This window comes from Pseudomonas cerasi (assembly GCF_027983475.1).
Taxonomy (GTDB): Bacteria; Pseudomonadota; Gammaproteobacteria; order Pseudomonadales; family Pseudomonadaceae; genus Aquipseudomonas; species Aquipseudomonas cerasi.
In genome coordinates this window covers 1-113,685 of sequence record NZ_JAQJVM010000005.1, presented here as the reverse complement: position 1 = coordinate 113,685, position 113,685 = coordinate 1, and the positions used below count along the sequence as shown (strand labels likewise).

The window sequence follows — 113,685 nt, the reverse complement described above, 5'->3', positions numbered from 1 at the left end:
CGCAGACTCTTTCGGCACCGATTGCACGTCGGCATTGGCACTCGCCATGCCCGCGCAGGCGGCGCAGGCCAGAGCCAGGGTGTATAGAGATTTCATCGGGTCACTCCGTTTACAGGGAAATTCCGTGTGTCTGTCGCAAGACAGCGCGCTACTCAGGCCGGTCGGGTGTGAGGCAGCCAGCGCTGCTGCAAATCCCGCCGTATGACTTCGATCACCCACATCCACAGCAAGTGCCCGAACGTTTCAGATAACAACTCCGAGGCAGGCAGCTCCCACAGCGGCGGTGCCCAATGGAACGCAGGCAGGATGACGCCGTGAAACCCCAGGGTCACCAACAGGCCGAAACCCAGACCCTGCCACAGGGCGGCGCGCGGATACCGGAGTACAAGCAGGCAATAGAACATGGCGAAGAAGATGGAAAAGCCATGGTGGACCAGGGCACTGCCGTAATTCACCACATGCTCTGAATACACATAAGTCAGCTGCTGAGCGTTGATGCCCAGCGAATCAAGCATCTCCACGGGCGGGACCGGGCGGTCCGGCGTGCGAGGCGGGAAGGGGATCTCTGTACCCCATTTGATGAAACTGGAAACATTGCCTCCAACAAAGCCGGCCAGTGCGGCGACACCATACGCTCGCGTGTTCAAATCAGCGCCCCTTCTTCGATAGACCAGGCTGTGAGCGATCTCGCTCTAGCCGTTTACCATGAAGTATGTGCAACGCTCATTTATTTGTAACATACTAATTTGATAGCTCATTGATACTAAAAAAATATCAGATGATTGATTTGAAATTGATGCGCCAGTACGTGGTGGTCGCTGAAACCTTGAATTTTCGCAAGGCCGCGCAGCGCTTGAACATGTCACAGCCGCCCCTGAGCGTTGCGATTCGTCGTCTGGAAGAATGCCTGGGCGTGCAGTTGTTGCTGCGCAGTACGCGCTCCACGCAATTGACCGCTGCGGGCGTCGTGTTTTTGGCCGAGGCGCGGCAAACGCTGTTGCAGGCCGAACGGGCCTGTGAAATGGCACGTCGCTCAGCGGCAGGCATGCTCGGCACGATTCGCCTGGGCTTTGTCGACAGCGTGGTCGATGGTTTGCTGCCGGCGTTGCTGCGTCGCTATCAGGCAGCGAACCCGAACGTCGATATTCAACTGCAGGAGGCCACCCCTCCCGAGCAACTTGAAGGCCTGCGCAACGACCGGCTGGACGTTGGCATTCTGGTGTTGCCGGTCATAGACCCGGGCAATATCCATATCGAGCCGCTGTTCGAGGATCGCATGGTTGCGGTGCTGCCGCAGGATCATCCCTTGGCCGAGCGTGCGTCCATCGGTCTTGCGGCGTTGGCAGACCAACCCTGGATTCTGTTCGCCCCGCATCATGGCCCGGGCATGCACTCGCACATTCTGCTGGCCTGCGCCAACGCTGGCTTTACTCCTCGGGTCGTGCAACAGCCTCGCCAGATGCAGACCACCGCCGCGCTGGTCGCCGGAGGCATGGGTGTGGCCCTCATGCCGCAGCGCTATGCCCGACGTCAGCCGGGGCGGCTTGCCTGTCGTGAGCTGACGGGCCCAGGTACACCTGTCGCCTATGTGCTGGCGCTGGCGTATCGCGAGCTGTCTCCGTGTGCGCAGTCCTTGCGCGAAGTGATCATGGAGCTGGTTCAGTCGCCAGCGTTCACGCTGTCGTCCGCGGAGTCGTGACGCCGTCACCTGAACTCAGGCCCCAACCCGCTATTCGCGTGCCGGTTCAAATGCACTGAACGCCTGGCTACGCCCTGACTCCAAATCTTGCCCCGGCGCTCAAACAATGCATCACGTCGATGGGTGTTCGAATCCTCTGCCAATCAAGGAATTCCCATGACCGATCCACGTAACGTTGCTCACGACAAAAAAGTCCAGCAAGAGAAAAAGAACCACGGCGAAGAAATCGCGCCGAATGCCGAGCACGCGCCTCAGCCGGGGATGAAGCCGGCACTCAAGCACGATGATGACGAGCAGGAAGAGCAGGCGTAAGCCAGGGACCTGATCGTGACCTTTGGCGGTGCTGGCTGATGTCAGCACCGCCAGGTGGCGCATTCGATGCCATCACTTCAGGCAGGCAACAGGGGCCTATAGCATGCTCAAACACATCATTTTTGACGTAAACGAGACGCTGCTGGATCTGGCCGCGCTCGACGCTTTCTTCGAGGGACTGTTCGACGATAGCCGTGTGCGCACCGAATGGTTCCTGACACTGCAAGAGTGCTGGATGACCAACACCATAACCGGCCAGTATCAGGCGTTTGGTGATCTGGCGCAGGGCGCTTTGAGAATGGTTGCCGCACGGCACAAGGTGGACGTGGGCGACGATCAGTGCCAGGCCCTGGCCGCAGGCATCAAATCTCTTCCTGCGCATAAGGACGTTCATCAGGCACTGCAGTTATTGAAGGACTACGGGTTTGTGCTCATTGCCCTGAGCAATGGCGCGCTGGAGGCGCTGCAGCAACAGCTCGAATTTGCAGGATTGACCGACTGCTTCGAGCACATCATGGCAGGCAGCGAAATCAGTCAATTCAAGCCAGCCGCAGCAACCTACCAAATGGTCGCACAGCGCTTGGGCATCGCTACGGATCAGATGATCATGGTCGCAGCGCACGCCTGGGACATCGCCGGGGCTGCCCAGGCCGGGTGTCGCACCGCGTTTGTCGAGCGCCCGGGGAAGGTGCTCAACCCGCTCGGCACCCAGCCTGACTTGATCGGTAAAGATGTTCAGGATGTCGCCATGAAACTCTGCGCAGATCCGTTTTAGCACTGATTCGGGAGTCGGCCTGCAGCCATCCCTGATCACTTGCAGACCTTCACTTGAAGGGTATGACCGATATCTCCCCGTTCCTTTCGATGATCGCGTACCTGATGTCCTTCATCTCCACTATCCCTTGCGTGGTTCGTGCTGCCTCCATCACATCGGATTCACTGATACGCGCCTCTCTCATTCGTTGGGTCAGTGGCTTGCCGTCTTCCACAATGACCGTGGGGCCGCCATCCAGAAACTTTGCCAACCGCTTTGATCGGCGTTTGGCCAGGGAAAAGCCGACGTCTATGGCGATAAGGGTGGAGATGATCAGTATCGCGTTAGTCACCGAAAAATCATCGCCCAGCAGCGCCTGCTGAGTGGCCTCGCCAATGATCAGCAACAAGACGAAATCGAAGGTGGTGAGGTCGGTAAGAGAGCGGCGTCCGGCAATACGAAACAAGACCATCAATACAAAATAAATCGCTGCTGCTCTGAGCACTGCATCCATAAATCGCTTTCTCTCTACGGGTAGATAAACCTGGGCATCGGCAGCGTTTCGCCACCCAGCATATGCATTTGCCCTCGGTACAGTCCCACCCCGTTACTGCGAACAGTCAGGTACAAGGTGGCCAGACCGTCCTTGTCGGCCTGCATCGGAATAACCAGATCACGGCCTTCGCTGTGAAGGGGCGCGGGCTGGGGGTTGAGGTTCTCGATCGACACGCCTTCGAGCAGTCCACTGCCGACGACCAGATAACGCATTTCGGAGGGGGCGCCTTTGGACGTGACAATCATATCGTCCTGACTGCCGTTGCGGCTGAAACGCTCGTAGCTCACCTGCAGTTTGCCATCTGCCGTTTCGGGCTCCACCTGGCTCAATGGCCCTTTGGAAAACAAGCCGGCGAGGGTCAGCACTATCAGCACAATCAGGCCAGCCCAACCGATGCGCTCAAAGCGCCAGACTCGACGCTGCTGCGCCATATCTTCCTCGACGGGATATGACCGGCTGCGGAACTCATGGTCGTCCGCCTCATCACCGCGTAGTGCCATTAACGTGCTGTCCATTAGGGAAATTTTGTAGGCACCTTATTACGCTTCCAACCGGCCCGCTGTCCAGAACGGTTTAAGTCCTTGCCATGGTTTTGACGTTCCTGGTGAGTGACTGCCAGAAGCTCTGGCGTAATGGCGTAGATGCGATTCACCGCATGTGATTGAGCGCTTGCCTGTAACAGTCGTGTTGTTTGAGATAAATGGCCGCATCACTCGCAGGTAATCTGATGGCCTGGAGCACGGTTTGAACGTTAGCCGAGCGAATGCCGACAGGAGGGCGATGAAGGGGCGGTTCGAGTGTCTTGCGTTAGTCGTTGATCGGCGCGTAGGACGATAACGCGGAGTGGATTCGGGATCGCACTATGTAAATGCCTTCCAATGAATTCGGGCTGGATGCCACTCCAGGCGAGCCTGTGCAAATGGTTATCCAGCCCGATGCTGCAATTACGATCAGAAGCGGACCGTCACGCCGGCATTCACCGAGTGGAAACGAGTGTCAGTGCCGAACTGCCCCTGGTAAGACAAGCCCAGATCGGTCTGACGGTTCAATCGCAGCTTCGCGCCGACTTCGGTCAAGGCGGTGTCGCGGTTTTGAGCTACGCCTTGCACTTCGAAGTTTGGACCGCCGGCAAAGCTCTGCTCGTTTCGCGGATCCAGATCACCAAAGGCGCGTCGCCATCCCAGTGAGCCGTAGACCTGGGTATCGAGGTTGGCCACTCGGGTGTTCGTCGATGCGCGCAGGCCGAGCGTCGAGAAGACGGTATTCTGCTTGTCGCTGGACACGTCTAGCGCGGCTGGCCCACCTTTTTCGTGCAGATCTTTGGCGTCGTAGCGAACATAGGAAAGCCCGGCGAAAGGTTCCAGAGCCACGCTGCCAAGCGGTATGCGGTAGGCCGCTTCACCACTGGCCTGCAACGATTTCGCGTCGCGTTTGCCAGTCAAGTGATCACTGAATCCGGCGAAGGCCACATTCCGCTCGCTCTCCAGCTTGTGCCAGGTGTAGCCGACGTCGGCACTGAGGCGCAGTGCATCGATCTGGGCTCCGGTGTACAGGCCAAGATGATAGTTGTCGCTGTGGCCGTCGGCATCGCGATCATCGGCGTCGAACTTCGAGCGGCTATAGCCAGCGTAGACGCCGCCGCGCCAATCCGGGGTGAAGCTGCCGTCCGCACCGAACAGCAGGCCACCTGTGCTTTGATGCAGACCGCCTGCGCCATTGTTGCTGCTTGTTTTGGTCCAGTTGCCGAATGGTTGCACCCAGGCACCGCTTTCGGCGGGTGGAGTGGTTGGCATCAGATTGAGTGCCATGGCTGGCATCCGCAATGTCCCGGTATCGAGAAGATTACGCACACGAGTCCCCAGTACTCCGGACACCACCTGGCTGTTGGCGATCAGGGCGGTCGAGGTACTGGCGAGCGTGTCGCCGGACAGCTGATCGGCAGCATTACGCGCGCTTTCGGCATCCAGAATCAACAGATTGTTATAGAGGCGCAGCGGTTCGCCGCTTTGCTCCAGCACGCTGAGCGCACCCGCTGTATTGAACTGATTCTGGGTCAGCATGACCGTTTGAAAGATACCCGGTGTTGGCGCGGGGGTCGGCTCTGGCTCAGGTGTTGGAGTCGGCTCAGGTGTTGGTGTTGGTTCAGGTGTAGGCTCCGGAGTTGGAGTCGGTTCTGGAGTTGGCGTAGGTTCTACGCTTTTTTGTTCAATGGTGAGGTTAAGGTCATTGGCTGTGCGTTGCAGCCCGACATTCAGGAACGCCGAGTTGGTAAGTGCCTGGGCATAGGCAGTGCCTGCGGCGGCGCCGTCGACCAAACCGCCCTGGGCGGAGAGCAGCGTGTAGGTTCTGCCGCTCTGATAGCTCTGCGCGGGATCCAGCGCGGTCACGTTGACTTGCGTACCGCGCAGGGTTGCGGTGCCGCTCACGTTGATCCGGTCTGCGCTGCCGTCGCCCGCGATGTCTGCGGCGTAGCGTGAACCGGCGGCCATCTCGAGGTTGCCTTGTATCGCCAGCGCACCTATGGCGCTTTCTCCTGGCGACAGCGTACCGCCGGAGGCGACCTGGGTGCTGCCCACCTGACCGACACCGGCCAGAATACCTCCGTCCAGTACCTGAGCGCTGTTTGTGTAAGTCCCGAACTCAGTGCGGCCCGCAATGCCGTTGACCACCAGTGTGCCGTTACCTACGTTAAACCGCGAAACGCTTTGGGTGGTGGCTGTGTTGCCGCGCTGATTGACTTGGTCGACGTTCCCCGCCAACACCAGTCGCCCGCCGCGCACAACGACGCTACCGGCCAATCCCGAGGTGTCGCCGCTCAGCGTGGTATTGCCGCTGAATGCATACACTCGACCCGTACCATTCAGCGTGTTGGCGAACTGCAGATCGGTGTCAGTATGGTTGAACGCCAGGGAACCGTTGCCGGTGCCAAAGCTGACGGCGGTTTGCGGGTTCAGTCGGCCTGCCGCCAGAGCTGCTCCTGCAGTCATGGAATCAACATCGGTACGGTCAGGGTCCACCGCGACCGGGCCGCCGATGGTAAACGTGCCGCGCGTCGCCGAGTTGCTGTCGTTCACGAAGCTGATGAGCATACCGTTAGTGGCGCTCAGTTCGGCACCGTCGGCCAGCGACAGGTAAGTACGGACAACGTTGGTGCCGAGCGTCAGCGATTGCACGTCGAGACGGGTACCCTGTCCGGTAACATTGACCTGATTGCTTTGGTTGATAACGGCCGACCCCAGTCGCAGCTCGTTACTCGTCAGTACTGCGCCGTTCTCGAGGGTCAGGTCGTTTCTGTTCACAAAGGAGCCGCTGTTGTCCCAGCGGGTTCCTGCGCCTGAAAGCTTGACGACGGAGTCTATGTCGACCTGCTGGCTGTTGATTTTGCCGCCGTCATTGGCCGTGATGCTCGAGCGATAGACAAACACTCCGCCAGCCTGGATGTTGACCGCATCGACCAGGGAGTTCTGACCACTCACCGACAGCGTCGCGTTCGAAAATGCGTTGGAACGGGACCCGAAAACTTCACCCATATCCAGATCCCGAACCGACACCTGCCCTCCGTTACGGACCGTCAGATCGCCCTGGCCGACACCACCGACAACGATCGAGTTACCGAGCACGAATGAGGTGCGAGGCACCACCCAGCGCGAACCTGCCCCTTCAACCACAACATTGGCCTGAGCCATATTGACGCCGGTTCTGCTGGCCTGGCCAACGATGCTGCCGCCTTCGCTGGTCACGGTTGCGCCGCTGTTGATTGTCAGGGTAGAAGTGTTGCCGTCAGTTGCATTGACGTCGATCGCGCCATCGATCAAACGGTCGCTGTTAAAGGTTTCCTGACCATTAGTGAGCACATAGTCAACGGCCTGAGCCTCTGGAAGCAGTGCGAGAGTAATTGCAAAAGCAAGAGGGGATATTCTGAATAGGGGGTTCATAGCGACTCCAGATACTCCATAAAAGCCACCAGGGTGGCTGCCAGCCCCGAGGGCTTAAGCGTTTCCGTTCGGCGGGTTGCCAACAACGGGAGTATCAGGAGGGGAGGGTGCAGTGGATATAGCACGGATGTACTAGCGGCGGCCTATTACTGATTATATAAGTTCCGATCAACAGGCAGGCAGTTATTCAATAGCTCATCTGTACTATGGAAGTAGGTGTCGGCGACTCTTATCATCGCGCGGTTTTATTGAAACGTTAGAAATCGGCGTGGCCTCGGGTAACGTTGACAGTTGCAAATTCGCCATGGACGCTTATAAATCACAACGGCCGCAGATTAAAATGACCCTGTTGAAAACTACACTTGGCCTTGCCGCTGTATTGGCATCCACTCAACTTCTTGCTGGCGGCTTCGCCCGTACCGAGCAAAGTATCGCCGGTATGGGCAGCGGTCAGGCTGGCCGTGCATCGATGGCTGAGGACGCCAGCACGGTGTACGGTAATCCGGCAGGTATGGCGCGGCTGGACAACAGCCAAATCACCATGGGGGCCGCGTTCGTGGACGCATCCACTGACATCAGCCATGCCGCCGGTCGTTCACAAGGGAGTAATGATGGCAATATGGTACCCTTCAGCGCGGTGCCGTTCGGTTTTTACACCCGGAAAATCGATGAGCACTGGGCGTTCGGCCTGGGGCTCTACGCACCCTTCGGTTTGTCCACCGATTATGAAAGCAGTTTTCAGGGGCGCATGTTCGCCAGCAAAAGCGAGATCAAGGTGGTGACGTTACAACCCACCATCAGCTACGCCTTCAATAACAGGCTGTCGATTGGCTTCGGTCCGACGTTCAATCGAATTGCTGGAACGCTTGAATCAGACATCACGCTTAATCCGGCCATTGCTGACACCCGTGTCAAGGTTTCAGGTGATGACACGGCCGTGGGCTTCAATATCGGCGTGTTATTCAACGCAACCGACTCCACCCGCGTAGGCCTGACCTACCATTCCAAGGTCGATTACAAGCTGGGCTGTCACACGCAAGTTTCCACCGGCGCAGGAACGCCGCCGCAGTTGCTTGCGAGCAACCGTTACGACTGTACGTTGAAAGTGGCCACGCCGGAGTCTTACGATTTTTCAGTGACTCAGGCGCTTAGTGACGCCTGGACACTTTACGCCAGTGCGACCTGGACAGGCTGGAGCAGCATGCAGGACTTGAGCCTGCGCAATCAACCGGTCTCGGCCGCGCAAGGCGGCACGCTGGCTTCGGCACTGACCGGCTCCATTCAGGAAGGCCTGAACTGGCACGATACATGGGCTTACGCGCTCGGTACTGCGTATCGGCTGGATCCGCAGTGGGTGTTGCGTGCGGGCGTGATTATCGATCAGTCGCCGACCGGTAATACCGGGCGTTCACCCCGTACGCCGACCGGGGATCGCGAGGTCTTCAGCGTAGGGGCGGGTTATGACGTCACGCCACAACTGAGCCTGGATGTCGCCTATTCGTATCTTCAGGAAGAAAGTGTCGATGTCAGTCGCGCCAATGCACTGGGCAGTTACAGTGCGACGTACAAAAGCCGTGCGAGTTTATACGGTATTGGGGCGACGTATAGATTCTGATCCTGAAAGAGACTCTCATAACGCCCGGTTAAATTTTCCGGGCGTTGTTCTAATGCCTGTCAGTTAGCCTGGACCGGCTCGAGGAAGGTCCAGGTTTTTGCGGGGGTGACATAAAAATTTAATGGCTTGTTTCTGTGATCAAAAACAGTACGCCGTATAGCGCATCTGTACTATTGATACGCCCTCAGGTCGTAGATACAGTCCCGTGCGATGTGCATGTCGTGGTTACTTAAATAATGGATGCGTGGGTAACTCCTGCATCGATCAGTCGGCGGAGTATGTGAATGAAAAGTGCAGCCTTGTTTCCGTTAGTTCTGGCCTTGTCAGGATGCGCGGGGCTTGATCAGGCCATGTCGGTGACAAACGGGGTCTTTGATCAGACCGGAGATTTGCTGAGCGGGGATCTTCGGGGGCTGACAACTGCCAAGCAAACCACATTGACGGAAATCTGGAACGACTGGGAAACCAATGAGGTCACTGCCAAGGAAAAGTGGGACGCTAACACGCTGATCATCCCTGGCATCGTGCAGCGCATTACCAAGACAGGAACAGCCATCGGTCAGAATCAGATTGCGATCATCTTCACCGACCCCAAGAACCCCAAATGCACCGGTCAAGGGCTGACCCGCGATGATCTGCTGGTGAACAAGAAGAAGATCAGCGGATTAAAGAAAGGCGACAAGATTCTGATGAAGGGTGTTCTCGGCACCAGCGAGTCAAAATGGACCGACAACGATTCCTGCTGGCTGTCTTTCGACAAGGCCGAGTTTACGCTTCAAAAATGACAGGCTGAACCGCCGGTAATCGCAGCATTACCGGCTTCACACTTATTGCTGAGCGGTCAGTATGTATAGAACCGGTCGACCGTCTCGCCGTTGAAGAGTATGACTATCCTGTTGATCACCTTCTTCATACCCGTACTCTTCGTTCCTGTGACGGTACTGACGTCATCCATCACATCTTCGGCATCTCCCAAGTGACCATCTGCCTGCGCCAATACTGAGTTCGACGTTCCGGCGCCGTACTTGTAACTGTACTTGTAGGCCATTTTCTTCAGCATTGCCACGCCTGATTCGCCACGCTCGTATGACCACTGTGCGGAGTTGTCGCCGACATCATCTTCCGCCGAATTAGGAGCACCAAATTTCGCCCGGATTTGAGATTTGGTCGATTTTTTGGGAATGATATTGGCTTTTATATAGTCAGGCTCAAACTTAGGCTCACCCGTCAACGCATCCAGCCCGCCAAGAGGGTTGCTGCCCCCCGTCGAACAGGCCGTTAAAGCGGCCATGACTGTTATCGCAACCGCTAAACCTTTTAGCCGCGCCAGTGAATAATAATTGCCCATGCCGAATGCCCCTGATGGTAAATCAGTTGTTGAAGGTTTTTATAGACAGACAGAAACGTGCGAAAAAGCCTTGCGGTGACAAGCTTTTCAGCGTCTATATATAATGAAGTCGTTTCTTTCTTAGCTTAGGCTAACGGCGTAAGTATTCACTATAGTACAGGTGTACTAGCGAACTATAACGCCGTTGTAATCAAACTAACGTGCGCTGTTGGCTGACTGTCGCACTCAGGACCCGGTAAGAGACGCGCGACGTGTCGTCTGCATCAAGTCCATCTTGAAACTCAGGAGCAGTGAACGTAACTCCGCAGGCCGTACCGGTTTGGACAGAACCGGTATCTGTGGGTCATTCAGCGATTGCTGTACATGCTGAATCTCGTGGCCAGTGATGACGATTGCAGGTATCCGGCGGCCATGCAGTTGGCTGAGGTAGCTAATGCAGTCTGCGCCTGTGGCGCTTCGGTCGAGGTCGAAGTCGGTAACGACCAGATCGCAATCGACGCTCGCTTGAGGGGTGGCGGAAGCGGTCTGGACGTCGCAGCCCCATTTGCGCAGCAGCATCGCGGTGGCCTGCAGCACGTTGTAATTATCCTCGATCAGCAGAACACGTAAACCGCCCAACAGGTGTTTGTTCCAGTCGATGTCCGGAGCGTGCGCGATTTGCCGTGCCGCCACAATCGGTAGCCCGCTGATGACAACCGCAGTGCCTTTATCCAGGCGCGAACCAATCCGGATGTGCAGCTTCAGCAGACCGGCGATGCGTTTGACGATACTTAGCCCAAGCCCTACGCCTTCAATGTCCTGATCACGCTCTTCGCGGACGCGATAAAACTCGTTGCACAAATGAGGGAGATGCTTTTCCGAAATACCGCGGCCCATGTCGTAGACGCCGATGTCCAACGTCCCCTTGCGGGGTCTGCAAGCAATAAGCAGGGGTTTGCCGGGGGCATATTTAAAGGCGTTCGAGATAAGGTTTTGCAGCAGGGTGCGAAGCAGCGCAGGGTCGCTGCGTATCTGTTGCCGGCACGGGCGCACGCGGATTTCGACACCGGCCCAGTTGGCCGCCTCACTGTTCTGGCTGACCAGGCCATTGATTAATGCGTCCACATCAATCGTCTCGAGGCGTGGACTCACTTCTCCCTGATTGAGGGTATAGATATCCAGCAGAGAGCGGAAAAGCTGTTCTACAGCGCTGAGTGCCCGGTCGATGTTATCGACCAAGCGGCGCTCGTCTGTGCCCAATGAAGCGTCGCGCAGACAGGCAGTAAATAGGCTGATGGAGTGAATCGGTTGCCGCAGATCATGGCTGGCCTGGGCAAGAAACCTTGATTTCGCCTCATTGGCCGCCTGGGTTTCATTCAGTGCGATGTGCAATCGCGAGAGCAGGAAGTAAACGAACGACGGCAGCACCAGCATGGTCAGGATCATCATCACCGCAACGGCGGGATGCTCTTGAAGGAAAGGGGTGAGCTGGATGATCAGGCACAAAGACGCCAAGGCAAAGCCGGTCGCCAGCAACAGGTAATTGCGCCCGTAACGCATGCCATACCCCACCGTCATGCTGAGCATTACCGAGTAAACCGGCAGCATCGGTTCGCCACCCACAGTGATTGTGACGATCCCGGCCATGTTATCGACGACCAGCGCGAACATTCTGCGCCGGGTAGACACACCGGGCCGTACTGCAATACGCCAGATAAGCCCGATACCAACGATGGCGAAGCCCAGGCAATAGCCGAGAATGACCCACATTCGGCTGCCGGACATGTCGTCCAGTGCGTGCATGATCAATGCGTACAGTGCAGAGGTGGCAATCACTGCCATGCGCAACAACGCCTGGATCATTTCCAGGTCTCTGCATCGGGAGAGAATCGACATCACGTTTTCCTGGTCAGTCCAGTACTGCTGAGAGGCACGTCATGTGTTCAGCGCGTCGATGGCGGTACGCAGATATTATATAAAAGAAAAGGGGGCAGGCTCTGTACGAAAAGTGGGTGTGCTTGGGGACGTTGCGTTAAAGAAACGGGGCGGGATGCGCGTCCAGTCAGCATGCTCTTTACATCACGTAGCGTCGAACGCGACCTCGGCCGCTCCGCGACTGCTTTTGCCTTGCCTGACCTTCGCGCCGGCGTTTCGTCCAGAACCTGGCAATGTCGGCGCGCTGTATAAAGCAGGCTTTAGATGTTCGTGAGTACGGAACCCGGAGGCAGTCCCGGGTCCTGTCACTTGCATGCGATGGCCTTATCAGTTCTGCCAGGTGGTGTAATAAATTGGAATACCGCGCGAGTTGGTGATAGAGGCGTAGTTATAGCCGGGGGCAAACGACTCGCCGCCTGCGAAGGTATAACCAAAAGCACTGAACTCAATACCGCCTCCCACGCAGTCCAGCTCTGCCTCGTTCAACAGTCGAACTGCCTGACCGGTATGAAGCGTTTCGTGTGCTTTTTTTGGGTTAATTGCTTGAGTCATCGCGTCATTTCCTCTAAGCGGGTCATTGAAAAGTCAAGTCTTCCGTAGCAGCGACCTACGGCAGAGAGCGTTATTAAAATCATCCCCTGACGCGAGTAGCAATAGTACACATGAGCTATCTGTGCCGCTGTCTTTTGGCGACTAGTTCATGTGTGCTATTGAGGTGGTCGGTCGCCAACGCTTTAATACGTCGCGCTTTAAATACGGTGACGTTCAGTCGGTCGGTGCAGGGTTTGCCCGTTACTCATGTGACGGCTATATGAAACTGTCCGGCTTCTATTCGCCCCTCTCTTTAAATACTGTCGAGTCCTGTGGTTTCTTATGGCGCATTCCTGATGATCGACGCGATGCATATTCATGCTCTTTCGACCTGAAGCGCTCGCCGCTCAGAAGCGCAGCACGCTGGGTACGGTCTTGTTGATCAGCCCGGTATCGATGCGCCTGGCAGCCGCCGTCGCGCTACTGTTCTGCATCTGCATGGGGCTGTTTCTGACGTTCGCTACATACACCAAACGTACGGCGGCGAGCGGTGTGGTGCTGCCTGAAACAGGTCTGATCAGGATTTATGCGCCGCAAGCCGGGGTGGTCAACAACCTGGGCATCAGCGAAGGGCAGCCGGTGAATGCCGACGCTGTGTTGATGGCGTTGTCCAGCGATACGCAAAACGGCGAAGCGGGCGGTGCGCAACGGGCGATCAGCCTCTCGATCAAACGACGTCAGGAAAGCCTGACTCAGGAGATCGACAAGACCCTGGCCCTGCATCAGCAGGAGTTGGAAGGCAAAAAGCGTCAAGTCGAAGCGTTGGAAACCGAACAGCAGAAAATACTCGCGCAAATCGACCTAGCGCGTCAGCGGCTGGCGTTAACCAAAGGGATTGCCGAACGCTACGCCAACCTGCAACGCCAGGATTATGTGTCCCGTGATCAGCTTCAGGAAAAAGAAGACGCCGTGCTGGACATGCGCCTGCGTGGTGAAGAGCTGAATCGCTCGCTGCTGACAGTGCGCGCCGAAAGCACCAGGCTGCGCGCGGAGCTGGTCGAGTTGCCGTTCAACCACAGCAAGCAACTGGCCGATCTGCAACGCAGGCTGGCCGAGAATCAGGACCAGTTGGTCGAAAGTGAAACCAAACGGGAGGTCCTGATTACTGCACCAACGGCCGGTGAGGCAACCGCCATCGCGGTCTCCAACGGCTCACGGGTCGACAGTGCGCGGCCGCTGCTGAGCATCGTGCCTGCCAATGCAAAGCTGCACGCGGAGTTGTATCTGCCCAGTCGCTCGGTGGGCTTTGTGCGCGCCGGCGATACCGTGATGTTGCGTTACCAAGCCTATCCCTATCAGCGCTTCGGCCTGCAGCCGGGCAGGGTGTCGTCGATTTCACGTACTGCATTGCCTGCTGAGGAAGTCATGACGCTGGGCAATGTTTCCGAGCAGATGCGCGAGCAAGGCCCTTTCTATCGGGTCACGGTCGCGCTGGCGTCACAAGTCATCGAGGGTCAGGGCAAACGCGAGCGCTTGCGCTCCGGCATGCAGCTTGACGCCGACATCATGCAGGAAAAGCTGCCGCTCTATGAGTGGCTGCTCGAGCCTTTGCGCGGAATAGGAAAACGCCTTTGAACCTCAAAAATGCGTTCACTTTCGGGGTTGGAACCAAACTGCCGGTGGTGTTGCAGACCGAAGCCACTGAATGCGGTCTGGCGTGCATGGCCATGATTGCCCGTTACCATGGACAGCACAGCGATCTTTTTTCTCTGCGTAAGCGCCTTTCGCCGTCGATGAAAGGCGTGAACCTCAAGCAACTGATCAGCATGGCCGCGCAACTCGGGCTTGGCAGCCGGGCATTGCGCGTTGAACTGAATGCGCTGGGTCAACTGCAACTGCCTTGTGTGCTGCACTGGAACTTTAATCACTTCGTGGTGCTCAGGGAGGTTACGGCGTACGGCGTGGTGCTGCACGATCCTGCGCGTGGCCTGTGCAAGCTGTCGCTGGATGAGGTGTCGGCGGCCTTTACCGGCGTGGCGCTGGAGGTGTGGCCCGAGAGTGATTTCCAGCCAGTGGCTGCCCGGCCGCCGATTTCGTTGCGCAAGTTGCTGGGGCGAGTGCACGGGTTTGGCCGGGTGCTCACCCACGTGCTGCTGTTGGCACTGGCGCTGGAGCTGTGCACTATTCTCAGCCCGTTTTTCATGCAGACCGTGATCGACAAGGTGCTGGTCAGCGCTGATCTGGATCTGCTGGCGGTGCTGGCCATCGGCTTCGGCATTCTATTGATCATGCAGCATACCGTTGCGCTGGCCCGTGGGTGGGCGCTTATGTACCTGAGTACAATGCTCGGTTCGCAGTGGCAGATTAATGTGTTCACTCATCTGCTGCGTTTGCCAGTAGCGTTTTTCGAGCGCCGCCATCTTGGCGATATCGTCTCGCGCTTCGGCTCTCTGAAGTCGATCCAGCAGACAGTCACCACGTCGTTCATTGAAGCCATACTCGACGGGCTGATGACGGTCATTACGCTGGGACTGATGATCGCTTACAGCCCTAAACTGGCGTTGGTAGCCGTGGTGGCGATGGTGATTTATGCCTTGGCGCGCTGGGCATGGTTCGGGCCGTTGCGGCGTGCCAGCGAGAATCAGCTGGTCCATGCGGCTCGTCAACAATCACACTTTCTGGAAAGCGTGCGCGGCGTGCGCACCATCAAGCTTTTCAATCGTCCTGAGCAGCGTTGCAGCGCCTGGAGCGCCTTGCTGGTGGAGGAAATCAACGCCGGCTTGCACCCCCAGAAACTGCAACTGGCTTATCGCACCTTCAACGGCGTACTGTTCGGGCTGGTGACGATCATTGTGATCTGGCTGGGCGCCACGCTGGTGCTGGAGGGGCAGTTCAGTGCCGGGATGCTGATTGCATTCAACTCGTACAAAGAGCAGTTCAACGGCCGCGTCGCCGCGCTGATCGACAAGATCGTCGACGTGATCATGCTGCGCCTGCATGGTGAGCGCTTGTCCGACATTGTGCTGCAGGACGCCGAGCCGGTTTCGGGACTGGATGGGTCGGATGACGCCAGCAGTGAGAACGTGCCCAGCCTTGAAGTACGTGATGTACGCTTTCGCTATTCCGAGTACGAACCTTACGTGCTGGATGGTGTGTCGATCCATGTTCGCGCTGGCGAGTCGGTCGCCATCGTCGGTCCGTCGGGTGGCGGCAAAAGCACTTTGCTCAACGTCATGCTCGGCATCCTGGCACCCAGCGCCGGTAGTGTTCTGCTGGATGGACAGCCGGTCGGGCCTGATCATGTCAGCAGGCTGCGGCGCCTGACCGGCACGGTACTTCAGGATGATGTGCTGTTCGCCGGGTCGATTGGCGACAACATCAGCTTTTTCGAGACCAGTGCCGACCAGCAATGGATTGAGCAGTGTGCACGGCTGGCCGCTGTCCACGATGACATCGCCCAGATGCCGATGGGCTACAACACGCTGGTGGGTGACATGGGGACTGTATTGTCCGGCGGTCAGAAGCAGCGGGTATTGCTGGCCCGGGCGCTTTATAAAAGACCGCAGTTGCTGTTTCTCGATGAAGCGACCAGCCATCTGGACATTACTCGCGAAGCGGCGGTCAATCAGGCGCTTGAGACGCTGAACATCACCCGGATCATTGTCGCCCACCGACCGGAAACCATTCGATCGGCGGATCGGGTCGTGGCGCTGGCCAATGGTCGAATTGCCTACGACGGCCCCGTGCTCGGAGAGCCTTCAGCGCAGGGCTCCGAGCCGTGATGCGCCGTGTCGGCAAATGGGCCTTGTCGAGCGTCGCCGGTATATTGCTGGCGTCGCTGTGCATGGCGGATAACCGCGTACCGGCGTGCCCTGGTTCCAGTCGGCTTCCCGATACCCTGAACCTCGCGACGGCGGTGTCTGTCGCGTTGTGTGCCGATCCCAAGTTGCGTGAAGCGTGGCTGACCGAGCTGGCGCGTCAAGCGGAGATGGACGCCGAGCATTCGGCCTACTACCCGACCGTGGAAGGGCAGTTTCAAAAAGGCCGGGCCGGTAAGACCACGCGTTATCCGGGGTTCTCCGAAGCCAATTCAAGGCTGAACGCCAGTACCAGCATCTACGGCGTGAACATGAGCTGGGTGCTATTTGACTTCGGTCTTCGCGCCGCAAAAGTCGAAAGTGCCCGGCAATTATTGAACGCCGCCAGTAGCAGCCGCATTGAGGAAGTGCAGAAGTCGATGCTTGCCACCGCCAGAGTCTTTTACCAGGTGCAGGCCAACACCGCGCTGTTGCAGGCCAAAGTCAGTGCAGAACGTCTTGCCGACAACAGCTTGAAAGCTGCTGACGCGAAATACCGTGCTGGCGCCGGTGAGCAGACTGATCGTCTGCAGGCACAATCCGATTTTGCCGAAGCGCAGCTGGATCGAGTGATGGCGGAAGGCGACCTGGCAGCGGCGCGCGGCGAATTGGCCAGCCAGCTCGGGTTATCACCCGGTGCCCCGCTCAAACTGGTTGCGTTGGATGAGCCGGGCAGTGAGGACGTAGCATTTCTGGGGGACGTCAATGCATTGATGGAGCAGGCCAGGGCGCTGCATCCCTCTATAGAAAAAGCCCGTGCGGACTGGGCGGCGAGTCAGGCAAGAGTTGATGAGGCGAAAGCTCAGAGCCGACCGTCCATCTCGCTGTTCAGTAACTACAGTCGCCAGGATACGCCCATCGAGCAGGTTTCCACCCGTCAGGAGATAGACACCTGGACAATCGGTGTGCAAATCACGGTGCCGATTTTCGATGGCTTTCTCAATCGGCGCAGGGCGAAGGCTGCCAGTTACGAAAGCGCTGCTCGCGAACAGGCGTTGCATGAGGTTGAAAACAGTATTGCGTTGAGCGTCTGGAAGAGTCAGCAGGCGCTGGAATCCAGAACCCGGGCACTGGCCATCAGTCGTCTGTTTGTCGAGAGTGCGAGCAAGTCTTATGAAATTGCCCAAGGGCGTTACAAAGCCGGGGTGGGCAGTATTCTCGAGCTTCTGCGCTCGCAGAATGATCTGGCCTCAGCGACTCAGAAACGTGTGGAATCGTTGGTCAACTGGCATAACGCCAAGCTGCAACTGGCATCTGACCTTGGCAGTCTGAACATCGACGACTGAACGTTTTTCAAGCACTTACTTGATCGCCAGGCTGGAGAATTGCGCTGCGGCGGCCGCTCGGGTGGACACGCCCAGCACCTTGAGCAGGCTAGAAACATGTATACGCACAGTGAAAGGCGAGATACCCAGATCCTTGGCGATTTCCTTGTTGGTTTTACCGGCAGCCACCAGGCCAAGTACTTGTTTCTGACGGGCAGTAAGAGGGCTTAGCGCATTAACGGCCGATTCGTTGAAAATTGATCCTTCAGACTTGTACTTGACGACGACTTCGCCCTGACGGATAGCGACGATGGAGTCGGTTATTTCCTGCGGGTCGATGTTCTTGCCGATAAAGCCATCAGCGCCGTTCAACATGACTTGGGAGATGGTCTCCGGATCATCGATCATCGAGACCACGATGATCGAGGTGCGTCGGAACTCATTGCGCAGTTCGGCGATGGTGTGCATCGACTCCAGACCGGGAAAGCGCAGGTCGAGAATCAGTGTGTCAACTTCGTCACCGGAGCGCGCCAGCGTCAGCACTTCATTGAAATTGCCGGCTTGCTCAATGAGTGCTTCTGGCAGTAGACGTTCGATGGTGCGCAACATGCCTTCGCGAAATAAGGGGTGGTCGTCAGCCACTATGATTCTGCACGCCATGCCTCTGCTTCCGAATTTTTAGTCGGGTTATCATACTCGATAGCAACAATATGTATCGCCTGTGATACAAAATTAGAGTCATTATTTACGCGCTGCCGCGACACTCTGGAAAGGCCGGTTTGCAGGACGCCAATCAGATGATGGTGGCGACTGAAGTGTAATTAAGTTGCCGTGCAAGATGGCACACCACAAGCCTGTACTGCGCACGATCCCAAGCGGTATGAGTTCGCAGTAAATCGAGGTGCGTTGATGGACGACCGGAAAAACGCTGAACGGGATCAGGCAACGCTGAGGCTGATCGTGGCAACCTGCGCGATCATCTATGTGTCGCTGGTGGGGTTTCTGCCTGGGCTCGATGTAGCGAAGTATCAACCGATCATTCTCTATTACGTCGCCTTTCTGGTGGTGTCTCTGATTCTGCGCCAGCACATCATCACTTACCCGGGTGTGTTTCCGGTGCGCCGTGTCTTCGGGATGGTGCATGACTACACCGCAATTTCCGTCGGCCTGGTCGTGGGTGGTGAAGCAACGCTGCCGATTTTCAGTGTGATGGTCTGGGTGACCCTGGGTAACGGTATGCGCTTCGGCTCGCGTTATCTGGCGATTGCAGCCTCGCTCGCGCTGCTGGCGATATTGATCATCTATCAATTGACGCCTTACTGGCAGGCGCAACCATTTGTGGTACTGATGCTGATCGCTGTCACAATTCTGGTGCCCGGCTACGCTCACATTTTGTTGGTAAGGGCTCGGCAGGCGTCAGAGCAGGCGACTGTCGCCAACCGTGAAAAAGAGCGTTTTCTCGCCCAGGCGAGCCATGATCTGCGCCAGCCCATTCACTCCATCGGCATGTTCACTGCGTGCCTGCGCGCCAGCCCGCTTGGCGAATACGAGCGGCAACTGGTCGACAACATCGATCGTTCCCTGCACAACCTTTCGCAGTTGTTTCGCTCGATTCTGGATATCTACACGCTGGACAGCGGCAAGGTGTCGGCCAAGTCGGACGTGGTCAATCTGGGCGACATGCTCAATGAAATCGTGCAGCAAAATACGGCGGCTGCCCGATGGGCCGGCGTGGAGTTGAGAGTCCGGCCTTGTCGACGCTGGGTCAGAGTCGATGCCACCTTGCTTGCCACGATGGTGCAGAACATTCTGTCCAATGCACTCAAATATGCCCCCGAGCACCCGGTGCTGATCGGTGTGCGTCGCCGCAACGGTGGCTTGTCGATCAGCGTGCACGATCAGGGGCGTGGCATTGCGGCGGAGCATCTGCCCAAAGTCTGCGACGAGTTTTACCGCATCCGGCATGTGCGCGACAAGGACGTGGAAGGCGTAGGGCTGGGGTTGTCCATCGTCAAGCGACTCAGTCAGATTCTGGAAGTACAGATCACTATCGATTCGCGGGTCAACCGCGGCACCACGGTGACCATTCACGGACTTGAAGAAGTGAGTGCTCCGGTACAGCCTGTGCGCAGAAAACCATTGGGCGACAGCCTGCTAAAAGGCGTCAGGATCTGTCTGGTGGAAGACGACCGCAACGTGCTGATGGCCACCGCCGCATTGTTGGAGCGATGGGGGTGCGAAGTCCAGACCGCGCTTTCAGCCGAGGGCCTGACTACCAATTGCGACATCATCGTCGCCGATTATGATCTGGGTACGACGGCCAACGGCCTTGATTGCATCGAAAGCATAAGGGCTGCCCGAGGCTGGGACGTACCGGCACTCATCGTCACCGGGCGAGAGATGGACGTCGTTCTTGAATCGTTGCATGGCGCGGAAGTGTCCGTACTGTCCAAGCCGCTGCGACCATCGGAATTGCGCCTGAACCTGTTGTCGGTTCGCGAGAGGCGGGTGAATGTGCCCTGATCTGGCCAGGGCACACAGGGCATCAACCAATGAATGGCCCACGAATGTCTGACGGTGGAGGCACGTCAGGGAATGGATAGACGCAGACCGGATCAGGCTTGATCACGCCAACACCGGGTACCGGCATGATGGTGAAATCAGCACCACCGGACACCCGCTGCAATTCGGCATCTGTCAGTTCATGAGTGTTAATGGTTTCTAGGGGCCGGGACATCATGTCAACTCTCCTGGTCGCTATGAGCGTTTTCACTGAGGCCGCCAACAGCGACAGCTGCAAACATGCCGGCGAATCCAATGTAGCTCCATTGAAAGTCCAGGCTGGCGGCGATCAGAAAAGAAACCGCTGTGAGCCAGAACAGTAATGACGAATTGACGGCTTTCCCAAATACTTTATAACGATCGGATGTCATAGGGTTCTCCTAAGTACTGCATAAGTGCCTGTAGCACAGTGTTCACGCAGCATGACAAAACGTGTTATTGCGCCATCTGGTAGCTTTGGAACGCATCAAAAGCGCTGACAGCTGCTACACCGGCCAGTATCACTCCGGCACCGACCGCAGTCGCAGGCGCCAGAGCGGTAGCCGCCACCACCACACCAATGGCCGCAACGCCTTCGCCGGTGCTCATGCCACCGTTGATCTGTGACATTTCCTGCTCGTTGAGTTCGCGCATCATCAATTCTTTATTCATGGATCATTACCTTTTTATGGAGTCAGTTACTACCTGACGGGTAAGTAAGCCGATGCTCGTCAAGGCTGTTCAGACACAGCCTGTTCCGCGCTAAAGGCAGCGACAATACTCAACGAGTGCGCAGTTAAATCAAATAGTGCAGGTGTGCTAAACGGCACGTACTGGCAGAGTTGCGCAACGCTCCGCATCACACGTGCAGGGCTGTCCAGTCTTCGATCAATCCGGCATACAACTCGACGCATTGGTGAAGTTTGTCGACTTCACAATACTCATCGACCTTGTGCGCCATAGCGGGCTCCCCCGGGCCGAGAATAAGGGTGGGCGGATAGCCGATGGCGGGGAGCAGCACGGCAGCATCGGTAAAGTAGGGCACTGCCTTTTCCTCCAGGGGAGCGTCATGCAAGGCCTGGCAGCGTGCAAAAACCTGTTGCACCCAAGGCTCGTCGGGGCTGGCACAAATACCAGGCAGATCAATCAGGGTGCTCAACTCCGCGCTGCTGCCCAGGTGGGCCGCCAGCCGTCCGCGAATTTCATCGTGGTCCAGATTCGGTGCAGTGCGCAGGTCCAGGGTGAACGCTGCGTAGTCCGGCACCGAATTAATGTTCAGGCCGCCGCTGATAGTGCCGACGTTCAGCGTCGGCTTGCGCATGAGCGGATGTGCAGGGCCTACTTCAAAGGTCTGCGCGCGGCCAATGTGTTCGGCGGCCAGGTAGATAGCGTTAACTCCTTCTTCCGGCATGGCGCCGTGGGCCGTCAGGCCATGGCTGGCGCAGCGCAGCCATAACGCGCCTTTGTGCCCGAGTATCGGGTAGTTGGCCGTCGGCTCTCCGATCAGCAGTGCGCCCAGTTCACCGAGCAAGTGGGGCGCGTCACTGCACAGTGCCTTGGCGCCGTCACAGCCGGTTTCCTCTCCGCCGGTGAGTATCAGGCGAACGCCGGGCCCGCGCCGAATGGAATCACGGCTGCGCTGGCAGGCCACGATGAAGGCGGCAATGCCCGCTTTCATGTCGCTGGATCCTCGCCCGTACAGCCGGCCGTCGGCAATCTCACCGGCAAACGGCGAGTGACTCCAGGCGGCATTGCCGAGTGGTACGGTATCCAGGTGGCCGGTGAACCCCAGCGGTTTGCCGGGGCCGTCGCCCCCAAGCCAGGCGACCAGATTGAAACGGCGCTCACCGAAACGCTGCAGCTCGCAGACAAACCCGTGGCGGCTCAGCTGCTCGGCAAGAAAAGCCGCACACGCTTCTTCATCGCCCGGCGGGTTGAGGGTCTGGAACGCTAACAGTGCACGGGTCAGGGCTATCGGGTCATCGAGCATCGGAGCCTCCGGTCAGGTACGGCGGGTCAGCCAGTCGAGGCTGTTGATCCAGAAGCGGCGATAGCCTTCCCAGTCGAGAAAAGCTTCCGGCAGCCAGTGTTCGGAAAGGTCGCTGGTCCAGGCCAGAGAGCGTCCGGCACCGACTTCACGCGCGGCAAGCAGCGGGTGCCGAGAGCCTTCGACCGTGGCCAGCAATTGAGCTTCGGGATGCAACTCAACTTCGTTGTAGCCAAGCAGGTACGGCCATTCGCCGCCCAGGCCTTGCAGTATCGGGTGATCGCTGTTGATCTGCGGCAGAAAGCCTTCCGGCACTTCGACACGATCGTCGTAAGGCAGGCAACGCACAGGCAAGACTTCCTCGACAGGCGTTCCGCGGTAGCGCGCGCCGCCGTTGATGCCTTGAAAGCTGAAGTAGCCGCCGACCATCATCAGTGCGCCGCCCTGCAAGACGTACTCGCGAAGGGCTTTGAGGCGGTTGGGCGTACGCTTGCCACGCAGCCAGGTGTCCGGGTGCAGCAGCAGGGTATTGGCACCGATGTCGGAGAGGATCACCGCCTGATACTGACTGAGTGCTTCAACCGTGGCCGGAAAGTCGGTCTGTGCCTGATCGGCGCACATTTGCGTGATCTGATAGTCGCTGTCTGCCATCGCCGCAAGCAAACGCCGTGCGCCATTGTGCGCGGTGACGCTGTCGAACTGATCGAAGCCCTTGATGTGGGTTGACGTGCTGACCCATGATTCGCCAGCCAGCAATACGGACTGTTTCATGACGTTGCATTCCTCTGCGATGAAAAAGGAGCCTGGAAGCCGCGCTGGAAGACCCGGCGCGGGTTGTCGATCAAAAGGTTTTCGAGTTGTTCACCGGTAACGCCATGACGGCGCAGGCGCGGGACAAAGTGTTTCAGCAGGTAGCCATAACCATGGCCGCCATAGCGAGTCAGCATGGTTTTCAGAAAAACGTCCTGAGACAACAGCACCTGCGAGCCGAAGCCGTGCTCGATCAGAGCGACGATGGCCCGCGCGTTTTCTTCATCGCTGGGCGACTGCGCGTGCTCGTCGGCGAAGTAGTAACCCATGCCGATCATGTCGTATTCCAGAAACGCGCCGCGTGCCGCCAGCGCATGCTGATACGCAGGGTCGCTGTGGCTCGGGTTCATGTGGCACAGCACCGTATGGCGCAGGTCGGCGCCTTCAGCCTCAACGATGTCCAGTACCCGGTGGCCGAGGCGCTCCCAGCCAGGCAGGTGCACCGAGAGCGGCACGCTGGTCGCAGCACTTGCACGGGCTGCGGCGCGCAGTGATTTTTCTTCGTCAGCCGTGAACGCGGCAGAAACACCAATCTCGCCGATCAGGCCGGCAATCACCTCGGGCTTCTCTTCACCGCCGCCCACGTCATGAATGATCTGCTCCGCCAGTTGTTCAACCGAGCGTTCGTGCACGTAATGCGGGTGCGAGGGTTCCAGATAGAAACCGGCACCCATGATGATATTCAGGCCGGTCAGACGGGAAATCCGCTGCAAGGCCTGCGGGTCGCGGCCGATGCCCAGATTGGTCGGATCGACCACCGTTTCCCCGCCCAGCGCCCGGTACTTCAGCAGTTCTTCGCACGCGAGGTCGACATCGAACAACTGACAATTGTCCCGGCTGACCAGCGGGTTCATGTGCAGCTCGCCGAGCAGTTCGATGCTCACCGGGCGCTCGGCCAGGTGCCGTTCGCCGCAGCAACTGGGTGCGACCCATTTGCCCGATGCGTCGAGCAGAATGTGTTCGTGCATCAAAGTGACGCCAAGGCGCTCGACCGGCATTGGCCCCAGCACCGTCATGGCATGGCCGCTGTCGACGCCGAGTGGAAGGGGTGAAGGATGACGAAACAGGCTCATGCTCCAGCCCTCCCGAGTGGGCGGCCGGTACGTAGAATGCGTGTGTTCAGCCAGATCGCCAATAGTACGATCAGGCCCGTGGCGATTTGCGTGTAAAACGGTGAGACGTGGGCCAGAATCAGCCCGTTCTTGATCGCTGCCATGGTCAGTACCCCCAACAGTGTGCCGACAATCGTGCCGAAGCCACCGAACAGGCTGGTGCTGCCGAGGACCACGGCGGCAATCACTTCCAGTTCGAAACCTTCGCCCTGATTCGAGGAGCCACTGCCCAGCCTGGCCGTGACGATCATGCCGGCCAGGGCGGCCGCCATGCCACTGAGCATGTAGACCCGCAGCAGCACCCCGCGATGATTCACCCCGGCACGGCGCACGCTTTCAGCGTTGGCACCGATACCCGTGAGGTAGCGGCCAAAGCGCATTTTGCCGAGCACCAACACCCCGCCCAGTGTGACCAGCAAGGCCAGCCAGGCGGTCAGCGGCACGCCGAGAAACCAGCCGCGACCCAAGGCCAGAAACGCTGCTTCCTCGCGTGGAACGGGGATCGAATAGCCTTGCGTCAGCAGCATCGCCAGGCCACGAATAATGGTCAGGGTGGCCAGGGTGACGATAAAGGCCGGGATGCCCGCGTAGGCGATGAAGTAGCCGTTCAGCGCCCCGATCATCGCGCCGACGGCAAGCCCGCCGAGCAGAACCAGCGGCCAGGGCAAATGCCAGGCATTGAGCGCCATGGCTGCCAGCGCACCGACCAGCGCCAGGGTCGAGCCAACGGACAGGTCGATGCCGCCGGTGGTGACCACCAGCGTCATCGCCACCGCGACAATCAGTAACGGCGCGTTTTGCCGGATAACGTTGAGCAGGTTGGCACCGCTTAAAAAGTTATCGGTCACCAGCGCGAACAGCACAAAGCACAGGGCGAAAAACAGGCCGATGCTGACCACGCCGGGAAAGTCGTGCAGCAGGCGCTTGAACAGCGACTGCGGCAGAATGCGTTGGCGCGTGAGATCGAGCGTTTTCATGGCGTCATATCCTTTCAGGCGCTAGCGGAGCGGGCAGTGAATTTGTGCCCGACGATGAGTTCGACGACCTCGTTGAGGTCGGTGTCGGCGATCCTTCGCTCGGCCAGATTGGCGCCGTCATACATCACCATGAGGCGGTCACAGACCAGAAACAGGTCCTGCAACCTATGGGTGATCAGAATCACGCTGACGCCTTGGCGGCTGATGGTACGAATCAACTCCAGCACCGCTTCGACTTCGGCTACCGCGAGGGCAGCGGTGGGCTCGTCCATGATCAGAACCTTAGGCCCGAAGGCGGCCGCGCGGGCAATCGCAACGGCCTGGCGCTGGCCACCGGAAAGGTGTCGTACCTGCGCGCGGGTATCCGGAATAGTGATGCCCAATGCTTCAAGAATCTGCCGTGCTTCGCGGTGCATGCGCGTCTCATCGAGCAACGGCACGCCGAGCACGCGGCGCATCGGTTCGCGGCCCATGAAGAGGTTTCCGGCCACATCGACGGTGTCACACAGCGACAGGTCCTGATACACCATCTGGATATGGCAGCGCTGTGCATCTGCCGGACCGCTGAAACTGACTTCCTCGCCATCGATGGCGATTTGTCCGCTGGTGGGGAGCTCCGCACCTGACAGAATCTTGGTCAGCGTGGATTTGCCTGCGCCGTTGTCGCCCACCAGCCCCAGCACTTCACCGGGCTGCAACAGCAGATCGACACCGCGTAACGAGGCTATCGAGCCATAGTGTTTAGTGATGGCACTCATCTGTACCCGAGGCACTTCGCCAGGCGTCTGCATGCTGAGCCCCTTATTTGAATTCGGCGCGATAGGCTGCCAGGTTGGCTTTGGTCACCAGCGTGACGGGAATACTCTGTTCGCGAGCCACGGTTTTTCCGGACAGCAGTGCCAGTGCCGACTCCACCGCCGTCTTGCCCATGGCCTGCGTGTTCTGTTGCACCACCACCGCGACAGAGCCGTCATCCAGACCCTGCACTGCCTGAGAGGACAGGTCCCACCCGAAAATCCTGACCCGCTCGCCCGCACCTTGCGACATGCTCGCGGCAACCGAGCCAATCAGGGCGGGTTCGCCAGTGGCATAAATGATCTGCAGATCAGGGTTGGCGGTCAGCAGGTTTTCCGCCGCCGCCTGGGCGGTGTCCTGCACATTGTTACCGTCGACGGTATTGACGATCTTCGCCTGGCTGGCGGTCTTTGCCAGGCCCTCGCGGAAACCGTCCAGACGCAGATTCTGTACATAAGAGCCGAGGGCTCCGACCACGCCGATGCTGGCCTTGCCCGCCAGTTCGCGGTTGATGTATTCGCCGGTGTACTGGCCGATCTGTCGGGCTGCCTCGCGGTTATCCACGCCGACCTGTACGGCATTGTCGCCATTAATCACAGCGTCGATTGCCACCACCGGGATTCCCGCCTGCGCAGCTGCGGTGACCGCAGGTTTGATACCGTTGACGTCGATGGCGCAGACCAGAATGGCGTCGACCTTGTCCTGAATATAGGCCTCGATGGCGTCGTTCTGGGCTGCCGGATTGTCGTTGGCGTTGAACACCACCAGCTCTGCTCCGGCAGCTTTCGCCGCAGCCTGTGCGCCCTGGGTAATCTGGGTGAAATACAGCGCCTGCTGGTTGACCTGTACCAGAGCCAGACGTTTGCCGGTCTGGGCCTGAATGATGGGTGACAACGCCAAGGCCAGAACAGCGCCGAGGGTCAGGGTGAAACGCTTGCTAAAACGCAGCATTGCCATCCTCCTAGTCTGTTTGCCGGTGCGGCAAATCAGATCGGTAAACCGGTTTACCAGTCGTTTCAAAAAAAAGACAAATGAGCTTTGTCTTCAGGTTTGAGAACTGGAGAAAGCAGATTGTGTGCCATTTTTTTCACGATCCCGGCCAGTCACCGTACGTCCTTGATGCGCCACAGTTTTCCGCAATCATCGGCTTTTCAGGATGCCGATGGCAGTGCACCGATTTAAGGCCGGGTGTTACTGGTTGCCCCGCAATCAGTCACTGCGCGTTGCTACCGTGCCCCGGCAGATCAACTCTACGGGTACGCGCACGACGTCCTGTGTACAGTCGCCGCCCGCCATGCGCTGCAGCAATTGCGCCACGCCGAGACGGCCAAGCTCCCTGGAGGACTGGCGGATGGTACACAGCGGTGGGGTCAGCAGACTGGCATACACGGCGTCGTCGAACCCCACCAGCGACATGGCGCCGGGCACGCTGATATTGCGCTCACGCAGGACATCGAGTACGCCCAGAGCGATGAAGTCACTGGCGGCGAAAATCGCCTCCGGAGGGTGGGGCAGGGTGAGCAGCTGAGCGGTTGCGATACGCCCGAACTCACGGCTGTAATCCCCGAAGCACAGGTATTCCGGCACCTCTGCGATGCCCGCCAGCGCCAGCGCTTCCCGGTAGCCGGCATAGCGCTCGCGGGCACTCATCAAGGCCGACGGCCCGGACACATGAGCGATGCGTCGATGGCCATGGCGGATCAGATAGTCAGTCGCCAGGCGACCACCCTGATGGTTGTCGGCGAACACTTTGGGCTGCGAGGTGCCGGGAACGTCTTCGTCGAGCAGAATGATATTGCGGTAGCTCGCCAACTGACTGGCCAGCGTGCCGTCGTCCGGACGGTTGCTGACCAGTAGCAAGCCATCGACGTTACGTGAATCCAGCCAGCGCACAAAGGTGCTTTCACGTTCAAGCAGGTTGCGGGTGACACACAGCACCAGGTTATACCCGTTGGCGGACGCCTCTTCCTCGGCCGCGTCTGCCAGCTCGGCAAAAAACGGGTTGGCGATGTCCGGCAGCACCAGACCAATGGTCTCACTGCCGCCTTTGCTCAGGCGCCGGGCCAGACTGTTGCCCCGGTAGTCCAGCGCCTTGATCGCCGTGTCGATACGTTTCGCGGTCTCCGGCGGCAGGCTGATACTTCGATTCAGGTAGCGCGACACCGCAGCCTTGGAAAGGCCGGCATGGTTGGCGACATCCTGAAGTGTTACGGGTCTGGTCATGGCGGTCGGATTTTATACCTGAAAAACGAAGCATTGACGTGAGGTGCCGGTATCTTCTCATGCGTGCCCGAACAGCCCGACGATTTTCTCTGCGGGTGACGTCGAAAAAATCCATGTGGGGCGTTGGTCGGCCAGATCTCGTTAACCTTTTGCACGTTGGCGACACGCTCTGCTCGGGCAAATGTGTGCGGTCTGGAGCTTTTAGTGGGTCACTGAATATGGCGCATTATGTATATGTTGTCGTATGACTTATGTCTGATCACTTCACACACTACGATCACGCAAGTAGCTTAGGTATTCATTGCATTGGCTTTAAGACATTCGCCACGAATGTCGATCACTTACAGTGATGGTTCTCCATTGAAGAAGTCCCTCGTGTTTGCTTAATGGAACCGCACAGCACACTGCGACACTCATTTACTCAATTTTCCAGTAAATGCGGGCGATGAGTGTTTGCGATGAATGCCATTCAGCCAATTATAAGCTCTGCTTATTTTCAATATTCTCTCGGTGATAGCGACTGGCTGCTTTCTCGGGTCTCTTCATTATCAGCAGGCGTTATCCATGAGTGGATCAACCCGAAAAGTGGCTATTTGCCTTGTGAGTATCGGTTGATGGCATTCAAGTCTGATAACGGTCCTGATGCCTGTAACTCCAGGGACGAATGTTCATCGCGTGCCGCAAGACGAACGTTCAGGAGGGCTTAATGATAAATCCCGTAAAACACAATTTCAGTCACCTTGGGTTTTCAAACGCTCAAAGTACCTCAGCACTGGGGCCTGCCAGTAATAAAGTGCCCAACTTTGTTTCGCGAGGGCGAGGCAAGGGAGTTCCAGTGGAGCAATTCAATACTGTTGAAGAGTGTCGTTTGGCGGGGCGGCAGGACAGCGTACTGGATTCGATAGACGGCAAAGAGTTCATGCGACTGCTGCAGAAGTACACGGCCTCTGAAACAACCGAAGAAGAATTTGCGGATCTGAGGGCCGCCATACCGCGCTACTCCATTGAGTTGGCCGAGTCGGATCACCCTAAAGTGCTTTATCGGGGGATATCTCTGGATGATGAGACTGCGTCGCTGTTACTGAATACCTCCAAGGGTTACCGCAGTCGCGAAATAGCCCATGGTCTTATTCACGGCCTGCGCGTGGTTAAAGGCGTTTACACCGCGACCGGGGTGGCCAGTGCCTCGACAGTGTCAGCCGTTTCGCAAGGCTTTGCGCTGGTGAACGCGAACAGGAAAAAAGAAACACCGGTTCTTTTTGTACTGAAAGCGATGCCTGCCGTTCCCGCGCTCAACCACAGTGGTGCGAAGGGGGTGACACTCAGTGAGAGCCGGTTGCCGTTATCGGTGGCCAGCAAGAGTGAACATGAAGTCATTCTGGATATCACCAACCGGTACGAAATTACGCAGGCTCGCCGGAGCGGTGAGTTCATTGTCGTCGACATGACGGTTTTAGGACGGTCCAAGAGGGGAGGTGAATTCGCTCTCGTCGAGACTGACAAATGGAAACAACTCTCTGGCGCCAAGGGCTCTAATCCAGGTGGATTGTTTCAAGCGCCCAATGGCGTTAAGTGGTATGTGAAAACCAACCCGTCTGCCAATAGGCTTCGAAACGAGGTGCTTGCCTCCAGGCTGTACCGTGCCGCAGGAATCGATGTTCCTGACATAGAGCTGGCGTCCCGCAAAGGCAAGCCCGCACTGATTTCAAAACTGATAGTAGGGAACCCCAAAGACCTCGATACGCTGGCAAAAAATAGCCAGTTGAAGTGCGGCTTTGCTGTGGATGCCTGGCTGGCGAACTGGGATGTCATCGGTCTGACGGGGGACAATGTCATCTTCAATCACCGTAACAAACCTGTGCGCATCGACCTTGGCGGCGCGCTGGTTTTCCGCGCCCAAGGGGAGCACAAGGGTAATCAGTTCGGTACCACGCCCATGGAACTGGTCACGATGCTGTCTCGTGAAGACAATTCGTCCAGTCGCGTCTTTCGGAACATCGAGCGTAATGACATCCGCGAGGGTATTGCAGCGATAGAAAAAATACCGGATGCGCGTATTGCCGCACTTTGCGCAGAGCACGGTCCTGGCAATCACAGCGAACGCATTGAGCTCGGTAAAAGACTGATCAGTCGGAAGAAGTGGCTGGTCGATATGAAGCAGACGCTTCCTTATATTCATCGCCAAAAGAACGAGCGCGGCAATGTTGTCACTGTTAAAAATCCCACGTCTCCCAGCGCTTTGGATACGTGGCGTGATCGATACGCCACAGCCGTTTTTGTACCCCATAGCGCTGTCCGTGGCAGCATGAACAACCTGCCGTTCAGATCATTTACGCCCCCCAACACAATGGATGGCTGGCGCCGATTTACGACCCGGGCGGTCAACTTCACAGAGCCGGAATTTAAGCGTTCCCAGCACCTTGCTCCCGCCAGTGGAGCGATCATTTTTGAGCCCGACGGCAGGGTGTGGATCACCGAGCCGACCAATCACCCGTTCGGCGCAACGCACGCTTTTCCCAAGGGAAAGCAGGAAGCCGGTTTGAACTTGAGGACCAATGCACTCAAGGAAGTCTACGAAGAGACGGGGCTTCTGGTGAAGCTCCACGGCTTCATCGGTGACTACGACCGAACAACATCCCGAACTCGTTATTACCTTGCCAAACGGATCGATGGAACACCGTCCGATATGGGCTTTGAATCTCAAAGCGTCAAGCTGGCAAACATTACCGAGGCCAAAAGACTGCTACCCAACGCCGTGGATATTGCCATCTTGCGAGACGCAGAGCGGGCTTATCTAAAGGGCCCCTTTTAATGAATCTTCATCTGCTTGAGCGCTGACAGACGATAAAGAGGATTTCTGAAGCCCTGCACAAAAACCCGTTCACCCAAACGCGTTACCTCCACAAAAAGGAGTAATGAAATGAGTATGAATACCTCTGTAAGCAACAACAGCCCGGGGTGGTCCCCTGTTTCATCGGGCAACCAAGCTCTGAGTCCGGACTATTCAGGTAAATCGTCGAGCAATGCCGTGCACTTTCTTCCTCCGGAAAGTACCCGGCGCGCGCCGAACACGGTGAGTTGGGGGAATGGCGCGCCGACAACCGCCACCGCCGGGAATGGACGAGTAGGAGGGGGCGATCAAAGTGACTTGATCGAGGCGTTGACGACGCTGATTCAGGCGCTGCTGAAACGCTTGCTCGGTGATTCTTCCGCAAGTAACTCTTCTGCAAATAACCCTTCCGACAACCCGTCCCCTGCTTCGTCCGGGCCAGGTCGAGCTTCTGCTTCTACCGGCGGCGCTGTCAGTTCGACGCCAGACTCAGGACTGTCTGAGCAGTCAAATCAAGCCCAACCGTTCAATAACACTGGCTTGGGTTCTCATGGCGGCGCGAATACGGTTCCTGACCGAATTGCGTCTCCTGAGGCAGCGCAAAAAATGGTCGAAGATGTGAAAAATGCCGGAGGGGAAACACTTCGCATCCAGATGACCCATGACCAGATCAATGACCCGGCGCAAATGGCCAAGCTCAAGGCGATGGTCGATGCCGGCGACAAACAAGGGGTCAGGATTCAGTTTACGTTTCGTGACAACGCCAATGGCGGTGGTGGCAACGTCTTGTCCGGCGACAAGCTCCGACAAGCCGCCGACGATGTCAAAAACGTGGTATCTGCCCTTGGAAACCATCCGAGTTTTGTACTCGATACGTTCAATGAGGGCGGCAAGAGTGCCACTCAAGATTGGGCCGATATGCAGAGCACGCTGATCAAATCCGCCCGCGACGCAGGTTACAAAGGCGACATCGTGGTGGAGGACAGCAATTGGGGTGGTGGTCTGACAGCCGGCGGGGAAAGCGGACTGGTCAAATACGCTGATCAGTTGAAAGCCGCCAACGGCAGCAATAACCCTGGCCTGATCGGCAGCATCCATGAGTACGCCAGCGGTGCCGATGCCTCCTCGCGTCTGTCATCGGAGATCAAGGCGCTTACGAGCGCGGGCTTCAAGCCGCAAATCGGTGAAGTCGGCAACGCCAACTGGACCGGAGGCGGTAACTTCGAACAGCGCGACGGCGCCAACCAGGCCGTGAAAGACAACATGGGCGCCCTGAAAGCGGCCGGTGCCGATGTGCTGCCATGGATGGACCAGTTCGAGAACGGCAAGATCAAACACGATGTCGGTTTCTCGAAAGGCGATCAGTTTTCCTGATCCTGTTTCATGGAACCTGATGTGCCTGTTGACCACTCAGCGGGCAGCTATCTGCGAGGTCGTCAACGACCAGTGCAGAGCGGCGAGTTGGAGAGATTGCGCAGAGGCTGCGCTATCTGCGCAACCCCCTTTTTTCATGACCGATAAGTAGCAGGTATAAAAGCTATGCCTATCAACAGACCCGCCTTCAATTTAAAACTCAATACGGCAATTGCCCAGCCGACTGTGAAGAAGGATGCAGGTGCAGAATTGCGCCGTTTGAATCAGAGCGAAGTGCGTGCCAACACACAGACACGTTTTGCCGTTAATCACCGTGCCCCCACTTATGACGTCGCGCAAAGCGCGCTGGGCGAAAATCACGGTGGCTGGACTGCCGCCAATCATTTCAAGATGACGGGGTCTGAAGTCTTCATCCATATGGATCGCCTGGAGCCGAACTGCAAGGGAGAGTTTGCCGGAGACAAGATCCACCTCAGCGTGGCGCCTGAGGATGTACCGAACGCATTCAATGCGATAGGCAAAATACTGCAGGCGAGCGACAGCCCGGTGGACTCGTGGAAAGTGACTGACATGAAGTGCCTGCAGGCAGAGATGCCGGCGGCAAAGCAGCGTGTGGCGCTGGGCGCTCAGTTCACAATCTACGCCAAGCCTGACCGTGCAGATAACACCTACAGCCCAGAGTACATGGGCAAAATGAGGGGGATGATCAGCAGTATCGAACAGGAGTTGAGCGCCGCCGGTGTGAGGCAGAGCAGCCATCGCCCGGACTCCGATGTCTCCCCTGGGCACTGGAGCTATGCGTCTTACCGCAATGAGCATAAAAGCAACAGATCAGGGACTTCCAATCAGCACAGGAACCTGGAGGCAGAGCCTTTTTTCCAGTTGGTCTCATTCTCTGACGGGGCTTCAGGGTCATCCAGGTCCAGCGCTGGCCATCAGGCTTTGCTGACACCATCGTGGGCCCGATAAGGCTGTTTTTCTGAGCGCTGCCGTGCGCCCGGGGTTTCTACAGTGAAATGTGAGTGTCGAAAGAAACGCTGGTTGCACGGCGACAGCTTCGGGTTCAACGGTGCAGGATCACCTGATGAATCTCCTGCAACGGGATGATCCGCTGCGCCGCGTTCAGTTTGATCGCTTCCTTGGGCATGCCGAATACCACGCAGCTGGCTTCGTCCTGAGCCACTGTCGCGCTGCCGGCATCGAGCATTTCCTTGAGCCCGCGTGCGCCGTCGTCGCCCATGCCGGTCATGATGATGCCGGTGGCGTTCTTGCCGGCGAATTTGGCCACCGAGCGAAACAGCACGTCCACCGAAGGACGATGGCGGTTGACCAGCGGGCCGTCGATGACCTGGACGTGGTAGTAGGCGCCGCTGCGCGTGACCATCATGTGTTTGCCGCCGGGGGCGATCAACGCGAGGCCGGGCAGGATGCGGTCGTTGTTTCTGGCCTCGCGCACCTCGATCTGACTCAGGCTGTTCAGGCGTTCGGCGAACGATGCGGTGAATTTTTCCGGCATGTGCTGGACGATGACCATGCCGGGACAGACGCGGGGCAGGGCCGTCAGAACCGCTTCAAGTGCCTGTGTACCGCCTGTTGAGGTGCCGATGGCGACGATGCGTTCAGTGGTCTGCGCCATGGCATGGCCGCTGGCAGCCGGCAAAATGGCATCGGCGGTCAGTTTGCTGGCCGGGGTCAGCACCGGGGCGGCGGTGCGCTTGCCGAGGTTCCTGACGTTGGAGTTGGCTGCTGCGCGTACTGCTGCAACCAGCTCGGCAGCCGAATCGATGAGGAAGTTCTTCAGGCCGGTGGTGGGCTTGGTGATGATTTCCACCGCCCCGGCAGACAGCGCCTGCAATGAGGTTTCCGCGCCTTTCTGGGTCAGCGACGAGCAGATCACCACCGGTGTCGGCCGCTCGCTCATGATCTTCTTGAGAAAGGTGATGCCGTCCATGCGCGGCATTTCCACGTCCAGCACAATGACGTCCGGCCATTCCTGAGCGAGCTTGCTCATGGCAAATATCGGGTCTGACGCCGCACCCATCACGTGAATATCGGGGGTGTCGTTGAGAATGGCCACCAGCACCTGGCGTACCACGGCCGAATCATCGACCAGCAGTACGCTGATTTTTTTGTTTGGCATCTTTTTCCATTGCTTCCATTGGTTGGTGCCTGACCCATACGTTTCCGTCCCACAGGTCGAAGATGATGCTGCGATGGCCGGTGCTGCCCAGATCCTGAGCCATCAGCTTCAAGCGGTGCTGTTCGGCCAGCGCAAGCGCCGCATGAACGTTGCTGTCAGCGACGTTCTGCATGTGCGGGTCATGGCGATGAGCTGGAAACATTTCGCCGCCGCCAAACAGTTTGACCTGATATTCCTCCGGCAGGGTGCCATTGGCCAGCGCATGGCGAATGAGTATTTCCATCGCTTCGTCAGCGTACCTGCCGTCCAGTGGCTGATGCCTGCGTATGCGCCCGGGCAACATGAAGTGGCACATGCCGCCAATACGCCGCCACGGGTGCCAGAAGGTAATCGCCACGCATGAACCCAGCAACGTGCGCAGGCGAGTCGGCCGGGTCTGAAAGACCACTTCGCCAGGCCCCAGCACTATTTCGGCTACACCGACAGGCGTGTTCATGGTTTGCGGTAAATCGAAGGGGAGACCATTTTCAACATGTCATTTACACCGTTCAGGCTTTCTGAGTGGCTGATGATGAAATAGCCTCCTGGCTTGAGACGCGGGATCAACCGCGCCACCACTTTGCTTTTGGTTTCCTGATCGAAATAAATCATCACGTTGCGCAGGAAGATTACGTCGAACTCGCCAAGATCCGGCAGGGTGTCATTGAGATTGACCTGCACGAAACTGACCCGGCTGCGCAACGACTTGTCGATCAGGAAGGTCCCTTCCTGGCGACCTATGCCTTTCAGACAGTATTTGAACAGCAAAGGTTGCGGTAACGTCTCGGTGCGTTCCATGGGGTAGTGACCGCTGCGCGCCTTGCTCAGCACGCGGGTACTGATGTCCGAACCGACCACTTCCCAAGAGGTTGTGCCCAGTTGTTCGGCCAGGGTCATGGCCAGGCTGTAGGGCTCTTCGCCAGACGAACTGGCAGCGCTCCAGATACGGAACATTTTGCCGTGCGTGACCTTGGGCAGCACCTGCTGACGCAGAAAATCGAAGTGCTTGGGTTCGCGGAAGAAATACGTTTCGTTGGTGGTCAGCAGGTCCAGCGCCACTTGCAGCTCGCCGTTGCGCTGATCGTTCATGATCAGCTTGAAATACTCGCCATAGTTGTCCAGCTCGTAATGCTTGAGACGCTTGAACAGACGGCCGGCGACCAGCGCTTTCTTGGCCAGCGTCAGTTTGATGCCCGCAGCGTTGTACAGCCAGTTCTGGAACTGGCCGAATTCGCGATCGGTGAGCGACGCTGTATCAGGCATGTGCAGACCTCACGTCGCATCGACGTCGGGCGGCAGCGACTGGCTTGCCTCGGCAAGGCTGGACATTTCATCGATGGACAACACGCGGTCGACCTCAAGAACGATCACGAACTTGCCGTCGACCTTGGCCATGCCGCTGATGAAGTCGGCGCGAATTCTCGCACCGAAGTTCGGCGGCGGCTCGATCTGCGACGCCGGAATCTCCAGCACCGCCGAGACATTGTCGACCAGCAGACCGATGTCCTGCGGCTGGCCGTCCTCGCTGTTGGCCTCGATGATGATCACGCACGAACGCCGGGTGATATCCGAGTTCTGCCGCCCGAAGCGCGCCGACAGATCGACCACCGGCACCACCGCGCCGCGCAGATTGATCACCCCGCGCACGAAGGCGGGCATCATCGGCACCACCGTCAGGCTGCCGTACTCGATGATTTCCTTGATGCCCAGAATGCCGATGGCGAACATCTCGCCACCGAGCATGAAAGTCAGGTACTGCGCCTCTTCTTCGACCGTCGCTGCGGTCTGCCGAGTCGTGACCAATGAGCCCATGTCGTTCTCCCCTGGAGTCTCTATCGAAGCCGGCAATCAGAAACGGGTAAATTCCGATTCGTCCGGGGCGCCCGCCATGCTTTGCGCAAATGCCTTGCGCGGAGCCTGCTGTGGAGGGCGCGGAGGCTGACGGTTCGGGCTGTTGCGGCTGTCGAACGTAGCGTTCTGCGCGACGGCCCTTGGCGATGCGTCGAGGGTGAAGAAACTCATGGCCTGTTGCAGTTGTTCGGCCTGGCTGCTCATTTCTTCAGCTGTGGCCGCCAGTTCTTCGCTGCTCGATGCGTTTTGCTGGGTGACCTGGTTGAGCTGGGTCATGGCAGTGTTGATCTGCGCCACACCGGCTGCCTGCTCTTCCGACGCAGCACTGATTTCCTGCACAAGGTCGGAGGTCTTGTTGATCGAGGGCACCATCTCGTCCAGCAACTTGCCGGCCTTCTCGGCCATGTCCACGCTGCTCGACGACAACTCGCCGATTTCCTGCGCGGCCACCTGGCTGCGTTCGGCCAGCTTGCGCACCTCGGCGGCCACAACCGCAAACCCCTTGCCATGTTCGCCGGCACGCGCGGCTTCGATGGCAGCGTTGAGGGCGAGCAGGTTGGTCTGGTAAGCGATGTCGTCGATGATGCTGATGCGCTGGGCGATTTTCTTCATCGCCACAACGGTCTGCTGCACCGATTCGCCGCCATCGGTGGCTTCCTTGGCGGCCTTGCTGGCCATGCCATCGGTGACTTTGGCGTTCTCGGTGTTCTGGTTGATGCTGGCGCTCATCTGCTCGACCGACGCGCTGGTCTCTTCGACGCTGGCGGCCTGCTCGCTGGTGGCCTGGCTCATCGACTGAGCGGTGGCGCTGACTTCTTCCGAGGCACTGGCCAGGTTGTCGGCGGCATTACGCACTTCGCCGATGATGTGCGACAGCTTGCCGACCATGTTGCGCATGGCGTTGAGCACCATGCCGGTCTCGTCCTTGGAACCGTGGCCGATGTGGGCGTTGAGGTTGCCCTCTGCCAACTGCTCGGCGGCCGTTGCAGCCTCTTTCAGCGGGCGGGAGATGATCCGGGCGATGAATAGCGCCAGGCCGAGACCGATCAACAAGGCTGCAACCAGCACGACGACGATCGAGATGCGTGCGTTTTCGTACAGCGTGGTGCCTTTGTCACCAGCAGCAGTCGCCCCGGCGTCGTTGAGCTCGACCATTTTTTGCAACTGACTGGTCACTTCGTCGAAATGCGTTTTGGACTCGCCCTTCAGCAGCGCTCGTGCCTGGGCTTCGAGGCCCTGACGGGACATGTCGAACAACTCGTTGCTGCTCTTGAGGTACGCAGCCCATGTCGAGGTAACGCCATTGAACAGTTGGCGATCTTCGTCACTGACCACCAGCTTGTCATAGGTGGCCAGGCGGGTTTCGAACTGTTTGCGAGAGTCCGCTGCTTCAAGCTCCATCTGCGCCTTTTCCTGGGCGGTGTCGGCTGCAATGTGGCGGTTTTCCTTCAAGCGATAGTTGGCGGCGAAGAAGCGCATGCCCGAAGCCGCGCGCATGGACGGCATCCAGTTTTCCTTGATGTCCTGAGCGGCCTGGTTGACCTGGCCGAGCTGGATGATGGCAAAGACTCCCATGGCCGCGGTCAACGCCAGAACCACCAGAAACGAGGTAATCAGCTTGGTGGAAATCTTCAGATCGTAGAACCATTTCATTGAAGTAACTCCTTGGGAATTGCGAATCCGTCAGCGAGAAGTGGGCAACAGGGATTGAGGCGCCTGGGTCGAGCGGGCCTCCATGTGTACGATCTGGTTGAGCAGGGCGGGTATGTCGAGAATCAACGCCACCGCGCCGCTGCCCAGAATCGTCGAGCCGCTGATGCCGCGCAGCGCGCCGAACAGCTTGCCCAGAGGTTTGATAACGGTTTGGAACTCGCCAAGCAGGTCATCGACCACCAGACCGGCCTTGTGCTCGGCGTAACGCACCACCACCACGTTCTGGCGCCTGGCGGCCGGGCCTTCATGATTGAAGTGGTCACGCAGGTAGACCAGCGGCAGCACTTCGCCACGCAGGTCCAGGTAGCCGCTGTCGCGGGTCAACTGCCGGTTGTGTTCGTCCAGCTCGATGCATTCCTGCACCATGTCCAGCGGGATTACGTACGTCGACTGATCGATACCGACCAGAAAACCGTTGATGATCGCCAGCGTCAGCGGCAGGCGGATGCGCACGATGGTGCCCTGACCGGGCTGACTGTCCAGATCCACCGTGCCGCGCAGCAAGGTGATGTTGCGCTTGACCACGTCCATGCCGACACCGCGCCCCGAAAGGTTGGTGACGGCCTCGGCAGTGGAAAAGCCTGGCTCGAAAATCAGGTTGTAGATTTCCTGATCGGTGAGGCTTGCGCCGGCCGCCACCAGTCCGCGTTGCTGGGCCTTGTCGAGGATGCGCTCGCGGTTGAGTCCGGCCCCGTCGTCGGCGATTTCAATGACGATGCTGCCCGAGTCGTGGTACGCGTTGAGGCTCAAATGACCTTTGGCCGGTTTGCCTGCTGCGCGACGTGCTTCGGCGCTCTCGATGCCGTGGTCCATGGAATTGCGCAGCAGGTGCATGAGCGGGTCGCCGATCTTTTCGACGACGGTCTTGTCCAGTTCGGTCTCCGCACCATTGATGATCAGGTCAATGTCCTTGCCCAGTTCCTGGCTGACATCGCGCACCACGCGGCGGAAGCGATTGAAGGTATCGCCGATGGGGATCATGCGCAGGTGCAGCGCGCCATCCAGAATCTGCTCGACCAGCCCCGATACGGTGGAACTGGCTTCCTGAAGCGGGTCGTTGTCGCACGACTTGGCCAGCAGGCTGGCACCAGCGCTGGCAATGACCAGCTCGCCGACCAGATTGATCAACTCGTCGAGCTTGTCGGCGTTGACGCGCACATAGCGGCCATCCTTGTTTTTCTGCTCGCTGGCCGAAGAAGGGCGCTCTACAGCGGTTGCCGTTGCCGTTGCGGGCGTACGAGGCACTGCGCGCTGATCGCCCAGCAGTTCGCCGCTGGCCACCAGAGGGCTGTGCTCGGGCTGCGAGACCAGTTCGGTGCCGGTAGGCTCAAGGTGGTCTGGCGTCTCGTTCACCGGGGTGATTTCCACGGCGCAGTCTTCACGTACGAAATCGAAGACTTCGTTGATTGCGGCGTGCCCGGCAGCAGAGCGGAAATCGATCTCGAAACCCAAGTGGCAGGATTCCGGGTCCCACGCCTCAACTGCTGGAATACCGTCGGTTACCGTCGTGACCTGGACCATCTGCCCCAGGGTATTGAGGTAGCGCAGGAACGACAGTGGGTCCATGCCGTTGCGAAACACATCCACGCCAAAGCGCAGCGAGATATGCCAGAGCACCTCGGCTGACTGTTCATCATCACTGACGACCGACGCACTAGTGCTGTCAGCGGCCCCGGCGCTGGCCGGTGCCTGGAAGACCTGCAACGCCTGACGCAGCGCTGCCTCGCGTTCCAGAGCAGGCGGCTGCAACTGCTCGCCACGGCTGGCGACCACGTCGATCAACTCAAGCATGTGATCGCCGGATTTGAGCAGCACGGCGATCAGCTCGGCGCTTACCGAAACGCTGCCTTCACGCAGACGATCCAGCACGTCTTCGACGATGTGAGTAAAACTGACGATAGGCGTCAGCCCGAACAGTCCGGCCGAGCCTTTGATGGTGTGCGCTGCGCGGAAAACCGCGCCGATCGCGTCCTGGTCGCCGGGCTCGCTTTCGAGTTGCAGGAGGGATTCCTCCATCGCCTGCAAAAGCTCACGCGCTTCAACGATAAACGTCTGCTGTGCCTGATCGAGATTAATACTCACGATGACTTCCTTGATCGATCACTGGGCCGTACTGCAAATGGACGCGCTACAGCACTACACCCGGATTACATAACTCGAAGGTTTCGCTGACCGCCTTGCTTTGCCCGGTCAAATGCAGCGAAGTCCCGGTCTTGCCGGCTTCGCGCTGAATCACTGCCAGCAGTTGCAGGCCGGCGCCGTCCATCTCGGTGACCTGTGAAAGATCAACCTCCAGGCGTGCGGCAGCTCCGATCTGTGGCAATAGCCTGGCGGCCAGTTCGGTCACGGTGTAGATCGTCAACTCGCCGTCTATCTGCACGCGTGCAGTGTCGTTGGCGCTCTCGTCTGGCGTGGGCATGCTGGCCTCCAGGGGCCTGAGTCTCAGGGCAGGATCAGCTTGGAAACCGCTGCGAGCATTTGTGCCGGCTGAAACGGTTTGACGACCCACGCCTTGGCGCCTGCGGCCTGACCTTCGGCCTTTTTCGATTCCTGGGATTCGGTGGTCAGCATGATGATGGGCGTGAACTTGTAGCTGGCCAGCTTCTTCACTTCCTTGACGAAAGTGATGCCGTCCATGTTTGGCATGTTCACGTCGCTGATGATCAGGTGCACTTTCTGCCCGGTGAGCTTGCCCAGTGCATCCTTCCCGTCACAGGCTTCGATAACGTCGTATCCGGCACTCTTCAGCGCGATACCGACGACTTGCCGGACGCTGCTTGAATCGTCGACCACCAATACACTCTTAGCCATGATTTACTCCTAGAAAAACGTGATTTCCTGCGAATCCTGCTGTGCTGCCGATTCACCTCGGTGAGTGCGACGCTGCTCGTCGGTCGCGTAGGTGGACTCCATGCGCGCCAGCCATTGCCGGGCGTCGATGGCGACCGCCTCATCAGGGGATTGGCTAGCCTGCAGAAGGTGCGCGTGCAACGAGTCGATGTTGTCGCGTACGTGGGCGAGAATCTGGCTGACCCGGTCCTGAAACTGCAGGTTCACCAGAACCTCGGTCATTTCGTCGCGAATCCCGTAGCTCTCCTGCTTGAGCAGGTCGGCGGACTCGGCCAGGCGACCGGTGATGCTCTGGAAGCGCTCCAGTACGTTCTGAATGCTTTGCTCGGAAGCGGCCACCGAATGGCTGTCCTGATCGGCGCCGCTCGATGCAGCCTGCACCAGCTGGGTGATGGCGTTGTTGATGATGTCGACCTTGGCGGACATCTGCTGACCGGTTTCGCTGGACTTGCTCGACAGGCTGCGCACCGCGTCGGCCACCACGGCAAAGCCACGGCCCGCTTCACCGGCACGCGCTGCCTCGATGGCCGCGTTGAGGGCCAGCAGGTTGGTCTGTGCGGCAATCGCTGCAACGTCGGCGGCCATGGTGCGTAATTCGCCGGTGTAGGCGGTGAGGCTGCGGACCTGGGAGAGCGTCTGGTCGCGGCTGGCCTGGGTGGATTTGAGCGAGTCGATTACCCGGCTTAGTTCGCTGTCGCTCTGCGACAACACTTTCAGCGCACCGTCGGCGTTCTGACCGTCCAGTTCACCGGCAGCGTGCTGCGACGCCTGCACGGTTTCCTGCAGGCGCTCGGAAATGCCCATGAAACGCGTGCTCAGCTCGACGATGGCGGTTTCGGTCTGTTGGCGCGAGCTTTCGACCTGCTTGGCCCAGATCGGCATGGCACCAAGGAGGATTTCATTGAATTGGGCGCTGGAGGCCATGGCGCTGCTTTGAGCGCTATGTGCCTGATGATGGTCCAGCGCCTGAGCCACTGCGTGGCGCACTTCGTTCTGCTGTGAGCGGGCAGACCAGGCACAAGCGCCGAAACCGATCACCAGCAATGCAGCGCAAGCCACCAGATTGGCGGTGCCCATGCCGAACTGAGAGAGAATCCAGGCAATGGCGGGGACGACGGGAATGAGTGAGAACCAGATGAAACGCGGATGACGTTGCGCAGGAGTGCTACTGAATTGATTCGACATCATGGGTTCGATCCCTGAACAGTGCAGCGTTGTACACGACTCAATGGTTATCTGCGCGCCGCAGACAAACTTGATACCAGTACGAGAGCCTTCCGTCCGGTTGCTTGGCGCACAACCCGATCCTGTTAAAAATAGCGGGTATTCGGGGCACCGCAAGTCGGCGCAGCAAACGCGTTGGCAGAGCAGCCGGATTCACTGAGGAGAGGACGCAGAGCGTCCAGAACGGCATGCGACGCAGAGCGCCGCACGATAGTGAGATGATCGTTCCGCACGCTCCAGCGTGGGAATGCATTTCACGACGCTCTGCGTCGCAAGAGGACGCAGAGCGTCCGGAACGGCATGCGACGCAGAGCGCCGCACGATAGTGAGATGATCGTTCCTCACGCTCCAGCGTGGGAATGCAGTTCACGACGCTCTGCGTCGCAACAGGACGCGGAACGTCCGGAATGGCATGCGACGCAGAGCGCCGCACGATAGTGAGGTGATCGTTCCTCACGCTCCAGCGTGGGAATGCATTTCACGACGCTCTGCGTCGCAAGTTCTACGCTGCGTCGCACAGTCAAGAGCGAACGCAGCGCGTCCAGAACGGCATGCCCACGCGAAGCACGGGCACGGCGGTGTTCTCCCGTACGCCTCTCGTCTGGCGTACCTTAGTGCAGCTTCATCCGCGGCTCGGTGCCTTTGCCGATCTTGCTGCCCAGCATTAGCATCAAGGTACGGAAGGTGCCATACAGCGCCATCTGGTGCATGCGGTACAGCGATACATAGAACATGCGCGCCAGCCAGCCTTCAAGCATCACGCTGCCCATCAGGTTACCCATCAGATTGCCGACCGCCGAGAAGCTCGACAGCGAGATCAGCGAGCCGTAGTCCTTGTAGGTGTACTCAGGCAACGTCTTGCCTTCGATCCGCAAGCGCAGCGATTTGACCAGCAACGACGCCTGCTGGTGGGCGGCCTGAGCGCGAGGCGGGACATTGCGGTCGGTGCCTTTTTGCGGGCAGGCCGCGCAGTCACCGAAGGCGAAGATATTTTCGTCACGGGTGGTTTGCAGCGTCGGCAGCACTTGCAACTGATTGATCCGGTTGCTTTCCAGGCCATCCAGTTCCTGCAGGAAGGCCGGGGCACGAATACCTGCCGCCCAGACCTTCAGGCTGGCCGGAATGACCTGCCCGGTAGCAGTGATCAAACCATCAGCCGTCACTTCACTGACTGCCGCATTGGTCAGCACCGTCACGCCGAGTTTTTCCAGCGTCTTGTGCACCGGCGCGCCGATGCGCTCAGGCAGCGCGGGCAACACCCGTGGCCCGGCTTCGATCACCGTGATGCGCAGGTTTTCCGGCTTGATCTGGCCCAGCCCGTAAGCCGCCAGCTCATGCGCCGCGTTGTGCAGTTCTGCCGCCAGCTCGACACCGGTTGCACCGGCACCCACGATGGCCACGGTGATTTCCTGTGCGCTGTCGGCTTGGCCGGCGTGGGCGCGCAGGTAGTGGTTGAGCAGTTGCTGGTGAAAGCGCTCGGCCTGTTTGCGGCTGTCGAGAAACAGGCAGTGTTCTGCCGCGCCCTTGGTGCCGAAGTCGTTGGTGGTGCTGCCCACGGCGATGACCAGCGAGTCGTAACCCAGGCTGCGTGCCGGAACCAGTTCTGCGCCGTTTTCATCCAGCGTCTCGGCCAGATGAATCTGGCGGCTGGCGCGGTCCAGACCGGTCATGCGCCCGAGTTGAAACTGAAAGTTGTTCCACTTGGCCTGAGCCACGTAGTTCAACTCGTCCTCATACGAGTTGAGCGAACCGGCAGCCACTTCGTGCAACAGCGGTTTCCAGATATGCGTCAGGTTGGCATCAACCAGCGTGACACTGGCCGTGCCTTTCTTGCCCAGGGTCTTGCCCAGACTGGTAGCCAGCTCCAGACCGCCAGCGCCTCCGCCAACGATAACAATACGATGCGTCATAAGGATTACTCGGAAGGTTTAAGGAATTCGGGGGGAGCTCGATCTTCGCGAGCGCAAGGCAGCTCATAGCGTCAGAAGGCTCAATAAAGGGTTCATCACCACACTGTCCGGTTCAGGAGCGGCCTGCGCTCGACTGGATGCCGGTGTGCCTGAAGGTACTCTTCGACACACCTTTGCGGTTCCGGGTTCAGGTGGCTGCTCAATTTATGCGTTGTCTCAAGCGTGCTGACGGGCAGGGGGCCAGGGATCAGTGATTTCCAGCGGTTCGACCTGCAACACATCGTCCAGGCGGATGATGCCGCTTTGTAACACTCGCGCAGTGATTCCGCCATGCCCACGCACCGCCTGGAACGTCCCGTTACCAAGGCGCTGCTCAAGTCGCGCACACGGCTGACACCAGCCGGTGGTTTCGAAAATCGCCTGACCGATCCGGAAGCGTCGATTCTTCAGGCTGAACAGGTTGATGCCACTGATCACCAGATTGCGCCGCAAATCCTGCGGCACGATGGGGTTATCCGCCGCGCGGTTCAGCAACGAGCCAACCACCGCCAGATGTTCCCACTGGATCAACGTCACCTGCCGCGCATTGCGCGGGCCGGGCCGCGAGTGATCGCCGGTCAGACCCGCTTCGCGACGCGCTTCCACGGCATCCAGCTCGATCATCTCGACCCGCGATTGCGGGCGCACGCCTATCCAGCGCACGCGACCTTGTTGCGGCACATCGGCCAGCAGTTCCTGCAAGGGGCTCATAAACTGATTCCAACATCGAAAACGACACTGCGCCCCAGATTGGTACGCAGAAAATCCGGTGCGCCGGGATGCGCGAACAATACCCGAGCGAAGGTCGGCCCCACCAGCGACAACGAGCGCCAGCCCTGACGCAGGTATTCGGTCGGTGGTGGAAAGTGACTGTTGAGGTCCAGCACCTCGCGCTTGAGGCTGGCGAAGGCAATGATATCCAGCCCGCCCAAGTCGATGCCGCGTTCGCGATAATTGGTGGATTTCTTGCGCAGGGTAGGGGCAAGTCGGTGCAGCAGTTCAGAGGCCGGAATCCGCTTGGGCTTGGCCTCCCGACGTACCAGTTGGCTCAACGAGAACGCACTTCGTCGTCGCGCCAGTTCCTCGCGCCACTCGTCATTGAGACGCCGCCCCTCATCCAGCACGAAAAACACCTCGAAGCGCCCGTCACGAAACAGCACATCCGGCGGCTCCTGACTGGCAGGCGTGAAGTCCTCATTGCGATGCGCAATGTTCAGCCCCTGCAACAGGCGCTGACAAACCCAACGCTCACGCTCCCACTTCCGCGCATTGGAAAGAAAGGCGTTGGCTTGTTCGGCCTGGATCGTCAACAGGCGCAGGTAGTCTGAGTCATCCATAGGGCCAAGCTTAGCGTTCAAGTTGCCATGACTGGAAGAGTGAATGCAGGGGTGTAGACTGGCAATTCATTTTTTGATCGCTTGCGAAAAAATGCCCGCAGGCGCCGTTTTTATCGAGGATCGACCTGTGAAGCTTCTGCCCATTCTGCTGCTTGCCTTGCTGCCCCTCACCGCCAACGCCCTGCAAGTCGGCGAGCGTCTGTCTTCCTGGACACTGCTCGATCAATACGACCAGCCCTACACCCTGAACAACCAGACACAAACCCTGCTGGTCGCACGCAGCATGGACGCCGCGAAACTAGTCAACGCTGCCCTTCAGGACAAGCCAAAAGGCTTTCTGGAATCACGCCACACGGTGTATGTCGCTGACATCCAGAAAATGCCAACCATCATCGCCAAAATGTTCGCCATCCCCAAAATGCGCGATTACAGCTACCGCGTAATGCTCGATCGAGACGCGCGCATCGTGCCGCAGTACGCAGGCGATGACGATAAAGTGCTGTGGTTACAGTTGCGCGACGGGCAGTTGGTCAGCCAGCAACAGTTTGGCAGTGCTGATGCGTTGAGGGCTGCGTTGGAGAAGTCTCAATTTTGACTGAGTGCTTGCGCAGTTACTTATACATGTACTGCGTTGGGGCAGATTCAGGTCGGTGTCAGAGCATGGGTTAGATAAGCCTGCCTGATCTGAGGTCGAGCATTCATAGGGCGCTTGCTCAACACTTGAGGCGACGATTATGAAAATAGACTGTGCCGCTTTCAATTTTTTTGCCGTATGTATAGCGCATGTTAGATTTCCATTCAGTCGCCTAAAGCTTTTCTGTCCAGCGCCGAAGGCATGAAAGGCCAGTCAAATGGTACTCGGTACTTCTTCTCACACGGACCGTAAATGACGCTATTTTCCTCTCTGGGTCGGGCAGATCTTGATCTGCATTTTTACCTGCCTACAAGCGTTCTGTGCCTGTTCGATGCCAAATGCCTACGGGCGAATGTGGCGGGTGATGAGGACCTCTAAACATGTATTCAGGAAGCGGATATTGAAAGCTGATGCACTCTTCGCCGGGTTTTTGTTCTTTTGTCTTTCAGCGGATGCATTGGCATCAATGCAAAAAGGCCTGGATGCGTACAGTCAAGGACTGTATGAGCAAGCATTTTCTCTCTTCCAGAAGGAGGCTGCTAAGGGTAATGCTGAGGCCGAGTACTACATCGGGTTGCAGTATGAGGAGGGGAAAGGTGTATCCAAAGATACGCTAAAGGCCTTTGAGAATATCTCTGCCGCCGCACAACAGCGGCTGGTGCTGGCTCAGTACAGGTTAGGTTTTTTTTATGAAAACGGTATTGGCACAGCTGTAAATCTATCAAAGGCTGCTGACCTTTATAAGGTCGCTGCGGAGCAAGGTTTACCTGCTGCACAGTCCCGATACGCACTTATGCTTGGCGAAGGAAGAGGCGTAGAAAAAGATGAAACGTCAGCGGTTGGCTTCATACAGCGTGCCGCTGACAGTGGTGATGCCGAGGCGTTGAATATTCTGGGCGTGGGGTATATCGAAGGTCGTGGTGTCGACCTTGATGCGGTCAAAGGTTTTCGTTTTCTTAAATTGGCAGCCGAGAAAGGCGATCTCCTGGCGCAACGAAACCTGGCTAAAAGCCTCGCGGAAGGAACGGGTGTCGAGAAAGATGAGCATAAGGCATTTAAATGGTATGAAAAATCCGCTGCGGGAAACGACCCTATCGGTCAACTGGCGCTGGGCCAAGCCTATGAGTATGGCAAAGGTGTAGAACAGAACTATGAGAGCGCCCTTGCCTGGTACCGGCGCAGCGCTTCAACTGGCTATGCCCCTGCGCAGTACAAGATTGGATATTTTTATAGCGTTGGCAAAGGGACAGCGACGGACTACAAAGAGGCTCGTTATTGGCTTAGGCTCTCAGCTACTCAAGGGCTTGCCGTTGCGCAGGCTGATCTGGCAAGTCTTTTTGAATCAGGCCGTGGCGGTGCTGTTGATAACGCCACAGCTGCAAAGTGGTATCGATTGGCTGCGGCTCAAAGTATGCCTCGTGCGCAGTATCAACTTGCGCTCATGTTAAAAGAGGGGCGTGGTGTTGAGCGTAACTATGCAGAAGCGCTGCTGTATTTTCGTGCGCTCTCCGCGGAGCGCATTGCCTATGCGGAAAACGAGTTAGGCAACATGTACAAACACGGCTATGGTGTTCCCCAGGATTACTCGAAAGCTATGGACTGGTACTGGAAAGCGGCAGGACAGGATGACGACGTCGCTTTCGCGAACCTTAGCCTGATTTATGAGAAAGGTCTGGGTGTTTCGAGAAATCCAGTGATTAGCTATGCCTTGATGAAGTGCGCGTCTAGCATAAACCCTGACAGCGAAGTCTACAAAGATGCGATAGATAAGGTTGCGCAGGAGATGGATTCCGGAAAGGCTGTGGATGGAGACAGACTGTCGCACGAGATTTGTAGAAACAAGAGCGTTGCTGTCGATAACTATCTGAAATAAGAATTTTTGCACAGCTTTTTAACGATTTGGAAAACGCGTCATCCTGCTCTGAAAAAAAAGGGCGGAGTGGTGAAGGTAAAATTACCCTGAAGCAGGAACCTGGCAGTGTTTATTTTGGGTTTGGTGGTTTATGTGTTGGGCGGTATAGGTCTCTATTATTTTACCGGTCATTTAACAGCTGCCGGTGAGGTGATGGATGCCACGTATGCCTGGATTTATCTTGACGCGGGAGTTCGAATATCGACCTATCAGTTTACTTGCTTTGGTTGGTCGACAGCATGCCACGCTTGTTGGATGGCACTTTTCTCGCCAAAGGGTGTGGTGTGGGTAGGCAGTATGAGGTTTTCAAACGTCGTTTATTTGTTTTTTAGAATGCTCGGTTATTTGTTTTTCTGTCTTTTTATTCTGGCGATTGTTGGAGTGGGGGTTGCCAAGAGGCCATTTTCTGACTTTCATCAATTCTTTTCCATACTGGTTCCCTGTCTTTTGCTGGGAGGCTGGGTTTGGTCTGCACGAGATTTTCTGATTGCGGTTTCTGGGCTCAGGAAAATGAGCGTCAGGTGAATATACCCTTGAGAGGTTGACCACAGCCGCTTGGAGTCAGGCGACTGTGAGGCAGCCTTTGTGAGTAATGCGGATCGCCGCCGCGGTCACTCCGACACCCGTTGGACAGAAGCAGAGTTGCCTGCGCATTGAGGGCTATCAATGCCCCCGGTGCGGAGCCTCCAGATCACCCGAGAACAATTCATCCTCAGCATCCGGGCTCACCGGAATCGCATGCTCTTCAGAAGCCCAGGCCCCCAGGTCGATCAGTTTGCAGCGCTCTGAGCAAAACGGGCGGCTCGGACTGGCGGCGCTCCATTCCACCGGGGCATCGCAGGTTGGGCATTGGACGGTCATTGGTTGGCTCATGATTGGCCTCCATGCAAAGTAAGGTAAAAGTGGTGCAGCCGCTCGACTTCGCTGTTCAGCCAAGCGTGATCGCGGTCGTTGACCAGCACATCGTTGGCATGACGCAGGCGGTCTTCACGCTGGATCTGCACCTTGAGAATGGCTTCGACCTGCTCCTGGCTGGAGCTGTCGCGCAGCATGGTGCGTTCTATCTGCAGGTGCGCCGGAGCATCGATCACCAGCAGCCGCTGAACCATGCGGTATTGCCCGGACTCGACCAGCAGTGGCGAGACCAGAATGGCATACGGCGATTTGGCCTTGGCCAGATGGCTGACGATTTCCTGATTGATCAGCGGATGCAGCAGCGCTTCCAGCCAGCGCCGCTGCTCGGGGTTTTCGAAGATCAGCTTGCGCAGCGCGCCTCGATCCAGCTCGCCGCTGGTCTGCAACACGCCTTTACCGAAGTGCGCCGCTATCTGCTCCAGCGCCGGGCGCCCGGGCTCGACTACCCAGCGGGCGGCATGATCGGCATCCACAGTGTCGACGCCAAGGTCGCTAAAGCACTTCGCCGCTGCACTTTTACCGCTACCGATGCCGCCAGTCAGGCCAAGAATCCAGGGTTTTTCATCAGGGTGAGTCATCTGAAACCGGCAAACTGCATGTAAGAGTCGGTTATTTGACCACCCCAGAGCAAAGCGATCCACCCCGCAATGGCCAGATAAGGACCAAAGGGGATAGGCGTACCGCTTTCGACCCTGCGCACACGCATCATGATCACCCCAAGCACCGCGCCCACCAGCGACGATAACAGGATGGTCAACGGCAAAATCTGCCAGCCGCCCCACGCGCCCAACATGGCCAGCAACTTGAAGTCGCCATAACCCATGCCTTCCTTGCCGGTCACCAGCTTGAACAGCCAGAACACCGACCACAGCGCCAGATAGCCGGCCACCGCTCCCCACAGCGCATCGTTCAGCGAGGTGAACAGCCCGAAGGCGTTGACGATCAGGCCCAGCCACAGCAGTGGCAGCACCAGAGAGTCAGGTAACAGCTGGTGGTCGGCGTCGATCAGACTCATCGCCAGCAGGCCCCAGCTCAACACCAGTATCGCCGCTGCCTGCCAGCCGAAGCCGAAATGCCAGGCGACGTAGGCCGACAACACTGCGCAGGTCAGCTCGACCAGCGGGTAACGTTGGCTGATCGGCGCTTTGCACTGCGAACATTTACCGCGCAGCAGCAGATAGCTGATGACCGGCAGGTTTTCCCACGGGCGGATTTTGTGCGCGCAGTGCGGGCAATTGGAGTGCGGCAGTATCAGATTGAAGACTGGCTGATCGGGTTCGGCGGGCAGGCCGAGCATTTCGCGGGATTGGGCTTTCCATTCGCGCTCCATCATTTTGGGGAGGCGGTAGACGACTACGTTGAGGAAGCTTCCGACGATGAGGCCGAGTAGGCAGCAGGTAATGACGAAGGCCAGCGGTGAGCTGGCCAGGAAATCGAGGAGGGGCATTTCAGACAACGCTTCCGAGTTTGAAGATGGGGAGATACATGGCAATAACAAGGCCGCCGACGATCACTCCCAAAAAGGCCATGATCATAGGTTCCATCAGGCTGGTCAGGTTGTCGACCATGTTATCGACTTCATCCTCGTAATAAGTAGCTACCTTGTCGAGCATGGTGTCCAGGGCGCCGGATTCTTCGCCAATGGCTGTCATCTGGATCGCAAGGCTTGGGAATACTCCCGTAGATCGCATCGAGAAATTCAATTGCATACCTGTGGAAACGTCTTGCTTGACCTTATTGACTGCATTTTTGAACACTACATTGCCTGTGGCTCCAGCAACCGAGTCCAACGCCTCCACAAGCGGTACACCAGCGGCAAAAGTCGTAGCAAGTGTGCGCGCATAGCGAGCTACCGAAGATTTGAAAATAAGAGGCCCAATGAGTGGTGCCTTTAGCAAAAGACGATCAAGTCCGTCGCGAAATTTTTGAGATTTTTTGTAAGCCCGTTTAAATAAAAAAAATCCTGAAAACAATAGGCCAACGATTAACAGCCACCACTCCTGAACAATTTTTGAAAGACCAATAACCATTAGAGTGAACGCAGGTAAGTCCGCACCAAAACCAGCAAACACGGATTGAAACTGCGGTACCACTTTGATCAACAAAATACCTGATACAATAATCGCTACGATCAACACGGCGATTGGGTACGTCATTGCTTTTTTTATTTTAGCCTTGAGCTTTTCCGTCTTTTCCTTATAGCTTGCCACTCGGTCCAGCAGACTCTCAAGTGCCCCTGCTTGCTCACCGGCATCTACCAAGTTGCAAAACAAGTCATCGAAATATTCCGGTTTCTGTCGCAATGCCGTCGCAAAGCTGTTGCCGGCCGACACCTCCTGCTTGAGTGAACCCACGAGCGTACGCATGTTCGGGTTTTCAGCACCCTCGCTGATGATGTCAAACGACTGCAGCAATGGAACGCCGGCTTTCATCATTGTGGCCATCTGCCGAGAAAAAAAAGCTATATCCAGAGGCTTTATTTTCTTGCCCTTACCGAAGATCGAAGCGGACTTCTTGCGCACTTTGGTCGGATTGATGCCTTGCTTGCGCAGTTGTGCTTTTACAAGTGCCAGGTTATGGCCGCTCAGTTCTCCACTGGTTTTAGTGCCTTTCTTGTCCACACCTTCCCACGTGTAAACGATGACTTTGACTGCCTTGCTGGCCATGTTTAATCCTTGGTCACGCGATTGACTTCTTCAAGGCTGGTGATGCCCTGCATAGCTTTCGAAAGGCCCGAGGTTCGCAAGTCGTGGAAGCCGTCCTTACGCATCTGCCTGGAAATCTCTAATGAGTTGCCTTCTTCCATGATTATGCGCTCCAGTTCCGCTGTTTTCTTGACGACTTCGTAAATACCGACCCTGCCTCTATAGCCACTATTGCAATGCTCACAGCCCACTGGGCCATAAATCTTGAAAGTGCCAATCTTCTCTTCAGGAAAACCTTCTCGAATCAGTGTCTCGCGAGGAATATCGAGTTCTTTCTTGCAGTGGCTGCACAACTTGCGCGCAAGGCGCTGCGCAATAATCAGGTTGATTGCTGTAGCAATGTTGAATGCTGCGACACCCATATGATGCAGGCGAGTCAGGGTTTCTGCCGCACTGTTGGTGTGCAGGGTTGACAGCACCATGTGGCCGGTCTGTGACGCCTTGATGGCGATTTCGGCAGTTTCCAAGTCGCGAATCTCGCCGACCATAATTACGTCGGGATCTTGACGCAGGAACGCGCGCAATGCCTGAGAAAAGTCCAGCCCCTGACGCGGATTGACGTTGACTTGGTTGATACCTTCCAGGTTAATCTCCACCGGGTCTTCGGCTGTAGAAATGTTGATGTCTACGGTATTGAGAATATTCAGGCCTGTATACAGCGAAACAGTCTTGCCGGACCCAGTGGGACCAGTTACGAGAATCATGCCCTGCGGCTGTTTCAGCGCTTCCAGATACAGTGCCTTTTGTTCTGGCTCGTAGCCCAGAGCATCAATACCCATCTGCGCACTGGTCGGGTCTAGGATCCGCATCACAATCTTTTCGCCCCACAGTGTGGGCAAGGTATTCATACGAAAATCGATAGCCTTTGTTTTGGACACCCGCAACTTGACCCTTCCGTCCTGCGGTTTGCGTCGTTCCGAAATATCGAGGCTGGCCATGACCTTCAGGCGCGCAGCAATACGGTTTGCCAGATGGATCGGCGGTCTGGCGACCTCGTGCAGGATGCCATCGGTACGCAAGCGTACACGGAAGATCTTTTCGTAGGGCTCGAAGTGCAAGTCGGATGATCCTAATCGGATGGCATCCATAAGCATTTTGTTGACAAATCGCACTACTGGAGCATCGTCAGCATCATTCTGTGTAGCTAGAGAGGTTTCCTTGCCATCGGCCGGTTCGATATCCAAGCCCAGATCGACATCTTCCAGATTACCTAGACCGGTATCACTGTCAAAAAAGCGATCTATTGCAGTGGTCAGCTTGTCATCTTCTACCAGAATCGCTTCGGTATTCAGGCCGGTGCTGAACTGAATATCGGTGACTGCCTGATGATTGGTCGGGTCCGATATGCCAATGAACAGCTTGTTCCCACGTCGCCACAGCGGCAAGGCATGATGCTGTCGAACCAGCTTTTCACTCACTAGGCCTTTAGGCTGGCTTTCTTTGTCCAGACTGGCGAGGTCCATGAATGGCACGCCAAACTGGTCGGAAGCCATCTCTGCCAGTGTCAGACTTTTGACCAGTTTGTTCTGAACCAGATAGCTCACCAACGAAATCTTGTCGCGGCGCGCCTGTTGATACGCTTGTTGCGCAACAGATTCAGTAAGTAGCTCGGCGAGGACCAATTGTTTGGCCAAGCCAGTGAGGACAGCATCAGTCATAAAACCACCAGACACAGACAATGGGTGGGTTATAGCGCAGTCGGGCGGTGCTGCCAAATGGCAGAGAGACATGTGACGAAAATTGTCAGTTTCTGCTGATTTCTGAGCCTTTCAGAGTCGTGTATTTCGCATATTCTTGCAGCAGTCAGAGCTGCTGTATTGTTGGCACGACCTATGCTTTCTCGATCGCAAGGCACCACATAATTGACGCCTCGGAGAAGTAGCAATGAAAGCACAAAAAGGTTTTACGTTAATTGAACTCATGATAGTAGTTGCGATCATCGGTATTCTGGCTGCCGTCGCAATCCCTTCATATAACACTTACACATTAAAGGCTAAGGTTTCTGAGGCCTCCGCAATTTCTGCGCCGGCGCAGCAAGCACTTGCGCTGGCTTTCAATGACGGTAGTCTATCGACTGCAACAACAAATGCATCTTTAGGTTTGCCGGCTGCTGCTAGCATAAATAGTAAGTATGTTGCTTCTGTTACTGCTGTTGGTACGTCAGCAACGCAGGGGACTGTTACAGTTTTGATGCAAGCTACCGGTAGCGCTGACGTAGACGCAAAAACCGTGGTGTATTCAATGATATGTGTTACAAGTGCTCAATGCACATGGACTGTTGGTGGTACGGTTACAACCGCCTACCTTCCTAAAACTTAATGGTTAAATCCCCTTTTGTCAGGGGTATGGAATAGCCTAGCCGTAGGCTGGGCTATTCTTTGTGTGCCACACGCTATGAATTTTTAAATGCCATGCCATGCTATAAGCATCCGCGATAACTTAACAGGTCTTACTTGGTGGTAAAGGTTCTGAAGTGGTGTTGGTTGTTGTAATTGGCTCTTCGCGGTATCTTAGTTTCACTATTGGCGTTTTCAGCTAGTATGATGGTCTTCTTGATGCTGATGTCAGACTAAGGCCAGTCACTGTTCAACTGTGGTTTACCACCTGCCAATTCAACCATTTCATCCCTCCGCTTCAACCTAAGCTTATACCCAATCGCCTCAATCGCAGGAAGCAACTCCAGCCCCAACTCCGAAAGGCTGTACTCCGCAGAAGGTGGCGAAGTCGCCAGCACCGTCCTAATCACCACACCTTTCTCTTCCATCTCCTTAAGCTGATGCCACCGACGCTCAGCGTCCGGTCATCGCCAGACAAACCTACTTGAATGGCCTGCTGGCGGATGGCCGTGATTACCTGCTGGGTAACGATTTCAGCGTTGCTGACACCTACCTGTTCGCGGTAACACGCTGGTCTGTCAATTTTGGCATTTCGCTGGAAGCGCAACCTGCTTTGCAAGCGTTCATGGCCCGAGTCGAAGCACGTCCATCCGTCAAGGCTGTACTGAAAGCGGAAGGTTTTCCCGAACTGTTCAACAAGGCCTGAGCCTGCTAGAGACTCAGATCAGACTCACCTGTTGAAACAATAACGCCCCCGGCGAATGTGCTTCGTTGGGAGCGCTTTGATTCGATTGCTTGGTGCTATGCGATTGCATCGTAGGACATTTCAGCTTTTGTATTAGGTCACTTCCTGATCCACTTCGGTTATCAAAACGTCCGTTGATTGATATCCGAATCAAGCCCAGAATTACTCACCTGATTACCCCACACATGAGGAGAGAGGCTATGAACACTACTACATCACCCAGCCGCCTCCTCGGATTAGGTCTCTATACCCCAGCAGAAGCGTCCTCATACACTGGCATTCCGGCAAAGGACATTCGCAGATGGATATTTGGCTATAGCGCGGCAGGCGTCGATCACCCCGGCCTCTGGACGCCAGAGGTCGCATTTCTGGACGACAAGCTGCTCGGCTTCCACGACCTGCTGGAAATTCGTTTTGTTCATGCATTTCGCCAGCACGACGTCAGCTTGCAAGCGATCCGCAGCGCCTCGTTACAAGCCAGAGAAATGTTTGGTCAGCGCTACCCGTTTACGTGCAGACGTTTTCAAACTGACGGGCGAGACATTTTCGCGACCGTCCTGGATGAAACGGGTGATGAGGCTCTGCTGGATCTGGTGAGGCGGCAATACGCGTTCAAGCAGGTCATTACGCCCTCTCTGTACGAGGGCATTGATTACGCAGGTGAAGAGTCGGCAAAGCGCTGGTATCCGGTAAAGCGAAGCAAGGCAGTTGTTTTGGACCCGGCAAGGAATTTTGGCAAACCGGTGTTGGCAACAACGGGAATCGACACAGCAACGATCTATCATTCTTATCTGGCTGAAGGCCAGAACGCGAAGCGTGTGGCTTTACTATATGAGATTGCGCCTGTCGCAGTGAAAGCAGCCGTTAACTATGAGCTTAGCCACGCAGCTTAAGATACGTGGCCAGGCAGTAACTGACTGCTCAGGTTAGGGATTAGCCTCTAACGCACCACCCCATCAACCCGCGCCCGCCCCTTAAACCTCCTCCTCACCCCAACCACAACCATCACCACCAACAACCCCACCACCACAAAAAAGATCGTATTAAAAATCGGAAACGGCTGATCACGACTCGTCACCGCCTCAACCTCTGTCACGTTGGGAAACATCGACAGGATCGTTATCCGCCAGCCGTAGTAACGGATCAAAGCCAGTTGCTGGGAATCACGCGAGTAGCCCTGGGCTTTGGCCTGGATGTCGGCGGAGTCGAATTTGAAGTACCACGGGAAGCTCCAGCCGGTGTCTTCGTTGCGGTAGACCACGACTTTCTTGGTGTCCGGGTCTTCGGTGTTGATGAAGTACACGTCGCGGGTCGGGCCGTCTGCCGGGTTTTCGGCGTTGATGACGCCGTCGGCGTCCATTCTTTTGACTTCCACGCCGGTGATCATCACGACATCATGGCGCGGCAGGACGTAGTAGAGGCTTAATGCGCCGATCCCCAGTGCAACGAATACCACAAGCCAAATCGACCTTCTCAGCCACTTCATACCAGCGTCCTCTGTTTAAAATTGCGTGACTTTGCCCTAATCCGAACATTTCGAAGCAAAACAGTTATTACAAAATTCGACAAGGCCGTTGCTGACGGCGTTGTCTCCCGGAGATTGACATGATTTGGTTCCTTGAAGGGCAATCCAGCCAGCGTGAAGTGATCATGGGTGCGCGCGATGCGCTGCCTGCGTCGGTACAGATCATCGCTTCGCATCGTCAGCAGCGTTCCGAAATCACCGGGCAGGCCGATATGGCGCTGCAAGAGCCGGTCGATAACGACGAGCGTATCGACTGGGTGCTGCAGACTGCTCGCTCGCTGGGCGTCAAGATTATTGTCGCCGGGCGTATAGGCAGCTTTTACGAAGCGCAGCGTGCGCGTTTTGTCGCTGAAGGGTTGGACCTCGTTACCGGCGGAACGTCCCTGCAGACCTTCATGGACGTCGATGACAAGAGTCGTTTCACGGCAGCGGCCGAGGCGGCGGGGCTGGCGTGTATTCCGGGGATTGCCGTCAGCAATGCCGAGGAGTTGCAGACGGCTTACGATGCGTTGGCGGTGTCTGGCGAGGTGTGTATCAAGCCGGTGGTCGGGATTTACGGGCGCGGCTTCTGGCGCTTCAAGACCGACGTTGACGATTTTCGTTGTTTCGCCAACCCCGATGCGCGTGAGACGACCTTTCAGGCGTACCTTAATGCTTATCGTCAGGCCGATGATGTTCCCGCCATGCTGCTCATGCCGTACATGCCGGGCAGTGAGTGTTCGGTAGACATGGTCTGCGAGCACGGCAAGGCGGTTGCTTTCGTCGGGCGGCGCAAGGTGGGGCTCAATCAGACTTTCGAGCGTGACAGCGAAGCGGTACAGCTGGCGGTACGTGCGGCGGAGCATTTTGCCTGCGACGGGCTGATCAATGTGCAGACCCGCGACGACGCGGATGGCAAGCCGCGCTTGCTGGAGATCAACCCGCGTTATTCAGGCGGCATTGGCTACACCCGTGAAACCGGCATCAACCTGCCGGGTACTTTCGCGGCACGGCGTCTCGGCTTGAAAGAACCGGAAACACATTGGCTCGAAGATATCCGCGTCAAGGCCATCACGGTCGCTGTACGGGCCTCGGTTTGATCGTGATAATAGATTTTTGCTATCACTAATCGCTCTTATCAGGGAGGATCGGGCATGAAGCTTCTTGCGCCAGGTGCAAACACTGCTTTAGCTAACGCCCACTGCTCCTGGAACCTGGAGAGCGGTAAGTCTTCGGCTTTTGGTGAGTACGCAGCGGTCGCCTTGCTGGCGGTCAACGACAAACGCCAGCCAATGGGTGATCCGGCGCTGCTGCATCAGGAGCAGGGCTGGATGGAGTGGAGCGGCGGCCCTCAGGACGTTGGCTGCACGTTAAGGCTGGACAGGTTGCCGACGGGCAGTGATCGCGTGCTGCTGATGGTCTACGTCTACGCCGCCATGGGGCCGATCCGCGACATTGCCAGCCTGCACCTCAAAGTGGATGGCGATATCGAGCACCGCCTGGACCTGCGCGATAACGGCGAAGCGGCGATCATCATTGGCGAGTTCTACAAGCGCAATGAGCAATGGAAATTCCGCGCGCTGAGCGAAGGCTCGGCGTATGGACTGTCGGCGTTCGGGCGCAAGATCGGTCTGGACGTGGACGACCGTCATCCGCGCCGCCCCTCTACGGGCTCGGGTGGCGGGCCGCGGCATGAGTCGGCGACCGGCACGGCGTTCGTGGTCGGCCCGGCGCACGTCATGACCTGTGCGCATGTCATCGAAGACATGGGCGTGTTCTACATCACTTCACTGGAGGGCCGTTACAAGGCCGAGCCGGTGGTCATCGACCGTCGCAACGACATCGCGCTGCTGCGCGTGCAGGGCGCACCGCTGTTGTCTCCGGTTACATTCCGGGACGGGCAGGGCTGTGAGCCGGGTGATACCGTAGCGGTTTTGGGCTATCCACTGGCGTCCATTTCAGGTGGCGGGTTGCAGGTGACTCAGGGCGGGATCTCCGGTCTGTTCGGCCTGCACAACGATGCCAGCCTGTTTCAGTTCACGGCACCGATACAGCCGGGGTCCAGTGGCAGCCCGTTATTCGACAACGGGGGCGCAGTGATTGGCATGGTGACCTCGACCGTACCGGACGGGCAGAACATGAACTTCGCCGTGAAGTCCGCACTGTTGCTGGCCTTTCTGCAGGCGTGCCGCATCGACGCTGCGCATGCCCGCCCGGAAAGGTCCTACACCACCACAGAAATCTCACGCACCGCTCAGTCGTCGTTATGGCTCGTTGAAGCCTCTCGCCAATGAGGTTGGTGTTGCCTGGCTGGTCTGCAGGCGTCAGGGGCTGCGGCCCCGCTAATCAGGAATTTATCGATGGACAGCAGTGCAGCTTTTTCCAACCCTACAAAGCTTCGTGCTGATCTGCTTCGTGGTCGCCTCGATGTCAGCGTCGATTCGTCGACCATCGCTCCGGATTCACTGTTCGGCTTCGCCGAGCGGCGTAACCCCAAGCGCGCGTTTCTCTTCGTGTCCCGAGTCTTGGGGCGCCATATCCCTGCGCGTCCAGGCGTGATGCTGAAAAGTTTTCAGGACCTGGCGCACAAGATCCCCGCAGACCTGCCCGGCCCGGTGCTGGTCATCGGCATGGCCGAAACGGCTGTCGGCCTTGGTGCCGGCGTACACCGTGCCTATAGCGCAACGCGCCCGGATGCCTTGTACATGGTCAGCACGCGCCATCCGACCGGCAGTGCACTGTTTGCCCGCTTTGAAGAAGAGCACAGCCACGCCAGCGCTCATCTGATCCACCTGCCCGTCGATCCGGCGTTACGCGAGATGATGCTCGGTGCCCGTTCGCTGGTGCTGGTCGATGACGAGGCGTCCACAGGCAAGACCTTCATCAACCTGCATCAAGCGTTGGTTGACGCCGGCTTGAGCAAAATCGAGCGGGTGGTGACCTGTGTGCTCACCGACTGGTCGGCGGGCGCGGTCAGTACCTCGATGGGCGCAGTGGCAGAACAGGTTTCGCTGCTGCAAGGCTCTTACTTCTTCGATGAAGACTTAAGCGCGCCGCTGCCTGAGATGCCGGAAGTCGGCACCGTTGCCATGGGTGACTGGCCGCTGGTCACCGCCAACGATTGGGGACGCATGGGTGTGCTCTCGGTGGCCGATACGCTGGCACCCGGTATTACCATCAAAAAGGGCGAGCGCATTCTGGTGGTTGGCACCAGCGAATTCGTCTGGCGTCCGTTCCTGCTCGCCGAGCGTCTGGAGAAAGCCGGAGCCGACGTGCACTTCAGCTCCACCAGCCGTTCACCGATTGCACTCGGTCACGCCATCGACCATGCGCTGTCGTTCTCCGACAACTATGGCCTGGGCATTCCCAACTTCCTCTACAACGTGCGGCCGGGTCAGTTCGACCGGGTGCTGATCTGTACCGAAACCCCAAGGCAGGCGGTGCCTGCCGAGTTGATCGAAGCACTGAACGCCGAGGTCATCTGCGATGAGTAACGACCGCCCGCTGATCTTCGTCGATCTGGACGACACCCTGTTCCAGACCGCGCGCAAAACGCCGGCTGACATTGAAAAGCACGTCGCAACGCTGGACATCTCTGGTAATGCCAATGGCTACATGACCAATGTGCAGAAGTCGTTCGCGCACTGGCTGCTGGCGCATTCCGATGTGGTGCCGGTGACGGCGCGCAGTGTCGAGGCCTACAGCCGGGTCAAACTGCCGTTCACCGCAGGTGCGATCTGCTCCCATGGTGGCGTGATGCTCGATGTCATGGGACGGCTGGACCATGACTGGAACGAACAGATGAAACAGACCCTGGCCAGTTACCAGTCGCGTCTGCATGAGCTGTCGGCGACGACACTGGCGATCGGTCAGGAGCTGGGGTTTTCATTGCGCGGCTGGGTGGTCGAAGAGGCGCAGTTGTTCCACTACGTGGTGACCAAGCACAACGAGAGCGATGACAGCATCCTCGGCAAAGTGCTGGCCGAAGTGCAGGCGCGTGGCTTGCTCGACGGCATGCATATTCATGGTAACGGCAACAATCTGGCCTTTCTGCCCGAAGGGCTGGCCAAGCGTTACGCGGTTCAGGAATGGCTGCGACGCGACAAGGCGATCAATGGCGAACGCCCGGTGCTCGGTTTTGGCGACAGCATTACCGATCTGGGTTTCATGGAAGAGTGCCACTGGTGGGCGACGCCTGCCCGCAGTCAGTTGGCGAAAATGTTTGTCGGAGCCGCGCATGAGTGATCCCGTTCACGGGCTCGATACGGTCGGTAGTGGCAGTTACCTGCACGACGACGTGCATTTTCTGTTGCGCGGCGTGGCGATGCAGACCACCAGCGTCGAGGAGAAGGAGCGCCTGATTCAGACGCGACAGAAGCACTATTCGGAAATGATCAGCGAGGAGTCAGCGCCCAGCGTCGCTCACAAGGCGCTGTATGAGCGGGCGCTCAAGCAGAACGGCGCGCGCATGGCCGAAGATGTACAGGCTCTGGCCCAGGCGCTTGACAGCGATTGCACAGGCGCTGAAATCATTCTGGTGTCGTTCGTGCGCGCCGGTCTGCCGCTGGGTGTGCTGTTGCGACGGGCGCTGATCGATCTGGGCCGCGAAGCGCACCACTACGGCATCAGTATCGTCCGTGATCGCGGCATTGATACGGTGGCGCTTGAAGCCATTATTCAGGCCCACGGCGCGCAGAACATCGTGTTCGTCGACGGCTGGACCGGCAAGGGCGCGATTTCGGGGGAGATCCGTCGCAGTCTGGCGAGCGATACGCGCTTTCCGGATCAGCCACGGCTGGTGGTACTGGCCGATCCGTGCGGCAGTGCCTGGCTGGCAGCGTCGGCAGAGGACTGGGTGATTCCGTCCGGCATTCTCGGTGCCACGGTGTCCGGTCTGGTGTCGCGCTCTATCTGGCCGACGGACGGCGGGCTGCACGGTTGCGTGGTGTACGAGCAGTTGCGGGACCACGACGTCACGCAGTCTTTTATTGAACAGATCGACAGCCAGCGTCGTCAAAACGGTTCTACGCTCACACTGACACCCTGGACGCTGCCTCAGCGAACCGAACTCAAGGCCGCCGCATTACAGGTGGTCGACCGTCTGGCCGAGCGCTTCGGGATCAATAACTTCAATCGCATCAAGCCGGGCATTGCCGAAGCCACCAGAGCGGTCATGCGCCGCGTGCCGGATCATGTACTGGTGCGCAACCTGGCTGACAGCGACGTGCAATTGCTGTTGCACCTGACCGAAAAAGCGGGGATTCCCGTCGAAGAAGTTGGCGATCTCCTGGGGCCCTATCGGGCTGTGACCATCATTCGGAGTCTGAGCTAATGGCCTTATTCTCGCCTTATGCGCTGGGGGCAACGCTGTACATGCCCGCGACCCGTGACGACATTGTCGACGTGGTGTTCGGTGAAAAGATTCCCGAGCTGCGTTCGCTGGTCGTCTGTCTGGAAGACGCCGTAGCACTGACCGATGTCGACACGGCGTTGCTCAATCTTCGTCAGGTACTCACCCGTATCCGTGATCGTGGCGGTCGTCCGGCCAACGGTCCGCTGCTGTTCGTGCGTCCAAGAGACGCTGCGATGGCGCGAATTCTCAACGACTGGCCGCTGATGGCGCACGTCGACGGTTTCGTTGTTCCCAAGCTCTCGCTGAAAAGTCTGACGAACTGGGAGCAGGCCGTCACCAACCCGGCGCTGGCGTTGATGCCTACACTGGAAACCCCCGAGGTGTTCAATCCGACAGCGATGGTCGAGCTGGGGGAAGCCTTGAAGGCCAGTCTGTGCGAGCGGATCATTGCGCTGCGCATCGGGGGCAATGACCTGATGGGCTGCCTGGGGCTGCGCCGTAATCCGGCCATGACCCTGTATTCGACGCCGATGGGGTATGTCATCCCCATGCTGGCGGGTGTCATGGGTTCGCAGGGCTTTGCGCTTACCGCTCCGGTGTTCGAGCAACTGGCTACTCCGGACATTCTGGAGCATGAGCTGGCGCTGGATATTACCAATGGATTGGTCGGTAAAACGGCAATTCACCCCTCGCAGGTCAATATCATTCAGAATGCGCTACGCGTCAGCCTGGAGGACATCAACTCCGCCCGGATGATTTTGAACTCTGTGGCCCCCGCAGTGTTCAAGTACAACGACGCGATGTGTGAACCGGCTACCCACTATAAATGGGCAACCCACATCATGGAGCGCGCCAAATGGCATGGAGTGTTATCCGCACCCGCTTCGATCATGGATGCCAGCATTCGACTCGCTGAGGCAGTTAGCTAGATGATAGAACCTGACCTTGAAACCGTAGAACCTGATCTTGAACCTGTAGGCCCCGATCTTGAAATCGAAGTTGAACAACGCCTGTTGGCGGTTTTCGATTTTGACGGGACCATCACCCGACACGACAGCTTCGTGCCGTTTCTCAAGTTCGCCTTTGGGCAACGAGCCTTCTCTGTGCGTATGGCCCGGCTGGTATTGCCGAGCATCGGCTTTCTTGCCAAGCGCGTGACCCGCGACGAACTGAAAGGGCGCCTGATCAAGGCCTTCCTCAGTGGCGTCGAAGTGCAGTGGCTGCAGCAGAAGGCTGAAGCGTTCTGCCAGTCGCACTGGAAACGCCTGATGCGTCCTGCCGCGCTGGAGTCCATTGCCGCTGAAATCGAGAAGGGTGCCATTGTCACGCTTTGTTCAGCATCGCCTGCTATGGTCCTGCAACCTTTTGCTGATCGCCTGAAAGTAGAGCTGATCGGTACCAATCTGGAAGTGATCGACGGCAAGCTGACCGGCTTGATCGAAGGCAGCAACTGCCGTTGCGACTCGAAAGTTGCACGCCTGGAGAGCGTTTACGGGCCATTGACCCAGTTCCGGGTTCGCGCCTGGGGCGACACCCGAGGTGACCACGAATTGCTCGCCGCAGCTCAGGATGCGCACTGGCGTTTGTTCCATCCGACGTGGCGTCGAGGCCGCTATAAAGGCCCCGTTAACGCCAAGTTACACAATCCTGATGGCAAAGACGGGCCAACACGGTAAGGCTGTAACACTTTTATCCGAAATCCAACGTCACATGGAGCGAAAAATGGCACTCACTTTGGCAAAGAACCAGACGATCTCACTCGAGAAAACTGCTGGTACAGGCCTCAAGAAAGTCAGCATGGGACTTGGATGGGACCCTGAAAAAGCCAGTGGTTTCTTCGGTAAATTGCTCGGTGGTGGCGGCGGCGATATCGACCTGGATGCCTCGTGCATCATGCTCGACGCCGACAAAAAGCCCCTCGATCTGGTCTGGTTCCGCCAGTTGCAATCGCGTGACGGTGCCATTCAGCATTCGGGTGACAACCGTACCGGCGAAGGCGCGGGCGACGATGAAACCATCAGCGTCGATCTGGAAAAACTGCCTGCCACGGTCAAATACCTGGTGTTCACCGTCAATTCGTTCACCGGTCAGAATTTCGAAAAAGTCGCCAACGCCTACTGCCGTATTGTCGACCTGGGCAGCCGTAACGAACTGGGCCGCTTTGATCTGTCCGAAAAAGGCCAGCACACCGGCGTGGTGATGTCCTATCTGGCGCGCACCCCTGCAGGTTGGGATTTCACCGCAGTAGGGCAGGTCACCAATGGCCGTACTGCAGATGATCTGGTCGAGCTGGCGATCGGGGCTGTGCGCGCATGACCCAACTTGTTCCGGGCGCCAACGCGCCGGTCGCTGCCGGCCCGCTGACGGTGGAAGTTATTTACTCTCCGCTCGCGGATGCGGATATCGATGTGTCTGCGTTCCTGCTGACCGGTTCCGGCAAGGTCCGTGGCGATCAGGACATGTGTTTCTACGGCCAGAAAAGCGTGAACGGCGGTGCGCTGCAGCAGACGGAAGCGTCAGCCGGACGCGCAGTGTTCAGTCTTGATCCGAGCCGTCTCGACTCAGCCATCGAGAAGGTGGCCCTGACGGCGACCATCTATGAGAACAAGGCCAGTTTTGGCAGCGTGTCGCGCCTGGCCTTGAACATCACCGGTGGTATCGAAGCCGATATCCCTACCAGCGGCATGAAAGAAACCGCGTTGATTCTGGGCGAGTTCTACCTGCGTCAGGGGGCATGGAAGTTCCGTTGCGTGGCCCAGGGGTTTGCTGGCGGCCTTGAGCCATTGGCAAAAAACTTCGGCGTTGAAGTCGCCGCGCCGCAGGATCAGCCTGCACCTGCACCTGTTCCAGCGCCTGTGCCCAAGTCGACCGTCAGTCTGAGCAAGATCACGCTCGACAAGACCCGTGCTTCGATCAGTCTGGAAAAATCCAGTGCCGGTTTCGGTGAGATTCGGGTCAACCTGAACTGGAACCGTCGTAACGACAGCAAGGGCGGTGGCTTCTTCTCTATGAAGAAGAGCAATGCCATCGACCTTGATGTAGGCTGCCTCTTCGAAATGCAGGACGGTCTCAAAGGCGCTGTTCAGGCGCTGGGCAACTCGTTCGGTTCGCTCAACACCGAGCCGTTCATCAAGTTGATGGGCGATGACCGTACCGGCTCGATCAGCGACGGTGAGTGGCTGCATATCAATGGCGCGCACTGGAGCAAGATCCGTCGCATTCTGGTCTACGCGTTCATCTATGAAGGTGCGCCGAACTGGAAGGAAACCGACGGGGTCGTCACCATTCACGCGCCGGGCCAGCCGCCCATCGAGGTTCGCCTCAATGAAGAGGGCGGTCGCCAGGGCATGTGTGCCATTGCCCTGCTGGAAAATGACAACGGTGCGGTCAAGGTGACGCGTCGTGTGGATTTCCATAACGGCCACAGCAACATGGATAAAGCCTACGGATGGGGCATGCGCTGGGCTGCAGGTTCCAAGTAAACATACCGTGGTATTTCTGGGCTGGCTGTGCCGCCTCATGGGAGATAGACATGCTGGACTGGTTGAAAACAAACGCAACAGCTGCTCGCGACAAGCTGGCTTCGGAAGTCTCGAAGTTCAAGAATCGCGAATTCATGGAGGCTGTGGTTTCCGGCTGTGCTCTGGTATCGGCCGCAGACGGTGATATCAGCTCCAGTGAAAAGCAGAAAATGGCCGGCTTCATTCAGAACTCTCAGGAACTGAAAGTTTTCGACATGAAGGACGTCATCCAGGGCTTCCAGGAAGCCTGCTCAAAGTTCGAGTTCGATTTTGAAATTGGTCGTGCCGAGGCCTTGAAAACCATCGGCAAGATTAAAAAGAAAGAAGATGCAGCCCGTTTGCTGGTGCGCGTCTGCTGTGCTATCGGCGGCGCCGATGGCAGCTTCGATGAGAAAGAGCGGGAAGTCTGCCGCACGATCTGTCGAGAGCTTGGCCTCAATCCGTCCGATTTCGACCTGTAATTTTTACCCTAAGGAACGCAGTTAAATGGAAAGCACCTCTCTAGGCTTCCCTCCACTCACGATGGCGGTTTTCGTCGGTCTGGCCGTTACGGCCATGGCTATCGACATGTTCTCCCACCGAGGAAACAAGCCAATCACCCTCGCGCAAGCCTCGGCGTGGTCGATTTTCTGGGTCGCCATTTCGCTGGCCTTCGCCGGTTTCCTGTATGTCCAGCACGGCTCTGAAGTCGCCACGCTGTTCGTGACCGGTTATGCGCTGGAAAAAGTGTTGAGCGTCGACAACCTGTTCGTGTTCATGGCGTTGTTCTCCTGGTTCAAGATTCCGGATGGCCTGCGCCACCGCGTTCTGTACTGGGGAATCATCGGTGCCATTGTCTTCCGCGGCATCTTCGTCGCCATTGGTACCGGCCTTCTGGCGCTGGGTCCATGGGTCGAAGTGGTGTTTGCGGTCATCGTTGCCTGGACAGCCATCATGATGCTCAGGGCGGGCGATGACGACGACGAAGAAGTCGACTACTCGCAACACATGGCTTATCGCTTCGCCAAGAAGCTGTTCCCGGTGTGGCCAAAACTGCACGGCAGCAACTTCTTCGTTCGTCGCTCGGTTCTCGAGCAGGAAGTCAAAAAGCCTGAAAACGCCGGTATCACGCTGGCGGCCAAAGGCGCTCTGTTCGCGACCCCGCTGTTCCTGTGTCTGGTTGTGGCGGAAATCTCCGACGTGCTGTTCGCGTTCGACTCCGTGCCTGCAATCATTGCCGTGAGCCGCGAGCCGCTGATCGTATTCTCGGCCATGCTGTTCGCGATTCTCGGTCTGCGTACCCTGTACTTCGTTCTGGAAGCCCTCAAGCGCTACCTGGTGCACCTGGAGAAAGCGGTTATCGCCTTGCTGTTCTTCATCGCCGTCAAACTGGGCCTGAATGCAACCAACCACCTGTTCCATCACGGTTACGAGATCAGCGCCAACACCAGCTTGCTGGTTGTGGTCGTCGTATTGATCATCGGTATCGTTGCAAGCCTGCTCTTCCCGGGCAAAGACGAATCCGCGGAAGAAAAAGCGTAAACACTGGATAAAGGAGATAAACGAATCATGGCTTTGACTCTGCAAAAAGGTGGCAACCTTTCGCTGTCGAAAACCGACCCTACCCTGACCAACGTATTGATCGGTCTGGGCTGGGATCCGCGAGCCACTGACGGACAGGATTTCGACCTGGACGCCAGCGCATTCCTGTTGGCCGCCAACGGCAAGGTCCGCAGTGAAGCTGACTTCATTTTCTACAACCAGCTCAAGAGCGCCGACGGTTCTGTCGAGCACACCGGTGACAACCGTACCGGTGCTGGCGACGGCGATGACGAAGTCCTCAAGGTCGATCTGGCCCGTGTCCCTGCCGATGTGGAGAAAGTTGTTTTCGTCGTGACCATTCACGACGCAGACAGCCGCAAGCAGAACTTCGGTCAGGTGGGTGGCTCGTTCATTCGCGTATTGAATGAGCAGTCAGGTTCTGAAGTTGTTCGCTACGACCTGGCAGAAGACGCTTCCACTGAAACCGCGATGATTTTCGCCGAACTGTACCGCAACAATGGCGAGTGGAAGTTCCGCGCCGTGGGTAGCGGTTTTGCTGGTGGACTGAAAGCCGTGGCCAACTCTTTCGGCATGAATTTCTGATTCACGCCCAACCACTTTTCTGGAAAGGATCAAGAACATGGCAGTAAGTCTGAGTAAAGGCGGCAACGTTTCCCTGTCAAAAGAGGCTCCTGGCCTGACAGAAATCACCGTGGGCCTGGGCTGGGATCCGCGTGTGACCGATGGCACCGAGTTCGACCTGGATGCTTCGATCTTCATCGTTGGCGAAAATGGCAAAGTGCTGGACGACAGCAGCTTCATTTTCTACAACAACAAGAAGTCGGCTGATGGTTCGGTCGAGCACCTGGGCGATAACCGTTCAGGCGCTGGCGAAGGCGATGACGAGTCGGTAACGGTCAAGCTCACTGGCCTGGCAGCGGCAGTGAAGAAGCTGGTTTTCGCGGTTACCATCCATTCCGCTGAAGAGCGCAAGCAAAGCTTTGGCCAGGTTTCCAACGCTTACATCCGCGTTGTGAACAAGGCTGACGGCAAGGAAGTTGCTCGTTACGACCTGTCGGAAGATGCATCGACCGAAACCGCGATGATCTTCGGCGAGTTGTATCGCAATGGCGAAGAGTTCAAGTTCAAGGCCATTGGCCAGGGCTTTGCCGGCGGTCTGAAGCCGTTGGCAGAAGCTCACGGCGTGGCAATCGGCTAAACCCGAGCAGCGCCCAATAAAAACCCCCGCCAGCGATGGCGGGGGTTTTTTATTGGGTGCTGATCATGGCTATCGTTCCTCACGCTCCAGCGTGGGAATGCATGTCGCGTCGCTCTGCGTCGTCAAGAGGACGCGGAGCGTCCGGAAAGGCATGCGACGCAGAGCGCCGCACGATAGTTGCAAGTGCGCAGCACAGTCTTCGGTCCAATAACGTAGTGCTGAGGTTAACGTTCGCTTCTGCCCACACCCGATGGTCCTGCGGCCAGCATGCGCCCGGCCAGTCGGGAGAAGGGCAGGCTTTGCAGCCATACTGTGCCGGGGCCGGTCAGTCTGGCGAAGAAAACCCCTTCGCCGCCGAACAGCATCGACTTGATGCCGCCACCGACCGTGCGGATATCGTAATCGACGGTCTGGGTCATGGCTGCCAGGCAGCCGGTGTCGACGTCCAGCGCTTCGCCTGCGGCCAGTTCGATCTTGCGCACCGTGCCGCCCATGTGCACGAACACCCAGCCGTCACCTTCCAGCTTTTGCAGGATGAAACCTTCGCCCCCGAACAGACCGGTGAGGATTTTCTTCTGGAACTGGATACCGATGGAGACGCCCTTGGCGCCAGCCAGAAAACTGTCTTTCTGACAGATCAGCCTGCCGCCGAAGTCGCGCAGGTTGAGCGGCAGTATCGTGCCGGGGTAGGGCGCTGCAAACGCCACGCGGCCCTTGCCTGAACCCTGTTGCGAAAACACCGTAGTGAACAGGCTCTCGCCGGTCAGCATGCGCTTGCCTGCACCGAACAGCGAACCCAGCAGCCCGGACGATTGATTGCTGCCGTCGCCGAAAATGGTCTCCATCTGCACGTCGCAGGTCTTGTACATCATCGCTCCGGCTTCGGCGACGGCGCTTTCGCCAGGGTCAAGCTCCAGTTCGATGAACTGGGTTTCCGTGCCGTACAGCTTGAAGTCCACGCCATCGGTGGTCTGCGCCAGGCCATAGCCGCCCGAGGCGTTCGGGTCGGGCGTAAACGAAGGGCGTCTGGCGGGCACAGAGGCCGGCGCGGGTGTCGGGGCTGCCTGCGCCGGCAGCGCGGACGGCCTGGGCTGGATCATGTCCGGCGTCGGATCAGGAAAAGGCGTCACCCCGTCCTTCTTCATGGCGCGCACCTGCGGCACCTGATAGATCGGCTGCCAGTCCGGCATGCCCTGCTTCCAGCACCACGCGCCGGGCGACTCACGGGCAATCAGCCGCGCAGCATCCGCGTCCATCGGGCCGAGTTGCTTGCCCGCGTTCATCACAAACCATTGTTCCAAAGCGTCTACTCCCGAGCGAATAGTGACAGTTGGCTGTGCGCGATGCGTCAGAGGCTCAGGCGCATGGACAGGTCCACGGCTTTCACGTCCTTGGTCATCGCACCGATGGAAATGTAATCGACACCCGTTTCTGCAATCACCCGCAGGGTGTCGTCATTGATGCCGCCGCTGGCTTCAAGGCTGGCACGGCCTGCGGTAAGGCGCACAGCCTCGCGCATGTCATCAAGGCTCAATTCATCGAGCATGATGATGTCGGCGCCTGCGTCCAGCGCCTGCCTGAGCTCACTCAGGCTTTCCACCTCGACTTCAACAGGCTTGCCGGGGGCAATTCGGTGCGCCGCTTCTATTGCCTGAGCGATGCCGCCACAGGCTGCGATATGGTTTTCCTTGATCAGAAAAGCGTCGTAGAGCCCGATGCGATGGTTATGACAGCCGCCGCAGGTGACCGCGTATTTCTGCGCCAGGCGCAGGCCCGGCAGGGTCTTGCGGGTATCCAGCAGTTTGACCTGAGTGCCCGCGACCATGTCCGCGAAGTACTGCGCCCGGGTGGCCACTCCCGAGAGCATCTGCAGGAAATTGAGCGCGCTGCGTTCGCCGGTCAACAGCGAGCGGGCCGGGCCTTCAAGGTGAAACAGCGCCTGATTGGGACTGACACGGTCGCCATCGGTCACTTGCCAGTGCACGGCGACGCGCGGGTCCAATTGCCGGAAGACCGCATCGACCCAGGCAGTACCGGCGATCACCGCTGCATCGCGGGAAATGATAGTGGCCTTGGCCAGCCGTTCTGCCGGAATCAATTGGGCGGTGATATCGCCGCTGCCGACATCCTCCAGCAATGCGCGACGCACATTGGCCTCGATCTCGGCGGTCAGGTCGGCAATTCGTAAATTCGGCATAGCGGGCTCCAGTAGCAAAGTCGTTCGAGTATAAGGCACCGCATCCCGCTTACCCACCAGCGCCATGCCAGGGTGTTACCCCTGGAAACGTGCAGTTGGTCGGTTTGGCAAATTCGTTTGCGATGGAAAGCGAATATCGCGGTCTATCGCTGCACATGAATGCCTTGCCGCTTCATTCGCGAGAGTGAAAGAAAAGTCTCACTGGCGTTGATGACAAGTTTTGAAAGATAATCCGACTTGTAATTGACGCCATGAGTTTGACGTTGCGCAAGGCCAAGGGGGTCGCTTCACAGTGCGAGGGTAACAAGCCACGTTTGTGATGGGGTTCAGGTTGTTTCCTGTCAGGGGGTGTAATGCCAAACGACGAAAAAGTAGTGCCGTTGAGCAAATCGTTCCCTTTGCAGGGGGCGGGTACTCCGTTGGCCCGGTTACCCGTTGTGTTGTTGCAGGTTCGCGACAAGGCGGCCCAGCAGCTCAAGGATGCATTGCAGGCGTTGTTCGATAACGCCGACGATACGCTGTTCGAAATGGCTGACCGCGCCCGCAGCAACACTGAGCAGAACATCTTTTTTGAAGCCATGCGTGACCTGCGCCTCAAGCGCAAAAGCATAGAACGTGGCTTCCTCGACAAGTTCTACGAGTCCTTTCTGGTCCTGGGCCAGTATCAGATTCAGGAGCCTGTGCTTCCGGCCCCTGTGTCCTTCGACAAGCTGTCGCTGGTGCACAACGACGATCTCGAGAAGACCGTGGCCGTGGACGCTATGGTCAGCAAGGTCATGAGCCGTGACGCCCTCGCTCTGGGGCAGCTCACTGCGCGCCTGAACGTGCTCATTCCGCAAGCCATTGCCGAAGACTCCAACCCCCTGGGGCCGGCGATGCTGTGCAGGTTCTTTCTGGACGCCGGGCGCAGCCTTGGCGTCGAGATCAAGGTCAAGCTGATCATTCTCAAACTGTTCGAGAAGTATGTCCTGGCCAATACGGACGACCTGTACAGCGAAGCCAATCAGCTGCTGATTGCAACAGGTGTATTACCGAACATGAAAGCGTTGCCGGCCCGTCGTTCATCCGACAGGGCGGCGCCCAGAAGTCGTGTTTCCGAGATGTCCGACCCTGCCCTGAACGAAGCCGCCGACAAGCTCGACAAGGGGGTGCAGGAGGTCTTCTCGGCCTTGCAGGAACTGCTGCTGCACGTGCGCGGTAATCTCGCGCCGCGTCATGAGCCCAACGCTGAAGTGCGTCCGATTTCCAGCCGGGACCTGCTGCGCCTGCTGTCTCACCTGCAGCAATATGTGCCTTCGCAGGACACTTCAGACGATTTCGACCTGCGCAATCAGTTGGAACAACTGCTGACGCGAGTCAACGTCAAGACCGGCAAATCCAGAATCGTCGGTGTCGGTGACGAGGACGTCATCAACCTGATCGCCATGCTGTTCGAGTTCATTCTCGATGACCGCAACCTGACGCCTTCACTGCGTGCTTTGATCGGGCGTCTGCAGATTCCGATGCTCAAAGTGGCGGTCATCGACAAAAGCTTCTTCAGCCGCGGCAGTCATCCTGCCCGTCGCCTGCTTAACGAAATTGCCACTGCCGCATTGGGCTGGGGCGGTCGTGACGACTATCAGCGCGACTCGCTGTATCAGCGTGTCGAGCAGATCGTGCAGCGCCTGCTCAATGATTTTGTCGATGACCCGGCAATTTTTTCCGAGCTGCTGGCGGATTTTCTGGCCTTCACCAGTGACGAGCGTCGCCGCAGCGAGTTGCTCGAGCAGCGCACCCGCGATGCCGAAGAAGGGCGCGCCCGTGCCGAATTGGCCAGGCAGCAGGTGCAGCATGAGCTGAATCAGCGCCTATTGGGCAAAACCTTGCCCGAGGTGGTTGTGCGGCTGTTGCAGGAGGCCTGGAGCAAGGTCCTGCTGTTGACCTGTCTCAAGCATGGCGAAGAGTCCAGCGAGTGGCAGGCCGGGCTGGAGACCATGGACGAGTTGATCTGGAGCGTCGAGCTGCACGACGACCCGCAGGCTCTGCAGCGCTTGCTGGAGCTGGTTCCGGGACTGCTCAAGTCGCTGCGTGATGGCTTGACCAGCGCCGCGTTCGACCCGTTTGCCACCAGCGAATTCTTCAGCCAGCTGGAGTCGCTGCATGTCCAGGCTTTCCAGCACTTCTCGCGCTTGCAGGAAGGCGAGGGCGATACCGTTCAGGCAGACGGCCTGGCCGTCGAAGGCCCGCCGATGATGGCGGTGGTCGAGGAAATCGTTCTGATTACTCCTGAAGAGCAGATGCTCAATGAACCGGTGGTTCAGCTACCCGACGACGATGCAGGCCTGCAGATGGTCGACAAGTTGCGGGTCGGTTGCTGGGTCGAGATTCAGGAAGATGAAGAGCACAAGCTGCGTTGCAAGTTGACCGCGATTGTCGAGCCTACCGGACGTTATGTGTTCGTCAATCGTACCGGCATGAAGGTTCTGGAAAAGACCCGCACCGGCCTTGCCGTCGAATTTCGTCGCGGTGCGGTGCGTATTCTCGACGACGCGCTACTCTTCGATCGGGCTCTGGAGTCCGTCATCAGCAACTTGCGCAACCTCAAGGGCGCCTGATTGACTGATTAAAGCTATCGTTCGTCTGCGCTGCTGATCGTCAGGCAGCCGATTGACCAGCGTGCCGACGCCTCGCGTCGGCACGTGCCAGTGACGCTCCGTCACAGATCCCTGCATCTACGGCGTCTTTCCTACATCGCGGATCCGTACCCCAACCCCCACGTCAGCTGCTGTCACGGGCATAATCAGCGCTACTTATTTACCCCCGTTCAAGGAGCATTCATGCAACTGGACTCCGCAAGCGGCTGGTGCGACGGCGTGCAGCATTGCCCCTCGCCCAACTTCAATGCGCGACCCGAAGGCGAAATCTCGCTGCTGGTGATCCACAACATCAGCCTGCCGCCAGCGCAATTCAAGACCGGCAAGGTGCAGGCTTTCTTTCAGAACCGGCTCGACACCGACGAGCATCCCTACTTTGTGGGGATTGCCGATCTGCGCGTTTCAGCGCATTTTCTGATTGAACGTGATGGCGAGGTCATTCAGTTCGTCTCTTGTCTTGATCGTGCGTGGCACGCCGGCGTTTCCTGTTTTCAGGGCCGGGAAGGGTGTAATGACTTTTCTGTCGGCATCGAACTGGAGGGGACGGATGACCAGCCTTTCACCGATGCGCAATACCACGCGCTGATCGACCTGACGCGACAGTTGCGCCAGGCATTCGAGGCGATCACCCCCGAGCGTATCTGTGGTCACAGTGACGTGGCGCCGGGACGCAAGACTGATCCTGGGCCCTGTTTTGACTGGGCCAGGTTTCGAGCGGCTTTGCTGGATTGATGTGAGGGACGAACAATGAGTTTTCTGGTGCTACTGCTGGCCGTTCTTATCGAAAAGTTTTCTGCCCTGCGTCAGCGCGTTCAGCGTGACGGGCCGTGGCTGAAAGAACTGGCAAAGCTCGAGGCCAGCCCACGGACCTCGACACGTCCCTGGTTGATGCTGGCGCTGCTGGTGCTCGTGCCCGTGCTGATCCTGCAACTGGCGCTGACCATCATCGGCTCGGTAGCCTATGGCTGGCTGGTTCTGCCCATTCACCTGCTGGTGTTGATCTACAGCCTTGGCCGGGTGGATCTGGTCGCGGTGCTCGGGCCGTTTCGTGATGCCTGCCGACGTGGCGATGCGCAGGCTGCGGTGCATGTGGCCGAGCGCGACATGGGCGTGCAGGCGGACAACAGCGAGCAATTGCTGCAGGGTGTGCAGGGCTACCTGCTCTGGCAGGCGTTTCAGAGTTTCTTCGCCGTGATTTTCTGGTACTTCGTACTCGGCCCGGTGGCTGCGCTGGCCTACAGGCTATTGGCACTTGCTGCCGAGCACGGCAAGACTCCAGCACTGGTCGAGCGTGCAGGGCAGTTGCGCCATGCCTTTGACTGGGTACCGGTCAGGTTGCTCGCCGCCAGCTTCGCATTGGTCGGCAATTTTGTGGCGGTCACCCGGGTGATGCTGCATGAACTGCTGAACTGGAACATCAGTGCTGCGCAACTGATTACGCGCGTTGGCTGCGCCGCCAGCGAGGTTCCGCCGCCGATGATGGGCGCGCAGGGCGTCACCGGCCTCGACATGCTCTGGGAGCTGCTGGTACGTGCGGCGGTGGTCTGGTACGCAGGGTTTGCCCTGTGGACCCTTCTGCTCTGATCCGATCCTGGCCGCACAGGTCAGGCAGGTGACATCAGGTGTGTGACAGGCGAGGCCAGTCGAACAGTTCGCAGGCGTTGTCCGTACTCGCCTGGGCCAGTCGCTGGGGGCTGATCTTCATCAGCTCCGCGATGGCCTCGCAAATGTCGGGCAAGTGCTGCGGGCTGTTGCGCTGGTAGGGATGCATGGCGGGCGCCATGTCCGGTGAGTCGGTTTCCAGCACCACGCTGTCCAGCGGCAGTTCGGCGATGACCCTATGCATACGCAGTGCCTGCGGCCAGGTCGCCGCTCCGCCCAGACCCAGTTTGAACCCCAGTTTGATGTATTCGCGTGCCTCTTCGCGGCTGCCGGCAAAGGCGTGAATGATGCCGCTGCGTTTTGGTTTGTGGCGCTTGAGCGTCGAGATCACGTCGGCATGGCTGCGGCGCACGTGCAGCAAGGCGGGCAGGTTGAAGTCCGCTGCCAGCTGCAATTGCGCGTCAAAGAGCGCCTGCTGACGCGCCTTGTCCGGGCGCTCTACGTAATAATCCAGACCGATCTCACCCACCGCACATAACTGCGGATGGCCTTTCAGGCGCGTCAGCCAGTCGCCCAGCTCGGTCAGGTGTTCGGTACGGTGCTCATCGATGTACACCGGATGCATGCCGAACGCTGCGTGCAGGGCGGGGTTGGCTTCGGTCAGTTCCCAGAGCCGCTGCCAGTTACGCTGATACACCCCGAGCACCACCATGCGCTCAACGCCAAGCGTCAGACAGTTGTCCAGAACCTGAGCGCGGTCGGCATCGAAATCCGGAAAATCCAGGTGGGTATGGGTATCGATCAGCGTCACAGTCACGCCTCGTGAATGCGTTGCTTGAAAGCCCTGGCAATCGCGTGCACGCCGGGCTGGTAATCGTCCTTCTCGATAGCGGCCAGCGCCAGTTGCAGGGCCTTGTCGGCGATCAGCTGGTGTTGCTGGGCCATGGCGTTGACGGGCAGCGGCAGAAAATCGAGCAACTGCGTATCGCCGAAGGTGCCCAGATGCAGTGGGGGCGATTGCAGCACCTGACTTTGCAGCACATCGAACACTCCTTGCAGCAGCACATAAGACGTTGTGATCAACGCGTCCGGAAAATGTCCCTGGCGCTGTAGCAGTTCGGTCATCAAACGCTGACCACACTGGCGGCTGAACGCTTCGCCGTGCTCGATGATGGTGGCGCCGGTAAACCCGTCGAGTGCATGTTCGAAGCCGGCTGCACGCGCGCGACTGATGCTCAGTTCAGGGCGTGCGCCGATCAGGGCGATATGTCGCGGTCGGGTTTGCAGGAGGCTGTGGGTCAGTTGCTGGCAGGCGTCATGGTCATCGCTGACCACCGAGCAGAAAAACTCGGGATTCATTTCCCGGTCGATGGCGATGATCGGCGTGCCCTTGAGCTGCAATTCCCGGTAGCTGTCGTCACCGGTCGGCAGGCAGCTGGCCACCAGCAGCGCGTCGCAACGGCGGGCGCGGAACAGCTGCAACAGTTGCAGTTCGCTGGCGGGGTCGTCATCGGAGCTGGCGATCAGCAATTGATAACCGAGGCTGCGCGCGCCTTGCTCGAGCAATTTGGCAATGCGTGCATAGCTGGGGTTTTCCAGGTCGGGCAGGATGAAGCCCAGTGTCTTGCTATGACGGCTGCGCAGGCCCGCCGCTTGCGGGTTGGGTCGGAAGTCGTGCTGCTCGACCACGGCTTTGACACGCTCGACCGTTGCCGGACTGATGCGCTGTTTTTCGGCCTTGCCATTGATCACGTAACTGGCCGTAGTGACAGAAACACCTGCCAGACGTGCGATATCGCTCAGTTTCACCCCGGAATTTCCTTTTATTAGGTACGCGGCTCAGGACAATCGAGTTATTTTTTTCATGGCGCTGATCTTTACACCAGACCGTAGGAAATTCCCAAGTACTTCACGTATTTTGGGAATTGTCCCACAGTGATCGCGCCGTCCGGGCTTCAATGAATCCGCAGAATCGAGTAACGTGCCGGGCAATTCTAGATTAAACGATTCAGCACGCCTGTTGTCTGCTGCAATCGAGATGAAAGTGATGTCCGATACGATGCTCGGAAAGATATCACCCTCATCCCCCCTAAGCTGTCGATCACGTGATCGTCATTAAAACAAGAATCAGGTGGCGCCTTGGCGCTGCACAGGAGTCAAGGCAATGCTCGAACTCACTCTGGAGCAAATATCCATGGCCCAGTCGGCTGTGGATAAAACTGCCGCACTTAAGCTGATTGCCGACCACCTGGTCGCTGATGGTCTGGTTGCCGAGGGCTACCTCACCGGGCTGATGAACCGTGAGCAGCAAGGCTCGACCTTTCTCGGCCAGGGCATCGCCATCCCACACGGTACACCCGAAACCCGCGACCTGGTGTTCACCACCGGTGTGCGTCTGATGCAGTTCCCCGAAGGGGTGGACTGGGGCGACGGACAAATGGTTTACCTGGCGATTGGTATCGCTGCCAAATCCGACGAGCACTTGCGTTTGCTGCAACTGCTGACGCGCGCACTGGGTGAAGAGGACCTCGGCCAGGCGCTGCGCGAAGCGAAGACCCCGGAAGACCTGCTCAAGCTATTGCAGGGCGCTCCGCAGGAACTGGCACTCGACGCCCAGATGATCAGCCTCGGCGTTTCGGCCGACGATTTCGAAGAACTGGTCTGGCGCGGCGCACGCCTGTTGCGCAAGGCCGACTGCGTGAGCAACGGTTTTGCCGCAGTGCTCCAGCAAGTGGAAGCGTTGTCGCTGGGTGATGGCCTCTGGTGGCTGCACAGCGAGCAAACCGTCAAGCGTCCCGGTCTGGCGTTCGTCACCCCCGACAAACCCATGCGCTACCTGGGTCAGCCGCTGACCGGTCTGTTCTGCCTGGCCAGCCTCGGTGAGGCGCATCAGGCGCTGCTCGAGCGTCTGTGTCTGTTGCTGATCGAAGGCCGTGGCCACGAGTTGGGTCACGCCACCAACAGTCGCGCCGTGCTGGAAGCGCTCGGCGGCGAACTGCCCGCCGAGTGGCCGACCCGGCAGATTCAGCTGGCCAACGCCCATGGCCTGCACGCTCGCCCGGCGAAGATACTGGCGCAGTTGGCCAAGGAGTTTGACGGCGAGATCCGTATGCGTGTGCTGGAAACCGGCGAAGCCGCCGTGTCGGCCAAGAGCCTGAGCAAGCTGCTCAGCCTCGGTGCGCGCCGTGGTCAGACGCTGGAATTCATTGCCGAGCCGAGCATCGCCGACGACGCACTGCCAGCCCTGATCGCCGCCGTTGAGCAAGGTCTGGGCGAGGAAGTGGAACCCTTGCCTGCTGTCTCGCAGACCGAGGCTGCGCCAGCGCCGGCCCCGGCGGCTGCCAAACCGCTCAGCGCTCCGCCAGCAGGCAGCGTGTTGCAGGCCGTTTCTGCTTCACCGGGCATTGCCATGGGGCCGGCGCATATTCAAGTGCTGCAAAGCTTCGATTATCCCCAGCGGGGTGAGTCGGTGGCTGCCGAGCGCGAGCGCTTGCACAAGGCGATTGGCGAAGTGCGCAGCGATATCGAAAATCTCATTCAGCGCAGCAAATCAAAGGCCATCCGGGAAATCTTCATCACCCACCAGGAGATGCTCGAAGACCCGGAACTGACCAACGAAGTCGAGGTGCGCCTCAATAACGACGAAAGCGCGGCGGCTGCGTGGGCCACGGTCATCGAGACCGCTGCCGTTCAGCAGGAACAGCTACAGGACGCGTTGCTGGCCGAGCGCGCCGCAGACCTGCGTGACGTCGGTCGCCGCGTACTGGCGCAGATCTGTGGCGTCGAAACCGTTGCGGCCCCGGACGAACCCTACATTCTGGTGATGGACGAAGTCGGCCCGTCCGACGTTGCCCGTCTCGACCCGGCGCAGGTCGCCGGTATTCTCACCGCACGTGGCGGTGCCACCGCGCACAGCGCCATCGTGGCGCGTGCGCTGGGCATTCCTGCACTGGTAGGGGCTGGTGATGAAGTGTTGCTGCTCAAGCCGGGCACCGTACTGCTGCTCGACAGCCAGCGCGGACGGCTGACCGTCGCGCCTGACGAGGCGACTCTGCAGCGCGCAGTTCAGGACCGTGACGCGCGTGAGCAGCGTCTCAAGGCGGCAGCCGAAGCACGCATGGAGCCCGCCGTGACGCGCGATGGTCATGCTGTCGAAGTCTTCGCCAATATCGGCGACAGCACCGGCACACCGGCCGCCGTGGAGCAGGGCGCGGAAGGCGTCGGCCTGCTGCGTACCGAACTGCTGTTCATGGCGCATTCCCAGGCGCCCGATGAAGCTACGCAGGAAGCTGAATACCGCCGCGTGCTGACCGATCTGGGCGGGCGTCCGCTGGTGGTGCGTACGCTGGACGTCGGTGGCGACAAGCCGCTGCCTTACTGGCCGATCGCCAAAGAGGAAAACCCGTTCCTCGGCGTCCGCGGTATCCGTCTTACCCTGCAGCGCCCTGACGTCATGGAAAGCCAGCTTCGCGCCCTGTTGCGTTCGGCAGACAGCGGCCCGCTGCGCATCATGTTCCCGATGATTGGCACGCTTGAAGAGTGGCGTCAGGCGCGGGACATGACCCAGCGCCTGCGCGAGGAAATTCCGGTCAGCGACCTGCAACTGGGGATCATGATCGAGGTGCCATCGGCGGCGCTGATCGCTCCGGTGCTGGCGAAGGAAGTGGACTTCTTCAGCATCGGCACCAATGACCTGACGCAATACACCATGGCCATCGACCGCGGCCACCCGACGCTGTCGGCCCAGGCTGACGGCCTGCACCCGTCGGTGCTGCAACTGATCGACATGACCGTGCGCGCTGCGCATGCCAACGGCAAATGGGTGGGCGTGTGCGGTGAGCTGGCTGCAGACCCGCTGGCCGTGCCGATTCTGGTCGGTCTGGGCGTGGATGAATTGAGTGTTTCGGCGCGCAGCATTGGCGAGGTCAAGGCCTGCGTACGTGAACTGACCCTGAGCAGCGCTCAGCAACTGGCGCAAAATGCGCTGACGGCGGGCAGCGCCGCTGAAGTCCGCGCGCTTGTGGAGGCTGTGTAATGGCGAAGATTCTTACCCTGACCATGAACCCGGCGCTGGACCTGACTGTGCAGTTGGGGCAGTTGGAGCTGGGCCAGGTCAACCGCAGCACGGCGATGCTCACTCACGCCGCGGGCAAAGGCCTGAATGTGGCGCAGGTGCTGGCTGATCTGGGCCATGACCTGACCGTTGCCGGTTTTCTCGGTGTCGATAATCAGCAAGCGTTCGAGGCGTTGTTCGAGCGCCGTCAGTTCGTCGACGAGTTTGTCCGGGTGCCGGGCGAAACGCGCAGCAACATCAAGCTGGCCGAAGGCAGTGGCCGCATCACCGACTTGAACGGCCCGGGCCCACAGGTCAGTGAAGAGGCGCAGCAAGCGCTGTTCACTCGCGTTGAACAGATCGCTCAGGGTTTCGACGTGGTGGTCGTGGCGGGCAGTCTGCCGCGCGGTGTCACGCCGGAGTGGCTGCAAAAACTGCTGCTGATGCTCAAGGACCTCGGTCTGAAAGTGGCGCTGGACAGCAGTGGTCTGGCCTTGCGTGCCGGTCTGAAGGCCGGGCCCTGGCTGATCAAACCCAATACCGAAGAGCTGGCTGATGCGCTCGACGCACCGATCATCTCCATCGCTGCACAAGCCGAGGCGGCTGCGCGTTTGCAAGCGCAGGGCATCGAGCATGTGGTGATCTCTCAAGGCTCCGAAGGCGTGCACTGGTTCAGCCCGAGCGTGGCACTGCATTCACTGCCGCCCAAGGTCACCGTGGCCAGTACGGTCGGTGCGGGTGACTCGCTGCTGGCAGGCATGGTGCACGGCTTGATCAGCGGTCAAGAGCCGCAGAAGACCTTGCGCACTGCCACAGCGATTGCCGCCATGGCGGTGACCCAGATCGGTTTCGGTATCACCGATGCCGCGCAACTCAAACGGCTTGAAGGCGGCGTCACTGTACGCAGCCTTTCAGAACAATAAGAGAGGATCGTCATGAAGTTAGCCATAGTTACGGCCTGCCCGAACGGCAAGGTCAGCAGCGTACTCAGCGCACGATTGCTCGAAGCGGCGGCCCTGCGCCAGGGCTGGGAAACCAGCGTCGAAATCATCGATCCCAATAAGGCCGATCAGCACTTGTCCGCTCAGGACATCGAAGCCGCCGATCTTGTCCTGGTGGTCAATACCGGTCCTGTGGACCTGAGCCGCTTTGTCGGCAAACGCCTGTTTCAGGATTCGCCTGCGCATGCGTTGCAGGATGTCGACAGTTTTCTGCAGCGCGCCGAGCGAGAAGCGCAGGTGCATGTGGCGTCCGAAGCAGCGGCGCCTCAGGCAAGCGGTGATACGGGCGCGCAACCGCGCATCGTTGCGATCACGGCTTGTCCGACCGGCGTCGCGCACACGTTCATGGCGGCCGAAGCGATCCAGCAGGCTGCCAAGCGTCTGAATTACGACCTGCAAGTCGAAACCCAGGGTTCGGTCGGTGCGCGCAACCCGCTCAGCGCCAAGGCCATCGCCGATGCCGACGTGGTGCTGCTGGCGGCGGATATCGAGGTCAATACCGACCGCTTTGCCGGCAAGAAGATCTACCGTTGCGGCACCGGGATCGCCCTCAAGCAGTCCGAGGCGACCCTGAAAAAAGCCTTGGCGGAAGGGCAGGTGGAATCCGATGAGGCCACCGCCAAGTCACCCGCCAGACAAGAAAAGACGGGCGTCTACAAGCACCTGCTGACCGGCGTGTCGTTCATGCTGCCGATGGTCGTGGCGGGCGGGCTGTTGATCGCTCTTTCCTTCGTGTTCGGTATCACCGCGTTCAAAGAGCCGGGCACGCTGGCTGCGGCACTGATGCAGATCGGTGGGGAAGCGGCGTTCAAACTGATGGTGCCGTTGCTGGCCGGTTACATCGCCTATTCGATTGCTGACCGTCCGGGGCTGGCACCCGGCATGATCGGTGGTCTGTTGGCGAGTACGCTGGGTGCCGGGTTCATTGGCGGTATCGTTGCAGGCTTTCTGGCCGGTTACAGTGCTGCCGCGATCAACCGCTACGCACGTCTGCCGGCCAGTGTCGAAGCGCTCAAGCCGATTCTGATCATCCCGTTGCTGTCGAGCCTGTTCACCGGTCTGGTGATGATTTACGTGGTCGGCAAGCCGGTTGCCGGGATGCTCGAAGCGTTGACGCACTTCCTCGACAGCATGGGCACCACCAACGCGATCCTGTTGGGCGTGGTGCTGGGCGCAATGATGTGCGTCGACCTCGGTGGGCCGATCAACAAGGCGTCCTATGCGTTCTCGGTCGGTTTGCTGGCGTCCCAGAGCTACGCGCCGATGGCCACAGCGATGGCTGCCGGTATGGTGCCGCCCATCGGCATGGGCATCGCCACGATCCTGGCTCGCCGCAAGTTCGCCCAGAGCGAGCGTGAAGCAGGCAAGGCGGCGTTCGTGCTGGGGCTGTGCTTCATCTCGGAAGGTGCCATTCCCTTCGCTGCCAAGGACCCGTTGCGGGTGATTCCGGCCAGTGTCGTGGGTGGCGCGCTGACGGGTGCGTTGTCGATGTACTTCGGTTGCAAGCTGATGGCACCGCATGGTGGCCTGTTCGTGATGCTGATCCCCAACGCGATCAACCATGCGCTGCTTTATCTGGTGGCGATCATCGCCGGCAGTGTGCTGACCGGCGTGATCTACGCGCTGATCAAGCGTCCGGAGCCTGCTGACATGGAAGTGGCGCCCGCAGCCGCCTGATGATGCAAGGCGCGGGCTGTCCCGCGCCTTCTGCCTGCCCTAGCGCTCCAGCGCCAGGGCAACCCCCTGACCACCACCGATGCACAGCGTGGCCAGGCCCTTCTTCACATCGCGCCTGATCATCTCGTGCAGCAGTGTCACCAGCACGCGGCAGCCCGACGCGCCAATGGGGTGGCCAAGGGCGATAGCGCCACCATTCACGTTGAGCTTCTGCGGATCCAGCCCCAGCTCCTTGCCCACCGACAGGGACTGTGCGGCAAAGGCTTCGTTGGCTTCGATCAGGTCCAGTTCGGCCAGCGACCAGCCAGCCTTGTCCAGGCAGCGACGCGTGGCACTGACCGGCCCGATGCCCATGATGGCCGGGTCGACACCGGCGTTGGCATACGCGGCAATGCGCGCCAGCACCGGCAAGCCCAGTTGCTCGGCCTTGGCGGCACTCATCAGCATCACGGCGGCAGCCCCGTCGTTCAGCGACGAGGCATTGCCGGCGGTGACCGTGCCGTCCTTTTTGAAGGCGGGCTTGAGCTTGGCCAGGGTCTCGGCGGTGGTGCCGGCGCGGGGCTGCTCGTCTGTTGCAAAGGACAGCGGATCACCCTTGCGCTGGGGGATCAGGATCGGCGTGATCTCATCGGCGAAGCGTCCGGCTTCAATCGCAGCCATCGCCTTTTGCTGAGACAAGGCGGCGAACTCGTCCTGGGCTTCACGACTGATGTCGTACTGCTGCGCAAGGTTCTCGGCGGTGATGCCCATGTGGTAATCATTGAATGCATCCCACAGGCCGTCAGTGATCATTGTATCGACCATGCTGGCGTGGCCCATGCGCAGACCGGTGCGCGCGCCCGGCAGCACGTAGTTGGACAGGCTCATGTTTTCCTGGCCGCCGGCGATGATGATCTCGGCGTCGCCGCAGCGGATCGCCTGGGTCGCCAGGTGCAGGGCCTTGAGGCCGGAGCCGCAGACCTTGTTCAGGGTCATGGCCGGTACCGAGAAGGGCAGGCCGGCCTTGATGGCTGCCTGCCGCGCCGGGTTCTGACCAGCGCCTGCGGTCAGCACCTGACCCATGATGACTTCATCGACCTGCGCGCCGTCCACGCCGGTGCGGGCAAGCAGTTGACGAATGACCGCTGCGCCGAGGTCGACTGCGGCGACAGAGGCCAGTGAGCCCTGAAAGCTGCCCACGGCGGTACGGGTGGCGGCGACGATAACGACGTCGAGCATGGTGCTGATCCTCATTGTTATTGAGCGCTCATGGTGGCACAGATAGGCAGGCAGGTTCCAACCGTGAACCGCTCGGTCACGGTTTGCCGCAAACCGTCACGTATGGTTCAAACGTCCATGCGGCGCCTGGCACGTTGCGCCGATCCGTCGCGTACGGCCCAGCGCAGAATGGGCGCAGTACTGTTGACGCCCAGGCGGATCATCCGGCGTTTGAAGGGGCTTTGCGTGATGTCGAGCATGTCACTGGCCCAGTCCGGCAGCAGATCGATACCGGCGCGCATCATCAACACGCCAAACGGCTTGGCCAGCCAGTTGGGGGCAGGCGCGTCAAGCAGCAGGCGCAGCACTTCACGGCTGCGCGCGTCACAGATCAGTTGACCACGAATGTCTGCCAGATAGTCAGCGATGGCCTGATGCGAGCGTGGAACGTTGCGTGCACCGAGTCGCTCGGCAACCAGCGCTGTTTCAGCGTAATACGCGTCCTGATCGGCGAGCGACATATCCGGGTTGAGGTAGCGCAGATGGGCTGCGAGAAAGCTGCTGACTTCAGCCACATGCACCCAGGTCAGCAAATCCGGATCGCTGGCGGCATACGGCTGACCATCGGGCGCGGTGCCGACGATGTTGAGGTGAATGTTGCGGACCTTGTCGATCAGCCAGTTGGCATCTCGCGTTGAGCCATAGGTGGTGCCGGACAGAAACTGCCCGGTACGGCGCAGGCGGCCGAGCATGTCCTGACGAAAGTTGGAGTGGTCCCAGATGCCCGCCAGTGCCAGCGGGTGCAAAGCCTGCAGCATCAATGCGCTGATGCCGCCGACCAGCATGCTGGTGAAATCGCCATGCACCTTCCAGCACACCGCCTGAGGGCCAAACAGACCCGGATCGCCCTTGGGGCTTTCCAGATCAAGTTGACCCAGCGCCAGGCCGGTAAGGCTGATGACCTGCGTTTCGATGCGGGTGCGGATGAATTCCATGTCGTGCTCAGGGCATCGGGGAGGGCGTGGATAAAACTGACTGAAGCTCTCATGCCAAGCGCGCAGCGCATCACTGTGATGCACAAGTCCAACTGACTATCGTGTCGACGTTACACACAAATCCAAATGACTATCGTGCCGACGCTCCGCGTCGGCATGCAGTTCTGGACGCTTTGCGTCCTTTTTGTGACGCAGAGCGTCACGAGCGGCATTCCCACGCGGAGCGTGGGAACGATGGTCATAACCATGAGAGGGACAAATCAGCCGCGGTGACGGCCGCGGAAGTAGTTGATCAGACCTTGGGTCGATGCATCGTCAGCCGGCTCTTCGGTGCCGCCGGTCAGGCGCTGGTAGACCGCCTTGCCCATTTCCTTGCCAAGCTCCACACCCCATTGGTCAAAGGCGTTGGTGCCCCAGATCACGCTCTGCACGAACACCTTGTGTTCATACATGGCCACCAGCGCGCCAAGACGACGCGGGCTGATGCGCTCGACCACCAGCGTGTTGCTTGGACGGTTGCCGGGGATGACCTTGTGCGGTGCCAGCTTCTGCACCTCTTGCTCGCCCATACCCTTCTCGCGCAGTTCTGCTTCTGCTTCTGCGCGGGTCTTGCCCATCATCAGTGCCTGGCTTTGCGACAGGCAGTTGGCGTACAGCCACTGGTGATGGTCGGCAACCGGGTTGAAGCTGACGATCGGCACAATGAAGTCGGCCGGAATCATCTGCGTGCCCTGGTGCAGCAACTGGTGGTAAGCGTGCTGACCATTGGCGCCCACGCCACCCCAGATCACCGGCCCGGTGTCGGTCGACGTCGGCGTACCGTCCTGACGGACGCTCTTGCCGTTGGATTCCATGTCCAGTTGTTGCAAGTGCTTGGTGATGTTACGCAGATAGTGATCGTACGGCAGAATCGCGTGGCTTTGTGCGCCCCAGAAATTGCCGTACCACACGCCCAGCAAGCCCAGCAACACCGGCATGTTCTGCTCGAACGGTGCGCTCTGGAAATGCTGGTCCATGGTGTAGGCACCGGACAGCAGTTCCTTGAAGTTGGACATGCCGATGGCCAGCGCGATAGGCAGACCGATGGCTGACCACAGCGAATAGCGACCGCCGACCCAGTCCCACATCGGGAAGATGTTTTCTTCACGGATGCCGAAGGCCACGGCCGCCGCGTTGTTGCTGGACACCGCGATGAAGTGGCGATGCAGTTCGACTTCCGAGCCGCCCTGCGCCAGGTACCAGGCACGTGCAGCCTGAGCGTTTTTCAGGGTTTCCAGCGTGTTGAAGGATTTCGACGAGACGATGAACAGCGTGGTCTCGGCACGAATCTTCATCGACAACTCGTGAAACTCGCTGCCGTCGATGTTGGCCAGGTAATGGCAGCGGACACCCTTGTGCGCGTAGGCCACCAGCGCTTCGGAGACCAGCTCCGGGCCGAGGAACGAGCCGCCGATGCCGATGTTCACCACGTCGGTGATCGGTTTTTCGGTGTAACCGCGCCACAGGCCGTCATGGATGCGGCCGACCAGTTCGGTCATCTGATTAAGTACGCGGTGTACGTCCGGCATCACATCGACGCCGTTGACTTTCAACTTGTCGCCGACCGGACGGCGCAGAGCGGTGTGCAGAGCAGGGCGGCCTTCGGATGAGTTGACCAGCTCGCCATCATACTGAGCCTTGATCGCCTCCTTGAGGCCCACTTCGCCAGCCAGGCTGACCAACAGATCGCGGGTCTCTGTGGTGATCAGGTTTTTGGAATAATCGAGAAACAGGCCAGCGCTGCTGAGGGTGAATTGGCTGAAGCGCTGCGGATCAGTATTAAACGCTTCGCGCATGCTGAAATTCTGCATGGCCTGGCGGTGTTTGCTCAACGCTTGCCAAGCGGGCAGAGCGGTCACATCGGAAGGAGTGCGGTAGTACGCCATCGCTGCGGGTTTCCTTTAACTGGTTCTGTCTTTGGATATTGTTGGAGCGAGGTCGCAAGCTTTCTCACGGGCTACACATCGCAGACTACCCTTCGCGTACCTGTTTGTCTGCGCCTCGCCTTACATGACCCCGGTACTTTTTCGCACACAGGCAACCGGGGTTTTGTCTCGAATACTGTCGGCTGTGGTTCAGGCAACCTGTACCGGTATGGCATTACCGGTGTGTCTTAGTTCATTGCCTGCGCACATCCTGTCAGCTTCTGGTCAGGTGCAGGTTATCGATCAAGCGGGTTTTGCCCAGGAATGCCGCTGCGAGGATGACCAGGTCGCGATTCTCGGCAGTCGTCGGACGCAGGCTGGTGGCATCGCGTATCTCCAGATAGTCGATGCGAAAACCGGCGGCCTCCAGTTGCTGCTTCTTGCTCGCCAGCAGCGCATCGAAATCCTGCTCGCCTGCCCTGATCGCGTCGGCGGTCTGGCGAATCGCCTGATACAGCGCGGGTGCCGCGGCGCGCTGATCGTCGCTCAGATAACCGTTGCGCGAGGACAGCGCCAGGCCATCGTCGGCACGTACCGTCGGCTCGCCGATGATCTGGATCGGCATGTTCAGATCACGGACCATGGCCCGAATCACGGCCAGTTGCTGGAAGTCTTTTTCACCAAAGATCGCCAGGTCAGGCTGCACCATGTTGAACAGCTTGCTGACCACGGTCGCGACACCTTCGAAATGGCCGGGGCGGCTGGCGCCACACAGGCCTTGCGACAGGTGCGGCACGCTGACCAGCGTCTGGTCGGCCATGCCGTGCGGGTACATTTCCTCCACGCTTGGCGTGAACAGCAGGTTGCAGCCGGCCTGCAGGAGTTTTTCCTGATCGGCAGCCAGCGTGCGAGGGTAGGTGGCCAGGTCTTCGTTGGGACCGAACTGCAGCGGATTGACGAAAATGGTAGCGACCACGAAATCGGCACGCTGCGCCGCCTTGGTGACCAGCGCGGCGTGGCCGCTGTGCAGGTTGCCCATCGTCGGGGTCAGCGCGATGCGCTTGCCTTCGCTGCGTGCCCGCGCAACAGCGGCGCGCAGGTCCTGTACGGTTTTTACTGTGTTCATGCCGAGAATCCGTGTTCAGTGGCCGGAAAGCTGACGTCTTTGACTGCGGCCACGTAGGCCCGGATAGCCGACTGGATGTCGGGCTGGCCGGTCATGAAATTTTTCACGAACTTGGGCACGCGCCCGGTGATGGACAGGCCGAGCATGTCGTGCAGCACCAGGACCTGACCGTCGGTAGCGCTGCCTGCGCCAATGCCGATGACCGGGACCTTCACTGCCTGGGTGATTTCCTCAGCCAGTTCGCTGGGTACGCACTCCAGCAGGATCATCGCTGCGCCCGCCTGTTCCAGCGCGATTGCATCGGCGCGCATCTGCCTGGCCTGCGCCTCCAGCCGACCCTGAACCTTGTAGCCGCCCAGCACGTTGACGGCCTGCGGGGTCAGGCCCATGTGCGCGCACACCGGAATGCCGCGCTCGGCCAGCAAACGGATCGACTCGGCCAGCCATGCAGCGCCTTCGACCTTGATCATGTGTGCGCCCGCCTGCATCAGCGTTGCGCTGTTGATCAGGGTCTGTTCCAGCGTTGCGTTGGCCATGAACGGCAGGTCGGCGAGAATCATCGCGCCCTGGTTGCCGCGTTTCACACAGGCAACGTGGTACGCCGTTTCAGCCGTGGTAACAGGCAGGGTGCTGTCGTGACCCTGCAGGACCATGCCCAGCGAGTCGCCTATCAGCAGCACTTCGACACCCGATTGGGAGGCCGTGTGGGCGAAAGTTGCGTCGTAGCAGGTCAGCATGGTGATTTTCTCACCCTTCTGCTTCATGGCCAGCAGCGACGTAACGGTTATGTTCGGCATGTAAAGTCCTCCATCAGGCGCTGTGAAGACGGGTGCTCAGCGCGTGAGAGTCATCCTGGAAAAGCAGGCACACCGTCGTATCGCGGTGTTTTGCAAAGGCCTGTTTCGCGCCCGTTCGCCTGTGGTGTGGCGGCGGGAGGCCTATCTTCGTGAGGAGGGGGCGTGAAGTCAATTGAAGGTGTTACCTGTGCGTCCGACCGGTTACACCGGTGCGGTGACAGACAGGCTTCATGCCTCGGCAGGCAGACGCTCAAGACCTGTGAACGGGCATTCATCAAGCAGGCGATTCAGTGGGCGCCCGTCGGCCAGTGTCAGCTCTGGAGCCAGCTCTGCCAGTGGGTACAGCACGAATGCCCTGGCCTGCATGTGGTAATGCGGCACTTTGAGGCGTGGTTCGTCAATCAGACGGTCGCCGAACAGCAGAATATCGAGGTCCAGCGTGCGCGGCCCCCAGCGTTCATGGCGTTCGCGGCCCTGATCCAGCTCAATGGCTTGCAGCGCATCAAGCAGCGTCAGGGGGGGCAGAGCGGTGTCGATTGCCGCGACGGCATTGGTGAAGCGCGGTTGGCCTGGCAGTAGCGAGTCGCTGATATAGAAGGACGACACGCCGCTCAAGTGACAACCGGGCAACTGCGAAATGGCTTTGAGGGCGCTGCGCAATTGTTCGGCCGGGTCAGCCAGGTTGCTGCCCAGACCGATATACACGCGTTCAGTGGCCAACAGCGGTTCACTCACCGCTTTGCGCCTCGCCCGTGGTGCGCTTGCGTTTGGCGCCGCTGTTACGACGACGCTTGCGCGGGGCTGTGCCCGCCGCTTCAGGCTTGTTGCTCAGGTCGCGAATCATGTCGCGGCGTTCGCTGTCGTTGCAGTCCTGATAATCGGTCCACCACTGGCCCAGACCATCGGTCTGCTCGCCGGCTGTTTCACGCAACAGCAGGAAGTCGTAGCCCGCGCGGAACCGCGAGTTGTCGAGCAGCAGGTCGGCGCGTTTGCCCGAACGGCGCGGCAGGCGCTCCTGCATGTCCCAGATCTCGCGGATCGGCAGGGTGAAGCGCTTGGGAATCGCGATGCGCTGGCATTGCTCGATGATCAGTTCGTGAGCGGCTTCCTGCATCGCTGCAATCGGCGGCATGCCACGTTCCTGAGCGCGCAGCACCTTGGCTGGCAGCGCAGGCCAGAGCAGGGCAGCAAACAGAAACGCCGGCGTGACCGGTTTGTTCTGCTTGATGCGCAGGTCGGTATTGATCAGCGCATTGCTGATCAGCGTATGGGTGTAGGTCGGGTTGTATTCCAGGGCCTTGGAGCTGGCCGGGAACAACGGTTCGAACAGTTCCAGGTCCACCAGCATTTCAAAGGTGGGGGCAGCGTGCCCGGAGAGGAACAGTTTGAGCACTTCTTCGAACAGGCGGGCCGACGGAATGTCACGCAGCATCGGCGCCAGTGCGCGGATCGGTTGAGCGCTGTGCTTCTCGATGCCGAAGTCCAGCTTGGCCGCGAAGCGCACGGCACGCAGCATGCGCACCGGGTCTTCTTTATAACGCTGCTCCGGATCGCCGATCAGGCGGATCAGGCGATTGCGGATGTCATGCACGCCGTTGGCGTAATCCAGAACGCGCTCGCTGACCGGATCGTAGTAAAGCGCGTTGATCGTGAAGTCGCGACGCTGGGCGTCTTCTTCAAGCGTGCCGTATACGTTGTCACGCAGGATGCGTCCGCTTTCATTGCGCGAGGACTGGTTGCTGTCCTCTTCTTCGTCATCCTGAGGATGATTGGCGCGGAATGTCGCCACTTCGATGATTTCGCGACCGAAGTGGATGTGCACCAGCTTGAACCGACGACCGATGATCCGCGCGTTGCGGAATTCGGCACGCACCTGTTCGGGCGTGGCGCTGGTGGCGACGTCGAAATCCTTGGGCGTGATGTTGAGCATCATGTCGCGTACGCAGCCACCGACCAGATAGGCCTGGTAGCCGGCATTCTGCAGGCGCTCGACGATATTCACGGCATAGCGGCTGAACTGACTGCGTTGCAGCGAATGTTGGCTGCTGTTGAGCACTTCAGGCGTGGTGCGCGTGTGTTGCTGCGGTTTGCGCAGTGGGGAACGAAATGACTGGAACAACTTCTTCAGCATGGGATGCACTGTTTGAAGGAATATTCGGCCAAAAACGTGGAATGACCGCATGATGGGCGGGGATTCTAGCATTTAGTCGAGTGATGGTGTAGGAAGCTGTCGCGGAAGGGTAAGCGATGGCGCGGATCAAGGCGGGGAAGCTACTGGGGGAGCCGAAGCTCCCCCAAAGTGTGTGCTCTTTATTATTGTTTTCTGCCTGGGCTTCTTGTTTTTGTTGAGTGCCCATTCACGAGACTTGCGTCTGTGAAACCTCCCAATCGGGAGTCAAGAGCAAACGGATTGCTTTGGTCGCTGCGTTGCAATGATCATTCGATCCAACCAGTTCAGGCGCTACCTAAGGGTAGTTTTTGTTGTTCTCGGCCTGGTTGCGGGGCAAGCCCCCAATACAACTCCTCTCCAAAAGAATCAGTTAGCTGCGCCTCCGCCGTGTTGTTCTTGTTATGCGTGAGTCGATTCGTATTGTTTTTATTATGGGTGTCGTACGGCTTGTTGTTCTTCTTGTACCAAGCATATAGCAGAAGCTGTGCCAACTTTGACCAGGCCCCGTAAACCGGGCCTTTGCGGGCGAAAGGCCGTTCGAGTGCGCACAAAAAAGCCGGGCCTGCGTTACCGTAAGACCCGGCTTTTGTTACGTGAAGCGCGTGAGGTAACAGTTTGTCCCCGCCCTGCGCACCGCGTGCCAGAGCCTTGGGCTGATTTTATGTCTCGTTGGCGACGCCCTTGCGACGCGGGATACCCAGACGCTGACGGCGCTCCCACAGACATTTGCGACTGACACCCAGTTTGCGCGCCAGCTCGGTCTCAGTCATATGGTCCTGATGCTCCAGAACGAAGTGCTGAAAATAGTCTTCGAGCGACAGGTCTTCGGCGGGCTCGTTGCCCGTCGAGCCAGAAGAGCCCGGCAACGGCGCCATGCCCATGTATTCGTCGTCATCCAGCCCGTCGAGCTCAATGTCGATACCCAGCAGGTCAGCGGTGATTTCCGGGTTCTCGCACAGAATCACCGAGCGTTCCACGGCGTTTTCCAGCTCGCGTACGTTGCCCGGCCAACTGTAATGGCGGATAGCCTGTTCCGCGTCATGTGCAAATTTGAGGTCGTCGCGCCCGACCTTGCTGCTCTGGCGAGCCAGGAACGCACGGGCGATTTCCAGGATGTCGCTGCCACGTTCCCGCAGCGCCGGGAGTTTCAGGGCGATGACGTGCAAGCGATAGAACAGGTCTTCACGAAACTCGCCATTTTTGGCCAGCGTTTTCAGGTCCCTGTGGGTCGCGGCAATCAGGCGTACGTCGACCTTTTGCGATTGCACCGAGCCGACGCGACGGATTTCGCCCTCTTGCAATACGCGCAACAGGCGAGCCTGCGCTTCCAGCGGCAGTTCGCCGATTTCATCGAGAAACAGCGTGCCACCGTCAGCGGCCTCAACCAGACCTGCACGGCCTGCGCTGGCTCCGGTGAACGCGCCTTTCTCGTGACCGAACAGTTCGGATTCGATCAGCGATTCGGGAATGGCCGCACAGTTGACGGAAATCATCGGCGCCTTGGCGCGGCGTGAGAGATTGTGCAGGGCGCGGGCGACCAGTTCCTTGCCAGTGCCTGATTCCCCTTGAATCAGAACATTGGAATCAGTCGGGGCGACTTTGCGGATCTTGCTGTAGAGATCGAGCATGGGCGGGCATGAGCCGATGATGCCGATCTCGCCATTATGGTTCTGTGCCGGGCCTTTTTCAGCGCTGCTGGTTTTGGCGGTGGCGTTGCGCTCGTCCTGAAGGTGCTTGACCGTCTGTCGATCACGCAGGATCCGCGAGACTGCCTGGAGCATTTCATCGTGATCGAAGGGTTTGGCGATGTAGTCCACCGCGCCCATCTTCATCGAGTCGACCGCCGAGCGCAGGCTCGCGTAACTGGTCATGATCAGCACCGGTTTGCCTTCGCCGAGCTTGATCAGCTCGGTGCCAGGCGCGCCAGGCAGGCGCAGGTCGCTGACGATCAGATCGAACGACGGGATGCTGAAGCGTTCCTGAGCCTCTTGAACGGAGCCGGCTTCACTGACTTCATACTGGTTGCGTTCAAGCAGGCGACGCAGGGCTGAGCGGATAATCGTTTCGTCTTCGACGATCAAAATATGCGGCATTGATTCAGTTCTCTCGACGGTCTCAGTTCGCGGTGGACGTCGCGTCGACATGGCGTGGCAAGGTCACCCTGATTCGGGTTCCACGCTGCTGCTCGGGATCGGCCGGGCTGTCGATAGTGATTTGTCCATAATGCTCTTCAACGATGGAATAGACCAGCGCCAGGCCAAGTCCGGTTCCCTCGCCAGGGTCCTTGGTGGTGAAGAACGGCTCGAACAATCGGTCCATGATTGCCTTTGAAATCCCACTGCCTTCGTCTTCGACGATCAAGTCCACAGTGTGCTCGGATACTTCGCTTCTGACCCTGACTGCACTGCCTGCCGGGGAGGCATCGCGGGCATTGGAGAGCAGATTGATCAACACCTGCGCCAGCCGTTGCGGATCGCCGACAGCCCAGTGCTCAGGGTTGCACAGGTTGTAGAACTGTACTTCGAAATTACGCCGGTTCAGCGCCAGCAGACCAATAGCATCCTGAGCCACCACGGCCAGACAAACGGCTTCGTCGCTATGTTGATGGGCGCCCGCGTGGGCAAAGCTCATCAATGACTGGACGATGCGCGATACGCGCTTGGTCTGCTCAAGGATCTGGCTGCTGATTTCCTTGAGCTCGCCGTCCTCTTCGCGTTCTTCGCGCAGGTTCTGGGCGAGACAGGCAATACCGGTGATCGGATTGCCGATTTCGTGCGCCACACCGGCGGCCAGTCGGCCAATACTTGCCAGACGTTCCGAGTGCACCAGCTTGTCTTCGAGCATTTGCGTGTCGGTCAGGTCTTCGACCAGCACCACCAGGCCGCTGTTGCCCGGCGCCAGGGGCTCGTTAATGGCTGCCTTGTGCAGATTGAGCCACCGGGTCTGGCCGTCCAGACCGAGCTTCTGCTTGTGCAAATGCTCATCGGGCAGGCTGGTAAAACCGGTCAGCAGGCCCTTCCACGGCTCGGCAATGGTTTCCAGTCGCGAACCGACCACGCGCTGGGCGACGATTCCGGTCAGTTCTTCCATGGCCCTGTTCCACATCAGGATCTCCTGATCTTCGGCCAGCGAGCAGACGCCCATCGGCAGTTCCTGAAGGGTCTGGCGGTGGTAGCGGCGCAAGGCATCGAGTTCGGCGGCAAGACCGGTGAGGCGCGAGTGGTAGTCCTCAAGCCGGCTCTCAATGAAATGTATGTCTTCGGTGACGTATTTTTCGCTGCCCGATTTGTACGGCAGAAAGGTTTCCACCATGTCCTGCGCTACGCTGGGGCCCATCAGCCCGGACAGATTGGCTTCGATGCGGTCGCGCAGGCGGCGCAGGGCATAGGGGCGGCGCTCGTCGAACGGCAGGTAGAGATCGCGCAGCGCTTGCTCGACCTCCTTCTGCGCGGCTTTCGCGCCCAGCGGCTTGGCCAGTTGGGTGGCGAACTCCTGCGGCGAGATGGCATGCAGTTCACGGCGTTGCGGGCGGCGTACGTTATCGACCGCGCAGGCCTCGGCAGCCCCGGCTTCTTCAGGGCTGGCATTGGTGAACAGCGAGATCAGGGTGAACAGCAAGACGTTGGCGGCCAGCGAGGCGATGGCTGCCATGTGCCAACTGGTGTCGTCCAGCACATAGATCATGTTCAGCCAGGGGATATAGAAGCCCTGCAGGTTGCCGATCAGCGGCAACAGCATGCTGACCGCCCAGACCGAAATGCCGGCCAGCAGCCCGGCGATGAAGCCGCGCCGGTTGGCGGTCGGCCAGTACAGTACCGACAGCACACCCGGCAGGAATTGCAGGGTCGCAACGAAGGCGACGATGCCCAGATTGGCCAGATCCTGCTGCGCGCCGAGCATCAGATAGAAGCCGTAACCCAAGGCGATGATCGCCACGATCAGTCCGCGTCGCGTCCACTTCAGCCAGCGGTAGATATTGCCCTCGGCGGGTGGCTGATACAGCGGCAGCACCAGGTGATTGAGTGCCATGCCGGACAACGCCAGCGTGGTGACGATGATCAGCCCGCTGGCCGCCGACAGCCCGCCGATATAGGCGAGCAGGGCCAGAGACTTGCTGTTGGCGGCGATCCCGATGCCGAGCGTGAAGTATTCCGGGCTGGTGGTGGCGCCGAGCTTGAGGCCTGCCCAGAGGATCAGCGGTACTGCGAGGCTGATCAACAGCAGAAACAGCGGCAGACCCCAACTGGCGCTGACCAGCGAGCGCGGGTTGAGGTTTTCCGTGAAGGTCATGTGGTACATGTGCGGCATGACGATGGCCGAGGCGAAGAACACCAGCAGCAGCGTGCGCCACGGGCCTTCCTGCAAAGGCGTGTGCAGCGAGGCGAGGGCGGTCTGGTTCTGCAGCAGCCACAGTTCCAGTTGTTGCGGGCCGTCGAACACGCCATACAAGGCATACAGCCCAACGCCGCCCAGGGCGATCAGCTTGATCAGCGATTCAAAGGCGATGGCGAACACCAGGCCCTCGTGTTTCTCGCGCGTGGCGATGTGCCGTGAGCCAAAGAAAATCGTGAACAGGGTGATCAGTGCGCAGAACGCCACTGCGACCCGGTCCTGCACCGGCTCGCGGGTCAGAATGCCGATGGAGTCGGCGACCGCCTGAATCTGCAAGGCCAGCAGTGGCAGCACGCCGATCAGCATGAATACGGTGGTCAGCGCGCCGGCCCAGGTGCTGCGAAAACGAAAGGCGAACAGATCGGCCAGTGATGACAGCTGGTAGGTACGGGTAATTCTGAGGATCGGGTAAAGCAACACCGGCGCGAGGAGGAAGGCCCCGGACACCCCCAGATAACTGGACAGAAAGCCGTAGCCATACTGATAGGCCAGACCAACCGTGCCATAAAACGCCCAGGCGCTGGCGTAGACACCCAGTGACAGGGTGTAGGTCAGCGGGTGACGAATGATCCAGCGCGGAATCAGACCGTGTTCGCTGACCCAGGCCACACCGAACAGCACCAGCAGGTAGGCGGCGCTGACCAGCAGCATCTGCGTCAGACTAAAGCTCATCGGCATCTCGCTGGCTCTGCAGAATGAACGTCACCACAATCAGGATCAGCCACAACATGTAGGGCCTATACCAGGCACCGGTGGCATCGATCCACCAGTCCATGATGGCTGGAGAGAACAGATAAATGCCGACCACCAGAAGCAAAACCAACCGGTATATGTACATCTGGTCTCCCTGCGCTGGTAGATGAGGAGCGGCATGTTAACGGATGCCGGATAACCTGCAAGTATCCTTGCGTCGCAGTTTGCGGCGACCGCTCTGGATCAGTCTATCCGGGCTTCTTCAATATTGCGCAGTCGGGGTATCAGGTCAGCGTTCCAGTGGCGGATGCCCCAGGCAAGCACTTCCTGCGCGGTGCCATCGCTCATGTGTGCATCGAGCGGTTGCCCCAGTGCTCGCAAGGCCCGAAGCAGCAGCGGCGTCGCCTGGTCGGCCGGCAGTGGCGGGGAACGATAGGACTTGCCCAGCTTGTGACCATCAGGCTGGGTGATCAACGGCACATGCAGGTAGCGCGGTTGGGGCAGGCCCAGCAGTTCCTGCAGGTACAGTTGGCGGGGTGTCGAGTCGAGCAGGTCGGCACCGCGGACGATATCGGTGACGCCTTGCCAGGCGTCGTCAATGACCACGGCCAGTTGATAGGCATACAGACCATCGCGCCTGCGGATCACAAAGTCACCGCTTTCGCGCCCCAGGTGCATTTTGAAGAGGCCCTGAACCCGGTCTTCGAAGCGATATTCCAGCTCCGGTACGCGAATGCGGATGGCGGCGTTTTCCGGAGAATGCCCTGCATTGCGGCAGAAACCCGGATAGACACCCTGAAAGTCTTCAAGCTGTTTGCGCGAGCAGGTGCAGGCGTAGGCCAGGCCATGATTGAACCAGCGCTGGAGGATCTCGGCGTAAGCGTCATGGCGTTCGCTTTGCCGCACCATCTGGCCGTCCCATTCAAAACCGTAGCGCTCAAGCGTCTCAAGAATCCCCGCCTGCGCGCCGGCCACTTCACGCGGCGGGTCGAGATCCTCCATACGCAGCAGCCACTGACCGTTTGCTGCACGCGCATCGAGATAGGAAGCGAGGGCTGCGACCAGCGAGCCAAAGTGCAGGTAACCACTGGGAGTCGGCGCAAAGCGCCCGATATAGGCCGGTTTTTTCATGGGCGGGATGTTACGGGTGACGGGCTTGGGCGGGCAAGTGGAACGCAGTGGGTGGTTATGCAGAGTCTTGTGTCAATGCTCAGCGTTGGCGTGCAGTTCGTGACGCTCTGCGTCACACAGCAGTGCCGTCACTAACGTCGCACTCTGCGTCGTCAGTGCCATCACGATCAACGAGCGCATGGGAGTCAGTTGGACTATTGACAGCGATGAGCACGGAGTGGGAACAAGATTCGCCGTCATCGTGCTTTCAACAGGCACAAAAAAAGACGCCGAAGCGTCTTTTCAGTCAAAGGCGGCCCCAGGTCATTTACCGACCTGTTTTTCCTTGATTTCTGCAAGGGTCTTGCAGTCGACGCACTGGTCTGCAGTCGGGCGAGCCTCAAGACGGCGGATGCCGATCTCTACGCCGCAGGATTCGCACCAGCCATATTCTTCGTCCTTGATCAGTTGCAGCGTCTTGTCGATCTTCTTGATCAGCTTGCGTTCGCGATCGCGGGCACGAAGTTCAAGGCTGAACTCTTCTTCCTGACTGGCACGGTCGGCCGGGTCCGGGAAGTTGGCAGCTTCGTCCTTCATATGGTCTACCGTTCGGTCGACCTCTTGCATCAAGTCCTTCTTCCACTTGTTCAGGATCTTGGTGAAGTGCGCGCGCATCGGCTCGCCCATGTACTCTTCACCCTTCGTTTCCACGTAGGGCTCAAAGCCGCTGATTAGATGGTTCTGTTGCTTTTCTGGGGTGGGCATGTCTGGACCGCCTCTCACTCTTCTAATCTATTGCGCAGGATTGTTCCATCACCGACACCCGTCGGCCCTGCAGCTGCAAGCGGGCGAACTTACCAGATCAAATCGGAGTGCGCTACTCCCGGTTGTCGAGCATGACGACGCCGTCTTCTTGTGGAGATGGCCATTTCGCATCTGCCCTCCATCCAAATGAACTCTAGCCGCTGCGCACCGTCGTAGCTTTCTTTTATTCAGCGTTTGGAAACCGGGTTTTTCAGTTCGCAAACGCACCGTCGGGCGGGTGGTTGGGTAGAATCATGGCGCGCCGTGATGACAATCATGTTTTAACACCCGCCCTATAAAGGAATATCCATGAGCCAGCCTTACAGTGCGCGCAGTCGCGCCATAGAACCTTTTCATGTCATGGCATTGCTGGCGCGTGCCAATGAATTGCAGGCGGCGGGTCATGACGTTATTCACCTTGAAATCGGCGAGCCCGATTTCACCACTGCGCAGCCCATCATAAAGGCTGGCCAGGCGGCGCTGGCAGACGGCAAGACGCGCTACACCGCCGCGCGCGGTCTGCCGCAACTGCGTGAGGCCATTTCCGGGTTTTATGCTCAGCGTTACGGCGTCGACATCGATCCTCAGCGGATTCTGGTCACGCCGGGCGGTTCAGGCGCCTTGTTGCTGACCAGCAGTCTGTTGGTTGATCCGGGCAAACACTGGTTGCTGGCCGACCCTGGCTACCCGTGCAATCGACACTTTTTGCGGTTGATAGAAGGTGAGGCGCAGCTGGTGCCGGTCGGTCCGCAAGAGCGCTATCAGCTGACTCCCGAGCTGGTGGCCACGCACTGGAACCCGAACAGTGTCGGCGCTTTGGTGGCATCGCCGGCCAATCCGACCGGCACTCTATTGAGTCGTGACGAACTGGCAGCCTTGTCTCAGGCACTGAAAGCCCGCAATGGCCATTTGGTGGTGGACGAGATCTATCACGGCCTGACCTACGGTGTGGATGCCAGTAGCGTGCTGGAAGTGGATAACGACGCTTTCGTCCTCAATAGTTTTTCAAAGTATTTCGGCATGACCGGGTGGCGTTTGGGGTGGCTGGTCGCACCACAGGATGCGGTGGCCGATCTGGAAAAACTGGCCCAGAACCTCTACATCAGCGCGCCGAGCATGGCGCAACATGCGGCGCTTGCCTGTTTTGAGCCGCAGACACTGACCATACTCGAGCAACGGCGCGCCGAGTTCGGCCGCCGCCGGGACTTTCTGCTGCCAGCGCTGCGCGAGTTGGGTTTCGGTATCGCCGTCGAGCCGGAAGGGGCCTTCTATTTGTATGCGGATATCTCCGCGTTTGGCGGTGATGCCTTTGCCTTTTGCCGGCACTTTCTGGAAACCGAGCACGTCGCCTTTACACCGGGGCTGGACTTCGGCCGTTTCCAGGCCGGGCACCACGTGCGTTTTGCCTATACGCAAAGCCTGCCGCGCCTTGAACAGGCGGTCGAGCGAATCGCTCGCGGTTTGCGTCGCTGGGGCGTCTGATGCGTTTTTCTCCGCAGCTTGAACAGGGACGTCTGCTGGTGCGTTACAAGCGTTTTCTCGCTGATATCGAAACCGATAGCGGTGAGTTGCTGACCATTCACTGCCCTAACACCGGGTCGATGCTCAACTGCATGATGCCCGGCGGGCGCGTGTGGTTCAGTCGCTCGAATGACCCCAAGCGCAAACTGCCGGGCACTTGGGAAATCAGCGAAACCCCGCAGGGTCGCCTGGCCTGTATCAATACCGGACGGGCCAATACGCTGGTTGAAGAGGCCTTGCGCGCCGGGGTCATCAGCGAACTGACGGGTTTCACGGCGCTCAAACGCGAGGTGGCCTACGGACAGGAAAAAAGCCGTGTGGACTTTCGTCTGGAGTACCCGGATGGCTACCTGTACCTGGAAGTGAAAAGTGTCACTTTGGGGTTCGATGGTTCCAGCGTGGCGGCATTCCCCGATGCGGTGACCCAGCGTGGCGCGCGGCACCTGCGTGAACTGGCGACGCTGGCGCGCGAAGGCGTGCGCGCCGTGCTGTTGTATTGCGTCAACCTCACCGGTGTGGACGCTGTGCGGCCTGCGCAGGAGATTGATCCTGCCTACGCAGCGGCGTTGCGTGAAGCCGTTGATGCCGGTGTGCAAATTCTTGCCTACGGTGCGCAACTGACGTCTGAAGAGATCTTTATTGACCGGCGTCTGCAAGTACTCGGGCTGGATTGAGGCATCCGGGTACAGACGGTCCAGTCCCCTTCATGCATCCAACTGCAGCGACACCCAGATGCCCTCGGCGTCTTCACGGCTTTTGATGATGGTCAGGGATTGGCCTTCACATGGCCCGGCCACGCATTCGCCGTTCTCGATCAGAAACAATGCTCCATGCGTAGCGCACTGGATCAGGCTTGCGCTGCTGTCCAGAAATTGATCAGGTTGCCATTCCAGGGGAACGCCGCGATGCGGGCAGCGGTTTTTGTAGACGAAGACCTCTCCCTGACGGCGCACGGCAAACAACGCATGTTCGCCCAGCTCGAAGCCTTTGCTGTGAGCTTCGGGCAGGTGGCTTGAAGTGCAGAGGAATATCAAGAAGCCTCCATAGGCCGGTTCTTCGGGGGCCAGTTTTTGGGTTGATGCCTGATCGGACAAGTCTGGCATTTTCTTCGGATCGATGCGCTGCGTTACGTTGAGGTCATTACAGGCTGCGTCGGTCCTTTCCTGTCTTTTTGTAGCTTTCGTCTCTAAGCGCACCGCCCGCGCCCGCAAGCCTTGCAGCCGTATATCGTCGGCTCATGTTTTGCAGAGCGGAAACACTATGAAAGAGATGACAGCAGATGATGAGCGACTGGCGCGTCAGGTCATCGGGCTGCTTGAGCTGTTCGCCCTCAATACAGATGACACGGAGCAGCGCATAGTCGGCATCTGTCGGCGTGCATGCACGCCTGTGGGACCGGTCGCAGCGGTCAGCGTCCAGCAACGTTTCGTGTGCCTGGCGCGCACCACGCTGGATCGCATGCAGGCTCGTCACATCAAGGTCATCGCCGTGGTCAATTTTCCTCACGGCAGCTGCAATGTTCAGTCGGTCATCGCGCAGGTACGCGCTGCGCTGATGGCGGGCGCGGACGAGATCGACGTCGTCTACCCCTTTCGCGCGCTGCTCGGCGGAGACCGGCAACCCGGCCTGGCGATGATCTCGGCGTGTTCGGCCTTGTGTGCCGGGAAGGTCAGGCTTACAGCGACCCTTGAAACCGGTGACTTGCGCGACTCGCAAATGATCCTCAATGCGTGCCGCGATGCAATCGTCTCAGGCGCCGACTTTATCAAGACCAGCACCGGCAAGGCCGCCACGCATGTCACGCCGCAGGCTGCACGGGTCATGCTGGAGTCGATTGCGGACGTAGGCGGGCAGGTGGGGCTGAAGGTTGCAGGCGGGATCCGTACGTTCGACGAGGCACGTGTTTACATGGCACTGGTCCGCGCCCGGTTTGGTCTGCAATGGATCAACGCCGGGCGTTTACGGCTGGGAGGATCGAGCTTGCTGGACGACTTGCTGGCAAGACTGGGCCTGCTTGAGTCGCATGGCAGCGGCGATGGTTTTTGAGTGTTCGTTGGTTTTGCGCCGGACAAAAAAAGACCCGGCAAAGAGCCGGGTCAAAAACCGTGATTAGCCTGATGAGGAGATAATCTGAAAGTCCGAACCAAGGTCTTTCAGGCTACCGTCCAGTCTCGCGACCGGATGTGATAATCATAACGATTCTCATTTGTAAGTCAACATTTCTTTTGGTCGTACGGGTGCCGGTGCCTGCTTATGATCCAGGCACGGTATTCAAGGATTAAAAAGTGCGGTGCACAGCGTAGCGTCAGTGGCGACGGGGCTGCTCATGCGAGAGAAGAAGGGGTGAAAGCAGGACAATACATCGCCAGCCTGCCGTGCATCGCGCATGCAGGCTGCAACGTTTTTGCGGTATCAGTGGGTACGGTAGCGCAGGCGCGTGCCGAAATTCACCGACATCAGAATCTCGTCAGCCGAGAGCTCAGCCGGGAAGAACACCCCTGAAATCTGAGCGTGAGCGATGCTCGCACCTTCCATCGGTGTATTTCGCAGGTCCAGGCCACGAAGGTCGGCAGAGCGAAAATAAGCGTCGGTGAAGTCGATATTGGCGGTGTCCAGCGCGCGAAGGTCCAGCCCCCTGAAGTCGCCCCCGACCATATCAATGGTGCCGGTTCGTGGTTTCTCTTGATTGAAACCTTCGACATCATCTTTGCGCAGCAGCATATAAAGCGGTGAGTCGATCTGTTTGGGGTGGCTCATGATGGCCTCGCACATGTCATTGCGTTGGAATTATGGCGCCATTATATCGCCATCATCTTGAGGCCGTGAAGCGTTAACCGCTCAACGGCCATGTGTCTTTTTACAGGCCCGGCAGGCGCTGGCGCAGGTTGTCGATAAGGCTGTCCAGGTCGCTGCTGACGTTGGTTGCAACCTTCTTGCTGCGCAGGATCTCGTCGGCGCCGAGCGGCTCGCGACTGGCCTGCTGAGCCTCGATGACTTCCAGCGTCGCGTCAGACGGATCGTTGTCCTGCGCCTGACGCTGCGCAAGCCAGCCAGCGATCACAGCCTGTGGCGCTTCGCAATCCAGAATCAGGAACGGCACACCGGTGTTTTCCGCAATCTTTGCCGCCGCATCGCGCTGCTCGCGCTTCAGGTAGGTGGCATCGATCACCACCGAGAAGCCCGCGCGCAGGGTTGCGGTAGCAAGCTCATGCAGGCGCGCATAGGTTGCGCCGCTGGCTTGCGCGTCGTACAGATCCTGATTCTGGCCGGCAAACAGGCGCTTGCGCTCTACGTCCGAGCGCAGGCGGATGGCGCCCAGCGATTCCACCAGACGCATCGCAACGTGGCTTTTGCCGACGGCAGAGACACCGTGGGTAATCGTCAGAAACGGTGAAGGGATGGTGCTGTAGCTCTCTGCCAGATTGGCATAGTTGCGGTATTGACGAAGCGTCGCTGCGCGCTGCAAGCCGTCGGCATCGGCTGGCTGGCTGAACAACGCCACCTTGGCACGAACCATTGCGCGGTAGGCCTTGTAGAAATTCAACAGCTCCAGGCCTGCATAGTCGCCGGTGACTTCCAGGTACTGACTGATCAAGCGCCGCGACAGCGACTTCAGGCCACGGTCTTCAAGGTCCATTGCCAGAAAGCCGATGTCGGCGTAGACATCGGTCTTGCGGAACGGCTCGTTGAACTCGATGCAGTCGAACAGCACGACCTTGCCATCAATCACCGTCGCGTTGCCCAGATGAATGTCGCCATGGCATTCGCGGATGAACCCGTCGGCCTTGCGGTGAGACAGCAGCGGCTTGAGTCGCGCAAAGCTCGACTCTGCCCACGCCTGCAGGGCATCAAGCTGTGCCAGGTCGGATTTTTCGCTGATCAGCGGGCGAATCTGCTCGAAATTCTGTACCACCGGGGCCATCACGCTGTCAGGCGAGCCGAGTTCGCTTTCAGCCCCGACCTGCGGCGAGGTCAGGTGAAAACCGGCAATCTGGTGCGCCAGTTCGTCGATGTGCGCAGTCGTCACTTCACCGTTGGCCTGCAGTGTGCTCAGCAGGCCGTCCTGCGAGAACTGCTTCATCTTCAGCGCGTATTCGATGGCTTCGCCGTCGCCGCCCAGTTGCGGCGCGTCCGCTGTGCCGGTGATCGGCAGGACTTCGATGTAGAGGTCGTCGGTCAGGCGCTGATTCAGGCGCAACTCTTCCTCACAGAAATGCTTGCGCAGGGCCAGCGTGGTGAAGTCCAGAAAGCCGAAGTTCATCGGTTTTTTGAATTTGTAGGCGTATGGACCCGTCAGCAGCACCCAGGAAATGTGCGTTTCGATGACCTGGAAACTCTCCACCGGATGGGGGAAGAGGGCAGGGTTCTGCAGGGCAGCAATCAAAGACTGGCTCACGGTCGATCCTTCAGGAATGTGTTCAAAATGTAAGTACACGATGCCGCCATTATGGCCGCTTGGCGCGAGGCTGCAAACCGCTGACTCGGGCGTCTGTCGATCCTCGGTAAAGTGCGTATAATCCGCGCCCATGACTCGATCCCGCACCTCTCGTTCTGCAAAAAAACAACCTCCCCGCAGCCTTAACAAGTGGCTGGGCTGGGCGCTGAAGCTTGGTATTGTCGGCCTGGTTCTGCTGGGCGGCCTGGCCATTTACCTGGATGCCATCGTCCAGGAAAAATTCTCCGGCAAGCGCTGGACCATCCCGGCCAAGGTCTATGCACGGCCGCTGGAACTTTTCGTCGGACAGAAGCTGAGCCGCGATGACTTTCTCATCGAGCTGGACGCCCTGGGCTATCGCCGCGAAAGCGTGGCGAACGGGCCCGGCGCCGCAGCGGTGAACGGCAATACCGTCGACCTCAACACACGTGGTTTCCAGTTCTACGAAGGCACTGACGCAGCGCAGCAGGTTCGCGTGCGCTTTTCCGGTGACTACGTAGCCGACCTGTCGTCGGGCAATGGAGCCAAGCTTGCGGTGGCGCGGCTTGAACCCTTGCTGATCGGCGGTCTTTACCCGAAGAATCTGGAAGACCGGATCCTGATCAAGCTGGATCAGGCGCCGCCCTATCTGCTCGACGGGCTGGTAGCGGTCGAGGACCGGGATTTCTATCACCACTTCGGCGTGTCGCCCAAGTCCATTGCCCGGGCGATCTGGGTCAATACCTCACAGGGGCAGATGCGCCAGGGCGGCAGCACGCTGACCCAGCAGTTGGTCAAGAACTTCTACCTGACCAACGAGCGCAGCCTCACCCGTAAGCTGACCGAAGCCATGATGGCCGTTCTGCTGGAGATCCATTACAGCAAGCAGGAAATCCTCGAGGCCTATCTCAACGAAGTGTTCGTCGGGCAGGACGGCCAGCGTGCCGTTCACGGTTTCGGTCTGGCCAGCCAGTATTTCTTCAGCCAGCCGCTCTCCGAACTGAAAATCCATCAGGTGGCGATGCTGGTCGGTCTGGTCAAAGGGCCTTCCTTCTACAACCCGCGTCGCAATCCGGAGCGTGCTCTGGAGCGTCGCAATCTGGTGCTCGACCTGTTCGAGCAGCAGGGCGTCGCTACTCCGGAAGTGGTTGCCGCTGCGAAGAAAATGCCACTGGGTGTGACCAAGACCGGGACCCTCGCCGACAGCTCGTTTCCGGCGTTCCTCGATCTGGTCAAGCGTCAGCTGCGCGAAGACTATCGTGACGAAGACTTGACCGAAGAAGGGTTGCGGATCTTTACCAGCTTCGATCCGATCCTGCAGATGAAGTCCCAGGCTGCCATGGACGATACATTCAAGAAGCTCGCCGGGCGCAAGGGCTCTGACGAGGTGGAGTCGGCCATGGTCGTCACCAACCCTGAAACCGGCGAAGTACAGGCGTTGATCGGCGGGCGTGAGGCCGGGTTCTCGGGCTTCAATCGGGCGATCGACGCGGTACGGCCGATCGGCTCGCTGGTCAAGCCGGCTATCTACCTGACGGCACTCGAACGGCCAAGCCAGTACACATTGACCAGCTGGATCGCCGACGAACTGTTTCAGGTCAAAGGCGCCGATGGCCAGATCTGGAAACCACAGAACTACGATCGCAAGTCACACGGCAATATCTTTCTGTATCAGGGGCTGGCGCATTCGTACAACCTTTCGACCGCCAAGCTGGGTCTTGAGCTGGGCATTCCAAACGTGTTCAAGACCCTCGCCAAGCTGGGTGTGACGCGCGAATGGCCTGCCTATCCGTCGATGCTGCTGGGTGCGGGTGGCTTGAGTCCGATGGAAGTGGCCACCATGTATCAGACCATTGCCAGCGGTGGGTTCAATACGCCGATGCGCGGTATTCGCAGTGTGCTCACCGCTGAAGGCGAGCCGCTCAAACGTTATCCGTTCCAGATTGAACAGCGCTTCGATCCGGGTGCCATATACCTGGTGCAGAATGCGATGCAGCGGGTGATGCGCGAAGGTACGGGCAAATCTGTTTACAACGTGTTGCCGAGCTCGTTGAATCTGGCAGGCAAGACCGGCACCAGTAACGACTCTCGCGATAGCTGGTTTGCCGGGTTCAGTCAGGACCTGCTGGCCGTGGTGTGGATGGGCCGCGATGACAACGGCAAGACACCGTTTACCGGTGCTACCGGTGCCCTGCAGGTCTGGACCAGTTTCATGCGCAAGGCCGGTCCGCTGCCGCTGGACATGGCGATGCCGGACAACGTCGTTCAGGCGTGGGTCGATGCACAGACCGGTCAGGGTTCGGATGCAAGCTGCCCGAATGCCGTGCAGATGCCGTATATTCGCGGCAGTGAGCCCCAGCCCGGCGCGACATGCGGCGGCGCTCCGGCACCTGCCACTGAGGTGATGGACTGGGTCAAGGGTTGGTTGAACTAGGCAATCGAGGTTTTGAAGTGAATAAATGGTGGATTCCAGCTTTAACGGCACTGGCCTTGCTGAACGGCTGCGCCAGTGTGGAACGCGGCTCGATTCCGGTCGTGGATTCGAGCTCCAAGGTGTCCAACGGCGAACGTGCGGCCGCTTCGCGTAACGGTACTTACCGCACCAACACCGCGCCGGTGCAACAGCAGCCGCAAGCCGTACCGCAGGACTCGGGCGTCGTAGTGATGGTGCCGGGCGCGGGTGGTGCTGATGCCGGGCAGAGTTTCTCTGCGCCAGCCACTCAGGCGCCGTTCAGTGTCAACACTCCGCCTGTCGATGCCGCCCCGGTCAATCAGGCCCCGGTCAGTCAGGCTCCTGCGAATAACAGTTACAGCATGCCGGCTGCCTCTGCCCCGACCGGAATCCCGTCCAGCGGTGGTGGTCTGTCGGAGGACGAACAGCTTGATGGTCCTGTACTGGCATTGCTGACCACCGCGCAGCAACAGCAGAGCAGCGGCGATCTCAATGGCGCGTCGTCCAGTCTCGAGCGTGCGCAGCGGGTTGCACCGCGTGAGCCGCAAGTGCTCTATCGTCTGGCTCAGGTTCGTCTGGCTCAGGGCGATGCGGCCCAGGCCGAGCAACTGGCACGTCGTGGTCTGACTTACGCCAACGGACGCACCAGCCTTCAGGCCAGCCTGTGGGGATTGATCGCTCAGTCACGCGAAAAGCAGGGTGATGCGGCCGGTGCCGCCCTGGCTCGTCAAAAGGCTCGCTGATGGACGGACGTTTGCCTGAGGTTGCCGAGCAACTGTTGTTGATAGAGCGCGAGTTGCGCTTGCTGGGCTGGTGGGATACGACACCGCCCAGCGAGCAGGCGCTCGCCAGTCAGGAACCGTTCAGCGTCGATACTCTGGAGTTCGCCCAGTGGCTGCAATGGATTTTCCTGCCGCGGATGAAGGTCATCCTTGAACGCGACCTGCCATTGCCCAATGCTTCCGGCATTCTGGAAATGGCCGAGATGGTCTATGCCGGGTGCATGACTGAAACCCGGCAACTGCAAGCGCATCTGGCGCGGTTCGACCAGCTGATTACAGCAGCGCGCTGATCGGCGCGCTTCTATCGGCAGTATTCGCTGATAGCCCTGTTGGTTTCTTCGATACGCGTCTTGCGGTTCTCATCCGTAAGGCGCCTCGATTCCCCTCCCACCTGCTCACGCACGCGCGGATTGTTCTGCAACTGCGCGAGATTGGTGCGCAAGGTCTCGCAACTTTCCGCGCGCTTGGCTTCCTGAGCCTTCACCTGGCTTTTGACTTTCTGGTCAATCTCGCGTTGCTGCGCAGCCCCGTCGTCCGCTGGCATGCCCGGCGCGGCGGCAGGTGGCGGTGTCTGCACATTGATTTCCTGTACCTGCTGACCAGTAGGCGGCTGGGCATCGAAGTGCGTCACACCCTGGGCATCCACCCACTTATAGATTGAAGCGGCCTGGCTGGTTGCGCTGATGGCCAGCGCAGCGGCGAGAATCATCCAGTGCATGTCGGGTCCTTGAAAGTCTGTGCATGCAGAAAGCTACCATAACAGTGCATTTCAGTCCGAAACGGTGCGATTTCACTCTTCGGGTGTCAAGAAAGCGCACGGATCGCTTGACTTGAAGGGGGGGAATCACAACAATCCAAAGTTCGCTGTAGAAGGACTGCCAGAAGCAGACCCTCTCGGTAGATCATGAGGCGCACACCCGCGCCGACCTGTAACACCCGCAACGCGTTACCTCGCGCTGGGTGGGAATGTTCCGCAACACTCAGGGACCTCCCAATACTTGCTCAGTCAGTGCTGACGTAGTCGGCGACCACCGTCGCTCATGCTCTGCTGGCAGTAAACCTATTAAGACCCGTCCCGGAGTGGGCGGTATTCTGGCGTTTTAGAGGTGAACAACGTGGAGCTTTTATCTGGCGCTGAAATGGTCGTCCGCTTTTTGCGTGACGAAGGCGTTGAGCATATCTATGGGTACCCCGGTGGTGCCCTCCTGCATGTCTACGATGCCCTGTTCAAAGAACCGGCGGTGAGCCACATCCTTGTTCGCCACGAGCAGGCTGCCACGCACATGGCCGATGGCTATGCGCGGGCGACCGGCAAGGCGGGCGTGGTGCTGGTGACTTCGGGTCCTGGTGCAACCAATGCCATTACCGGTATCGCCACGGCGTACATGGACTCCATTCCGATGGTGGTCCTGTCCGGTCAGGTAGCCAGTACGCTGGTGGGCACCGATGCGTTCCAGGAGACCGACATGATCGGTATCTCCCGGCCTATCGTGAAGCACAGCTTCATGATCAAGCACCCGTCGGAAATCCCGGAAGTCCTGAAGAAGGCGTTCTACCTGGCACAGTCCGGTCGTCCAGGCCCGGTGGTCGTCGATATTCCGAAGGACATGACCAACCCGGCCGAAAAATTCGAATACGTCTTTCCGAAAAAAGCCAAGCTGCGTTCCTACAGCCCGGCGGTTCGTGGCCATTCCGGTCAGATCCGCAAGGCTGTCGAGATGCTGCTGGCGGCCAAGCGCCCGATCGTCTACGCCGGTGGCGGAGTGATCATGGGCAATGCTTCGGCGCAACTGACCGAACTGGCGCAACTGCTCGATGCACCGGTAACCAATACCCTGATGGGGCTTGGCTGCTATCCGGGCACGGATCGTCAGTTCGTCGGCATGCTCGGGATGCATGGCAGCTACACCGCCAACCTCGCGATGCACCACACCGATGTGATCCTGGCCGTCGGCGCGCGTTTCGATGACCGTGTGATCAACGGCGCCAGCAAGTTCTGCCCGAACGCCAAGATTATCCACATTGATATCGACCCGGCTTCGATCTCCAAGACCATCAAGGCCGACGTGCCTATCGTCGGTCCTGTCGAAAGCGTGCTGACCGAAATGGTCGCCACCTTGAAAGAGATCGGCGAGACACCCGACAAGGCATCCGTTGCCGCGTGGTGGAAGCAGATTGACGAGTGGCGCGGTACGGGTGATCTGTTCCCGTACAACCGTGGCGATGGCACGGTCATCAAGCCGCAGGCCGTTATCGAAACGCTGTGCGAAGTCACCAAGGGCGACGCTTATGTCACCTCGGACGTCGGCCAGCATCAGATGTTCGCTGCGCAGTACTACCGCTTCAACAAGCCGAACCGCTGGATCAACTCCGGCGGTCTGGGCACCATGGGCTTTGGCTTCCCGGCTGCGATGGGCGTCAAGCTGAGCTTCCCCGATGCGCACGTTGCCTGTGTGACCGGTGAAGGCAGCATCCAGATGAACATCCAGGAACTGTCGACCTGCCTGCAGTACGGCCTGCCGGTGAAGATCATTCTGCTCAACAACGGTGTGCTGGGCATGGTCCGCCAGTGGCAGGACATGAGCTACGGCGCGCGTCACTCGCACTCCTACATGGAGTCGCTGCCTGATTTCGTCAAGCTGGTCGAGGCCTATGGCCACGTCGGCATGCGTATCACTGACCTGAAGGATCTGAAGCCGAAGATGGAAGAAGCCTTTGCCATGACTGACCGGCTGGTGTTCATGGACATTCAGGTCGATGTGACCGAGCACGTCTATCCGATGCAAATCAAGGACGGCTCCATGCGCGATATGTGGTTGAGCAAGACGGAGCGGACATAATCATGCGCCATATCATTTCCCTGCTGCTGGAAAACGAACCGGGTGCACTTTCGCGCGTCGTCGGTCTGTTCTCCCAGCGTAATTACAACATCGAAAGCCTGACGGTTGCGCCGACCGAAGACCCGACCCTGTCGCGTCTGACGCTCACCACCGTAGGTCATGATGAGGTGATCGAGCAGATCACCAAGAACCTCAACAAGCTCATCGAAGTGGTCAAGCTAGTCGACCTGTCGGAAAGCGCTCACATCGAGCGCGAACTGATGCTGGTCAAGGTCAAGGCCACTGGCGCGCAGCGTGCCGAGATCAAGCGCACCACGGATATCTTCCGCGGGCAGATCGTCGACGTGACCGCCAGCGTTTACACCGTGCAGCTGAGCGGCACGAGCGACAAACTGGACAGCTTCATTCAGGCCATCGGCACCGCCGCTATCCTGGAAACAGTACGCAGTGGCGTAACGGGCATTGCCCGTGGCGACAAAGTGCTGAGCATTTAAATCAATTAAGCAAATGGCCTGCGTGGCCAAGATAACAGGGGATTTCCATGAAAGTTTTCTACGACAAAGACTGTGACCTTTCGATCATCCAGGGCAAGAAAGTCGCCATCATCGGTTACGGTTCGCAAGGTCACGCCCAGGCGTGCAACCTGAAAGACTCCGGCGTTGATGTCACTGTCGGCCTGCGTAAAGGTTCGGCCACTGTCGCCAAGGCCGAGGCGCATGGCCTGAAAGTGACCGACGTCGCTTCTGCCGTTGCCGCCGCCGACCTGGTCATGATCCTGACCCCGGACGAGTTCCAGTCCCAGCTGTACAAGAACGAAGTCGAGCCGAACCTGAAAAAGGGCGCAACACTGGCGTTCTCCCACGGCTTCGCGATTCACTACAACCAGGTCGTGCCGCGCGCTGACCTCGACGTGATCATGATCGCGCCGAAGGCTCCCGGCCACACCGTGCGTACCGAGTTCGTCAAGGGCGGCGGTATCCCTGACCTGATCGCGGTTTATCAGGATGCTTCCGGCAACGCCAAGAACGTTGCCCTGTCCTACGCTTCGGGCGTTGGCGGCGGCCGTACCGGCATTATCGAAACCACTTTCAAGGACGAGACTGAAACCGATCTGTTCGGCGAGCAGGCTGTTCTGTGCGGCGGTACTGTCGAGCTGGTCAAGGCTGGTTTCGAAACGCTGGTTGAAGCTGGCTACGCGCCGGAAATGGCTTACTTCGAGTGCCTGCACGAACTGAAGCTGATCGTTGACCTCATGTACGAAGGCGGTATCGCCAACATGAACTACTCGATCTCCAACAACGCCGAATATGGCGAATACGTCACCGGCCCTGAAGTCATCAACGCCGAATCCCGTCAGGCCATGCGCAACGCTCTGAAGCGTATCCAGGACGGTGAATACGCGAAGATGTTCATCAGCGAAGGCGCCACCGGCTACCCGTCGATGACTGCCAAGCGTCGTAACAACGCTGCGCACGGCATCGAAATCATCGGTGAAAAACTGCGCTCGATGATGCCTTGGATCGCGGCGAACAAAATCGTCGACAAAGACAAGAACTAAGCTTTTCCGGCTCACCGCCGGACTACAGCTGGTTCACAGGAAAAAGCGCGACCCATCGGTCGCGCTTTTTCGTTATGGGTCAGGCTCTGGTATAAAGCTGCATCGTTTGCAGGCGAACCCTCGCCGCAGACCTGTGTCGAACCTTTTCATACCGCTGCAAGGTAATCTCCATGAGCGAACGTCCTGAAGAGCCCATCAAGGCCTCTGACGCTGAAAGTCTGCTACCTATCGATGAACACGTGGAAGATGGCCATGACGCCGACGGCCGACAGGTCCGGCATCGGGGTATCTATCTGCTTCCCAACCTGTTTACCACGGCGAATCTGTTCGCGGGTTTCTACTCCATCATCAGCTCCATGAGTGCGCAAAGCGCCATGAGCGCCGGTGATTTTGCCGGGGCAAGCAAGTATTTCGCCTTCGCTGCGATTGCGATCTTCGTGGCCATGGTGCTCGACGGGCTGGATGGTCGTGTTGCGCGCATGACCAACACGCAAAGTGCGTTTGGCGCCGAGTACGACTCGCTGTCCGACATGGTTGCCTTCGGTGTGGCACCGGCGTTGCTGGCATTCGGCTGGGCATTGGGCGACATGGGCAAGGTCGGCTGGATGGTTGCCTTCATCTATGTAGCCGGTGCTGCATTGCGTCTGGCGCGCTTCAATACTCAGGTCGGCAAGGCTGACAAGCGCTACTTCATCGGCCTGGCCAGTCCGGCAGCGGCAGGTGTGGTGGCCGGCACGGTCTGGGCATTCAGCGATTTCGGGATTCAGGGCTCCAAGCTGTCGTTTCTCGTCGCGTTGCTGGTCGCCGCCGCCGGTATGCTGATGGTCAGTAACATCAAGTACAACAGCTTTAAGGAGCTGGACTTGAAGGGGCGGGTGCCTTTTGTTGCGATTCTGGCGGTGGTCCTGGTGTTTGCTGTCGTATTCAGCGACCCGCCGCGCATTTTGCTGCTGATATTCCTCGCGTACGCTCTTTCTGGCCCCATTCAGTATCTGCTACGTCGCCGCAAGGCCTAGTCAAAGATCTAATTTCCACCATACTCCGTAGTCTATAGGTGCATCAGTTCCCTGGCCTGCGGAGTCATCATGCTAATCAAGCTTCCTTCTGCGTCCGACTCCAAAGAGTCGGACGTCACGCCTGAATCCATTTATCTCTCGCGACGCACATTGCTCGCCAGCTCGCTTGCGGGGCTCGCCGTCACAGCAATGCCGCGCTGGGCAGGTGCCGCCGATGCGTCGCGGTATGCCGATGTAGAGCCTGGTAAAGCGCCGGGCTGGTTCGCGGACAAACTGCCCTCCACGAAGTGGCAGGCGGTCAACGTCAAGGACGAGGCGATCACGCCGTTCAAGGACGCGACCCATTACAACAACTTCTATGAGTTCGGTACTGACAAGGGCGATCCTGCCAAGAATGCGGGCTCTCTGCAGACCGAGCCCTGGAGTGTCGTGATCGATGGTGAAGTCGGCAAGCCTGGTCGTTATGCACTCGAAGACTTCATGAAGCCTTATCAGTTGGAAGAGCGGATCTACCGGTTGCGCTGCGTCGAAGCCTGGTCGATGGTCATTCCGTGGATTGGTTTTCCGATCTCTGCGTTACTCAAGCAGGTAGAGCCGACTTCCAAAGCCAAATACATTCGTTTTGAAACGCTGGAAGACGCCAAGTCCATGCCGGGCCAGCGCTCGGACTTTGCCCTGATCGACTGGCCTTATGTAGAAGGGCTGCGTCTGGACGAGGCGATGAACCCTCTGGCGATTCTGGCGGTGGGCATGTACGGGCGGGAGCTGCCTAACCAGAATGGCGCACCGTTACGTCTGGTGGTGCCATGGAAATATGGTTTCAAGAGTGTGAAGTCCATCGTGCGTATCAGCCTGGTCAGTGAGCAGCCGAAGACCACCTGGCAAAGCATTGCGGCAAACGAGTATGGCTTCTATGCCAACGTCAACCCGACTGTCGATCATCCGCGCTGGACACAAGCCCGTGAGCGTCGCTTGCCGAGCGGCCTGTTCAGTCCGAATCTGCGCGATACGAAGATGTTCAATGGCTATGAGGAAGAGGTGGGTTCCTTGTATGCCGGCATGGATTTGCGGAAGGACTATTGATGCGATATCCGTTTTTGCGTCTGGCTGTATTTCTTGCCGCTTGCATTGCCCCTATGTGGTGGTTGTACCAGGCATGGATCTTTGCGCTCGGGCCTGATCCCGGCAAGGTCCTTGTGGAGAACTTCGGAGTGGCGACGTTGGTCATGCTGCTGATCACACTCGCCATGACGCCGTTGCAGCGTCTGACCGGTTGGTCGGGGTGGATCGTGGTGCGTCGCCAGCTGGGCCTATGGTGTTTTGCGTATGCGCTGCTGCACCTGACAATGTACGCGCTGTTCATTCTGGGGCTGGATTGGGGGCAGTTGGGTGTCGAACTGGTCAAGCGTCCTTATATCATCGTCGGTGCGCTGGCGTTCCTGGGGCTGCTTGCGCTGGCGGTGACATCCAACCGCTATAGTCAGCGTCGTCTTGGGGCACGCTGGAAAAAGCTGCACCGGATCATCTACGTGATTCTGGGACTGGGTTTGCTGCATATGTTCTGGATTGTCCGGGCCGACCTTAAAGAGTGGGCGCTGTATGCGGGGATAGGTGCATTCCTGTTGTTGCTGCGGATTCCCGTGTTTGCTCGGCGAATCCCGCGTCTGGGCGGCGCTGCGAAGGCCAGATCGGTAAAAGTTCAAAATAACGGTTGACGCCCTCTGTGAGGTGTCTATAATTCGCCCCACTTCCGGCGCAGACGGAAACGAAAAAGCCTTGTAGATCAATAGTTTGCAAGGTTTTGGAGTGAAGAGTCAGCGAGGAAGTAGGTCGGGTCTGAATTGATCG

At 58.7% G+C, this 113,685-nt stretch carries 107 protein-coding genes and 1 pseudogene (1 of these 108 only partly in view); 49 read left to right on the top strand and 59 right to left on the bottom strand.

What is annotated here, in order from left to right; translation table 11 throughout:
• Both PI739_RS24395 and PI739_RS24390 read right to left on the bottom strand, forming a co-directional pair.
• Positions 1-96, bottom strand: the 5' portion of a protein-coding gene (locus PI739_RS24395; protein WP_003430782.1) for a cupin domain-containing protein. The gene continues 474 nt to the left of window position 1, outside the view; the window shows 96 of its 570 coding nt (coding positions 1-96); it begins with the start codon at positions 94-96; its stop codon lies off the left edge, out of view.
• Positions 97-152: 56 nt separating this feature from the next.
• Positions 153-647, bottom strand: a complete 495-nt coding sequence (locus tag PI739_RS24390) for a YagU family protein (RefSeq protein ID WP_003371176.1) — start codon at positions 645-647, stop codon at positions 153-155.
• 131 nt (positions 648-778) lie between these two features.
• On the opposite strand from PI739_RS24390, the gene PI739_RS24385 reads away from it, so the two are divergent.
• From PI739_RS24385 to PI739_RS24375, 3 genes are all read left to right on the top strand, one after another.
• Positions 779-1,699 (top strand): LysR family transcriptional regulator, encoded by a 921-nt coding sequence (locus tag PI739_RS24385; RefSeq protein WP_024662192.1) that lies wholly within the window; start codon positions 779-781, stop codon positions 1,697-1,699.
• Between the two features lie 156 nt (positions 1,700-1,855).
• A complete protein-coding gene (locus PI739_RS24380) occupies positions 1,856-2,011 on the top strand; it encodes a hypothetical protein (protein WP_003317799.1) in 156 nt (51 codons plus the stop codon).
• Positions 2,012-2,114: 103 nt separating this feature from the next.
• Positions 2,115-2,786 (top strand): haloacid dehalogenase type II, encoded by a 672-nt coding sequence (locus PI739_RS24375; RefSeq protein WP_054082214.1) that lies wholly within the window; start codon positions 2,115-2,117, stop codon positions 2,784-2,786.
• Positions 2,787-2,835: 49 nt separating this feature from the next.
• Here the strand turns inward: PI739_RS24375 and PI739_RS24370 are convergent, their stop codons facing one another.
• The 3 genes from PI739_RS24370 to PI739_RS24360 all read right to left on the bottom strand — a co-directional run bounded on the left by PI739_RS24370 (position 2,836) and on the right by PI739_RS24360 (position 7,175).
• A complete protein-coding gene (locus PI739_RS24370) occupies positions 2,836-3,279 on the bottom strand; it encodes a DUF421 domain-containing protein (protein WP_003371183.1) in 444 nt (147 codons plus the stop codon).
• A gap of 14 nt (positions 3,280-3,293) precedes the next feature.
• Entirely contained in the window at positions 3,294-3,821 is a 528-nt protein-coding gene (locus PI739_RS24365) for a hypothetical protein (protein ID WP_003371185.1), read from the bottom strand.
• 450 nt (positions 3,822-4,271) lie between these two features.
• Positions 4,272-7,175, bottom strand: a complete 2,904-nt coding sequence (locus tag PI739_RS24360; protein ID WP_054082215.1) for an autotransporter family protein — start codon at positions 7,173-7,175, stop codon at positions 4,272-4,274.
• Positions 7,176-7,602: 427 nt separating this feature from the next.
• Here PI739_RS24360 and PI739_RS24355 point away from each other — a divergent pair, with 427 nt between their 5' ends.
• Positions 7,603-8,871 carry an OmpP1/FadL family transporter gene (locus PI739_RS24355; RefSeq protein ID WP_054082238.1) on the top strand — a complete coding sequence of 423 codons (1,269 nt, stop codon included), beginning with the start codon at positions 7,603-7,605 and terminating at the stop codon, positions 8,869-8,871.
• A 284-nt stretch (positions 8,872-9,155) separates the two neighbouring features.
• A complete protein-coding gene (locus tag PI739_RS24350) occupies positions 9,156-9,656 on the top strand; it encodes a hypothetical protein (protein WP_024662189.1) in 501 nt (166 codons plus the stop codon).
• A gap of 56 nt (positions 9,657-9,712) precedes the next feature.
• Here the strand turns inward: PI739_RS24350 and PI739_RS24345 are convergent, their stop codons facing one another.
• From PI739_RS24345 to PI739_RS24335, 3 genes are all read right to left on the bottom strand, one after another.
• The gene (locus tag PI739_RS24345) at positions 9,713-10,219 is read right to left on the bottom strand and encodes a hypothetical protein (protein WP_003371192.1); all 507 of its coding nucleotides are present in this window, start codon (positions 10,217-10,219) and stop codon (positions 9,713-9,715) included.
• A 225-nt stretch (positions 10,220-10,444) separates the two neighbouring features.
• A complete protein-coding gene (locus tag PI739_RS24340; RefSeq protein ID WP_161937166.1) occupies positions 10,445-12,061 on the bottom strand; it encodes an ATP-binding response regulator in 1,617 nt (538 codons plus the stop codon).
• Positions 12,062-12,460: 399 nt separating this feature from the next.
• Positions 12,461-12,685 (bottom strand): hypothetical protein, encoded by a 225-nt coding sequence (locus PI739_RS24335; RefSeq protein ID WP_024662187.1) that lies wholly within the window; start codon positions 12,683-12,685, stop codon positions 12,461-12,463.
• A 357-nt stretch (positions 12,686-13,042) separates the two neighbouring features.
• Here PI739_RS24335 and PI739_RS24330 point away from each other — a divergent pair, with 357 nt between their 5' ends.
• The 3 genes from PI739_RS24330 to PI739_RS24320 are packed head-to-tail and all read left to right on the top strand — an operon-like array spanning position 13,043 to position 17,807.
• Positions 13,043-14,299 carry an HlyD family secretion protein gene (locus PI739_RS24330; protein WP_024662186.1) on the top strand — a complete coding sequence of 419 codons (1,257 nt, stop codon included), beginning with the start codon at positions 13,043-13,045 and terminating at the stop codon, positions 14,297-14,299.
• On the top strand, positions 14,296-16,446 hold the full coding sequence (locus tag PI739_RS24325; RefSeq protein WP_096107199.1) for a peptidase domain-containing ABC transporter: 2,151 nt from the start codon (positions 14,296-14,298) through the stop codon (positions 16,444-16,446). The genes PI739_RS24330 and PI739_RS24325 overlap by 4 nt, the downstream gene beginning before the upstream one ends.
• On the top strand, positions 16,446-17,807 hold the full coding sequence (locus PI739_RS24320; protein WP_003371202.1) for a TolC family protein: 1,362 nt from the start codon (positions 16,446-16,448) through the stop codon (positions 17,805-17,807). Before PI739_RS24325 ends, PI739_RS24320 begins: the two co-directional genes overlap by 1 nt.
• Before the next feature lie 15 nt (positions 17,808-17,822).
• Here PI739_RS24320 and PI739_RS24315 read toward each other — a convergent pair whose 3' ends face one another.
• Positions 17,823-18,446, bottom strand: coding sequence for a response regulator (locus tag PI739_RS24315; protein WP_003430766.1), 624 nt, complete (start codon positions 18,444-18,446; stop codon positions 17,823-17,825).
• Positions 18,447-18,695: 249 nt separating this feature from the next.
• On the opposite strand from PI739_RS24315, the gene PI739_RS24310 reads away from it, so the two are divergent.
• On the top strand, positions 18,696-20,309 hold the full coding sequence (locus PI739_RS24310) for an ATP-binding response regulator (RefSeq protein ID WP_003371205.1): 1,614 nt from the start codon (positions 18,696-18,698) through the stop codon (positions 20,307-20,309).
• A 22-nt stretch (positions 20,310-20,331) separates the two neighbouring features.
• Here PI739_RS24310 and PI739_RS24305 read toward each other — a convergent pair whose 3' ends face one another.
• From PI739_RS24305 to PI739_RS24260, 10 genes are all read right to left on the bottom strand, one after another.
• Complete coding sequence (locus tag PI739_RS24305; protein WP_096120350.1) at positions 20,332-20,523, bottom strand: hypothetical protein; 192 nt, start codon at positions 20,521-20,523, stop codon at positions 20,332-20,334.
• A gap of 4 nt (positions 20,524-20,527) precedes the next feature.
• Positions 20,528-20,719, bottom strand: a complete 192-nt coding sequence (locus PI739_RS24300) for a hypothetical protein (protein ID WP_003430765.1) — start codon at positions 20,717-20,719, stop codon at positions 20,528-20,530.
• 64 nt (positions 20,720-20,783) lie between these two features.
• Complete coding sequence (locus PI739_RS24295; RefSeq protein WP_003371213.1) at positions 20,784-20,999, bottom strand: hypothetical protein; 216 nt, start codon at positions 20,997-20,999, stop codon at positions 20,784-20,786.
• A gap of 187 nt (positions 21,000-21,186) precedes the next feature.
• Positions 21,187-22,317, bottom strand: coding sequence for a M20 family metallopeptidase (locus PI739_RS24290; RefSeq protein ID WP_271352231.1), 1,131 nt, complete (start codon positions 22,315-22,317; stop codon positions 21,187-21,189).
• A 12-nt stretch (positions 22,318-22,329) separates the two neighbouring features.
• Entirely contained in the window at positions 22,330-23,085 is a 756-nt protein-coding gene (locus PI739_RS24285; RefSeq protein WP_003430764.1) for a glutamine amidotransferase, read from the bottom strand.
• Entirely contained in the window at positions 23,082-24,197 is a 1,116-nt protein-coding gene (locus tag PI739_RS24280) for a phosphotriesterase family protein (protein WP_271352230.1), read from the bottom strand. Before PI739_RS24280 ends, PI739_RS24285 begins: the two co-directional genes overlap by 4 nt.
• A complete protein-coding gene (locus PI739_RS24275; RefSeq protein WP_003371220.1) occupies positions 24,194-25,213 on the bottom strand; it encodes an ABC transporter permease in 1,020 nt (339 codons plus the stop codon). Before PI739_RS24275 ends, PI739_RS24280 begins: the two co-directional genes overlap by 4 nt.
• Positions 25,214-25,227: 14 nt before the next feature.
• Positions 25,228-26,004 (bottom strand): ATP-binding cassette domain-containing protein, encoded by a 777-nt coding sequence (locus tag PI739_RS24270; RefSeq protein WP_003430760.1) that lies wholly within the window; start codon positions 26,002-26,004, stop codon positions 25,228-25,230.
• A gap of 10 nt (positions 26,005-26,014) precedes the next feature.
• The gene (locus PI739_RS24265) at positions 26,015-26,959 is read right to left on the bottom strand and encodes a substrate-binding domain-containing protein (RefSeq protein ID WP_122240782.1); all 945 of its coding nucleotides are present in this window, start codon (positions 26,957-26,959) and stop codon (positions 26,015-26,017) included.
• Positions 26,960-27,217: 258 nt separating this feature from the next.
• Entirely contained in the window at positions 27,218-28,231 is a 1,014-nt protein-coding gene (locus PI739_RS24260) for a LacI family DNA-binding transcriptional regulator (protein ID WP_003430758.1), read from the bottom strand.
• Between the two features lie 706 nt (positions 28,232-28,937).
• On the opposite strand from PI739_RS24260, the gene PI739_RS24255 reads away from it, so the two are divergent.
• The 3 genes from PI739_RS24255 (at position 28,938) to ospF (ending at position 33,404) form a co-directional block, all read left to right on the top strand.
• Positions 28,938-31,043, top strand: a complete 2,106-nt coding sequence (locus PI739_RS24255) for an NUDIX hydrolase (RefSeq protein ID WP_195843829.1) — start codon at positions 28,938-28,940, stop codon at positions 31,041-31,043.
• 108 nt (positions 31,044-31,151) lie between these two features.
• Positions 31,152-32,435 carry a cellulase family glycosylhydrolase gene (locus tag PI739_RS24765; protein WP_080377427.1) on the top strand — a complete coding sequence of 428 codons (1,284 nt, stop codon included), beginning with the start codon at positions 31,152-31,154 and terminating at the stop codon, positions 32,433-32,435.
• Between the two features lie 165 nt (positions 32,436-32,600).
• Positions 32,601-33,404, top strand: coding sequence for a type III secretion system effector phosphothreonine lyase (ospF, locus tag PI739_RS24245; RefSeq protein WP_003430753.1), 804 nt, complete (start codon positions 32,601-32,603; stop codon positions 33,402-33,404).
• Between the two features lie 94 nt (positions 33,405-33,498).
• Here the strand turns inward: ospF and PI739_RS24240 are convergent, their stop codons facing one another.
• The 13 genes from PI739_RS24240 to PI739_RS24180 form a co-directional block, all read right to left on the bottom strand.
• Positions 33,499-34,575, bottom strand: a complete 1,077-nt coding sequence (locus PI739_RS24240) for a protein-glutamate methylesterase/protein-glutamine glutaminase (RefSeq protein WP_003430751.1) — start codon at positions 34,573-34,575, stop codon at positions 33,499-33,501.
• Complete coding sequence (gene cheD / locus PI739_RS24235; protein WP_003371235.1) at positions 34,538-35,071, bottom strand: chemoreceptor glutamine deamidase CheD; 534 nt, start codon at positions 35,069-35,071, stop codon at positions 34,538-34,540. Before cheD ends, PI739_RS24240 begins: the two co-directional genes overlap by 38 nt.
• Positions 35,068-35,877: a CheR family methyltransferase gene (locus PI739_RS24230; protein WP_054082220.1), complete on the bottom strand. Its 810-nt coding sequence runs from the start codon at positions 35,875-35,877 to the stop codon at positions 35,068-35,070. Before PI739_RS24230 ends, cheD begins: the two co-directional genes overlap by 4 nt.
• Before the next feature lie 9 nt (positions 35,878-35,886).
• Entirely contained in the window at positions 35,887-36,426 is a 540-nt protein-coding gene (locus PI739_RS24225; protein WP_005745466.1) for a chemotaxis protein CheW, read from the bottom strand.
• Positions 36,427-36,462: 36 nt separating this feature from the next.
• Positions 36,463-38,118: a methyl-accepting chemotaxis protein gene (locus PI739_RS24220; RefSeq protein ID WP_054082221.1), complete on the bottom strand. Its 1,656-nt coding sequence runs from the start codon at positions 38,116-38,118 to the stop codon at positions 36,463-36,465.
• 30 nt (positions 38,119-38,148) lie between these two features.
• The gene (locus PI739_RS24215) at positions 38,149-40,260 is read right to left on the bottom strand and encodes a chemotaxis protein CheA (protein WP_054082222.1); all 2,112 of its coding nucleotides are present in this window, start codon (positions 40,258-40,260) and stop codon (positions 38,149-38,151) included.
• 46 nt (positions 40,261-40,306) lie between these two features.
• Positions 40,307-40,597 (bottom strand): STAS domain-containing protein, encoded by a 291-nt coding sequence (locus PI739_RS24210; protein WP_003403294.1) that lies wholly within the window; start codon positions 40,595-40,597, stop codon positions 40,307-40,309.
• A 23-nt stretch (positions 40,598-40,620) separates the two neighbouring features.
• Positions 40,621-40,989 carry a response regulator gene (locus PI739_RS24205; RefSeq protein ID WP_002553206.1) on the bottom strand — a complete coding sequence of 123 codons (369 nt, stop codon included), beginning with the start codon at positions 40,987-40,989 and terminating at the stop codon, positions 40,621-40,623.
• Between the two features lie 9 nt (positions 40,990-40,998).
• The gene (locus tag PI739_RS24200; protein WP_370661173.1) at positions 40,999-41,832 is read right to left on the bottom strand and encodes a methyl-accepting chemotaxis protein; all 834 of its coding nucleotides are present in this window, start codon (positions 41,830-41,832) and stop codon (positions 40,999-41,001) included.
• Between the two features lie 1,031 nt (positions 41,833-42,863).
• Positions 42,864-44,162: an NAD(P)/FAD-dependent oxidoreductase gene (locus PI739_RS24195; protein ID WP_003430739.1), complete on the bottom strand. Its 1,299-nt coding sequence runs from the start codon at positions 44,160-44,162 to the stop codon at positions 42,864-42,866.
• A gap of 95 nt (positions 44,163-44,257) precedes the next feature.
• The gene (locus tag PI739_RS24190) at positions 44,258-44,443 is read right to left on the bottom strand and encodes a DUF3094 family protein (RefSeq protein WP_230082019.1); all 186 of its coding nucleotides are present in this window, start codon (positions 44,441-44,443) and stop codon (positions 44,258-44,260) included.
• Entirely contained in the window at positions 44,379-44,912 is a 534-nt protein-coding gene (locus PI739_RS24185; protein ID WP_054082223.1) for an MOSC domain-containing protein, read from the bottom strand. Before PI739_RS24185 ends, PI739_RS24190 begins: the two co-directional genes overlap by 65 nt.
• Positions 44,909-45,538 (bottom strand): DUF1780 domain-containing protein, encoded by a 630-nt coding sequence (locus PI739_RS24180; protein ID WP_003345130.1) that lies wholly within the window; start codon positions 45,536-45,538, stop codon positions 44,909-44,911. Before PI739_RS24180 ends, PI739_RS24185 begins: the two co-directional genes overlap by 4 nt.
• Before the next feature lie 127 nt (positions 45,539-45,665).
• Here PI739_RS24180 and PI739_RS24175 point away from each other — a divergent pair, with 127 nt between their 5' ends.
• The 3 genes from PI739_RS24175 to PI739_RS24165 all read left to right on the top strand — a co-directional run bounded on the left by PI739_RS24175 (position 45,666) and on the right by PI739_RS24165 (position 48,609).
• On the top strand, positions 45,666-46,133 hold the full coding sequence (locus PI739_RS24175; protein ID WP_054082241.1) for a hypothetical protein: 468 nt from the start codon (positions 45,666-45,668) through the stop codon (positions 46,131-46,133).
• A gap of 391 nt (positions 46,134-46,524) precedes the next feature.
• On the top strand, positions 46,525-48,045 hold the full coding sequence (locus PI739_RS24170) for a tetratricopeptide repeat protein (protein ID WP_003371254.1): 1,521 nt from the start codon (positions 46,525-46,527) through the stop codon (positions 48,043-48,045).
• A gap of 105 nt (positions 48,046-48,150) precedes the next feature.
• Positions 48,151-48,609 carry a hypothetical protein gene (locus PI739_RS24165; RefSeq protein WP_003371256.1) on the top strand — a complete coding sequence of 153 codons (459 nt, stop codon included), beginning with the start codon at positions 48,151-48,153 and terminating at the stop codon, positions 48,607-48,609.
• 138 nt (positions 48,610-48,747) lie between these two features.
• On the opposite strand, the gene yacG is transcribed toward PI739_RS24165, so the two are convergent.
• Genes yacG through pilB form a run of 5 tightly spaced genes read right to left on the bottom strand, consistent with a single transcriptional unit; the run spans position 48,748 to position 53,362 of the window.
• A complete protein-coding gene (yacG, locus tag PI739_RS24160; RefSeq protein WP_002552020.1) occupies positions 48,748-48,957 on the bottom strand; it encodes a DNA gyrase inhibitor YacG in 210 nt (69 codons plus the stop codon).
• Positions 48,954-49,577 (bottom strand): dephospho-CoA kinase, encoded by a 624-nt coding sequence (gene coaE / locus PI739_RS24155; protein ID WP_003350248.1) that lies wholly within the window; start codon positions 49,575-49,577, stop codon positions 48,954-48,956. Before coaE ends, yacG begins: the two co-directional genes overlap by 4 nt.
• A complete protein-coding gene (locus tag PI739_RS24150; protein WP_003430731.1) occupies positions 49,574-50,446 on the bottom strand; it encodes a prepilin peptidase in 873 nt (290 codons plus the stop codon). The genes coaE and PI739_RS24150 overlap by 4 nt, the downstream gene beginning before the upstream one ends.
• A gap of 1 nt (position 50,447) precedes the next feature.
• Positions 50,448-51,665 (bottom strand): type II secretion system F family protein, encoded by a 1,218-nt coding sequence (locus PI739_RS24145; RefSeq protein ID WP_003371261.1) that lies wholly within the window; start codon positions 51,663-51,665, stop codon positions 50,448-50,450.
• A 2-nt stretch (positions 51,666-51,667) separates the two neighbouring features.
• Positions 51,668-53,362, bottom strand: a complete 1,695-nt coding sequence (pilB, locus tag PI739_RS24140) for a type IV-A pilus assembly ATPase PilB (RefSeq protein ID WP_003430729.1) — start codon at positions 53,360-53,362, stop codon at positions 51,668-51,670.
• Between the two features lie 226 nt (positions 53,363-53,588).
• Between pilB and PI739_RS24135 the strand changes: the two genes are divergently transcribed.
• Positions 53,589-54,023, top strand: coding sequence for a pilin (locus PI739_RS24135; RefSeq protein WP_003371267.1), 435 nt, complete (start codon positions 53,589-53,591; stop codon positions 54,021-54,023).
• 250 nt (positions 54,024-54,273) lie between these two features.
• On the opposite strand, the pseudogene PI739_RS24130 reads toward PI739_RS24135, so the two are convergent.
• Positions 54,274-54,480: pseudogene (locus tag PI739_RS24130) on the bottom strand (winged helix-turn-helix transcriptional regulator); the annotation flags it as partial.
• A gap of 44 nt (positions 54,481-54,524) precedes the next feature.
• Here PI739_RS24130 and PI739_RS24125 point away from each other — a divergent pair.
• The gene (locus tag PI739_RS24125; RefSeq protein WP_003371270.1) at positions 54,525-54,746 is read left to right on the top strand and encodes a glutathione binding-like protein; all 222 of its coding nucleotides are present in this window, start codon (positions 54,525-54,527) and stop codon (positions 54,744-54,746) included.
• 344 nt (positions 54,747-55,090) lie between these two features.
• A complete protein-coding gene (locus PI739_RS24120) occupies positions 55,091-55,678 on the top strand; it encodes a DUF433 domain-containing protein (protein WP_172831880.1) in 588 nt (195 codons plus the stop codon).
• Between the two features lie 47 nt (positions 55,679-55,725).
• Here the strand turns inward: PI739_RS24120 and PI739_RS24115 are convergent, their stop codons facing one another.
• Positions 55,726-56,271: a DUF1523 family protein gene (locus PI739_RS24115; RefSeq protein WP_003371273.1), complete on the bottom strand. Its 546-nt coding sequence runs from the start codon at positions 56,269-56,271 to the stop codon at positions 55,726-55,728.
• 119 nt (positions 56,272-56,390) lie between these two features.
• Here PI739_RS24115 and PI739_RS24110 point away from each other — a divergent pair, with 119 nt between their 5' ends.
• The 13 genes from PI739_RS24110 (at position 56,391) to PI739_RS24050 (ending at position 67,903) form a co-directional block, all read left to right on the top strand.
• The gene (locus PI739_RS24110; protein ID WP_271352228.1) at positions 56,391-57,389 is read left to right on the top strand and encodes an ATP-grasp domain-containing protein; all 999 of its coding nucleotides are present in this window, start codon (positions 56,391-56,393) and stop codon (positions 57,387-57,389) included.
• A 54-nt stretch (positions 57,390-57,443) separates the two neighbouring features.
• Positions 57,444-58,583 (top strand): trypsin-like peptidase domain-containing protein, encoded by a 1,140-nt coding sequence (locus PI739_RS24105; RefSeq protein ID WP_096136692.1) that lies wholly within the window; start codon positions 57,444-57,446, stop codon positions 58,581-58,583.
• A gap of 66 nt (positions 58,584-58,649) precedes the next feature.
• On the top strand, positions 58,650-59,783 hold the full coding sequence (locus PI739_RS24100) for a phosphoribosyltransferase domain-containing protein (RefSeq protein ID WP_054082226.1): 1,134 nt from the start codon (positions 58,650-58,652) through the stop codon (positions 59,781-59,783).
• Complete coding sequence (locus PI739_RS24095; protein WP_003430718.1) at positions 59,776-60,534, top strand: HAD family hydrolase; 759 nt, start codon at positions 59,776-59,778, stop codon at positions 60,532-60,534. Before PI739_RS24100 ends, PI739_RS24095 begins: the two co-directional genes overlap by 8 nt.
• Positions 60,527-61,621: a cysteine protease StiP family protein gene (locus PI739_RS24090; RefSeq protein ID WP_271352227.1), complete on the top strand. Its 1,095-nt coding sequence runs from the start codon at positions 60,527-60,529 to the stop codon at positions 61,619-61,621. Before PI739_RS24095 ends, PI739_RS24090 begins: the two co-directional genes overlap by 8 nt.
• Complete coding sequence (locus PI739_RS24085) at positions 61,621-62,571, top strand: HpcH/HpaI aldolase/citrate lyase family protein (RefSeq protein ID WP_003430714.1); 951 nt, start codon at positions 61,621-61,623, stop codon at positions 62,569-62,571. Before PI739_RS24090 ends, PI739_RS24085 begins: the two co-directional genes overlap by 1 nt.
• Complete coding sequence (locus PI739_RS24080; RefSeq protein WP_271352226.1) at positions 62,572-63,318, top strand: HAD-IB family hydrolase; 747 nt, start codon at positions 62,572-62,574, stop codon at positions 63,316-63,318.
• 46 nt (positions 63,319-63,364) lie between these two features.
• The gene (locus PI739_RS24075; protein ID WP_002552034.1) at positions 63,365-63,958 is read left to right on the top strand and encodes a TerD family protein; all 594 of its coding nucleotides are present in this window, start codon (positions 63,365-63,367) and stop codon (positions 63,956-63,958) included.
• Positions 63,955-65,124, top strand: coding sequence for a TerD family protein (locus PI739_RS24070; RefSeq protein ID WP_271352225.1), 1,170 nt, complete (start codon positions 63,955-63,957; stop codon positions 65,122-65,124). The genes PI739_RS24075 and PI739_RS24070 overlap by 4 nt, the downstream gene beginning before the upstream one ends.
• 50 nt (positions 65,125-65,174) lie before the next feature.
• Entirely contained in the window at positions 65,175-65,624 is a 450-nt protein-coding gene (locus PI739_RS24065) for a tellurite resistance TerB family protein (RefSeq protein WP_003371299.1), read from the top strand.
• 25 nt (positions 65,625-65,649) lie between these two features.
• On the top strand, positions 65,650-66,684 hold the full coding sequence (locus PI739_RS24060; protein WP_003371301.1) for a TerC/Alx family metal homeostasis membrane protein: 1,035 nt from the start codon (positions 65,650-65,652) through the stop codon (positions 66,682-66,684).
• A 27-nt stretch (positions 66,685-66,711) separates the two neighbouring features.
• Positions 66,712-67,287, top strand: a complete 576-nt coding sequence (locus PI739_RS24055) for a TerD family protein (RefSeq protein ID WP_003371302.1) — start codon at positions 66,712-66,714, stop codon at positions 67,285-67,287.
• 37 nt (positions 67,288-67,324) lie between these two features.
• Complete coding sequence (locus PI739_RS24050; protein WP_003371304.1) at positions 67,325-67,903, top strand: TerD family protein; 579 nt, start codon at positions 67,325-67,327, stop codon at positions 67,901-67,903.
• A gap of 224 nt (positions 67,904-68,127) precedes the next feature.
• Here PI739_RS24050 and PI739_RS24045 read toward each other — a convergent pair whose 3' ends face one another.
• Positions 68,128-69,204 carry a TIGR00266 family protein gene (locus PI739_RS24045; RefSeq protein ID WP_003430709.1) on the bottom strand — a complete coding sequence of 359 codons (1,077 nt, stop codon included), beginning with the start codon at positions 69,202-69,204 and terminating at the stop codon, positions 68,128-68,130.
• A gap of 47 nt (positions 69,205-69,251) precedes the next feature.
• A complete protein-coding gene (gene nadC, locus PI739_RS24040) occupies positions 69,252-70,100 on the bottom strand; it encodes a carboxylating nicotinate-nucleotide diphosphorylase (RefSeq protein WP_044310142.1) in 849 nt (282 codons plus the stop codon).
• A gap of 353 nt (positions 70,101-70,453) precedes the next feature.
• Here nadC and PI739_RS24035 point away from each other — a divergent pair, with 353 nt between their 5' ends.
• From PI739_RS24035 to ampE, 3 genes are all read left to right on the top strand, one after another.
• Entirely contained in the window at positions 70,454-72,694 is a 2,241-nt protein-coding gene (locus tag PI739_RS24035; RefSeq protein ID WP_044310143.1) for a DUF1631 domain-containing protein, read from the top strand.
• Between the two features lie 222 nt (positions 72,695-72,916).
• Positions 72,917-73,465, top strand: coding sequence for a 1,6-anhydro-N-acetylmuramyl-L-alanine amidase AmpD (gene ampD, locus PI739_RS24030; RefSeq protein ID WP_003430703.1), 549 nt, complete (start codon positions 72,917-72,919; stop codon positions 73,463-73,465).
• A gap of 15 nt (positions 73,466-73,480) precedes the next feature.
• Positions 73,481-74,317 carry a regulatory signaling modulator protein AmpE gene (gene ampE, locus PI739_RS24025; RefSeq protein ID WP_003371314.1) on the top strand — a complete coding sequence of 279 codons (837 nt, stop codon included), beginning with the start codon at positions 73,481-73,483 and terminating at the stop codon, positions 74,315-74,317.
• 34 nt (positions 74,318-74,351) lie between these two features.
• Here ampE and PI739_RS24020 read toward each other — a convergent pair whose 3' ends face one another.
• Both PI739_RS24020 and cra read right to left on the bottom strand, forming a co-directional pair.
• Positions 74,352-75,152 (bottom strand): TatD family hydrolase, encoded by an 801-nt coding sequence (locus PI739_RS24020; RefSeq protein WP_164989649.1) that lies wholly within the window; start codon positions 75,150-75,152, stop codon positions 74,352-74,354.
• Positions 75,149-76,144, bottom strand: coding sequence for a catabolite repressor/activator (cra, locus tag PI739_RS24015; protein WP_003371318.1), 996 nt, complete (start codon positions 76,142-76,144; stop codon positions 75,149-75,151). Before cra ends, PI739_RS24020 begins: the two co-directional genes overlap by 4 nt.
• Before the next feature lie 355 nt (positions 76,145-76,499).
• On the opposite strand from cra, the gene ptsP reads away from it, so the two are divergent.
• The 3 genes from ptsP to PI739_RS24000 are packed head-to-tail and all read left to right on the top strand — an operon-like array spanning position 76,500 to position 82,066.
• The gene (gene ptsP / locus PI739_RS24010; protein WP_003430698.1) at positions 76,500-79,370 is read left to right on the top strand and encodes a phosphoenolpyruvate--protein phosphotransferase; all 2,871 of its coding nucleotides are present in this window, start codon (positions 76,500-76,502) and stop codon (positions 79,368-79,370) included.
• Positions 79,370-80,311 carry a 1-phosphofructokinase gene (gene pfkB, locus PI739_RS24005; RefSeq protein ID WP_003430696.1) on the top strand — a complete coding sequence of 314 codons (942 nt, stop codon included), beginning with the start codon at positions 79,370-79,372 and terminating at the stop codon, positions 80,309-80,311. Before ptsP ends, pfkB begins: the two co-directional genes overlap by 1 nt.
• A gap of 12 nt (positions 80,312-80,323) precedes the next feature.
• Positions 80,324-82,066, top strand: a complete 1,743-nt coding sequence (locus PI739_RS24000) for a PTS fructose-like transporter subunit IIB (RefSeq protein ID WP_003430694.1) — start codon at positions 80,324-80,326, stop codon at positions 82,064-82,066.
• Positions 82,067-82,105: 39 nt separating this feature from the next.
• On the opposite strand, the gene PI739_RS23995 is transcribed toward PI739_RS24000, so the two are convergent.
• The 12 genes from PI739_RS23995 to dksA all read right to left on the bottom strand — a co-directional run bounded on the left by PI739_RS23995 (position 82,106) and on the right by dksA (position 97,215).
• Positions 82,106-83,284, bottom strand: a complete 1,179-nt coding sequence (locus PI739_RS23995; RefSeq protein WP_044310162.1) for an acetyl-CoA C-acetyltransferase — start codon at positions 83,282-83,284, stop codon at positions 82,106-82,108.
• A 107-nt stretch (positions 83,285-83,391) separates the two neighbouring features.
• Complete coding sequence (locus PI739_RS23990; protein WP_054082232.1) at positions 83,392-84,258, bottom strand: oxygenase MpaB family protein; 867 nt, start codon at positions 84,256-84,258, stop codon at positions 83,392-83,394.
• Between the two features lie 260 nt (positions 84,259-84,518).
• Positions 84,519-86,183 carry a glucose-6-phosphate isomerase gene (pgi, locus tag PI739_RS23985; RefSeq protein ID WP_044310148.1) on the bottom strand — a complete coding sequence of 555 codons (1,665 nt, stop codon included), beginning with the start codon at positions 86,181-86,183 and terminating at the stop codon, positions 84,519-84,521.
• 253 nt (positions 86,184-86,436) lie between these two features.
• A complete protein-coding gene (gene panC / locus PI739_RS23980; protein ID WP_054082233.1) occupies positions 86,437-87,288 on the bottom strand; it encodes a pantoate--beta-alanine ligase in 852 nt (283 codons plus the stop codon).
• The gene (gene panB, locus PI739_RS23975) at positions 87,285-88,085 is read right to left on the bottom strand and encodes a 3-methyl-2-oxobutanoate hydroxymethyltransferase (RefSeq protein ID WP_003371340.1); all 801 of its coding nucleotides are present in this window, start codon (positions 88,083-88,085) and stop codon (positions 87,285-87,287) included. Before panB ends, panC begins: the two co-directional genes overlap by 4 nt.
• Positions 88,086-88,313: 228 nt before the next feature.
• Positions 88,314-88,820 carry a 2-amino-4-hydroxy-6-hydroxymethyldihydropteridine diphosphokinase gene (gene folK, locus PI739_RS23970; protein WP_003371342.1) on the bottom strand — a complete coding sequence of 169 codons (507 nt, stop codon included), beginning with the start codon at positions 88,818-88,820 and terminating at the stop codon, positions 88,314-88,316.
• The gene (locus PI739_RS23965) at positions 88,813-90,216 is read right to left on the bottom strand and encodes a polynucleotide adenylyltransferase PcnB (RefSeq protein ID WP_003345072.1); all 1,404 of its coding nucleotides are present in this window, start codon (positions 90,214-90,216) and stop codon (positions 88,813-88,815) included. Before PI739_RS23965 ends, folK begins: the two co-directional genes overlap by 8 nt.
• 698 nt (positions 90,217-90,914) lie before the next feature.
• Positions 90,915-92,348, bottom strand: a complete 1,434-nt coding sequence (locus tag PI739_RS23960) for a sigma-54-dependent transcriptional regulator (protein WP_003430684.1) — start codon at positions 92,346-92,348, stop codon at positions 90,915-90,917.
• A 22-nt stretch (positions 92,349-92,370) separates the two neighbouring features.
• Positions 92,371-95,325 carry a sensor histidine kinase gene (locus PI739_RS23955; RefSeq protein WP_003430682.1) on the bottom strand — a complete coding sequence of 985 codons (2,955 nt, stop codon included), beginning with the start codon at positions 95,323-95,325 and terminating at the stop codon, positions 92,371-92,373.
• Complete coding sequence (locus PI739_RS23950) at positions 95,309-95,485, bottom strand: hypothetical protein (RefSeq protein ID WP_002552060.1); 177 nt, start codon at positions 95,483-95,485, stop codon at positions 95,309-95,311. The genes PI739_RS23955 and PI739_RS23950 overlap by 17 nt, the downstream gene beginning before the upstream one ends.
• 98 nt (positions 95,486-95,583) lie before the next feature.
• Positions 95,584-96,471 (bottom strand): tRNA glutamyl-Q(34) synthetase GluQRS, encoded by an 888-nt coding sequence (gene gluQRS, locus PI739_RS23945; protein ID WP_046719946.1) that lies wholly within the window; start codon positions 96,469-96,471, stop codon positions 95,584-95,586.
• Positions 96,472-96,774: 303 nt separating this feature from the next.
• Positions 96,775-97,215: an RNA polymerase-binding protein DksA gene (dksA, locus tag PI739_RS23940; protein WP_003430674.1), complete on the bottom strand. Its 441-nt coding sequence runs from the start codon at positions 97,213-97,215 to the stop codon at positions 96,775-96,777.
• Positions 97,216-97,563: 348 nt separating this feature from the next.
• On the opposite strand from dksA, the gene PI739_RS23935 reads away from it, so the two are divergent.
• Together PI739_RS23935 and sfsA are read left to right on the top strand one after the other, a co-directional pair.
• Positions 97,564-98,736 (top strand): pyridoxal phosphate-dependent aminotransferase, encoded by a 1,173-nt coding sequence (locus tag PI739_RS23935; protein ID WP_054082234.1) that lies wholly within the window; start codon positions 97,564-97,566, stop codon positions 98,734-98,736.
• Complete coding sequence (gene sfsA, locus PI739_RS23930) at positions 98,736-99,449, top strand: DNA/RNA nuclease SfsA (RefSeq protein WP_044310155.1); 714 nt, start codon at positions 98,736-98,738, stop codon at positions 99,447-99,449. Before PI739_RS23935 ends, sfsA begins: the two co-directional genes overlap by 1 nt.
• A gap of 30 nt (positions 99,450-99,479) precedes the next feature.
• Here the strand turns inward: sfsA and PI739_RS23925 are convergent, their stop codons facing one another.
• On the bottom strand, positions 99,480-99,809 hold the full coding sequence (locus PI739_RS23925; RefSeq protein ID WP_161806744.1) for a Rieske (2Fe-2S) protein: 330 nt from the start codon (positions 99,807-99,809) through the stop codon (positions 99,480-99,482).
• A 226-nt stretch (positions 99,810-100,035) separates the two neighbouring features.
• Here PI739_RS23925 and deoC point away from each other — a divergent pair, with 226 nt between their 5' ends.
• Positions 100,036-100,821, top strand: coding sequence for a deoxyribose-phosphate aldolase (deoC, locus tag PI739_RS23920; protein WP_003430671.1), 786 nt, complete (start codon positions 100,036-100,038; stop codon positions 100,819-100,821).
• Between the two features lie 366 nt (positions 100,822-101,187).
• Here deoC and PI739_RS23915 read toward each other — a convergent pair whose 3' ends face one another.
• Positions 101,188-101,532: a pentapeptide repeat-containing protein gene (locus tag PI739_RS23915; protein WP_003371360.1), complete on the bottom strand. Its 345-nt coding sequence runs from the start codon at positions 101,530-101,532 to the stop codon at positions 101,188-101,190.
• Between the two features lie 100 nt (positions 101,533-101,632).
• Positions 101,633-103,171 carry a bifunctional aminoglycoside phosphotransferase/ATP-binding protein gene (locus PI739_RS23910; RefSeq protein ID WP_054082235.1) on the bottom strand — a complete coding sequence of 513 codons (1,539 nt, stop codon included), beginning with the start codon at positions 103,169-103,171 and terminating at the stop codon, positions 101,633-101,635.
• 130 nt (positions 103,172-103,301) lie between these two features.
• Between PI739_RS23910 and mrcB the strand changes: the two genes are divergently transcribed.
• From mrcB to PI739_RS23895, 3 genes are read left to right on the top strand one after another with little or no spacing between them, the layout of a single operon-like run.
• Positions 103,302-105,623: a penicillin-binding protein 1B gene (mrcB, locus tag PI739_RS23905; RefSeq protein WP_003371363.1), complete on the top strand. Its 2,322-nt coding sequence runs from the start codon at positions 103,302-103,304 to the stop codon at positions 105,621-105,623.
• A gap of 17 nt (positions 105,624-105,640) precedes the next feature.
• Positions 105,641-106,384 carry a tetratricopeptide repeat protein gene (locus PI739_RS23900; protein WP_044310159.1) on the top strand — a complete coding sequence of 248 codons (744 nt, stop codon included), beginning with the start codon at positions 105,641-105,643 and terminating at the stop codon, positions 106,382-106,384.
• Positions 106,384-106,713 carry a YqcC family protein gene (locus PI739_RS23895; RefSeq protein WP_003371368.1) on the top strand — a complete coding sequence of 110 codons (330 nt, stop codon included), beginning with the start codon at positions 106,384-106,386 and terminating at the stop codon, positions 106,711-106,713. Before PI739_RS23900 ends, PI739_RS23895 begins: the two co-directional genes overlap by 1 nt.
• Positions 106,714-106,724: 11 nt before the next feature.
• On the opposite strand, the gene PI739_RS23890 is transcribed toward PI739_RS23895, so the two are convergent.
• Positions 106,725-107,141, bottom strand: a complete 417-nt coding sequence (locus tag PI739_RS23890) for a DUF4124 domain-containing protein (RefSeq protein ID WP_003371370.1) — start codon at positions 107,139-107,141, stop codon at positions 106,725-106,727.
• Between the two features lie 397 nt (positions 107,142-107,538).
• On the opposite strand from PI739_RS23890, the gene PI739_RS23885 reads away from it, so the two are divergent.
• The 6 genes from PI739_RS23885 (at position 107,539) to msrQ (ending at position 113,552) form a co-directional block, all read left to right on the top strand.
• Positions 107,539-109,263 carry an acetolactate synthase 3 large subunit gene (locus PI739_RS23885; protein WP_003430666.1) on the top strand — a complete coding sequence of 575 codons (1,725 nt, stop codon included), beginning with the start codon at positions 107,539-107,541 and terminating at the stop codon, positions 109,261-109,263.
• A gap of 2 nt (positions 109,264-109,265) precedes the next feature.
• Positions 109,266-109,757, top strand: coding sequence for an acetolactate synthase small subunit (ilvN, locus tag PI739_RS23880; RefSeq protein WP_002552075.1), 492 nt, complete (start codon positions 109,266-109,268; stop codon positions 109,755-109,757).
• 47 nt (positions 109,758-109,804) lie between these two features.
• On the top strand, positions 109,805-110,821 hold the full coding sequence (gene ilvC, locus PI739_RS23875; protein ID WP_002552076.1) for a ketol-acid reductoisomerase: 1,017 nt from the start codon (positions 109,805-109,807) through the stop codon (positions 110,819-110,821).
• 170 nt (positions 110,822-110,991) lie between these two features.
• A complete protein-coding gene (gene pssA, locus PI739_RS23870) occupies positions 110,992-111,837 on the top strand; it encodes a CDP-diacylglycerol--serine O-phosphatidyltransferase (RefSeq protein WP_003371380.1) in 846 nt (281 codons plus the stop codon).
• Between the two features lie 69 nt (positions 111,838-111,906).
• Positions 111,907-112,920, top strand: coding sequence for a protein-methionine-sulfoxide reductase catalytic subunit MsrP (gene msrP, locus PI739_RS23865; protein WP_003430665.1), 1,014 nt, complete (start codon positions 111,907-111,909; stop codon positions 112,918-112,920).
• A complete protein-coding gene (msrQ, locus tag PI739_RS23860; protein WP_054082236.1) occupies positions 112,920-113,552 on the top strand; it encodes a protein-methionine-sulfoxide reductase heme-binding subunit MsrQ in 633 nt (210 codons plus the stop codon). The genes msrP and msrQ overlap by 1 nt, the downstream gene beginning before the upstream one ends.
• Positions 113,553-113,685 lie beyond the last annotated feature (133 nt).

Excerpts from the sequence above, each read along its gene's own strand:
- PI739_RS24385 (WP_024662192.1), top strand. The coding sequence starts at position 779 with ATGATTGATTTGAAATTGATGCGCCAGTACGTGGTGGTCGCTGAAACC.
- PI739_RS24380 (WP_003317799.1), top strand. The coding sequence starts at position 1,856 with ATGACCGATCCACGTAACGTTGCTCACGACAAAAAAGTCCAGCAAGAG.
- PI739_RS24375 (WP_054082214.1), top strand. The coding sequence starts at position 2,115 with ATGCTCAAACACATCATTTTTGACGTAAACGAGACGCTGCTGGATCTG.
- PI739_RS24370 (WP_003371183.1), bottom strand. The coding sequence starts at position 3,279 with ATGGATGCAGTGCTCAGAGCAGCAGCGATTTATTTTGTATTGATGGTC.
- PI739_RS24365 (WP_003371185.1), bottom strand. The coding sequence starts at position 3,821 with ATGGCACTACGCGGTGATGAGGCGGACGACCATGAGTTCCGCAGCCGG.
- PI739_RS24350 (WP_024662189.1), top strand. The coding sequence starts at position 9,156 with ATGAAAAGTGCAGCCTTGTTTCCGTTAGTTCTGGCCTTGTCAGGATGC.
- PI739_RS24345 (WP_003371192.1), bottom strand. The coding sequence starts at position 10,219 with ATGGGCAATTATTATTCACTGGCGCGGCTAAAAGGTTTAGCGGTTGCG.
- PI739_RS24340 (WP_161937166.1), bottom strand. The coding sequence starts at position 12,061 with ATGATCCAGGCGTTGTTGCGCATGGCAGTGATTGCCACCTCTGCACTG.
- PI739_RS24335 (WP_024662187.1), bottom strand. The coding sequence starts at position 12,685 with ATGACTCAAGCAATTAACCCAAAAAAAGCACACGAAACGCTTCATACC.
- PI739_RS24330 (WP_024662186.1), top strand. The coding sequence starts at position 13,043 with ATGCTCTTTCGACCTGAAGCGCTCGCCGCTCAGAAGCGCAGCACGCTG.
- PI739_RS24320 (WP_003371202.1), top strand. The coding sequence starts at position 16,446 with ATGCGCCGTGTCGGCAAATGGGCCTTGTCGAGCGTCGCCGGTATATTG.
- PI739_RS24315 (WP_003430766.1), bottom strand. The coding sequence starts at position 18,446 with ATGGCGTGCAGAATCATAGTGGCTGACGACCACCCCTTATTTCGCGAA.
- PI739_RS24310 (WP_003371205.1), top strand. The coding sequence starts at position 18,696 with ATGGACGACCGGAAAAACGCTGAACGGGATCAGGCAACGCTGAGGCTG.
- PI739_RS24305 (WP_096120350.1), bottom strand. The coding sequence starts at position 20,523 with ATGTCCCGGCCCCTAGAAACCATTAACACTCATGAACTGACAGATGCC.
- PI739_RS24300 (WP_003430765.1), bottom strand. The coding sequence starts at position 20,719 with ATGACATCCGATCGTTATAAAGTATTTGGGAAAGCCGTCAATTCGTCA.
- PI739_RS24295 (WP_003371213.1), bottom strand. The coding sequence starts at position 20,999 with ATGAATAAAGAATTGATGATGCGCGAACTCAACGAGCAGGAAATGTCA.
- PI739_RS24290 (WP_271352231.1), bottom strand. The coding sequence starts at position 22,317 with ATGCTCGATGACCCGATAGCCCTGACCCGTGCACTGTTAGCGTTCCAG.
- PI739_RS24285 (WP_003430764.1), bottom strand. The coding sequence starts at position 23,085 with ATGAAACAGTCCGTATTGCTGGCTGGCGAATCATGGGTCAGCACGTCA.
- PI739_RS24280 (WP_271352230.1), bottom strand. The coding sequence starts at position 24,197 with ATGAGCCTGTTTCGTCATCCTTCACCCCTTCCACTCGGCGTCGACAGC.
- PI739_RS24275 (WP_003371220.1), bottom strand. The coding sequence starts at position 25,213 with ATGAAAACGCTCGATCTCACGCGCCAACGCATTCTGCCGCAGTCGCTG.
- PI739_RS24270 (WP_003430760.1), bottom strand. The coding sequence starts at position 26,004 with ATGCAGACGCCTGGCGAAGTGCCTCGGGTACAGATGAGTGCCATCACT.
- PI739_RS24265 (WP_122240782.1), bottom strand. The coding sequence starts at position 26,959 with ATGCTGCGTTTTAGCAAGCGTTTCACCCTGACCCTCGGCGCTGTTCTG.
- PI739_RS24260 (WP_003430758.1), bottom strand. The coding sequence starts at position 28,231 with ATGACCAGACCCGTAACACTTCAGGATGTCGCCAACCATGCCGGCCTT.
- PI739_RS24255 (WP_195843829.1), top strand. The coding sequence starts at position 28,938 with ATGATAAATCCCGTAAAACACAATTTCAGTCACCTTGGGTTTTCAAAC.
- PI739_RS24765 (WP_080377427.1), top strand. The coding sequence starts at position 31,152 with ATGAGTATGAATACCTCTGTAAGCAACAACAGCCCGGGGTGGTCCCCT.
- ospF (WP_003430753.1), top strand. The coding sequence starts at position 32,601 with ATGCCTATCAACAGACCCGCCTTCAATTTAAAACTCAATACGGCAATT.
- PI739_RS24240 (WP_003430751.1), bottom strand. The coding sequence starts at position 34,575 with ATGCCAAACAAAAAAATCAGCGTACTGCTGGTCGATGATTCGGCCGTG.
- cheD (WP_003371235.1), bottom strand. The coding sequence starts at position 35,071 with ATGAACACGCCTGTCGGTGTAGCCGAAATAGTGCTGGGGCCTGGCGAA.
- PI739_RS24230 (WP_054082220.1), bottom strand. The coding sequence starts at position 35,877 with ATGCCTGATACAGCGTCGCTCACCGATCGCGAATTCGGCCAGTTCCAG.
- PI739_RS24225 (WP_005745466.1), bottom strand. The coding sequence starts at position 36,426 with ATGGGCTCATTGGTCACGACTCGGCAGACCGCAGCGACGGTCGAAGAA.
- PI739_RS24220 (WP_054082221.1), bottom strand. The coding sequence starts at position 38,118 with ATGAAATGGTTCTACGATCTGAAGATTTCCACCAAGCTGATTACCTCG.
- PI739_RS24210 (WP_003403294.1), bottom strand. The coding sequence starts at position 40,597 with ATGCCCACGCCAGACGAGAGCGCCAACGACACTGCACGCGTGCAGATA.
- PI739_RS24205 (WP_002553206.1), bottom strand. The coding sequence starts at position 40,989 with ATGGCTAAGAGTGTATTGGTGGTCGACGATTCAAGCAGCGTCCGGCAA.
- PI739_RS24200 (WP_370661173.1), bottom strand. The coding sequence starts at position 41,832 with ATGGGCATTTCCGAGCGCCTGCAGGAAACCGTGCAGGCGTCGCAGCAC.
- PI739_RS24195 (WP_003430739.1), bottom strand. The coding sequence starts at position 44,162 with ATGACGCATCGTATTGTTATCGTTGGCGGAGGCGCTGGCGGTCTGGAG.
- PI739_RS24190 (WP_230082019.1), bottom strand. The coding sequence starts at position 44,443 with ATGTGTTGCAGGTCGAACCGCTGGAAATCACTGATCCCTGGCCCCCTG.
- PI739_RS24185 (WP_054082223.1), bottom strand. The coding sequence starts at position 44,912 with ATGAGCCCCTTGCAGGAACTGCTGGCCGATGTGCCGCAACAAGGTCGC.
- PI739_RS24180 (WP_003345130.1), bottom strand. The coding sequence starts at position 45,538 with ATGGATGACTCAGACTACCTGCGCCTGTTGACGATCCAGGCCGAACAA.
- PI739_RS24170 (WP_003371254.1), top strand. The coding sequence starts at position 46,525 with ATGTGGCGGGTGATGAGGACCTCTAAACATGTATTCAGGAAGCGGATA.
- yacG (WP_002552020.1), bottom strand. The coding sequence starts at position 48,957 with ATGAGCCAACCAATGACCGTCCAATGCCCAACCTGCGATGCCCCGGTG.
- coaE (WP_003350248.1), bottom strand. The coding sequence starts at position 49,577 with ATGACTCACCCTGATGAAAAACCCTGGATTCTTGGCCTGACTGGCGGC.
- PI739_RS24150 (WP_003430731.1), bottom strand. The coding sequence starts at position 50,446 with ATGCCCCTCCTCGATTTCCTGGCCAGCTCACCGCTGGCCTTCGTCATT.
- PI739_RS24145 (WP_003371261.1), bottom strand. The coding sequence starts at position 51,665 with ATGGCCAGCAAGGCAGTCAAAGTCATCGTTTACACGTGGGAAGGTGTG.
- pilB (WP_003430729.1), bottom strand. The coding sequence starts at position 53,362 with ATGACTGATGCTGTCCTCACTGGCTTGGCCAAACAATTGGTCCTCGCC.
- PI739_RS24135 (WP_003371267.1), top strand. The coding sequence starts at position 53,589 with ATGAAAGCACAAAAAGGTTTTACGTTAATTGAACTCATGATAGTAGTT.
- PI739_RS24115 (WP_003371273.1), bottom strand. The coding sequence starts at position 56,271 with ATGAAGTGGCTGAGAAGGTCGATTTGGCTTGTGGTATTCGTTGCACTG.
- PI739_RS24110 (WP_271352228.1), top strand. The coding sequence starts at position 56,391 with ATGATTTGGTTCCTTGAAGGGCAATCCAGCCAGCGTGAAGTGATCATG.
- PI739_RS24105 (WP_096136692.1), top strand. The coding sequence starts at position 57,444 with ATGAAGCTTCTTGCGCCAGGTGCAAACACTGCTTTAGCTAACGCCCAC.
- PI739_RS24100 (WP_054082226.1), top strand. The coding sequence starts at position 58,650 with ATGGACAGCAGTGCAGCTTTTTCCAACCCTACAAAGCTTCGTGCTGAT.
- PI739_RS24095 (WP_003430718.1), top strand. The coding sequence starts at position 59,776 with ATGAGTAACGACCGCCCGCTGATCTTCGTCGATCTGGACGACACCCTG.
- PI739_RS24090 (WP_271352227.1), top strand. The coding sequence starts at position 60,527 with ATGAGTGATCCCGTTCACGGGCTCGATACGGTCGGTAGTGGCAGTTAC.
- PI739_RS24085 (WP_003430714.1), top strand. The coding sequence starts at position 61,621 with ATGGCCTTATTCTCGCCTTATGCGCTGGGGGCAACGCTGTACATGCCC.
- PI739_RS24080 (WP_271352226.1), top strand. The coding sequence starts at position 62,572 with ATGATAGAACCTGACCTTGAAACCGTAGAACCTGATCTTGAACCTGTA.
- PI739_RS24075 (WP_002552034.1), top strand. The coding sequence starts at position 63,365 with ATGGCACTCACTTTGGCAAAGAACCAGACGATCTCACTCGAGAAAACT.
- PI739_RS24070 (WP_271352225.1), top strand. The coding sequence starts at position 63,955 with ATGACCCAACTTGTTCCGGGCGCCAACGCGCCGGTCGCTGCCGGCCCG.
- PI739_RS24065 (WP_003371299.1), top strand. The coding sequence starts at position 65,175 with ATGCTGGACTGGTTGAAAACAAACGCAACAGCTGCTCGCGACAAGCTG.
- PI739_RS24060 (WP_003371301.1), top strand. The coding sequence starts at position 65,650 with ATGGAAAGCACCTCTCTAGGCTTCCCTCCACTCACGATGGCGGTTTTC.
- PI739_RS24055 (WP_003371302.1), top strand. The coding sequence starts at position 66,712 with ATGGCTTTGACTCTGCAAAAAGGTGGCAACCTTTCGCTGTCGAAAACC.
- PI739_RS24050 (WP_003371304.1), top strand. The coding sequence starts at position 67,325 with ATGGCAGTAAGTCTGAGTAAAGGCGGCAACGTTTCCCTGTCAAAAGAG.
- nadC (WP_044310142.1), bottom strand. The coding sequence starts at position 70,100 with ATGCCGAATTTACGAATTGCCGACCTGACCGCCGAGATCGAGGCCAAT.
- PI739_RS24035 (WP_044310143.1), top strand. The coding sequence starts at position 70,454 with ATGCCAAACGACGAAAAAGTAGTGCCGTTGAGCAAATCGTTCCCTTTG.
- ampD (WP_003430703.1), top strand. The coding sequence starts at position 72,917 with ATGCAACTGGACTCCGCAAGCGGCTGGTGCGACGGCGTGCAGCATTGC.
- ampE (WP_003371314.1), top strand. The coding sequence starts at position 73,481 with ATGAGTTTTCTGGTGCTACTGCTGGCCGTTCTTATCGAAAAGTTTTCT.
- ptsP (WP_003430698.1), top strand. The coding sequence starts at position 76,500 with ATGCTCGAACTCACTCTGGAGCAAATATCCATGGCCCAGTCGGCTGTG.
- pfkB (WP_003430696.1), top strand. The coding sequence starts at position 79,370 with ATGGCGAAGATTCTTACCCTGACCATGAACCCGGCGCTGGACCTGACT.
- PI739_RS24000 (WP_003430694.1), top strand. The coding sequence starts at position 80,324 with ATGAAGTTAGCCATAGTTACGGCCTGCCCGAACGGCAAGGTCAGCAGC.
- PI739_RS23995 (WP_044310162.1), bottom strand. The coding sequence starts at position 83,284 with ATGCTCGACGTCGTTATCGTCGCCGCCACCCGTACCGCCGTGGGCAGC.
- PI739_RS23990 (WP_054082232.1), bottom strand. The coding sequence starts at position 84,258 with ATGGAATTCATCCGCACCCGCATCGAAACGCAGGTCATCAGCCTTACC.
- pgi (WP_044310148.1), bottom strand. The coding sequence starts at position 86,183 with ATGGCGTACTACCGCACTCCTTCCGATGTGACCGCTCTGCCCGCTTGG.
- panC (WP_054082233.1), bottom strand. The coding sequence starts at position 87,288 with ATGAACACAGTAAAAACCGTACAGGACCTGCGCGCCGCTGTTGCGCGG.
- panB (WP_003371340.1), bottom strand. The coding sequence starts at position 88,085 with ATGCCGAACATAACCGTTACGTCGCTGCTGGCCATGAAGCAGAAGGGT.
- PI739_RS23965 (WP_003345072.1), bottom strand. The coding sequence starts at position 90,216 with ATGCTGAAGAAGTTGTTCCAGTCATTTCGTTCCCCACTGCGCAAACCG.
- PI739_RS23960 (WP_003430684.1), bottom strand. The coding sequence starts at position 92,348 with ATGCCGCATATTTTGATCGTCGAAGACGAAACGATTATCCGCTCAGCC.
- PI739_RS23955 (WP_003430682.1), bottom strand. The coding sequence starts at position 95,325 with ATGCCGATGAGCTTTAGTCTGACGCAGATGCTGCTGGTCAGCGCCGCC.
- PI739_RS23950 (WP_002552060.1), bottom strand. The coding sequence starts at position 95,485 with ATGTACATATACCGGTTGGTTTTGCTTCTGGTGGTCGGCATTTATCTG.
- gluQRS (WP_046719946.1), bottom strand. The coding sequence starts at position 96,471 with ATGAAAAAACCGGCCTATATCGGGCGCTTTGCGCCGACTCCCAGTGGT.
- dksA (WP_003430674.1), bottom strand. The coding sequence starts at position 97,215 with ATGCCCACCCCAGAAAAGCAACAGAACCATCTAATCAGCGGCTTTGAG.
- PI739_RS23935 (WP_054082234.1), top strand. The coding sequence starts at position 97,564 with ATGAGCCAGCCTTACAGTGCGCGCAGTCGCGCCATAGAACCTTTTCAT.
- sfsA (WP_044310155.1), top strand. The coding sequence starts at position 98,736 with ATGCGTTTTTCTCCGCAGCTTGAACAGGGACGTCTGCTGGTGCGTTAC.
- deoC (WP_003430671.1), top strand. The coding sequence starts at position 100,036 with ATGAAAGAGATGACAGCAGATGATGAGCGACTGGCGCGTCAGGTCATC.
- PI739_RS23915 (WP_003371360.1), bottom strand. The coding sequence starts at position 101,532 with ATGAGCCACCCCAAACAGATCGACTCACCGCTTTATATGCTGCTGCGC.
- mrcB (WP_003371363.1), top strand. The coding sequence starts at position 103,302 with ATGACTCGATCCCGCACCTCTCGTTCTGCAAAAAAACAACCTCCCCGC.
- PI739_RS23895 (WP_003371368.1), top strand. The coding sequence starts at position 106,384 with ATGGACGGACGTTTGCCTGAGGTTGCCGAGCAACTGTTGTTGATAGAG.
- PI739_RS23890 (WP_003371370.1), bottom strand. The coding sequence starts at position 107,141 with ATGCACTGGATGATTCTCGCCGCTGCGCTGGCCATCAGCGCAACCAGC.
- ilvN (WP_002552075.1), top strand. The coding sequence starts at position 109,266 with ATGCGCCATATCATTTCCCTGCTGCTGGAAAACGAACCGGGTGCACTT.
- ilvC (WP_002552076.1), top strand. The coding sequence starts at position 109,805 with ATGAAAGTTTTCTACGACAAAGACTGTGACCTTTCGATCATCCAGGGC.
- pssA (WP_003371380.1), top strand. The coding sequence starts at position 110,992 with ATGAGCGAACGTCCTGAAGAGCCCATCAAGGCCTCTGACGCTGAAAGT.
- msrP (WP_003430665.1), top strand. The coding sequence starts at position 111,907 with ATGCTAATCAAGCTTCCTTCTGCGTCCGACTCCAAAGAGTCGGACGTC.
- msrQ (WP_054082236.1), top strand. The coding sequence starts at position 112,920 with ATGCGATATCCGTTTTTGCGTCTGGCTGTATTTCTTGCCGCTTGCATT.